Origin of the sequence: Ectobacillus funiculus (assembly GCF_004138295.1) — a bacterium.
GTDB classification, from domain to species: Bacteria; Bacillota; Bacilli; order Bacillales; family Bacillaceae_G; genus Ectobacillus; species Ectobacillus funiculus.
Genome location: NZ_SCFM01000004.1, coordinates 57672 through 173014, shown reverse-complemented (window position 1 = coordinate 173014; position 115343 = coordinate 57672). Strand labels below are relative to the sequence as shown.

At 37.7% G+C, this 115343-nt stretch carries 126 protein-coding genes, 1 tRNA gene, 2 pseudogenes and 2 riboswitches (2 of these 131 cut by a window edge); of the genes and pseudogenes, 70 read left to right on the top strand and 59 right to left on the bottom strand.

Features of this window, described 5'->3' with window-relative positions:
- A protein-coding gene (locus tag EP737_RS02335; protein ID WP_129726311.1) for an asparaginase crosses the window boundary here: on the bottom strand, nucleotides 1-392 show its 5' portion. Its footprint begins 613 nt before the window's first position; only the first 392 of its 1005 coding nucleotides appear in the window; its start codon is at nucleotides 390-392; its stop codon lies beyond the left edge, outside the window.
- Between the two features lie 173 nt (nucleotides 393-565).
- Here EP737_RS02335 and EP737_RS02330 point away from each other — a divergent pair, with 173 nt between their 5' ends.
- The 4 genes from EP737_RS02330 (at nucleotide 566) to EP737_RS02320 (ending at nucleotide 3268) form a co-directional block, all read left to right on the top strand.
- A complete protein-coding gene (locus tag EP737_RS02330; protein ID WP_129726310.1) occupies nucleotides 566-916 on the top strand; it encodes a helix-turn-helix domain-containing protein in 351 nt (116 codons plus the stop codon).
- A gap of 325 nt (nucleotides 917-1241) precedes the next feature.
- Nucleotides 1242-1838, top strand: a complete 597-nt coding sequence (locus tag EP737_RS02325) for a GNAT family N-acetyltransferase (protein WP_129726309.1) — start codon at nucleotides 1242-1244, stop codon at nucleotides 1836-1838.
- A gap of 501 nt (nucleotides 1839-2339) precedes the next feature.
- Complete coding sequence (locus tag EP737_RS25375; RefSeq protein WP_165350676.1) at nucleotides 2340-2483, top strand: hypothetical protein; 144 nt, start codon at nucleotides 2340-2342, stop codon at nucleotides 2481-2483.
- Nucleotides 2483-3268 (top strand): prohibitin family protein, encoded by a 786-nt coding sequence (locus EP737_RS02320; protein ID WP_129726308.1) that lies wholly within the window; start codon nucleotides 2483-2485, stop codon nucleotides 3266-3268. Before EP737_RS25375 ends, EP737_RS02320 begins: the two co-directional genes overlap by 1 nt.
- A gap of 613 nt (nucleotides 3269-3881) precedes the next feature.
- Here the strand turns inward: EP737_RS02320 and yppF are convergent.
- Entirely contained in the window at nucleotides 3882-4088 is a 207-nt protein-coding gene (gene yppF, locus EP737_RS02315; protein WP_129726307.1) for a YppF family protein, read from the bottom strand.
- Nucleotides 4089-4393: 305 nt separating this feature from the next.
- Between yppF and EP737_RS02310 the strand changes: the two genes are divergently transcribed.
- The 5 genes from EP737_RS02310 (at nucleotide 4394) to EP737_RS25925 (ending at nucleotide 8475) form a co-directional block, all read left to right on the top strand.
- A complete protein-coding gene (locus tag EP737_RS02310) occupies nucleotides 4394-4795 on the top strand; it encodes a secondary thiamine-phosphate synthase enzyme YjbQ (protein ID WP_129726306.1) in 402 nt (133 codons plus the stop codon).
- Between the two features lie 201 nt (nucleotides 4796-4996).
- Nucleotides 4997-6157 carry a phosphoribosylglycinamide formyltransferase 2 gene (gene purT, locus EP737_RS02305; protein WP_129726305.1) on the top strand — a complete coding sequence of 387 codons (1161 nt, stop codon included), beginning with the start codon at nucleotides 4997-4999 and terminating at the stop codon, nucleotides 6155-6157.
- 231 nt (nucleotides 6158-6388) lie between these two features.
- Nucleotides 6389-6538: a hypothetical protein gene (locus EP737_RS25370; RefSeq protein WP_165350675.1), complete on the top strand. Its 150-nt coding sequence runs from the start codon at nucleotides 6389-6391 to the stop codon at nucleotides 6536-6538.
- A 238-nt stretch (nucleotides 6539-6776) separates the two neighbouring features.
- Nucleotides 6777-8183: a PAS domain-containing sensor histidine kinase gene (locus EP737_RS02300; RefSeq protein WP_129726304.1), complete on the top strand. Its 1407-nt coding sequence runs from the start codon at nucleotides 6777-6779 to the stop codon at nucleotides 8181-8183.
- 139 nt (nucleotides 8184-8322) lie between these two features.
- Nucleotides 8323-8475 (top strand): hypothetical protein, encoded by a 153-nt coding sequence (locus EP737_RS25925; protein ID WP_205650864.1) that lies wholly within the window; start codon nucleotides 8323-8325, stop codon nucleotides 8473-8475.
- A 158-nt stretch (nucleotides 8476-8633) separates the two neighbouring features.
- Here the strand turns inward: EP737_RS25925 and EP737_RS02295 are convergent, their stop codons facing one another.
- Together EP737_RS02295 and EP737_RS02290 are read right to left on the bottom strand one after the other, a co-directional pair.
- A complete protein-coding gene (locus EP737_RS02295; RefSeq protein WP_129726303.1) occupies nucleotides 8634-9128 on the bottom strand; it encodes a DinB family protein in 495 nt (164 codons plus the stop codon).
- Nucleotides 9129-9275: 147 nt separating this feature from the next.
- On the bottom strand, nucleotides 9276-9989 hold the full coding sequence (locus tag EP737_RS02290) for an MBL fold metallo-hydrolase (protein WP_129726302.1): 714 nt from the start codon (nucleotides 9987-9989) through the stop codon (nucleotides 9276-9278).
- 543 nt (nucleotides 9990-10532) lie between these two features.
- On the opposite strand from EP737_RS02290, the gene EP737_RS02285 reads away from it, so the two are divergent.
- From EP737_RS02285 to fabF, 5 genes are all read left to right on the top strand, one after another.
- On the top strand, nucleotides 10533-11153 hold the full coding sequence (locus EP737_RS02285) for an HAD-IA family hydrolase (RefSeq protein WP_205650863.1): 621 nt from the start codon (nucleotides 10533-10535) through the stop codon (nucleotides 11151-11153).
- Between the two features lie 22 nt (nucleotides 11154-11175).
- On the top strand, nucleotides 11176-11931 hold the full coding sequence (locus EP737_RS02280; protein ID WP_129726301.1) for an exodeoxyribonuclease III: 756 nt from the start codon (nucleotides 11176-11178) through the stop codon (nucleotides 11929-11931).
- A 112-nt stretch (nucleotides 11932-12043) separates the two neighbouring features.
- Nucleotides 12044-12568 carry a type 1 glutamine amidotransferase domain-containing protein gene (locus EP737_RS02275; RefSeq protein WP_129726300.1) on the top strand — a complete coding sequence of 175 codons (525 nt, stop codon included), beginning with the start codon at nucleotides 12044-12046 and terminating at the stop codon, nucleotides 12566-12568.
- Nucleotides 12569-12955: 387 nt separating this feature from the next.
- Nucleotides 12956-13900, top strand: a complete 945-nt coding sequence (locus tag EP737_RS02270) for a beta-ketoacyl-ACP synthase III (protein WP_129726299.1) — start codon at nucleotides 12956-12958, stop codon at nucleotides 13898-13900.
- A gap of 26 nt (nucleotides 13901-13926) precedes the next feature.
- Nucleotides 13927-15162 carry a beta-ketoacyl-ACP synthase II gene (gene fabF / locus EP737_RS02265; RefSeq protein WP_129726298.1) on the top strand — a complete coding sequence of 412 codons (1236 nt, stop codon included), beginning with the start codon at nucleotides 13927-13929 and terminating at the stop codon, nucleotides 15160-15162.
- Nucleotides 15163-15300: 138 nt separating this feature from the next.
- Here fabF and EP737_RS02260 read toward each other — a convergent pair whose 3' ends face one another.
- Nucleotides 15301-16362 carry a potassium channel family protein gene (locus EP737_RS02260; RefSeq protein ID WP_246040155.1) on the bottom strand — a complete coding sequence of 354 codons (1062 nt, stop codon included), beginning with the start codon at nucleotides 16360-16362 and terminating at the stop codon, nucleotides 15301-15303.
- A 293-nt stretch (nucleotides 16363-16655) separates the two neighbouring features.
- Here EP737_RS02260 and EP737_RS02255 point away from each other — a divergent pair, with 293 nt between their 5' ends.
- The 3 genes from EP737_RS02255 (at nucleotide 16656) to EP737_RS02245 (ending at nucleotide 20704) form a co-directional block, all read left to right on the top strand.
- On the top strand, nucleotides 16656-18302 hold the full coding sequence (locus EP737_RS02255; protein WP_129726296.1) for a spore germination protein: 1647 nt from the start codon (nucleotides 16656-16658) through the stop codon (nucleotides 18300-18302).
- Nucleotides 18292-19500 carry a Ger(x)C family spore germination protein gene (locus EP737_RS02250; protein WP_129726295.1) on the top strand — a complete coding sequence of 403 codons (1209 nt, stop codon included), beginning with the start codon at nucleotides 18292-18294 and terminating at the stop codon, nucleotides 19498-19500. Before EP737_RS02255 ends, EP737_RS02250 begins: the two co-directional genes overlap by 11 nt.
- A gap of 91 nt (nucleotides 19501-19591) precedes the next feature.
- Nucleotides 19592-20704 (top strand): GerAB/ArcD/ProY family transporter, encoded by a 1113-nt coding sequence (locus EP737_RS02245; RefSeq protein ID WP_129726294.1) that lies wholly within the window; start codon nucleotides 19592-19594, stop codon nucleotides 20702-20704.
- Here the strand turns inward: EP737_RS02245 and EP737_RS02240 are convergent.
- Nucleotides 20697-20933: a YczF family membrane protein gene (locus EP737_RS02240; RefSeq protein WP_129726293.1), complete on the bottom strand. Its 237-nt coding sequence runs from the start codon at nucleotides 20931-20933 to the stop codon at nucleotides 20697-20699. The two genes, EP737_RS02245 and EP737_RS02240, sit on opposite strands and share 8 nt — an antisense overlap.
- A gap of 352 nt (nucleotides 20934-21285) precedes the next feature.
- Between EP737_RS02240 and EP737_RS25365 the strand changes: the two genes are divergently transcribed.
- Together EP737_RS25365 and EP737_RS02235 are read left to right on the top strand one after the other, a co-directional pair.
- Nucleotides 21286-21450: a hypothetical protein gene (locus EP737_RS25365; protein WP_165350674.1), complete on the top strand. Its 165-nt coding sequence runs from the start codon at nucleotides 21286-21288 to the stop codon at nucleotides 21448-21450.
- Nucleotides 21451-21685: 235 nt separating this feature from the next.
- Nucleotides 21686-22357 (top strand): peptidylprolyl isomerase, encoded by a 672-nt coding sequence (locus EP737_RS02235; protein ID WP_425455837.1) that lies wholly within the window; start codon nucleotides 21686-21688, stop codon nucleotides 22355-22357.
- A 98-nt stretch (nucleotides 22358-22455) separates the two neighbouring features.
- Here EP737_RS02235 and EP737_RS02230 read toward each other — a convergent pair whose 3' ends face one another.
- Together EP737_RS02230 and EP737_RS02225 are read right to left on the bottom strand one after the other, a co-directional pair.
- Nucleotides 22456-22833, bottom strand: coding sequence for a dUTPase (locus EP737_RS02230; RefSeq protein WP_129726291.1), 378 nt, complete (start codon nucleotides 22831-22833; stop codon nucleotides 22456-22458).
- A 245-nt stretch (nucleotides 22834-23078) separates the two neighbouring features.
- The gene (locus EP737_RS02225) at nucleotides 23079-23660 is read right to left on the bottom strand and encodes a DUF502 domain-containing protein (RefSeq protein ID WP_129726290.1); all 582 of its coding nucleotides are present in this window, start codon (nucleotides 23658-23660) and stop codon (nucleotides 23079-23081) included.
- Between the two features lie 321 nt (nucleotides 23661-23981).
- Here EP737_RS02225 and EP737_RS02220 point away from each other — a divergent pair, with 321 nt between their 5' ends.
- Nucleotides 23982-25109: an NAD(P)/FAD-dependent oxidoreductase gene (locus tag EP737_RS02220; RefSeq protein WP_129726289.1), complete on the top strand. Its 1128-nt coding sequence runs from the start codon at nucleotides 23982-23984 to the stop codon at nucleotides 25107-25109.
- A gap of 140 nt (nucleotides 25110-25249) precedes the next feature.
- Here the strand turns inward: EP737_RS02220 and EP737_RS02215 are convergent, their stop codons facing one another.
- Entirely contained in the window at nucleotides 25250-26098 is an 849-nt protein-coding gene (locus EP737_RS02215; protein WP_129726288.1) for a hypothetical protein, read from the bottom strand.
- 328 nt (nucleotides 26099-26426) lie between these two features.
- Between EP737_RS02215 and EP737_RS02210 the strand changes: the two genes are divergently transcribed.
- Nucleotides 26427-26963: a hypothetical protein gene (locus EP737_RS02210; protein ID WP_129726287.1), complete on the top strand. Its 537-nt coding sequence runs from the start codon at nucleotides 26427-26429 to the stop codon at nucleotides 26961-26963.
- A gap of 156 nt (nucleotides 26964-27119) precedes the next feature.
- On the opposite strand, the gene EP737_RS25360 is transcribed toward EP737_RS02210, so the two are convergent.
- Nucleotides 27120-27263: a hypothetical protein gene (locus EP737_RS25360; RefSeq protein ID WP_165350673.1), complete on the bottom strand. Its 144-nt coding sequence runs from the start codon at nucleotides 27261-27263 to the stop codon at nucleotides 27120-27122.
- Between the two features lie 204 nt (nucleotides 27264-27467).
- Here EP737_RS25360 and EP737_RS25355 point away from each other — a divergent pair, with 204 nt between their 5' ends.
- The 8 genes and pseudogenes from EP737_RS25355 to EP737_RS02180 all read left to right on the top strand — a co-directional run bounded on the left by EP737_RS25355 (nucleotide 27468) and on the right by EP737_RS02180 (nucleotide 34846).
- Nucleotides 27468-27620, top strand: coding sequence for a hypothetical protein (locus tag EP737_RS25355; protein WP_165350672.1), 153 nt, complete (start codon nucleotides 27468-27470; stop codon nucleotides 27618-27620).
- 241 nt (nucleotides 27621-27861) lie between these two features.
- Complete coding sequence (locus EP737_RS02205) at nucleotides 27862-29049, top strand: MFS transporter (protein ID WP_129726286.1); 1188 nt, start codon at nucleotides 27862-27864, stop codon at nucleotides 29047-29049.
- Between the two features lie 545 nt (nucleotides 29050-29594).
- Nucleotides 29595-29804: riboswitch (cobalamin riboswitch) on the top strand.
- Between the two features lie 189 nt (nucleotides 29805-29993).
- On the top strand, nucleotides 29994-31565 hold the full coding sequence (locus EP737_RS02200; protein WP_129726285.1) for an ABC transporter substrate-binding protein: 1572 nt from the start codon (nucleotides 29994-29996) through the stop codon (nucleotides 31563-31565).
- Nucleotides 31566-31573: 8 nt separating this feature from the next.
- Nucleotides 31574-32500, top strand: coding sequence for a nickel ABC transporter permease (gene nikB / locus EP737_RS02195; protein WP_129726284.1), 927 nt, complete (start codon nucleotides 31574-31576; stop codon nucleotides 32498-32500).
- A gap of 15 nt (nucleotides 32501-32515) precedes the next feature.
- Nucleotides 32516-32650 (top strand): annotated as a pseudogene (nikC, locus tag EP737_RS26710) (nickel ABC transporter permease subunit NikC); the annotation flags it as partial.
- A 111-nt stretch (nucleotides 32651-32761) separates the two neighbouring features.
- Complete coding sequence (locus EP737_RS02190) at nucleotides 32762-33343, top strand: ABC transporter permease (protein ID WP_246040153.1); 582 nt, start codon at nucleotides 32762-32764, stop codon at nucleotides 33341-33343.
- Between the two features lies 1 nt (nucleotide 33344).
- Nucleotides 33345-34067: an ATP-binding cassette domain-containing protein gene (locus tag EP737_RS02185; RefSeq protein ID WP_129726282.1), complete on the top strand. Its 723-nt coding sequence runs from the start codon at nucleotides 33345-33347 to the stop codon at nucleotides 34065-34067.
- The gene (locus tag EP737_RS02180; RefSeq protein WP_129726281.1) at nucleotides 34064-34846 is read left to right on the top strand and encodes an ABC transporter ATP-binding protein; all 783 of its coding nucleotides are present in this window, start codon (nucleotides 34064-34066) and stop codon (nucleotides 34844-34846) included. Before EP737_RS02185 ends, EP737_RS02180 begins: the two co-directional genes overlap by 4 nt.
- Before the next feature lie 106 nt (nucleotides 34847-34952).
- On the opposite strand, the gene EP737_RS02175 is transcribed toward EP737_RS02180, so the two are convergent.
- The 3 genes from EP737_RS02175 to EP737_RS02165 form a co-directional block, all read right to left on the bottom strand.
- Nucleotides 34953-35270, bottom strand: a complete 318-nt coding sequence (locus EP737_RS02175) for a hypothetical protein (protein WP_205650862.1) — start codon at nucleotides 35268-35270, stop codon at nucleotides 34953-34955.
- Nucleotides 35271-35687: 417 nt separating this feature from the next.
- Nucleotides 35688-36218, bottom strand: coding sequence for a DoxX family membrane protein (locus EP737_RS02170; RefSeq protein WP_246040152.1), 531 nt, complete (start codon nucleotides 36216-36218; stop codon nucleotides 35688-35690).
- A gap of 399 nt (nucleotides 36219-36617) precedes the next feature.
- The gene (locus EP737_RS02165) at nucleotides 36618-37688 is read right to left on the bottom strand and encodes a sulfite oxidase (RefSeq protein ID WP_129726279.1); all 1071 of its coding nucleotides are present in this window, start codon (nucleotides 37686-37688) and stop codon (nucleotides 36618-36620) included.
- 149 nt (nucleotides 37689-37837) lie between these two features.
- On the opposite strand from EP737_RS02165, the gene EP737_RS02160 reads away from it, so the two are divergent.
- Nucleotides 37838-38389 carry a hypothetical protein gene (locus EP737_RS02160; protein WP_129726278.1) on the top strand — a complete coding sequence of 184 codons (552 nt, stop codon included), beginning with the start codon at nucleotides 37838-37840 and terminating at the stop codon, nucleotides 38387-38389.
- A 77-nt stretch (nucleotides 38390-38466) separates the two neighbouring features.
- On the opposite strand, the gene EP737_RS02155 is transcribed toward EP737_RS02160, so the two are convergent.
- From EP737_RS02155 to ndk, 3 genes are all read right to left on the bottom strand, one after another.
- On the bottom strand, nucleotides 38467-38844 hold the full coding sequence (locus EP737_RS02155; RefSeq protein WP_129726277.1) for a hypothetical protein: 378 nt from the start codon (nucleotides 38842-38844) through the stop codon (nucleotides 38467-38469).
- A gap of 199 nt (nucleotides 38845-39043) precedes the next feature.
- The gene (locus EP737_RS25350) at nucleotides 39044-39199 is read right to left on the bottom strand and encodes a hypothetical protein (protein WP_165350654.1); all 156 of its coding nucleotides are present in this window, start codon (nucleotides 39197-39199) and stop codon (nucleotides 39044-39046) included.
- A gap of 174 nt (nucleotides 39200-39373) precedes the next feature.
- The gene (ndk, locus tag EP737_RS02150) at nucleotides 39374-39838 is read right to left on the bottom strand and encodes a nucleoside-diphosphate kinase (RefSeq protein ID WP_129726276.1); all 465 of its coding nucleotides are present in this window, start codon (nucleotides 39836-39838) and stop codon (nucleotides 39374-39376) included.
- 305 nt (nucleotides 39839-40143) lie between these two features.
- On the opposite strand from ndk, the gene EP737_RS02145 reads away from it, so the two are divergent.
- The 8 genes from EP737_RS02145 (at nucleotide 40144) to EP737_RS25345 (ending at nucleotide 47485) form a co-directional block, all read left to right on the top strand.
- Nucleotides 40144-41136 (top strand): beta-ketoacyl-ACP synthase III, encoded by a 993-nt coding sequence (locus tag EP737_RS02145; RefSeq protein WP_129726275.1) that lies wholly within the window; start codon nucleotides 40144-40146, stop codon nucleotides 41134-41136.
- A complete protein-coding gene (locus EP737_RS02140) occupies nucleotides 41126-42289 on the top strand; it encodes an ATP-grasp domain-containing protein (RefSeq protein WP_129726274.1) in 1164 nt (387 codons plus the stop codon). The genes EP737_RS02145 and EP737_RS02140 overlap by 11 nt, the downstream gene beginning before the upstream one ends.
- A 2-nt stretch (nucleotides 42290-42291) precedes the next feature.
- Entirely contained in the window at nucleotides 42292-43302 is a 1011-nt protein-coding gene (locus EP737_RS02135; RefSeq protein WP_129726273.1) for an NAD-dependent epimerase/dehydratase family protein, read from the top strand.
- Nucleotides 43274-44125, top strand: coding sequence for an MBL fold metallo-hydrolase (locus tag EP737_RS02130; protein ID WP_129726272.1), 852 nt, complete (start codon nucleotides 43274-43276; stop codon nucleotides 44123-44125). The genes EP737_RS02135 and EP737_RS02130 overlap by 29 nt, the downstream gene beginning before the upstream one ends.
- Nucleotides 44118-45443, top strand: coding sequence for a F390 synthetase-related protein (locus tag EP737_RS02125; RefSeq protein WP_129726271.1), 1326 nt, complete (start codon nucleotides 44118-44120; stop codon nucleotides 45441-45443). The genes EP737_RS02130 and EP737_RS02125 overlap by 8 nt, the downstream gene beginning before the upstream one ends.
- Before the next feature lie 8 nt (nucleotides 45444-45451).
- The gene (locus EP737_RS02120) at nucleotides 45452-46600 is read left to right on the top strand and encodes a peptidogalycan biosysnthesis protein (RefSeq protein ID WP_129726270.1); all 1149 of its coding nucleotides are present in this window, start codon (nucleotides 45452-45454) and stop codon (nucleotides 46598-46600) included.
- 450 nt (nucleotides 46601-47050) lie between these two features.
- A complete protein-coding gene (locus EP737_RS02115; RefSeq protein ID WP_129726269.1) occupies nucleotides 47051-47314 on the top strand; it encodes a hypothetical protein in 264 nt (87 codons plus the stop codon).
- Nucleotides 47315-47338: 24 nt separating this feature from the next.
- Entirely contained in the window at nucleotides 47339-47485 is a 147-nt protein-coding gene (locus tag EP737_RS25345; RefSeq protein WP_165350670.1) for a hypothetical protein, read from the top strand.
- 366 nt (nucleotides 47486-47851) lie between these two features.
- Here the strand turns inward: EP737_RS25345 and speD are convergent, their stop codons facing one another.
- On the bottom strand, nucleotides 47852-48679 hold the full coding sequence (gene speD / locus EP737_RS02110) for an adenosylmethionine decarboxylase (RefSeq protein WP_129726268.1): 828 nt from the start codon (nucleotides 48677-48679) through the stop codon (nucleotides 47852-47854).
- Nucleotides 48680-48932: 253 nt separating this feature from the next.
- Here speD and EP737_RS02105 point away from each other — a divergent pair, with 253 nt between their 5' ends.
- Nucleotides 48933-49295: a P-II family nitrogen regulator gene (locus EP737_RS02105; RefSeq protein WP_129726267.1), complete on the top strand. Its 363-nt coding sequence runs from the start codon at nucleotides 48933-48935 to the stop codon at nucleotides 49293-49295.
- 83 nt (nucleotides 49296-49378) lie between these two features.
- Complete coding sequence (locus EP737_RS02100) at nucleotides 49379-49678, top strand: ATP-binding cassette domain-containing protein (RefSeq protein WP_129726266.1); 300 nt, start codon at nucleotides 49379-49381, stop codon at nucleotides 49676-49678.
- 240 nt (nucleotides 49679-49918) lie between these two features.
- Here EP737_RS02100 and EP737_RS02095 read toward each other — a convergent pair whose 3' ends face one another.
- Entirely contained in the window at nucleotides 49919-50140 is a 222-nt protein-coding gene (locus tag EP737_RS02095) for a hypothetical protein (RefSeq protein ID WP_129726265.1), read from the bottom strand.
- Nucleotides 50141-50458: 318 nt separating this feature from the next.
- On the opposite strand from EP737_RS02095, the gene EP737_RS02090 reads away from it, so the two are divergent.
- The 8 genes from EP737_RS02090 to EP737_RS02060 all read left to right on the top strand — a co-directional run bounded on the left by EP737_RS02090 (nucleotide 50459) and on the right by EP737_RS02060 (nucleotide 55331).
- On the top strand, nucleotides 50459-50815 hold the full coding sequence (locus EP737_RS02090) for a GrpB family protein (protein WP_246040151.1): 357 nt from the start codon (nucleotides 50459-50461) through the stop codon (nucleotides 50813-50815).
- 292 nt (nucleotides 50816-51107) lie between these two features.
- Entirely contained in the window at nucleotides 51108-51464 is a 357-nt protein-coding gene (locus tag EP737_RS02085) for a hypothetical protein (RefSeq protein ID WP_129726263.1), read from the top strand.
- A gap of 135 nt (nucleotides 51465-51599) precedes the next feature.
- Nucleotides 51600-51992, top strand: a complete 393-nt coding sequence (locus EP737_RS02080; protein ID WP_129726262.1) for a PRD domain-containing protein — start codon at nucleotides 51600-51602, stop codon at nucleotides 51990-51992.
- Between the two features lie 272 nt (nucleotides 51993-52264).
- Complete coding sequence (locus tag EP737_RS25340; protein WP_165350668.1) at nucleotides 52265-52432, top strand: hypothetical protein; 168 nt, start codon at nucleotides 52265-52267, stop codon at nucleotides 52430-52432.
- A 335-nt stretch (nucleotides 52433-52767) separates the two neighbouring features.
- Entirely contained in the window at nucleotides 52768-53520 is a 753-nt protein-coding gene (locus EP737_RS02075) for a class I SAM-dependent methyltransferase (RefSeq protein ID WP_129726261.1), read from the top strand.
- A 152-nt stretch (nucleotides 53521-53672) separates the two neighbouring features.
- Nucleotides 53673-53879 carry a hypothetical protein gene (locus EP737_RS02070; protein ID WP_129726260.1) on the top strand — a complete coding sequence of 69 codons (207 nt, stop codon included), beginning with the start codon at nucleotides 53673-53675 and terminating at the stop codon, nucleotides 53877-53879.
- 555 nt (nucleotides 53880-54434) lie between these two features.
- Nucleotides 54435-54668 (top strand): competence protein CoiA family protein, encoded by a 234-nt coding sequence (locus tag EP737_RS02065; protein ID WP_129726259.1) that lies wholly within the window; start codon nucleotides 54435-54437, stop codon nucleotides 54666-54668.
- A gap of 24 nt (nucleotides 54669-54692) precedes the next feature.
- A complete protein-coding gene (locus EP737_RS02060; protein WP_129726258.1) occupies nucleotides 54693-55331 on the top strand; it encodes a macro domain-containing protein in 639 nt (212 codons plus the stop codon).
- 48 nt (nucleotides 55332-55379) lie between these two features.
- On the opposite strand, the gene EP737_RS02055 is transcribed toward EP737_RS02060, so the two are convergent.
- A complete protein-coding gene (locus EP737_RS02055) occupies nucleotides 55380-56033 on the bottom strand; it encodes an NAD(P)-dependent oxidoreductase (protein ID WP_165350667.1) in 654 nt (217 codons plus the stop codon).
- A 350-nt stretch (nucleotides 56034-56383) separates the two neighbouring features.
- Here EP737_RS02055 and EP737_RS02050 point away from each other — a divergent pair, with 350 nt between their 5' ends.
- On the top strand, nucleotides 56384-56725 hold the full coding sequence (locus EP737_RS02050; RefSeq protein WP_129726256.1) for a YmaF family protein: 342 nt from the start codon (nucleotides 56384-56386) through the stop codon (nucleotides 56723-56725).
- Between the two features lie 80 nt (nucleotides 56726-56805).
- On the opposite strand, the gene EP737_RS26160 is transcribed toward EP737_RS02050, so the two are convergent.
- From EP737_RS26160 to EP737_RS26780, 4 genes are all read right to left on the bottom strand, one after another.
- Complete coding sequence (locus tag EP737_RS26160; RefSeq protein ID WP_246040150.1) at nucleotides 56806-57150, bottom strand: DUF1259 domain-containing protein; 345 nt, start codon at nucleotides 57148-57150, stop codon at nucleotides 56806-56808.
- A gap of 11 nt (nucleotides 57151-57161) precedes the next feature.
- Nucleotides 57162-57314 carry a hypothetical protein gene (locus EP737_RS26155; protein ID WP_246040148.1) on the bottom strand — a complete coding sequence of 51 codons (153 nt, stop codon included), beginning with the start codon at nucleotides 57312-57314 and terminating at the stop codon, nucleotides 57162-57164.
- Between the two features lie 647 nt (nucleotides 57315-57961).
- Nucleotides 57962-59566, bottom strand: coding sequence for an MDR family MFS transporter (locus EP737_RS02040; protein WP_246040146.1), 1605 nt, complete (start codon nucleotides 59564-59566; stop codon nucleotides 57962-57964).
- A 94-nt stretch (nucleotides 59567-59660) separates the two neighbouring features.
- Nucleotides 59661-59885 carry a MarR family transcriptional regulator gene (locus tag EP737_RS26780; protein ID WP_425455827.1) on the bottom strand — a complete coding sequence of 75 codons (225 nt, stop codon included), beginning with the start codon at nucleotides 59883-59885 and terminating at the stop codon, nucleotides 59661-59663.
- Between the two features lie 837 nt (nucleotides 59886-60722).
- Between EP737_RS26780 and EP737_RS02030 the strand changes: the two are divergent.
- Nucleotides 60723-60917, top strand: a pseudogene (locus tag EP737_RS02030) (dihydrofolate reductase family protein); the annotation flags it as partial.
- A gap of 319 nt (nucleotides 60918-61236) precedes the next feature.
- Here EP737_RS02030 and EP737_RS02025 read toward each other — a convergent pair.
- Together EP737_RS02025 and EP737_RS02020 are read right to left on the bottom strand one after the other, a co-directional pair.
- Nucleotides 61237-62226, bottom strand: coding sequence for an LCP family protein (locus tag EP737_RS02025; RefSeq protein WP_129726252.1), 990 nt, complete (start codon nucleotides 62224-62226; stop codon nucleotides 61237-61239).
- 69 nt (nucleotides 62227-62295) lie between these two features.
- Nucleotides 62296-63180 carry a cation diffusion facilitator family transporter gene (locus EP737_RS02020; protein WP_129726674.1) on the bottom strand — a complete coding sequence of 295 codons (885 nt, stop codon included), beginning with the start codon at nucleotides 63178-63180 and terminating at the stop codon, nucleotides 62296-62298.
- 380 nt (nucleotides 63181-63560) lie between these two features.
- Here EP737_RS02020 and EP737_RS02015 point away from each other — a divergent pair, with 380 nt between their 5' ends.
- From EP737_RS02015 to EP737_RS01975, 9 genes are all read left to right on the top strand, one after another.
- Entirely contained in the window at nucleotides 63561-64547 is a 987-nt protein-coding gene (locus tag EP737_RS02015; RefSeq protein WP_129726251.1) for a LacI family DNA-binding transcriptional regulator, read from the top strand.
- Between the two features lie 128 nt (nucleotides 64548-64675).
- On the top strand, nucleotides 64676-65602 hold the full coding sequence (locus tag EP737_RS02010) for an aldo/keto reductase (RefSeq protein WP_129726250.1): 927 nt from the start codon (nucleotides 64676-64678) through the stop codon (nucleotides 65600-65602).
- Between the two features lies 1 nt (nucleotide 65603).
- Entirely contained in the window at nucleotides 65604-65996 is a 393-nt protein-coding gene (locus EP737_RS02005; protein WP_281278867.1) for an SDR family oxidoreductase, read from the top strand.
- Nucleotides 65997-66266: 270 nt separating this feature from the next.
- Nucleotides 66267-66488, top strand: coding sequence for a hypothetical protein (locus tag EP737_RS02000; protein ID WP_129726248.1), 222 nt, complete (start codon nucleotides 66267-66269; stop codon nucleotides 66486-66488).
- Complete coding sequence (locus tag EP737_RS01995; RefSeq protein WP_165350665.1) at nucleotides 66478-66840, top strand: type II toxin-antitoxin system PemK/MazF family toxin; 363 nt, start codon at nucleotides 66478-66480, stop codon at nucleotides 66838-66840. The genes EP737_RS02000 and EP737_RS01995 overlap by 11 nt, the downstream gene beginning before the upstream one ends.
- Nucleotides 66841-66864: 24 nt before the next feature.
- Nucleotides 66865-67761 carry an intracellular short-chain-length polyhydroxyalkanoate depolymerase gene (phaZ, locus tag EP737_RS01990; RefSeq protein WP_129726246.1) on the top strand — a complete coding sequence of 299 codons (897 nt, stop codon included), beginning with the start codon at nucleotides 66865-66867 and terminating at the stop codon, nucleotides 67759-67761.
- Between the two features lie 1003 nt (nucleotides 67762-68764).
- Complete coding sequence (locus tag EP737_RS01985) at nucleotides 68765-69409, top strand: DUF2339 domain-containing protein (protein WP_129726245.1); 645 nt, start codon at nucleotides 68765-68767, stop codon at nucleotides 69407-69409.
- Nucleotides 69410-69831: 422 nt separating this feature from the next.
- The gene (locus EP737_RS01980; RefSeq protein WP_129726244.1) at nucleotides 69832-70071 is read left to right on the top strand and encodes a hypothetical protein; all 240 of its coding nucleotides are present in this window, start codon (nucleotides 69832-69834) and stop codon (nucleotides 70069-70071) included.
- Nucleotides 70072-70098: 27 nt separating this feature from the next.
- Nucleotides 70099-70470: an rRNA methyltransferase gene (locus EP737_RS01975; protein WP_129726243.1), complete on the top strand. Its 372-nt coding sequence runs from the start codon at nucleotides 70099-70101 to the stop codon at nucleotides 70468-70470.
- Nucleotides 70471-70838: 368 nt separating this feature from the next.
- Here the strand turns inward: EP737_RS01975 and EP737_RS01970 are convergent, their stop codons facing one another.
- From EP737_RS01970 to EP737_RS01960, 3 genes are all read right to left on the bottom strand, one after another.
- Entirely contained in the window at nucleotides 70839-71747 is a 909-nt protein-coding gene (locus EP737_RS01970; protein WP_129726673.1) for a serine hydrolase domain-containing protein, read from the bottom strand.
- A 65-nt stretch (nucleotides 71748-71812) separates the two neighbouring features.
- Complete coding sequence (locus tag EP737_RS01965) at nucleotides 71813-72178, bottom strand: carboxymuconolactone decarboxylase family protein (RefSeq protein ID WP_129726242.1); 366 nt, start codon at nucleotides 72176-72178, stop codon at nucleotides 71813-71815.
- 97 nt (nucleotides 72179-72275) lie between these two features.
- A complete protein-coding gene (locus EP737_RS01960) occupies nucleotides 72276-73388 on the bottom strand; it encodes an ATP-binding protein (RefSeq protein ID WP_129726241.1) in 1113 nt (370 codons plus the stop codon).
- A 491-nt stretch (nucleotides 73389-73879) separates the two neighbouring features.
- On the opposite strand from EP737_RS01960, the gene EP737_RS01955 reads away from it, so the two are divergent.
- The gene (locus tag EP737_RS01955) at nucleotides 73880-74623 is read left to right on the top strand and encodes a hypothetical protein (protein ID WP_342772874.1); all 744 of its coding nucleotides are present in this window, start codon (nucleotides 73880-73882) and stop codon (nucleotides 74621-74623) included.
- A gap of 98 nt (nucleotides 74624-74721) precedes the next feature.
- Here EP737_RS01955 and EP737_RS01950 read toward each other — a convergent pair whose 3' ends face one another.
- The 3 genes from EP737_RS01950 to EP737_RS01940 all read right to left on the bottom strand — a co-directional run bounded on the left by EP737_RS01950 (nucleotide 74722) and on the right by EP737_RS01940 (nucleotide 78657).
- Nucleotides 74722-75189 carry a hypothetical protein gene (locus EP737_RS01950; RefSeq protein ID WP_129726240.1) on the bottom strand — a complete coding sequence of 156 codons (468 nt, stop codon included), beginning with the start codon at nucleotides 75187-75189 and terminating at the stop codon, nucleotides 74722-74724.
- A 422-nt stretch (nucleotides 75190-75611) separates the two neighbouring features.
- The gene (locus EP737_RS01945) at nucleotides 75612-76391 is read right to left on the bottom strand and encodes an alpha/beta fold hydrolase (RefSeq protein ID WP_129726239.1); all 780 of its coding nucleotides are present in this window, start codon (nucleotides 76389-76391) and stop codon (nucleotides 75612-75614) included.
- A gap of 922 nt (nucleotides 76392-77313) precedes the next feature.
- Complete coding sequence (locus EP737_RS01940; protein ID WP_129726238.1) at nucleotides 77314-78657, bottom strand: aminotransferase-like domain-containing protein; 1344 nt, start codon at nucleotides 78655-78657, stop codon at nucleotides 77314-77316.
- A 193-nt stretch (nucleotides 78658-78850) separates the two neighbouring features.
- On the opposite strand from EP737_RS01940, the gene EP737_RS01935 reads away from it, so the two are divergent.
- Together EP737_RS01935 and EP737_RS25335 are read left to right on the top strand one after the other, a co-directional pair.
- Nucleotides 78851-79801, top strand: coding sequence for a DMT family transporter (locus EP737_RS01935; RefSeq protein ID WP_165350664.1), 951 nt, complete (start codon nucleotides 78851-78853; stop codon nucleotides 79799-79801).
- 231 nt (nucleotides 79802-80032) lie between these two features.
- A complete protein-coding gene (locus EP737_RS25335) occupies nucleotides 80033-80209 on the top strand; it encodes a hypothetical protein (protein ID WP_165350663.1) in 177 nt (58 codons plus the stop codon).
- 255 nt (nucleotides 80210-80464) lie between these two features.
- On the opposite strand, the gene EP737_RS01930 is transcribed toward EP737_RS25335, so the two are convergent.
- Nucleotides 80465-81007 (bottom strand): tyrosine-type recombinase/integrase, encoded by a 543-nt coding sequence (locus EP737_RS01930; RefSeq protein WP_129726670.1) that lies wholly within the window; start codon nucleotides 81005-81007, stop codon nucleotides 80465-80467.
- Nucleotides 81008-81534: 527 nt separating this feature from the next.
- Here EP737_RS01930 and EP737_RS01925 point away from each other — a divergent pair.
- Both EP737_RS01925 and EP737_RS01920 read left to right on the top strand, forming a co-directional pair.
- Nucleotides 81535-84120: a helicase-related protein gene (locus EP737_RS01925; RefSeq protein WP_129726237.1), complete on the top strand. Its 2586-nt coding sequence runs from the start codon at nucleotides 81535-81537 to the stop codon at nucleotides 84118-84120.
- An 86-nt stretch (nucleotides 84121-84206) separates the two neighbouring features.
- On the top strand, nucleotides 84207-84467 hold the full coding sequence (locus EP737_RS01920) for a hypothetical protein (RefSeq protein WP_129726236.1): 261 nt from the start codon (nucleotides 84207-84209) through the stop codon (nucleotides 84465-84467).
- Nucleotides 84468-84862: 395 nt separating this feature from the next.
- Here EP737_RS01920 and EP737_RS01915 read toward each other — a convergent pair.
- The 19 genes from EP737_RS01915 to EP737_RS01825 form a co-directional block, all read right to left on the bottom strand.
- Nucleotides 84863-84934, bottom strand: a tRNA-Cys gene (locus tag EP737_RS01915).
- A 71-nt stretch (nucleotides 84935-85005) separates the two neighbouring features.
- The gene (locus tag EP737_RS01910; RefSeq protein ID WP_129726235.1) at nucleotides 85006-85926 is read right to left on the bottom strand and encodes a TauD/TfdA dioxygenase family protein; all 921 of its coding nucleotides are present in this window, start codon (nucleotides 85924-85926) and stop codon (nucleotides 85006-85008) included.
- A gap of 267 nt (nucleotides 85927-86193) precedes the next feature.
- Nucleotides 86194-86565, bottom strand: a complete 372-nt coding sequence (locus EP737_RS01905; protein WP_129726234.1) for a DMT family transporter — start codon at nucleotides 86563-86565, stop codon at nucleotides 86194-86196.
- Nucleotides 86566-86659: 94 nt separating this feature from the next.
- A complete protein-coding gene (locus EP737_RS01900) occupies nucleotides 86660-87487 on the bottom strand; it encodes an ABC transporter ATP-binding protein (RefSeq protein ID WP_129726233.1) in 828 nt (275 codons plus the stop codon).
- A gap of 19 nt (nucleotides 87488-87506) precedes the next feature.
- Complete coding sequence (locus tag EP737_RS01895) at nucleotides 87507-88550, bottom strand: taurine ABC transporter substrate-binding protein (RefSeq protein WP_129726232.1); 1044 nt, start codon at nucleotides 88548-88550, stop codon at nucleotides 87507-87509.
- Between the two features lie 42 nt (nucleotides 88551-88592).
- A complete protein-coding gene (locus EP737_RS01890; protein ID WP_129726231.1) occupies nucleotides 88593-89381 on the bottom strand; it encodes an ABC transporter permease in 789 nt (262 codons plus the stop codon).
- 190 nt (nucleotides 89382-89571) lie between these two features.
- Nucleotides 89572-89678, bottom strand: a riboswitch (SAM riboswitch).
- 41 nt (nucleotides 89679-89719) lie between these two features.
- A complete protein-coding gene (locus tag EP737_RS01885) occupies nucleotides 89720-90334 on the bottom strand; it encodes a nitroreductase family protein (protein ID WP_205650860.1) in 615 nt (204 codons plus the stop codon).
- Between the two features lie 43 nt (nucleotides 90335-90377).
- Nucleotides 90378-90719, bottom strand: a complete 342-nt coding sequence (locus EP737_RS01880; RefSeq protein WP_129726229.1) for a 4Fe-4S binding protein — start codon at nucleotides 90717-90719, stop codon at nucleotides 90378-90380.
- Nucleotides 90716-92329: an FAD-dependent oxidoreductase gene (locus tag EP737_RS01875; RefSeq protein ID WP_129726228.1), complete on the bottom strand. Its 1614-nt coding sequence runs from the start codon at nucleotides 92327-92329 to the stop codon at nucleotides 90716-90718. The genes EP737_RS01880 and EP737_RS01875 overlap by 4 nt, the downstream gene beginning before the upstream one ends.
- A 153-nt stretch (nucleotides 92330-92482) precedes the next feature.
- Nucleotides 92483-93829, bottom strand: coding sequence for an LLM class flavin-dependent oxidoreductase (locus EP737_RS01870; RefSeq protein ID WP_129726227.1), 1347 nt, complete (start codon nucleotides 93827-93829; stop codon nucleotides 92483-92485).
- 25 nt (nucleotides 93830-93854) lie between these two features.
- A complete protein-coding gene (locus EP737_RS01865; protein WP_129726226.1) occupies nucleotides 93855-94685 on the bottom strand; it encodes an ABC transporter permease in 831 nt (276 codons plus the stop codon).
- On the bottom strand, nucleotides 94678-95547 hold the full coding sequence (locus EP737_RS01860) for an ABC transporter ATP-binding protein (protein ID WP_129726225.1): 870 nt from the start codon (nucleotides 95545-95547) through the stop codon (nucleotides 94678-94680). Before EP737_RS01860 ends, EP737_RS01865 begins: the two co-directional genes overlap by 8 nt.
- A gap of 24 nt (nucleotides 95548-95571) precedes the next feature.
- Complete coding sequence (locus EP737_RS01855) at nucleotides 95572-96555, bottom strand: ABC transporter substrate-binding protein (protein WP_425455836.1); 984 nt, start codon at nucleotides 96553-96555, stop codon at nucleotides 95572-95574.
- 532 nt (nucleotides 96556-97087) lie between these two features.
- Nucleotides 97088-98014, bottom strand: coding sequence for a TauD/TfdA dioxygenase family protein (locus EP737_RS01850; RefSeq protein ID WP_129726223.1), 927 nt, complete (start codon nucleotides 98012-98014; stop codon nucleotides 97088-97090).
- A 275-nt stretch (nucleotides 98015-98289) separates the two neighbouring features.
- Nucleotides 98290-99753, bottom strand: coding sequence for a DHA2 family efflux MFS transporter permease subunit (locus EP737_RS01845; RefSeq protein WP_129726222.1), 1464 nt, complete (start codon nucleotides 99751-99753; stop codon nucleotides 98290-98292).
- A gap of 13 nt (nucleotides 99754-99766) precedes the next feature.
- Nucleotides 99767-100174, bottom strand: coding sequence for a hypothetical protein (locus EP737_RS01840; RefSeq protein ID WP_205650859.1), 408 nt, complete (start codon nucleotides 100172-100174; stop codon nucleotides 99767-99769).
- A gap of 204 nt (nucleotides 100175-100378) precedes the next feature.
- On the bottom strand, nucleotides 100379-100807 hold the full coding sequence (locus EP737_RS01835) for a riboflavin kinase (RefSeq protein ID WP_129726221.1): 429 nt from the start codon (nucleotides 100805-100807) through the stop codon (nucleotides 100379-100381).
- A gap of 371 nt (nucleotides 100808-101178) precedes the next feature.
- Nucleotides 101179-101466: a DUF3817 domain-containing protein gene (locus EP737_RS01830; RefSeq protein ID WP_129726220.1), complete on the bottom strand. Its 288-nt coding sequence runs from the start codon at nucleotides 101464-101466 to the stop codon at nucleotides 101179-101181.
- A gap of 79 nt (nucleotides 101467-101545) precedes the next feature.
- Nucleotides 101546-101935: a sporulation protein gene (locus EP737_RS01825; protein WP_129726219.1), complete on the bottom strand. Its 390-nt coding sequence runs from the start codon at nucleotides 101933-101935 to the stop codon at nucleotides 101546-101548.
- Between the two features lie 872 nt (nucleotides 101936-102807).
- Between EP737_RS01825 and EP737_RS01820 the strand changes: the two genes are divergently transcribed.
- On the top strand, nucleotides 102808-103659 hold the full coding sequence (locus EP737_RS01820; protein ID WP_129726218.1) for an MBL fold metallo-hydrolase: 852 nt from the start codon (nucleotides 102808-102810) through the stop codon (nucleotides 103657-103659).
- Nucleotides 103660-103902: 243 nt separating this feature from the next.
- On the opposite strand, the gene EP737_RS01815 is transcribed toward EP737_RS01820, so the two are convergent.
- Complete coding sequence (locus tag EP737_RS01815) at nucleotides 103903-104742, bottom strand: alpha/beta hydrolase (RefSeq protein ID WP_246040143.1); 840 nt, start codon at nucleotides 104740-104742, stop codon at nucleotides 103903-103905.
- A gap of 208 nt (nucleotides 104743-104950) precedes the next feature.
- Between EP737_RS01815 and EP737_RS01810 the strand changes: the two genes are divergently transcribed.
- Both EP737_RS01810 and EP737_RS01805 read left to right on the top strand, forming a co-directional pair.
- A complete protein-coding gene (locus EP737_RS01810; protein WP_129726217.1) occupies nucleotides 104951-105160 on the top strand; it encodes a KTSC domain-containing protein in 210 nt (69 codons plus the stop codon).
- A gap of 237 nt (nucleotides 105161-105397) precedes the next feature.
- Nucleotides 105398-105718 (top strand): hypothetical protein, encoded by a 321-nt coding sequence (locus tag EP737_RS01805; protein WP_129726216.1) that lies wholly within the window; start codon nucleotides 105398-105400, stop codon nucleotides 105716-105718.
- A gap of 136 nt (nucleotides 105719-105854) precedes the next feature.
- Here EP737_RS01805 and EP737_RS01800 read toward each other — a convergent pair whose 3' ends face one another.
- Nucleotides 105855-106523: a DUF2642 domain-containing protein gene (locus EP737_RS01800; RefSeq protein WP_129726215.1), complete on the bottom strand. Its 669-nt coding sequence runs from the start codon at nucleotides 106521-106523 to the stop codon at nucleotides 105855-105857.
- A gap of 81 nt (nucleotides 106524-106604) precedes the next feature.
- Nucleotides 106605-107678 (bottom strand): spore coat protein CotH, encoded by a 1074-nt coding sequence (locus tag EP737_RS01795; protein WP_129726214.1) that lies wholly within the window; start codon nucleotides 107676-107678, stop codon nucleotides 106605-106607.
- A 294-nt stretch (nucleotides 107679-107972) separates the two neighbouring features.
- On the opposite strand from EP737_RS01795, the gene EP737_RS01790 reads away from it, so the two are divergent.
- Nucleotides 107973-108248, top strand: coding sequence for a hypothetical protein (locus tag EP737_RS01790; RefSeq protein ID WP_129726213.1), 276 nt, complete (start codon nucleotides 107973-107975; stop codon nucleotides 108246-108248).
- A gap of 58 nt (nucleotides 108249-108306) precedes the next feature.
- On the opposite strand, the gene EP737_RS01785 is transcribed toward EP737_RS01790, so the two are convergent.
- The 3 genes from EP737_RS01785 to EP737_RS01775 form a co-directional block, all read right to left on the bottom strand.
- On the bottom strand, nucleotides 108307-108882 hold the full coding sequence (locus EP737_RS01785; protein ID WP_129726212.1) for an LOG family protein: 576 nt from the start codon (nucleotides 108880-108882) through the stop codon (nucleotides 108307-108309).
- Between the two features lie 239 nt (nucleotides 108883-109121).
- A complete protein-coding gene (locus EP737_RS01780; protein ID WP_129726211.1) occupies nucleotides 109122-110048 on the bottom strand; it encodes an NAD(P)/FAD-dependent oxidoreductase in 927 nt (308 codons plus the stop codon).
- Between the two features lie 155 nt (nucleotides 110049-110203).
- Nucleotides 110204-111013, bottom strand: a complete 810-nt coding sequence (locus EP737_RS01775) for a CsxC family protein (protein WP_129726210.1) — start codon at nucleotides 111011-111013, stop codon at nucleotides 110204-110206.
- Nucleotides 111014-111478: 465 nt separating this feature from the next.
- On the opposite strand from EP737_RS01775, the gene EP737_RS01770 reads away from it, so the two are divergent.
- Nucleotides 111479-112648, top strand: a complete 1170-nt coding sequence (locus EP737_RS01770) for an LL-diaminopimelate aminotransferase (RefSeq protein ID WP_129726209.1) — start codon at nucleotides 111479-111481, stop codon at nucleotides 112646-112648.
- 448 nt (nucleotides 112649-113096) lie between these two features.
- Here the strand turns inward: EP737_RS01770 and EP737_RS25920 are convergent, their stop codons facing one another.
- Nucleotides 113097-113273, bottom strand: a complete 177-nt coding sequence (locus EP737_RS25920) for a hypothetical protein (protein WP_205650857.1) — start codon at nucleotides 113271-113273, stop codon at nucleotides 113097-113099.
- 367 nt (nucleotides 113274-113640) lie between these two features.
- Between EP737_RS25920 and EP737_RS01765 the strand changes: the two genes are divergently transcribed.
- Complete coding sequence (locus tag EP737_RS01765) at nucleotides 113641-114720, top strand: GRAS family protein (RefSeq protein WP_129726208.1); 1080 nt, start codon at nucleotides 113641-113643, stop codon at nucleotides 114718-114720.
- Between the two features lie 459 nt (nucleotides 114721-115179).
- On the opposite strand, the gene EP737_RS01755 is transcribed toward EP737_RS01765, so the two are convergent.
- A protein-coding gene (locus EP737_RS01755) for a nucleoside-diphosphate kinase (RefSeq protein ID WP_165350662.1) crosses the window boundary here: on the bottom strand, nucleotides 115180-115343 show its final stretch. The gene runs 691 nt beyond the window's last position; only the last 164 of its 855 coding nucleotides appear in the window; its start codon lies off the right edge, out of view; it ends in the stop codon at nucleotides 115180-115182.

Genomic DNA, 115343 nt, shown 5'->3' with positions numbered 1-115343 from the left:
CGAAGCGCATCTGCAACATTCTTTTTCGCATCCGTCTTCTTAAAACTAATTGGAACCTGCGAACCTGTAATGACAACAGGCTTTTGTAAATTTGTTAGCATGTAAGATAACGCAGCGGATGTATAGCCTAGTGTATCCGTCCCATGAGTAATCACAAATCCATCATACTGCTCATAATGCTCTGCAATGGCTTGTGCCATTTGAAGCCAATGCTCCGGCTGCATGTTTGTACTATCGCGATTCATCAGGATTTTGCAATCTACCTGGATAGTTTGAGGAGTATTTTCAAAATGATGTAACAGTTCCTCAGCAGACAATCCTGGAGCCAGTCCCTCATTGCTTTCTATAGATGCTATTGTTCCTCCCGTTGCAAGTAATAATAATTTCTTCATGATTAACCCCTCTATTTGTAATTTCGTGCGCAATTTGCGTATTTATATGGAATATTATAAAATCAAAAGCATTAAAAAAGCAACTATTGTATTCAAAATGCGTACATTTATCTTTCTTATTATTTTCCTGCGTGTTATAATCAGGAAAAATTAGTATGGGGAGCAGAAACAGAATGTTAAAACGTTTGGCAGATCTTAGAAAAAGCAGAAATTGGTCTATGCAGGAAACAGCAGATCGCCTCGGAATTGCCAAAAGCACATATGCGGGTTATGAATCAGGATATAGAGAGCCGCCGCTGCATGCTTTATGTCAAATGGCAGATTTATTTGATACAACAGTCGATTATATCCTAGCTCGATCAGATCATAAAATCGTTCAGCTAGAGCTCGCGTCATTATTAAAAACGGCTAACCAAAGCATCAGCTTAGACCAACAACTGTTAACATCTGAAGAAATTCGTGATTTTATCGCCTTTATTAGGTATAAGCGGGATATGAATGTACATGGAATGGATAAACCTTAATATATCAAGGTTTATTAGGGAGCGTTTTATTACACTGTAGGAAAGTATAAATTTTCAGCTAGGAGTGAATTCGACGTAGCCGAAAATTGTAGAAATACAGTGTAAGTGTAACCAAGCCTCTGTCTTTACCCAAGGGCAGGGCTTTCCAATCGACTCTAAATCACTACTCTCCGAGAGGCCTCTCATGAGCTCATTAGGCTTGTGAGAAGCCTCTTTTTGTGTTTTTTTCTATGCAAATAGATTTATGTAGGCGTTTCGTCTGAAAAATTGGCATATTTTTCATATCCTTACATGATAAAATGGATTAAAAAGGAAGGGTGATAATATGGAGATTTTGTTTGATGAATTAAGAGGAGATCTTGTGCGAATTGTACCCATGGAGAGATATCATGTACAAGGTTTATATGAAAGTGGGAAAGAACAAGATATTTGGACACATTTACCGAGAGGAATGAACACATTAGCTGATATGCAATCCTTTGTAGAAGAAGCGTTAAAGAGAAAACGTCTGGGAGAAGAGTTTCCATTTGTTATTTTGCTTCGTGAGAATAATAAAGTGCTTGGTACCACAAGATTTTTAGGAATTTCCCGGCCAAACAAAAGTGTGGAAATTGGCTGGACCTGGTTGAATCCTTCTGTATGGGGGACAAACATAAACACAGAATGTAAATACTTGTTATTAGAATACTGCTTTGAGACTTTAGGGATAATCCGAGTACAATTTAAGACGGATGAACGAAATTTGCGGTCACAAAAAGCGATCGAACGAATAGGAGGGGTAAAGGAAGGGGTTTTAAGAAACCATATGATCCGGCAAGATGGCTCTTATCGTAATTCAGTATTTTACAGCATCATAGAACAGGATTGGGCTACTACAAAAGCAAAAATTAAAAACTATCTTGAATCCAAAAGAAGGATATAACTGTTAATAAGACATTCCGTATGGAGGAGTGCTGGTTGCTTTGTGTATGATTTTTATATATTGAGAGTAGGATTGTTACATAATTTATGAATAAATTTTTTTATGAGGTATGCAGTGGTCAGCAAGAGCTATAGTAGAGCGTACAGACAGGGCTGAAGAGCATGCTGAAAGACGAGTGTTTTAAGCTCGTTGCAAGAAAGAGCAGATAGTTATTCTTTTTATGAATTAATTCTCCTAAGTAAAAGTAGATATAAATTATACATAACTATTTAAATCAAAATGATATGAAAGATTTTTTTGATAGTTCATTCATTTTTGATGATTGACCGAAAGGAAAGGCTGGACAATACACGCATCATACATAGTAATTCTTGTTAGTGAAGTCGGGGTAATTTAAAAGAGCAGGAAAAAGTGCTTCAAGCTAAATATTTACTGTGCGTTTAAAGTTATTCATTCTAGGAATCTATAAAAAAGCTTCTTGTAAGGCAAGGGAGGAACTGTATGTTTTCACTGTTAGTCGGTCTAATATTGCTGGTTTTCTTATTGATAGGGATTTGGGTTATTGCAGGGAAATTAGGAGCCTTTGATTTTATGGGAAATGTAGCTGTAAAAATTAAAAACTTTTTTAAGGAGGAGAAAAAATAATGAGAAGAATTGTAGGAGCATCCATATTAGGTGTAGGACTTTTAGTTGGCGGGATTTTAACAGCAATGAGTGTGGAAGTAATTGATCAAGGTCATATGGGAGTAGTTTACAGCAGAAGCACAGGTGTCGAGAAGGAAACGCTTGGTCAAGGGTGGCATTTAGTGTCCCCATTCAAACGTGTGACGGAGTATCCAGTATCTACTGAGACGGTACATGTACAAGAATTTAATGTTCAAACAAAGGATGGTAAACCTTTAGCTATTAGTTTGTCATATGATTACTCAAATGATGCTGAAAAGCTGCCGGACATCTACAATAAGTTTAAGGGGCAGGATCCAGAAGTGATTGAAAGCGGCTGGCTGCAAACCCGTATTAAGAAAGCAGCATTGAATGTATTTTCCACGTATTCAGTGCTTGAGGTGTTTCAGCATCAAGGCGAAATTAACGCAGCTATTGAAAAAGAGTTTCGTGACATTGTAAGTGCTACTGGTTTTATGGTGGATTCTGTGACACTTGAGGCTCCTAAGCCAGACGAAAATACAGCAAAAGCCATTCAAGGTGTCGTAGATGCACAGCAGCAATTAGAAAAGTTGGAGATTGAAAAGCAACAAGCCATTGTTGCCGCTGAGCGTGATATTGAAGAAGCGAAGGGAAAAGCAGAAGCAAACCGTATTTTGAAGGAGTCCTTATCTCCAGAGATTGTCGAGATGAAGAAAATTGAAAAGTGGGATGGCAAGCTTCCTCAAGTTAGCGGAGATGCTGCTCCGTTTATTCAAATTAAGTAAATATAGTGAGTAAAATATTGTTTTATAGTAAGTTATCTTGAGAAGTAAGGCGATGTTCTCCGAATAGTATTATTACGATGGGTAACTACAGATATAGTCAATATTTTAACAGGCTTTCCGGAAAGAAGTCCTCCTCCTCAAGGGATGAGGAGGGAGGTACTGAAAAAGCCCATTGAACGAAGAAAAGAAGCTCGACAACTACTAGATGTAGATGGATAGCTTCTTTTTTTCTGTATATTGATAAAAACTCCTATTTCTTACTCAAGGCAGGTGCTTTGTAAGCAACACTGTATCAACACGGTGTTACTTCATAGTGCTTCATCAAATGGTTGAATATAACCTTTGTGTTCAAGGCTTGTTGTTCCACATTCTGGATTTGAGCAGTTAGCAACGTCCTCGAGACATTTTTTACAGTACATTTTTTTACAATCTTGACAACGATAAACCTCTACCGTAGCTTTATTACATCCGCAATTTGTACAAATAGCATAACCAATCTTTATCATAGTTCCCCATCCCTTTACTTTATTGTCTTGTCTAGAGCTGTAAGCCGTATTTAAAGAAAATAAAAATACAAATCTTATCAACCAATGTACAAAGCTTGTATTCTATATTAAAAATTTGTATTTGTGCTTAAAAAATATCGTTCTTTTCTTGTTATACTTGTTAAATTCAAATCGAGAAATAGTTTTTTATATTCAACGGCAGATAATTCTCCGTATATATAACTCTTCTTAATATAGCGGAGCAGCTCACTAGAATGTGAAGGCTCTCGTTTTTTAATTAAGATGAATTGATGGATTAAATCTTCGATTAACATAATAGTTCCTCCAGTTTCCCTGCTTCATTCCCACTTTTGTTAACTTTTACAAGATTATAACATGAAATACTCTTTAGATAACCTTAAAGTGATAGACATTTTCCTTCGTTTTTTGCAGCAAAATTCTTGCTATTTTTACATTAGAGGGAATATTTGTAATTCATTTAATGAGTAGATATAATCTATGCTAGGATTAAGAGACTCAATCTATTAAATCTCCATTCCGAATGATGGTGTATACTTGAAATAATCTGATTTTCATGTTGAAATTGTGTAAAAAGAAATGTAAGGGAGAAAGAAGAAATATGCTTAAAAAATTCACATTGCGTACATCAACACGAGATGAAATGCTTGAAATTACAGATATCGTTCAGTCATTTATAACGGAACAACATCTCAAGGAAGGCGCAGTTGTCGTATATTGTCCGCATACAACGGCTGGGATTACAATCAACGAGAATGCGGATCCTGATGTGAAACGGGATATGATCCGCCGCTTTGATGAAGTATATCCTTGGCATCACCAGCTAGATCGCCACGCAGAAGGGAATACAGCTGCACATATGAAGGCGAGTACGGTTGGCGCGTCACAGCATGTGATTGTCACAAATGGGCAACTCCTGCTTGGAACTTGGCAAGGGATTTATTTTTGTGAGTTTGATGGGCCGCGGCAACGTACATTCTATATAAAAGAACTGCGAGACTAGACAATAGTATAACGTTACGATGCATTCCTGAAATACATATGAAATCGTATGATTTTTAATGAATAGTTCGTTAATTATCTAATGTTTTAGAATATGAACGATTTCAAATTATATATACGCTCTAAAAAACGAACAAAAACGTTTTTGTTTTACAATAGTTCGTTTATAATAACTGTGAAGAGATAAGGGAGGGGCAATCGTATGTATCAATCGAAGAAAATTTTATTATTAGGATCAGGTGAATTAGGGAAAGAGGTTATAATTGAAGCGCAGCGTCTTGGTGTTGAGACTATTGCTGTAGATCGATATGAACATGCTCCGGCTATGCAAGTGGCGCATCGAAGCTATGTCATTGACATGCTGGATGCGGAGCGAGTAAGAGAGATTGTTGAAAAGGAACAGCCTGATTTAATTGTGCCGGAAATTGAGGCAATCGCCACATCTGAATTAGTCAAACTAGAAGAGGAAGGATTCCAGGTCATTCCTACTGCACGTGCAGCTAAACTTACGATGGACCGCGAAGGGATTCGTCGGTTAGCTGCTGAAACGCTGCAGCTTCCGACAGCCAAATATCAATTTGCTGATACATATGAAGAATTTGTACAGGGTGCTAAAGAAATTGGTTTTCCATGCGTAATTAAGCCGCTGATGAGCTCTTCAGGAAAAGGACAAAGTGTCTGTCGTTCTGAAGAACAATTGGAGGAGTGCTGGAAAATAGCTATGGAAGGAGGCCGAGTGCAAAATGGAAGAGTTATCATTGAAGAGTTTATCCGATTTGACTCAGAGATTACTCTTCTTACTGTGCGCACGGTGAACGGAACATTATTTTGTCCTCCAATTGGCCATATACAGAAGGATGGAGACTATATTGAATCCTGGCAGCCTCATTATATGACAGAGAAGCAAATCCAGGAAGCAAAACGGATTGCTCAAACCATTACAGAGGAGCTTGGAGGCTATGGGTTGTTTGGGGTAGAGCTTTTCTTATCTGGAGATCAGGTGTACTTCAGCGAGGTGTCTCCGCGTCCGCATGATACAGGCCTTGTTACCCTTGCTACCCAGAATTTATCAGAGTTTGCATTACATGTTCGAGCAATTTTAGGATTTCCTATTCCTGAAATTACACTTGTAACACCTGGCGCGAGTCGTCCATTAAAATCAACTGAGGAATTGAATGAGTATGCAATTAGTGGATTGGGTGAGGCTTTAGCTGTACCAAATACACAAGTTCGGGTATTCGGAAAACCTGTGACAAAGGTAGGCCGCCGCGTAGCTGTAACCTTATCGTCTGCTGATACAGTAGAAAAAGCTAGAGAGAACGCTAAGCTGGCATTAGATTGCTTACGTATACAAAAAGCATAACAGCAAAATCCCCACTTTAACCATTATAAGGTGGGGATTTTGCTGTTTATTATTCTTATCGGCTAGTTGATTGAATGCTAACTGTTTTCTTAAAGTGTAAAAAATAATGGAATATTATTACTGTTGTAAAAAGGTAATCTACTGTTGTAAAAAGGTAATCTACTGTTTTGAACAGAATTCTAATGTATAGAAGATTCCTTCTAATATCCAAAAGAAAATAGGGGTGATCGGATGGATAAAACAGCGGGAAAACCACTGTATTATGATGGAAGCGGCTCGTTATCCTTACAAATGGATGTAACAAAAAATGGAAAGGAAATTGTTATAAAGCCTGATGTAAAAAGTACGGTTCCAATTCCGTATTTCCCTTACTTTAAATAATAGAAACGAGAAAAAAGAAGCTCTGCTAGGAAAATCTTCATTTCCTGGCAGTTTTAAGGGTTAATTTATATCGATATAAATATATTAGAATTTAATGAAATTTAATATCCAGGCTTTATTTACACACTTGGCGGAAATAATTTAGGCACATGAATACATATTTGTAAAGCAGGAATTGCAAGGGAATAAATGGAATATAAAACTGTATCTATCATATGGTTGAGGTGATGATTTTCTTATGAAGATTTTGCAAGCAAATGCAATAGAAATCCTAGATAGAATCACCGATGGTTTTTTTTCACTGGATGAAAATTGGTGCTTTACCTATATAAATGATGAGGCTAGTTATCTCTTATTTCGCAATCGTGATGACCTAATCGGCAAGAATGTATGGGAAGAATTTCCGGAAGTTGTTAACCTGCCATTTTATAAACAGTACCATAAAGCCCTTGCTGAACAAATACCTGTAACCTTTGACGCATATTTTCCGCCGCTAGATACATGGTTCGATGTACGAGCATATCCTTCATCAAGTGGTCTCTCTATATTCTTTAAAGATATTACAAAACAGAAAAAAACCTTAAAACAACATGAGCAGCATTATAAATCATTGTTTGAACAAAATCCTGATGCAGTTTATTCCTTTGACTTAAATGGAAATTATCTAAGTGTAAACTCAAAAACAGAATCATTGTTTGGTTATACTGAAGAAGAGTTATTGCAATTATCGTTTGTGCCGTTAGTTCATGAAGACGACCTAGCAAAGGTAAAGCAATATTATCGAAATGCTGCCAACGGTATCACTCAAAATTATGAAGCGAGAGCGTTGCATAAGGATGGGCATGTCGTTTATGTAAATGTTACAAATATTCCTATTATAGTAGATGGAGATATTGTAGGTGTGTATGGAATTGCGAAAGATATCACAATGGAGAAACAAACGGAAGAAAGGTTGCTTCGATCTGAAAAGCTCTCAGCTGTTGGACAGCTTTCCGCTTCCATTGCGCATGAAATCCGAAATCCTCTTACATCACTTAAAGGTTTTTTGCAGCTCATGAAAACTTCGAGTGCAGATAATTTACAAGATTATCTTCATATTATGTTAGAGGAAATTAATCGAATTGAAACCATTACGGGGGAGTTGCTTTTATTAGCTAAACCGCAAGTCCATCAGTTTCATTTTGAGGACATAAAAGAAATGGTGGACAACGTCGTTATATTACTTCACTCCCAAGCCCTTATAAATAAAGTTGATATTGATGTAACTTCGGACGAGTTGCCACTTGTAAATTGTGTTGGGGCCCAGATTAAACAGGTTTTTATTAATCTTATAAAAAATGCCATCGAATCTATGCCTAATGGGGGAAAGATAAAGATCAACTTACAAAACGATTGTAAGGAGGGTGTGTGTATCCAAGTTATTGATCACGGTTGCGGGATTCCAGAGGAATTGTTGCCTAAAATCGGACTCCCATTTTATACAACAAAAGATAAAGGAACTGGATTAGGGATGATGACCGCCTTGAAAATCATTGAAACTCACGGTGGAACGGTGGATATTTTGAGTGAAGCTGGCAAAGGAACAACAATCAATATATATATACCTATAAATACATTAGCTGTTAAAAATATTGACGAGGCGTAGTTGGACTTATAATGTATTTCTAAAATTTCTCACTATGTCGAATGATCTGTATACTTTCATAAAGTGCAAAAACAAAAAGAAATCTGGGGTAACTGGTTGTACTGGTATATAATACTAGTAAATCCAATGTCCATTTTATGTGATTGTAAAGCCTGCCAAGCGCATTACCGGCTCTTGGCGGGCTATGTGTGGATTTACAGAATTAATCGCAAAGGGCGGATCTAGTATAGAGATTATGTTAGATACAGGGATTTTGCTAATTTTGCTGTTGTTTTCTTTAGTATCGGATTGACTAGGATTCGTTATGAGTAAGAAGAGAACATGATAGATTGAACTAAAAACAAAACCTATCATGTTCCATTGGTTAACGATCGATAAAAGAGCAGTTGGTTCTTGCTCGGCAATTCCTTCGCAGAAAGAGGCGAGCATTAGCCTTGTTTGCGCTTGATGTTATTCACGCAACCCTAACTCTTGTTTTAGCTCTTCGATTTGCGCCAAATGGCGCTTCTCATGCAAACCAATGAACTCTACCCACTGTTTTATATTGAGAAGACCAAAAACTGGGTGGAGTAATGAGCGTTTTCGCATCTTCTCTTGATCAGTATCAGCAAGAAACTCCTCTAGAGAAGTACGTGACGCAAGCAATTTTTCTTGTATCGTAGCAAGTGTTATAAAATCGTCAGAAGGTGTCAAAAATTGTGGAGCTACAATTTTATGATCGCGATTTATTACTAGATGAATAGGTCTATCCTCTGCCGCTGTTTCCTCGCTACTTGCCATTACGGCCTTCAGCTTATTTACAATTAACTTCTCTGTTAGGTATAGGTGTTCCAACACTTGCATAATACTCCATTTGTCGGCTTGTTTTTCGTTTAACTGTAAATCTGTTAGGCCTGAAACGCTTTGCAACACTTCTTTGCGAACTCCTTGGATATCATTTATCAAACGTAACTCCCCCTTAGCATTTTACTCTTACACAATCCAGTCGGTAGTGATCCTTGCCGACCCTTTTATCATAGTTATTCAGAAATAATCAGGAAATGAAAATGGGTATTTATGTTCCGTACTACGTAATATCTCAATGTATATTGATTACTTTACCAAGTTTTCTAGTTGTTTTTTCTCCGTAATATTACATAAACCACCGTGATAACAAATCACTGTTTCAATATCGAGGTGCAAAAGCTTTTTTAGAGAGTTTATTGCAGTTTTCATATCCGGTGTCGTTTGCGGGACGGGTCCTTGTAAAATGCCATCAGCTACTACCATAGCATCACCTGCAACAAGGGTTTTACTTTGTTTTAAGTAGAGGCTAATATGCCCAGGTGTGTGACCTGGTGTAAAGATAATTTGGATACCGCCACAATAGGAAAGTTCTTGGCCATCTTCCAAGGTTTGATCTACCTTTGCTTTCGGGGGATTTTTGTATAAGAACTTCATTTGTTCTGGTAATGCTGCCCATTGTTCTTTACTCATTTTATTTGGGTCTGTTTTAAGGAGAGGTAATGTTCCTTCAATATATGGTTTATCATGAGCGTGTGCATACACTTCGATGTTGTTATTCGATTGGTTGAGAATCTCAGGAAGAGAGCCAATGTGATCTAAATCCTGATGGGTTAGAATTACCGCTTTTAATTTATCAAAAGATACTCCGGCTTCACTCATAGCTAGGCGGATTTGCTCCAATTGTCCAGGCATACCAGTATCAATTAAAACCGCCATTTCATCATCCCATATCAGTGTTGGGTTTAATCTGAAGCCTTGAATTTTTAATTCTAACATTGCTAATCCTTTATGTAGTTTCATTTAATCCTCTCCCTTTTTATAGTACATGAATAATTTACCATTAAAGAGAGTATTTATCAACTTTTTAAATTTTAATCATATCACAAATAAAAATTTTTGTCAATATATTCATTCGTGATCAGCTAACCTTTATTGTTCATACTAACCTCTCCTTTTCTGAATTATAGAAGAATACATATCGTATTCATGGGGATATTGCTTACTCGACCTTGGTTTGCATGTATAGGATATAGAGAGGACAGAACTAGAGAATGAATCTTGTAGGCCTTTGTACATAAGTGTCCTCTGGCTTTTCTGTACGCCATGTTTACTTTATTGGAGCGACTGAAAGAATGCAACCCGTGCTTGCGAAAAATCCGGGATGAATGGAAAAAGAAAAATGAAGCCAAATGAGATAGATTTGTTATATGGTAAAAGCATGAATGAGGGGAAAGAACATTTCTATGAAGAAAACATATTGGCCCTGCTCTTTCTCATATATACTATAAACTAGCATGAGTTAGAAAATCGTATCAAATTAGAGGGAACAGAAGGTGAATAATTATGATTAAGTATATTTTGTTTGATTTCGATGGCACGTTGGCCGATTCAAAAGATGTATTCATATCGGCTTGGAATCAGCTTGCTGATAAGTATAAATTTAAAAAAATACATCATCAGGATTTAGATGCTTTAAGGAAGCTGTCGATAAAGGAGCGTGCCAAACAGTTAAACTTCCCACTGTACAAAATACCTCTTGTAGTACCTGAGATATATCGTTTATACAAGAAATCTATTAAGGATATTATTTTGTTTGATGGAGTGAAATTACTATTAGATGAGTTAGAAAGCAGAGGTTACCAAATTGTTATTATTTCTTCTAACTCTGAGGGGAATATTAAAGAGTTTTTGCGGGAAAATGCAGTAGATAGCGTGAAAGAGGTACTATGTTCAAGTAAGATTTTTGGAAAAGATCAAGTTATTAAGAAATTCTTGCAAACAAATAAGCTAAAAGGGTCTGAGGTTATTTATATCGGTGATGAGTGTAGGGATATCATTGCCTGTAAGAAAGTTCCTGTGAAAATAATTTGGGTCGGATGGGGATATGACTCAGCTGAGCTGGTTACACCGGAAAAACCAGATTATATGGTTCATATGCCAGAAGAGATTTTAAATATATTATGAAACAAGGAGAACACCAGTATTTATGAAACTCATTTCTTGGAATGTTAACGGCATTAGAGCATGTGTACGCAAAGGGTTTTTAGAATATTTTAAAGGGGTGGATGCGGATATATTTTGTGTCCAAGAAACCAAGTTACAGGCAGGACAAATTGAACTTGATTTAGAAAACTACTTTCAATATTGGAATTATGCGGTGAAAAAAGGGTATTCAGGCACGGCTATATTTACCAAAAAGAAACCGCTGTCTGTAAAATATGGCATTGGCATAAAGAACGAAGAGCCTGAAGGGAGAATCATTACCCTAGATTTTGCAGAATTTTATTTGGTTAATGTATATACACCAAATGCTCAAAGGGATTTAGCTAGACTTGAATTTAGGCTTTCTTGGGAGGATGAGGTACGTAATTATCTTCAGGAATTGAACAAAAGCAAGCCTGTAGTTTTATGTGGAGATTTAAATGTAGCTCACTGCGAAATAGACCTAAAAAATGCAAGAGCCAATAGGGGGAATTCTGGTTTTACGGAAGAAGAGCGCGAGAAGATGACGGCATTATTAGAAGCGGGGTTCGTTGATACGTTTAGATGTCTACATCCAAACAAAATAGATGCTTATACATGGTGGTCCTATATGAACAAAGTGAGGGAGAGAAATATAGGATGGCGCATTGACTATTTTATCGTCTCAGAAAAATTGAGGGGAGTAATAAAGGAAGCGCATATTCACTCACATGTAATGGGAAGTGATCATTGTCCGATTGTTCTAGAGCTAGCATTGTAGCACATAGGTATTTGTACGGTCAGGATTGTTGTTGAATTGAATGATATATACTACCCATAAGCACGAGAAAAGATTACAATAAGCTTATACATCATTAGGAGGTGCTCTGTTAGTGCGATTAAAAGAGAAGAAAGTCATTAGTCTTGTGCATCATGAATGTGAAGATTTAGAGCTGTGGTATCCTATTCTTCGTTTGCGCGAGGAAGGTGCAATTGTCCATCTTGCAGGGGAGAAAGCAAACGAAACATACATAGGTAAATACGGGGTTCCGGCAGAATCTGATTTTGCATTTGGCGATATAAATCCCGAGGAGTATGATGCATTGCTTGTGCCGGGAGGATGGGCACCTGATAAGCTGCGCCGTTTTCCTGAAGTTCTTGCGCTAGTGCAGCATATGGAGGAACGAAAAAAGCCAATTGGTCAAATTTGCCATGCGGGTTGGGTGCTTATTTCTGCAAAAATTCTGGAAGGGAAAAAAGTAACAAGCACACCGGGTATCCGAGATGATATGGAGAATGCAGGCGCACAATGGTTGGACGAGCCTGTGGTGGTAGACGGACATCTTGTATCAAGTCGCCGTCCGCCGGATCTGCCTGAGTATGTTAAAGCGTTTGCTGATGTATTGGCTGAGCGATAAGAAAGAAGAGAGAGCTGCTCTTTTCATCAGAATCGGATTGGATAGCTTGAGGATTCCTCTAAGGAGTCCTCTTTTATTTTTTGCACGGTAGGAAAGTATAAATTTCTAGCTCGGAGTGGATTCGACGTAGTCGGAAATTTTAGGGATACAGTATAAGGGCAACTACGCCTCTGTCTTCGCCCGAAGGCAAGGCTTGCAATCGGCGAGTTTTCTTTAATATTTAGCTAAAACTGCTGTATGCCGCAACTCATATAATACTCACTCTACTGCATGCATTCTGCTTTTTTATTTGCTTAAACCTTTTTTTTCATAAGTGTTTACTGTAGAATAACAAATAGATAGTAGATATTATGAACTGGTCATAAATTAAGGAGTTAGGGTGATGAAATGAAATGTGTTGGGATTATCGGTGTGGGTGCTTATGTTCCAGATAATATTGTAACAAATTTTGATTTGGAAAAAATAGTGGACACAAGTGATGAATGGATTCGTACAAGAACAGGCATTGAAGAACGCAGAGTTGCGACTGATGATATGGATACGTCCCATATGGCAATTATGGCTGCGAAAAATGCCCTTTTACATGCATCTTTAGATGCTGAGGATATCGATTTAATTTTAGTTGCTACAGCAACACCTGATGCTGCTTTTCCATCAGTTGCTTGTATGGTACAAGCGGCTCTCGGTATAAAACATGTACCTGCGATGGATATTAACGTTGCTTGTTCAGGATTTATATATGCTTTAGTTACCGCCCAACAATTTATTGAAACCAGTGCATATAAAAATGTTTTAGTAATCGGCAGTGAAAAGTTTTCTAAAATTATTGATTGGTCAGATAAAAATACATGTGTGTTATTTGGTGACGGTGCTGGCGCTGTTGTACTTAGTGAGGTCTCAAAAGGAAGAGGCATTTTATCTTTTGAACTAGGTGCGGACGGTGCTGGAGGTAAACACCTGCTAGTAGATAAGATAACTAATACCGTAAAAATGAACGGTAGAGAGGTTTTTAAATTTGCCGTTCGGCAAATGCCTGAATCCAGCCTGAATGTTGTGGAAAAGGCAGGTCTTCAGAAGGAAGATGTTAATTTTCTTGTGCCGCACCAAGCAAACATCCGCATTATTGATGCAGCAAGAGAAAGGTTTGGCCTTGAAACTGAGAGGGTTTCTGCAACTGTAAAGAAACATGGAAATACTTCTGCAGCTTCCATTCCGTTAGCTCTGTTTACTGAAATCCAAAATGGTCTCATTCATGAGGATGATGTTATTGTGATGGTTGGATTTGGAGCTGGGCTAACTTGGGGCTCCGTATGCTTAAGGTGGGGAAAGTAGTTCTATATAAAAGAGGGGGAAAAACAATGAAGAAAAGAGTAGTTATTACAGGTATTGGAGCTGTAACGCCTTTAGGAAACGATGCTTACACGACATGGGAAAATATTAAAAAAGGTGTGTCAGGGATTTCTCCTATGACTAGGATTGATACGGAGAAGTTTAATGTAAAAGTGGCAGGGGAAGTAAAGAACTTCACACCAGAAGAATTTATGGACAGCAAAGAAGCAAAGAGAATGGCTCGTTTTACTCAGCTTGCTATTGCTGCAAGTAAGATGGCCGTAAAAGATGCGGGACTTCAAATAGGAGAAAATGTAGATCCAGAGCGTGCTGGAGTATGGATTGGTTCTGGGATTGGCGGTTTAGATGCATTTGAGGAACAACATAAGCGGTTTTTAGATAAAGGGCCAAAGCGTGTAAGTCCGTTTATTATTCCAATGCTGATACCGGATATAGCTTCAGGTCGTGTGTCTATTGAATTAGGAGCAAAGGGAATCAACAACTGTTCTGTTACTGCGTGTGCCTCTGGCGCAAATTCTATCGGGGATGCATTTCGTGTTATTCAAAATGGTCATGCTGATATTATGATTGCAGGCGGAACAGAAGCTGCTATTACAGAAATGACAGTTGCTGGATTTTCAAATATGACAGCTCTTTCCGCGAATCCTGATCCAAAAACGGCAAGTCGTCCATTTGATAAAAACCGTGATGGATTTGTAATTGCAGAAGGTTCCGGGATTATTATTATGGAAGAATTAGAGCACGCATTAGCACGTGGTGCCAATATTTATGGAGAGCTTGTTGGTTATGGTGCTACTGGGGACGCTCACCATATTACGACTCCTGCACCAAATGGCGAAGGCGGTCAGCGAGCGATGAAATTAGCAATCCAAGACGCTGGTATTTCCCATGAACAAGTGGATTATATTAATGCCCATGGTACGTCCACGTATTATAATGATTTATATGAAACAACGGCAATTAAAGAGGTTTTTGGAGAGCATGCTTATAAGCTGGCTGTTAGCTCGACAAAATCGATGACGGGACACCTATTAGGAGCAGCTGGAGCGATTGAAGCAATTTTTTCTCTTTTAGCCATTCGTGATGGAATTATTCCTCCAACAATTAATTATGAAGCACCTGATGAAGAACTTGATTTGGATTATGTTCCAAATGTCGCAAAGCAGGCAAATGTGAATGTTGTTTTATCCAATTCATTAGGATTTGGCGGTCATAATGCAACATTGATTTTTAAAAAGCTATAAAAAGAGCTTGTAGTAATATTTGAATGATAGCGGCAACAGCATCGGTATTCCTTTTATATCGATGCTGTTGCTTTTTTACGTTTTTAAGAACGTATAAATTTCTAGCTGGAAGAATGTTATTCTTTATATGAAATACCCTTATTTACTGTGTATGTTTTTATACGTATCCTCATCGCAGACTATGAATAGTTTTGCTTCTTCTGGAATGACATCATCTAATCTTTTCATGATAGAAAAGTCGGTACCATCAGAAAGCAGCGTAGCTCCATGAGAGGATAGGTACGCTTTAGCATCTGCATATGTACCCCAAACGGGTTTTTTATCCATTATGTACAAATCATAACCTTTATTGCTTGTTAGTTGGCGAATTACCTCGCTCGCGCCGCTAAATAAAATCGTTCGGGCGGCTAAATGACCGGCTGTATCGTTAGGGGTAATGAATTCCTCTACGTTGGCATTCCTAAAGCTTTGTACATGCTTAGCATCTTGAATTTCACAAATTGTGTAAATATTTGTCTTGTGTTTGGAGCCGATTCCTTCGATGGATAAAGCTGTAAGCACTGTTGAGCCGTCAGCTTCTCTAGAAGATGCAGCAGATTCCGGCGAAAAAATAAATACTTTTGAACATTCTAGGACGTTTGCCTGAAGAAGACAGTGTTCTGAGGCGGGATCTCCCTTTACAAATTTCACACGCTCATGCAAAATCGGTGTTTTCTCTAAGGTCTCGTCAATAATCACAATAATCATCTCTTCTGAGGCCTCTAGAATTTCCTGTAGTGTGATTTGCGTTTTTTTACTCCAACCTACTAGAATGATATGCTTAGAATCTTTAATTTGCAATTTTCCTTCCTCCCTTAGCCTTTTTCGCATGATTAGAAAATCAATTACTTTCCCAATAAGTAATGTCATTATCCCAATGCCTACAACATACAGAAGCATAGCGAATATTTTGCCGATAATAGTAGTGGGGTAAATATCTCCATACCCTACTGTTGCTAGAGTGGTCATTGTCCACCATAGACCATCAAAGGTGCTTGGAAAAGCTTCTGGCTCCACATGCTTCATAAATATGCTGCTGAACAAAACAAGGGAAGTAGTGGCGAATACTAATGTCCAGGTATTAAATCGTATTGCTCGAATCCATAGCCTTTTTAAAAAAATCAATTTGTTCACTTCCTTTGTGAGTAGCTGGATGACCATGATAACTATCTTTATCTTACTTTTTCAGTATATGAACTGTTGGGTATTTGCTTGCTTAAAGTGTATAAACTCTCGTAATTTTGGGTACCACTCTTTTGGTCCGAGAAATGCGGTTGAACACTTGTTTCATACGTTGAAAGACAAGGGAGTGGTATTTGAATATTTGCTTTAGTTTTGCGATACACTCTTTCTCCCAAATGTATTAAAAAATGGAAAATAGGCATTCTAAATAACTAGAGAACACATCGAAACATTCTTTCGGTGACACTATAAACTTGGAGTGCTATAAGAACATGAACAGTGCATGGGACCGGCTAATAAACAAGCGGAAAAGACAAGGGCAGACGTTGCAGTACGAGGAAACTGAAATAACCTCAAATGAACAGAAACTTAGTTCAAATATAAATGAAAACCTTACCAACATTAGGACGGTTTTAGGGAATAGCGGTGACTTAATTATTCGCGAATTTAAAATGGGAAAACCTTTTCTGCATAAAATTGTCCTACTTTATATAAATGGTTTAGCGGATAAGGAGATTCAAGGCAGTTTTATCATGGAAAGACTGATGAGTAACTTTAATCATACTGAAAGCGATGATCCGCAGCAACCACATCAATTACTTGTATATATTAAAGAAAATATGTTAGCGCTTGGAGGGATTGAGGACATCACGAATTGGAACAAATTGTTCTTTTCCCTCGTATCCGGGCAAACCATTCTTTTGATTGATGGTTGTGATCGAGCGATTGGTTGTGCTGCACAGGGCGGAGAGTTAAGAGCGATTACAGAACCTACGACAGAACCTGCTGTCCGGGGGCCTAAAGAGAGCTTTGTTGAGTCGCTTATTACCAATACAGCCATGGTTCGCCGCAGAATTAAAAGCCCTAATCTATGGGTTGAAACTATGAGACTAGGGAAGATCACGCAGACAGATGTGGCCATTATGTACGTAAAGGGAATTGTCAATGACAAGCTTCTTAAAGAAGTCAAAGAGCGGCTGAATAAAATGGAAGTAGATGAAGTTGTCGGTTCCAATACAATTGAAGAATGGATTAATGACGACACATGGACACTTTGGCCAACCATCTTTATAACGGAACGTCCGGATGTTGTGGCTGGAAACTTAATGGAAGGACGTATTGCTATTTTTGTTGATGGGACACCAGTTCCTTTGCTTTTACCAGCGACATGGATTCAATTTTTTCAAACAGCTGAAGATTATTATTTACGTTGGAATATGGTCAGTTTTTTGAGAAACTTAAGAGTGATTGCATTCTTAATTACTCTTCTTGGACCGTCCCTGTTTATTGCATTTATTTCGTTTCATCCGGAATTGATTCCGACACCTTTATTAGTTAGTCTGTCAGCACAGAGGCACGGGATTCCATTTCCGGTATTTATAGAGGCATTGCTAATGGAATTTACATTTGAATTTTTGCGGGAAGCAGGCGTTCGGATGCCGCGTCCGATTGGGCAGGCCGTTTCAATCGTTGGCGCACTTGTATTGGGACAAGCAGCTGTTCAGGCGGGGATTGTTTCCAGTGCGATGGTAATTGTGGTGGCAGGGACGGCAATCGCCAGTTTTACCATACCCCATGTGGCGATGACAGATGCGACACGTTTACTTCGACTTATCATGATGACGTTGGCAGCTTCTTTCGGGCTTTACGGAATTGGGCTTGGGCTCATTGTTTTAGTCGCTCACACTTGCAGCATTCGTTCTTTTGGTATTCCTTATTTGACTCCCTTTGCTCCACTCATTATTTCTGATTGGAAAGATACCATTATCCGTTTCCCTAAGCCGTTTTTGTCAAAACGTCCTCGATTGATTAACCAAATGAAAAGAAAGAGAGTAGGTAATACGCAAAATCTGGGCCCGTCACCAAGAGAAGGTCAAATAAAGGACAACAAATCGAAGAGGGATTCTAATGAAACATAAACCATTCATCATTCTCTTTATGATTTTATCGACTATATTATTGTCAGGATGTTGGGATCGTGCTGAATTACAAGATATTGATATAGTAGGCGCTATTGGTATTGATGATGGAGGTGATAATTTGGAAAACAGATATCGCGTTACAGTGCAAATTATAAATGAAGGACAAATAGCAAGTGCGGCAGGGATGGGAGGGAAAGCGGAAGTCGCGCCTGTTACGGCTTATTCGGCTACAGGAAGCACTGTTGCGGAGGCGCTCCGGAAAATTGCACCAAAGTCACCTCAGGAACTTTTTTTCCCTCATGTTCAATTAATGGTCATTGGCGAGGAGTTAGCGAAAAAAAAGGGGATTCAAGATTTGTTTGATTGGATTGAACGCGACTCCCAATTTCGTACACTTTTTCCGATTCTAATCGTCAGAAATAATACAGCAAAGACACTTCTCCAAATCACAACCCCTTTAGAGGATGTCCCTTCTGCCAAAATTGTTAGCGGACTGGAAGCCACTAAAAAAATCTGGGGAGAGTATGCAAGTACCCGTGCTGATCAAGTCATTCAACAATTAGGGAGAGGAGGAGCAAATTTGACAGGTGTTGAGCTTACTGGAAATCCAAAAAAAGGGAACAGTTTACAAAACATTCAACAAATATCTCCAAAGACAGATATGGAAATAAGGGGACTTGCGATTTTTAAAAGGGGGAAACTCAAAAAGTGGTTGGATGAAGACTCTGCCCGTGGTGCTACATGGATTAATAATGAATTGAAAAAAACCATTGTAGACCTTGATTGTAAAAAGAAAAAAAAGGGGATTGCGGTGGATGTTATGCGTTCCAAAACAAAAATTAAAGCAAAAATAAGAAACAATAAACCTGTTATTCAGATCACAGTTCGAACAGAAGGTCACATCTCAGAAGTCCATTGCCCAATCGATCTTGCTAAACATGAATCCATTGAGAAACTTGAAAAACAGATGAGAAGGGAAATAAAATCGGAAGTGATGCTGGCCGTAAAAGATGCTAAAGAACAAAAAAGTGACATTTTCCGTTTTAGTGAATATATCAATCGCAAAAGCCCAAAAATGTGGAAGAAGATTGAGAAAAAATGGGATGATGAAATCTTTCCCGAGACAGAAGTTAACGTAAACGTACAAGCGTTTATTCGACGGTCAGGCTTGCGGACAAAACCATATATAAAATAAGGCGACAAAGTCAAGCGAAGAAGGGGGATGCCAAGCAAATGCCGATCTCAAGAATTTACGATTAAGGAACGAAGGGAGGTCTTCTAGGAAGATGGAGAAAGCCAAAGTAAGTGTCATCCAACTATTTTCCATGATGTTTATATTTGAACTTGGAAGTGCATTGGTCGTAAGTTTTGGAATAGGCGCTAGAAAGGACGCTTGGTTTGCGATCCTTTTAGGCTTGTGCGGTGGGGTTGCTTTGTTTTTCATTTACTACCCTGTATTTCGCCAATATCCTGATCTGCCGTTTACCGGATATGCGAGGAAAATATTTGGTAAATATTTTGGATGGGGAATTGGTGTCTTATACATCGTATATTTAATGTACGCCGCTTCCCGAAATCTGCGTGATTTCGGGGACATACTACTTGCATCAACAATGCGAAAAACACCGTTATTAGCGGTCAATATCCTAATGATTCTTGCTATTTGTTATGTACTTTATCTAGGGATTGAAGTATTGGGAAGAACGGCAGAGGTATTTATTGTCGTTATAATCTTTTTTGGAGTGACAGGAAGTCTGTTAACCTGGGTTTCAGGCAATGTCCATCTTCCTAATGTGCAGCCATTTCTTGAAGATGGATGGAAACCAATCTTAACGACAGCATTTCCGATTACTACTTTTTTTCCTTTCGGAGAAATGTTTGCCTTTAGCATGGTGTTTCCTTATCTAAATCAACCTCAATCATTGAAAAAGGTTTGGTTGTCTGCCTTAATTTCAAGTGGTCTGATCTTAAGCTATACAACGACCTTAAATATCGCTGTTCTTGGGGTTGAAGAAGTGGAGAGGGCTACTTTTCCATTGTTATCAACAATCGGCAAGATCAATCTTATGGAGTTTCTACAACGACTTGATGCTATTGCTGTTTTGAGTTTTTTGTTCACTACGTTTTTTAAAGTGTCAATTTATTTTTATGGTGCGGTCATAGGGATGGTCGATTTATTCAAGTTAAAAAACCATCAACAAATTATTTTGCCGGCTGGGATTATTATCATATTTTTATCAATGAGTATTGCCTCAAATTTTGCTGAACATATTGACGAAGGTCTCATTATTGCACCTTATTATCTTCATAGTATGTTTCTTTTGATTATTCCGTTATTAATGCTGAGTATTGTCATCATTCGTAACCATGTTAAAAATGTTAAAAATAAAGCTAATTAGAACCATTTGATTTGTTCGCTTTATTTTTTATGATAATCACGATTTGTTGACCGATTGTAAGTAACAAAAGAAGTACTAACATCACATATTCTCCACTTTCCATTACCCAAAATGGGTTGAGTAAATGCAATAATGCTTGAGGGAGAGTAAAGCCCAAAAGAATGTCCATAGATAAGCTAAGTAAAATGGATAATAAAAGAATGAATATAAATATTCCTAACATTTTCATGATTGTTCTCCTTTATTCATTATGGTGTAAGGATAGTATTTGTCACATGGTAATCTTTTAATAAAGAAAACTCGCCGATTGGCGAGCCCTGCCCTTGGGCGAAGACAGAGGCGTAGTTGCCCTTATACTTTATTCTTAAAATTTCTCACTACGTCGAATGGTTCTCCAGCTGGAAGGGATAAATTCAAAGATTTTGGAGAACTGTTAACAATAAAATTCCTTGAAAGGTACAATCCCAAAATTTAGCGACATATTTTTAATCTTTTTTTCTAAACTAAAGGATATGACGATTGAAATGCAGAAAACTAATTAGGGTAGTAAATGCAGGTTATATTTCTTGAGGAGGATTCTTATGGACTATAATCAGAATGTTAGTCAAGTTGATCAACAATATGCCTTTGCTAATTTATCTATGGATTTGGTTGCGGACATTCAAATGTTAGAAAAACGTTTGAAGGATGCGACTCAAAAAGAAGTTATCTTGATCGCATATGAGGATAAAGGAGATTTTAAGTGAACAGTTTCTCAACTCCCTGAAAAGTAAACATGCGACAGTAAGTAATCTAAAGCTCCGGTAGTTTTCTTGGAAGCAAGACCTTGATATCTAAATTCCCTGGTAATAAGAAATCCTTCTAGTGCAATGCTAGAAGGATTTCATTCGGTTAAGTGAACTTAAGGTAATAAAACTCCCTAGTCAGATTTGTAAAGCTTTCATTTTATCACCTATAATAAATATAAATGAAATGATCTATATGGAGGCGATCGTAATCATGCAGCGAAAGAATATACTGTATTCCTTCCCTATACTGATTGTAATCCTTGCTTTAATTTTAGGAGGATGCAGCACAAACACTGATAAAAAGGAAACGCAGGCACAGGCTACGAAAAAAATTCAGGTTGAGAAAAATCCAGTTGTTACAATTGTCATGGAGAATGATAAGCAGATTAAGGTGGAGCTATATCCTGAAGTCGCTCCGAATACAGTCTTGAATTTCATTTCCTTGGCGCAAAAGGGCTTTTATGATGGATTAACGTTTCATCGAGTTATTCCTGGTTTTATGATTCAGGGTGGGGATCCTGAAGGCACAGGTACTGGCGGGCCTGGGTATACAATTAGAGGGGAATTTAGCTCGAATGGATTTAAGAACAATATAAAACATGAGACAGGGGTCATTTCGATGGCTAGATCCAACAACCCAGATTCTGCGGGATCCCAATTTTTTATTATGGTAAAAAACGCACCCCAGCTTGATGGTGAATATGCTGCTTTTGGTAAAGTGATTGAGGGGATGGAGACAGTTAACGAAATTGTAAATGTGGAACGGGATAGTAAGGACAAGCCGATTCACGAACAAAAAATGAAGAAGGTGACGGTAGAAACCTTTGGTGAAAAGTACGATAAACCTGAGGTTATGTCAAAATAGTTTTTTGTTGGATCGAAAGAAGATCCATGAATCTTCCTTCGATCACAACGTTTTTTACACTGGAGGAAAGTATAAATTTCCATTAAGAAATAGTTGTCTTATTTAAGTGCAGATTCGGTAGCTTTAACTGCATACCCTTCTTTGCTGCTCTTGCCATCTTGACGGTCATGGTTCTCCTGATTTTTTTCCATATACATATTATATACATCCTCTGCAGTCAAGCCGACCTTCATAGATAAGCTTGGTAGGAAGTGCCATAAATCAATAACTTCTTTACGCAGTTCCTCCATATCTATTTCTTTTTCATTTTTCCACCATTTCCATGGTAATAACTGACGGATTTCTTCGATTTCAGAATCCATTGCAACTGTAATACCCAATACCCAATCAGCTACGTTTTTGTCAATTTGGCGTTCCTCAATAATCTTGTCGTCTAGTTTCTTTTGCAAAGTGAAGATTGTTTCTAGTTTATCCATTAGTGTGATCCTCCTGTAACTCCTCGTGTTCTTATATTCCTACCTTCTTTACCATACAATAATTTAATAACATAGAACAACAAAAATAAATAAAAGAAGGTAGGAATGTGTCCATTTTCCGTCGTAGTGAAGTTCCTAATTATTATTGCATAATTATTCTCATGTTTTGGACCCTTAATTTTTTCCTAAGTTGCCATATTACTGTAATTTCCTGTATGAAACAAATATTAACCTTCATAAGATTGCTAATCGTTGGATGGATTTGTCATGCCTGCTGATAAAATAAACTTCATTGCGTCTTCTGACTTTATATCAAGTACTTCAATATCGTTTTTTGGAACAAGAAACGTTACTCCGGCCACTTGGAATGTTTGTGGGATGAAAACAGCAACATATTCCTGTAAAGGCTCATATAGCATATGCAGCTCTTCAGATGTTACAAATCCAAGACTTTTCATGTTTGTCCCTGGAATAGTTACAAGTACAACCTTAGAAAATGAACGTTTTTTTCCTAACAATGATTGAAGGATGTCTTGGATAGAAGTGTACAATACTTTTACAAGGGGAACTCTGCGAAACAAACGGTCTACTAAATTTAAAATCCCCTTTAACACATAATGAGTTGACAGCCAGCCGATACATGTAAGAAACACTATCGTCACGATGATCCCTATTCCTGGTACATAGGCTTCCCCTATATACTTTTTAATAAATTTACCTACTATCCCATCTAGGAATGTGAATGTTGCGAACAAAACATACACGATTAAAAGGATGGGAACAATTGTCAAAACTCCGTTTAAAAAATGCTTCAGCCAACGTCTCATGTAGATGAACTCCTCTCATCACAGAAATAACAGTCTATTTTATATATTATTGTCTGACCTGTAGTAAAATGTAAATAAGTAAGCTGTGTATGGATCATGGGAATGAAGCTAAAAGTTGTAGTGATGTATCGTGCTTCAAGCGGACAAATAAGAAAAAGGCTACGGTTATTCTTTGCCTGTTTACTCGAATAGCGGAAATTCTAAAATATAAAAGTATTCCTGTTTTTAAATTTCTTGCTTTAATTTTCAGGTAATATTATTTGCGAGCAAAAGGTGAATCAGGTATATAATTGAAGAATCAAAAGAGAAAAGGTGTTTTCGATGCAAACATATATTGTAGTTGGAGCTGGAATTCTTGGGGCATCTACTGCATATCACCTCGCAAAGGCAGGAGCGAGTGTTATAGTAGTGGATCGTCAAGATTTAGGACAGGCTACTGATGCGGCAGCGGGGATTATTTGTCCTTGGCTTTCGCAACGCCGCAACCAAGCCTGGTATCAATTGGCGAAAAATGGAGCGAAATATTATACTTCTTTAATTCAGCAATTAGAAGGGGATGGTGAGACAGACACGGGTTATAAACAAGTAGGGGCCATTAGTATCCATACAGAGGATGAGAAGCTGGATAAGATGGAGGAACGCGTACATAAACGGCGTCAGGATTCGCCGGAAATCGGTGAAGTTAATAGGCTATCAACGACTGAAACTAAAGCTTTGTTTCCGCTTCTAGCTGAACAATATAGCTCTGTTTATATAAGCGGTGCAGCCCGTGTAAACGGAAGAGCTCTGCGTGAGTCTCTTTTGAATGCCGCTAGAAAACATGGAGCCAGCATTCTTTACGGAAGTGCAAAGTTAGTTCATAAAAATAACAGAGTTATTGGGGTTCAAGTAGAGGACAGGATAGTATTAGGAGATCAGGTTATCGTAACGGCTGGTGCTTGGGCAAATGAGTTATTGCAGCCGCTAGGTATTCATTTTTTAGTAACTTATCAAAAGGCGCAAATTGTGCATCTTCACATACCAGATATGGATACTAGCGCATGGCCCGTGGTTATGCCTCCAAATGACCAGTATATTCTTGCGTTCGAGGACGGGCGAATCGTTATAGGGGCCACACATGAAAATGAAACCGGAATGGATTACCGAGTGACAGCAGGCGGACTGTATGAAGTTTTTCATAAAGCATTGTCCGTTGCTCCAGATTTGTCAAATGGTACGGTACTTGAGACAAGGGTAGGGTTTAGGCCGTTTACACCAGGATTTCTCCCGGTGATTGGTGCTTTACCGGGTTATGAGGGAGTGTTGGTAGCTAACGGGCTTGGGGCTTCAGGATTAACAGTTGGACCTTACCTAGGTTCCGAACTTGCAAAGCTTGCTCTTGGTCAATCAATAGAAATCGAACTTAATCACTATAGTGTAGCTGGAGCAATTCAAGAACTAGAACATTAATATGTCTTCATATACCTAATGAGGATTCAAGTAGTATATAGACTTAAAAGGAGTTCGGATAGGAACATCAATCCGAACTCCTTTGTGTGTTAGTTTATTGCACCCGAAAAGATTAAGGTTAAAAATGAAACAAAAAACAACTATTCCTGTTCTTGTAATAGAAACATAATTCGCTTATCCGTAAACTGTTGAATATCACTAATGATATCGTATCCCCAATTTATAGCATATTCTAAAGGTTCATCCTTTGTTTTTGTCTTGTATCGATAAGAGAATACAAAGCGTGTTTGCGATACATCATTTTGAAAGTAATCCATTATTAAATATGGATACTCTTCTATGGTTTCCTTCATTTTTTCTATGTAATCATCATATAAAGCGTTGTTCTCCCAATCCTCATGGGAACCAGTTGCTTCAAATAAAATACGGATTTCGCTGCTGTTTAGCACGTAAAGGGAAAAGGATATATTGATAGCATGCGTACTTGTAGTCCAAGTACCATCTGTCATTACTATAGGAGTGTTGAGAGGGAAAAGGGAAGCTGACTTAACACGTAAGAAATTTGCAGATGCTCTAACTGTCTTCCCATCAAAGGTAAGCCCTTGACCAGCAACAGATGTTGCAGGTACAACGTCATATGCATTTTCAACTGTGTCAAACTTTCTATAACTTGAAGTATCAGAGCTTGAACTGTTTAGAAGTGTAAAATATTTGTCTATATCAAACTCATTTTGGTTAATAATTTTTATTTCTGCACACGCTTCAATATAAATCGGAATATAGGTTTTATTTTTTTTGTAATTGATAAGGTAAGCAGGAATCCCCGTGTAGGAACCATCACTATTACTAAGTAGGTTTACGCTTGAATGCAAAAGAGGGTATATTTCGCCCCTTTTCAATACTACTTTTTCTGCTTGATTGGTTTGGTCGGTGTGATTCACTTCAAATGAATGTGTCACTAATAGTACAATGCCTTGGCTTAGATCCATATTTTCACCCCTCCTTGTTGTCGTATTATTACTTTTACTATATAACTCATCTATTCTCCTCCTTACTTACTTAAACTTCTGTAATTCATTTTTGTTTTTAATGGTACATAAATTAGGGAATATAGCAGCTTCAATCAAGGGATTTCACTTTAAGGGTATAAATTTCTGACGAGAAGTTGATTTGATGTATTAAGAAGTGTTAAGGGGAACCGCGCCTCTGTCTTCGCCCAAGAACGGGGCTCGCCAGTCAGCGAGTTTTCTTTATCATTTGATTTTGCTCTCCTGCATATATGTATAACCACAAGAAATGAAAACGGGGGTGCAATCAATGAATTACCCAATTTATAATCAAGACCGCCCGCATAGATGTGAAGAAATATTTCGATATCTTCAAACATTTCCTCATCACATTGTCTACATTTCGAAAAATTTCCGTTCTAAGGGCCAACAGCAGCTGCAATCCACTCATATATATCCAAGGGATGGATTATCGATAGAACTACATTGGGAATGTCAGTCTATTTGGATTCCCTCTAAATTATCCACTATGGGGAAATTACTCAGGATGCAGGAGGAAGACCTCATCACATTAGTTGATTTTAAAATTTTACGTTTTTCTAAAAGCCACTCCTTATCACATCGATCTTTATTAGATACAGCAACTAGAAATCTATATTATTCTAAAGTTCTTCAAAATACGGAAAGACAACTCTACACGCAGCAGGAATACGAGCTGCTTGAACATCAAGTGAGGGAACCAAGCTCTATCCCAGATTTGTTTTTTATATTTTTAGCAGATGAGATAACAAAAGCCATTGAATTTGAAAAGTATTATGAGAATGAAAAGAAAAAGACGGAAGAATAAAGGAAACAGACAGAATTTGCTGTATGTTCGGGGAGCGTAGCAGTAAAGGATAACGGTTGGAAGGGAGGTAGCACTGCTTATGCAAGGAATGCTACCTTTCTTGGTGATAAAAAGGTGTGCTTGTGAGGATACCTTACATATACACCTGAAATCTTATCAAGTAAATAATTTGTCTAAATACAAGGTGAACTTTTCATCCTCTAAACAGGCTTCACAAATTTGCAAATCGTTTTGATCTAGCCGTTGCTCCAGTTCTTCTTGCGTTATACTACAAAGGCAAGCTTTATCAACTCGTTCCATTTTTCTCACTTCCTTGGTTCTATACTTTAATTAATGAGCTCTGTATGTATAGCTTGACCAAAATCATCATTTTCAATCTCCTTCAAAACAAGTTGTTCGCTTCTGGTCGTCTTTAAGGAATAAAGCCCAATTTCAATGAAATAATAAGATGGAAGACAATACATTATAATTGTACAAAAGCACGGAAATTGGAGGCGCAATAAGATGACAGACAAACAGCAGCAAAAAAGGCCGCTTGGATCACCTGGGGAGCGGAACCAGCAACAATATCATATGGATTTACCGCCGGTTAACTTTAAAAAGAACAGCAATGTTGTTTCTAACCCTTATGAGGATGATTTAAAAATGAAGAATTAAACCAAAAAACCACGCTAGCAAAAAAAGTAGCGTGGTTTTTTGCGGCTGCGAGAATAAATAAATACATTAGTGATTGGTATTTGTGACGAAAATGTGAACGAAATAAAAAATCATGTTAGATTTTATTACAACAAACGACATATTATACAAGGTTGATAGTATGATACATTCATGAAAATAAGAGAGTCATCAATTTTATGTTATTAAATATGACATTATAAAAGCAAGGCAGGTTGATACGATGGAAGAAAAAAGAAGAACCTCAATACTAATGTTATCTACAATGGCAATGATAGTCTCATTTGCTGTTTGGTCGGTCTTCGCACCTATCGCCACAAAAATTCAGCAAATGTATCATTTAAGTACAACAGAAAAGAGTATTCTAATAGCTGCCCCAGTTTTGTTAGGATCTTTGTTGCGTATTCCCATGGGAATTTTGACGGATCGCTATGGCGGCAGGAGAATATATGCTCTAACATTATTATTTCTTATAGTACCCATGATTGGAGCCGGATTTACTCATTCCTATGAGATGCTATTATTCTGGGCATTTCTTATCGGTATGGCAGGAACAACATTTGCTATTTCGATTACATACGTGTCCAGATGGTATCCTCCACAAAAACAAGGTCTAATTCTTGGGATTGCAGGTATGGGGAATTTAGGATCAGCAGTAGCAAACTTTCTAGTTCCTGTGATCTTTGCTTCCTACGGTCTTCCTTGGGTATTTTGGGGATTGGCATTTGTAACAGGGATTACGGCTATCATCTTTTGGTTTGGAACAAAAGATATACAGATTTCGGGTGGAGCGAAGACATTAAAGGAATCTTTGTCTGTATTAAAGTTTAAAGAAACATGGTTATTATCTATTTTTTATTTTCTAACTTTTGGAACCTTTGTTACTTTTAGTAGTTATTTACCTACTTTGTTATCTGAATTATTTAACATTACAGGTTTAGCGGCAGGAATCAGGGCAGCGGGGTTTGTTGTGCTTGCTACACTTATCCGTCCAGTTGGCGGGTATTTATCTGATCGATTTGGAGCTAAGAGATTATTAAGCGTTGTTTTTTCTGGTGTATTGTTATGTAGTATTTTCATCGCTTTTACTATAGAAAATTTAATTCTATTTAGTGTAGGGTGTGCCATAATTGCTATCATGGTAGGGATAGGAAATGGATCTGTTTTCAAGATGGTTCCTGAAATCTCCTCGGCAAATACAGGGGCAGTAACAGGTATTGTAGGTGCCATCGGAGGCATTGGAGGCTTTTTTCCTCCTATTGTCCTTGGCCTGGTAAAGGATGCAAGTGGAAGTTATTTTTTAGGATTTGTATTATTAGCTGCTTTTTCTCTATTTTGTTTAATCCTTAATTACACAGGAAGCAATAAAACAAAAACAAGTATAAGTGCTAATCTGAATAAAAGTGCATGAACTATAAGAGGTACGAGGAAAGTTATAAAGGGGTTAAAAAACAGTTTGCTTTTAATTATTTAAAGTTACTCATTAGACGATATATTCTAAAAATCAGTAAAACAAAAAGAAATACTGGATCTCCTATCTAGGGAGGCAGTATTTCTTTTTGTTTTACTTTAGTAAGAGGTAAATTTCCCGCTAGAAACGGATTTGATGCATCTGGAAATTTTAGGAGCGAAGTACAAGTGCAACTACGCATCTGTCTTCGCCAATCGGCGTGGTTTCTTTATCAAGAAGGATTTATAGATTTCAAGCATTGTATAATTTCAATTACCATAATATTTTACACCATGTAAAAAATAATTTCATTTACTGAAATATAATTATTATAAAAAAATAATTACAATTAATCCATTCTAAGCTAGTCAAACATTTGTTGACAAGATAAAACCCAAGCAATAGAATTAGGAAGGAATTCTGGTATTTACGTTTACTAATATTAAAAATATTTAAATTTTTACAGACAGTTTTAGAGAACTATTGAATAGAGTTTCATTTGAAAATTTCATATTTTGAAAATGGGTGCAAGATACAACTATTTTAGGTTTTATCTGCTTAAATGGGAAGTCGGTTACAATCCGACACGGACCCGCCACTGTGTTGGGGATCAGCACATTATGCTGATAATTTTCAGAAAAATTACTGGGTTATGCCTGGGAAGGTCTGAAAGATATACCCTTAGTCAGGAGACCAGCCTATTTTAACATCACTGTTTGACCTACGGGATACTAGGAAGGTGGTTAGTATGCACTAATGACCATATGTCTGGACTAATACTGCATTTGGACTACATAGACATAATAAGTCTTATTTCGTATGTTAACTTACTGAGCATTTCTGACCTCCTATAATAGGCAGAGATGCTTTTTTATTTGTAAAAAATCGCAAATGGAGGATTGTACATGAGAAGAAGTAGGAACAAAAAACATGCATGGGTTATCTGGATGACTACCATTGTTTTCACGCTATCACTAGTCGGATGTGCTGCATCGCCTGAAGCAACAAAAACGGATAAAAAAGAAACCTCCGCAAATACAGCTTCTAGTAAAACATTGACGATGGCTTTCGCCTGGAGTCCAGCAAGTCTTGATCCACATGGCAGCGATAGCTGGGAGATCATGCGCTCTGGTGTGGGTGAAACTTTAGTAAAATTAAATGAACAACTGGAGCCAAAGCCTTGGTTAGCAAAAGAGTGGAAGCAAGAAAATGAAACGACATGGGTATTTACCCTACAGGAAAATGTACGCTTTCACAACGGGAAGAAAATGGATGCAGAAAGTGTGAAAAATTCTTTGCTGCGCTCAATAGAAAAAGACCAAAAAGCAAAGGATTTATTGCAAGTGAAATCAATAGAAGTATTGGCTCCAAATCAACTGAAAATCGTGACCGATCAGCCAAATGCAGCCTTGATCCCACACTTGGCTGATCCTTCTACTATCATTGTTGATACAGAAACAATCGAAAATAAGCTCAGCTATCCTGCTCTTACAGGTGCTTTCAAAATCAAGAAATTCAATAAAGACGAGTCGCTTGTTGTAGAGCGATATGAGGATTATTGGGGAGAAAAAGCGCGCTTATCAAAAGTGACAATCAAATATATTGCCGATGGAAATACAAGATTAATGGCTCTGCAATCTGGAGATGTTGATGCTGCAACGGATATTCCAGTTGATTCTACCGAATTATTGAAGAAGGATAAAAACATCGAAGTTTTAACCGCTCCGTCTCTGCGGACGCACATGTTGCTGTTTAATATGAAGTCTCCTTTATTTAAAGAGTTGGCTTATCGAAAAGTTGTCGATATGTCCATCCCGCGCAAAGCTATTGTCAGCTCGGTTATGAAGGGAGAAGGAACGGAGGCGAAAAGCCCGTTTGCCGAAGTCTTGCCATTCGGTAAGGTGGAAAAAGTCAAAGAAACGCAAACAATCGACCAATTGATGAAGCAAGGCGGTTGGGAGAAAAATGCAAAGGGCATATGGGAAAAACAAGGGAAACCATTTGAAGTAAAGATGTTAACTTTTCCGCAACGACCAGAGCTATCCGTCATGGCAGAGATCATTCAAAATGAATTGCTAAAGGCGGGCATACAAGTAAAGCTTCGCCAAGTGGAGAATATCGACGAAGTCTTAGCTAATGAAGATTGGGATTTATCCATGTACAGCATGTTGACGGCACACACGGGCGATCCACAATATTTCTTAAACATTTTCTATCGTTCTACTAGTGAGTCGAATGTGAGCCACTATGTCTCACCTGCCCTAGACAGCATGATTGATCAACTGAATCAAACAAGTGATGCTACAAAACGTAACGGATTGGCTGTAGAAATTCAAGAACAGATTAATCAGGATTTCCCACAATCGTTTATCGTTCATCCTAAGACGATTTTTGCTGTTAGAAGTGGAGTCAAAGGCTTTACTCCTCTTCCAATTGAGTATTACTATAATAACGCACAAGTTGATGTGAAGAAGTGAGAAACTGAATGGTACGCTTCTGGATAAAACATATTGCGCAATTGTTATTTGTGATATTGTTCACCGCTACCTTTACTTTTCTGCTGTTGAGGTTAGCTCCGGGCGACCCCGCCTATATCTTGCTCACAAAGAATGACATTCCTGCGTCTGAAGAAGCATTAAGTGCGGTACGCAAAGAGTTGGGATTAACGGAGTCGCTAGGGAGCCAATACGTACAGTGGATTATGGATATTTTTACGTGGCAGTGGGGAATCTCCTATGTTTCTAAGGAACCTGTATTAGAGGAGCTGCTTAAACGGTTACCGGCAACTATTGAACTGGCTGCTGCTGGATTGCTGGTGATGATGTCAGTTACCTTAATTATAGGGATCTCCACTGCTATTTATTCTACTGGCTGGCTGGATCGAATGGGGAGAGTCATAGCTCTTTTAGGCTCTTCCATTCCTTCCTTCTGGCTTGGATTTTTATGTATTTATGTTTTTTCTGTCCGGTATGGATGGTTGCCCCCAATGGGGCGTGGTTCTTGGAAGCATCTTGTTTTACCGGCCTTGACACTTGGATTAGGAATGGGTACTGTTTACGCCCGTATATTACGATCCAGTATGTTGGAGATGATGAATCAAAGTTTTGTAAAAGCAGCGAAGGCAAGAGGACTATCAAACAGCCGGATTTTATTATTTCAAGTTTTTCGGCATGCCGTCCTGCCTATTGTGACGATGCTAGGAACGAGCTTTGCGTTTATGTTGGGCGGAAGTATCATTGTTGAGTCAATCTTTTCCTGGCCGGGTTTGGGTAAATACATTATGAAAGCAATTCAGCTTCGGGATTATCCTATCATTCAAGGCTATGTCATTTTATCCTCTTTTTTGTTTGTGATTATCCACATTCTTGTTGATTTTATTTCTGTACTTATAGACCCGCGTCTACGGATTTGATAGGAGGTCCATTTCATGAAAAAGATTTTATTTACCACTAATAGAAGTTTGCTAGCAGGGGTTGGATTGCTTATATTGATTATGTTATTGGGTGTTTTTGCTCCACTTATTGCGCCTCACGATCCTTTAACAGTTAATCTTTTTAATAGATTATCACCGCCCACTTGGATCTATCCGTTCGGCACAGATCACTTGGGACGTTGCATATTATCAAGGATCCTGTACGGAATCAGAATCAGCGTGACCTCCTCGTTTTTGATTATGCTGTTAACTTTGCTAATTAGTTTTCCTATCGGGCTATTAACGGGATACTTACGCGGACGTACTGATTATTTTTTTATGCGGATGGTCGATAGCACACTGGCTATTCCTGATATTGTATTGACTATCGCGATTGTCGGTATATTAGGACCAGGTCTGTTTCATTTAATTCTAGCCATCACTATTGTTCGGTGGGCTAATTATGTTCGGTTCATTCGCAGTCTTGTTCTAAATATTTGCCAAGAGGAGTATATCCTGTCAGCTCAGATGTCAGGGAATTCACGCATGCGTATCATGCGGCGTTATATTTTCCCGCAAATTGGTTCGCCTGTCGTCATTTTTGGGGCATTGGATATGGGCAGGATTGTCCTGTTGATTGCAGGACTTTCCTTTTTAGGATTAGGCCCTCAGCCGCCGACGCCAGAATGGGGTGTGATGTTGCGTGATGCTACGGCATATTTTCAATTGGCTCCTCATGTAATGATTTTTCCAGGTCTGGCCATTTTGTTTTTTGTTTTGTGTTGCCAATTAATCAGTGAACCGTATCAAAAAGCGAGTTCAGCCATTCCAAAAGAGGTGTGAAGTGACAACATTTGCTAATTCTCTGTTACGCATTGAACAGTTAGAAATTTCTTGTCAGCATGATGGCAAGTGGAGACCAATTGTCCAAGATGTATCGTTTCAAGTATGTCCGGGAGAGATAGTCGCTCTTACTGGTCCCAGCGGATGCGGGAAAAGTTTGACGGCACATGCTATTGTTGGGTTATTGGAAGCGGGATCGAGGGTGACAAATGGTCAGGTTTTTTATCAAGATAGAGATATTCTTACTTATAATATTCATGATTGGCAGCAGCTTCGGCGTGAAGAGATTGCTCTGCTAATCCAACACTCTTTAAATGGGTTAAATCCGATTCGTACGGTCAGAAAACAGATGGTGGAAACAGTCTTACAACGGAAACAGAGCACTAGCAAAAAAGAGTTAGACATGTATTTATGTTCACTGTTACAACAAGTTGGATTTACAGATCCAGAATCTATTTTAGCTTCTTACCCCTTTCAATTAAGCGGAGGTATGCGTCAACGAGTTTTATTGGCAATGATGGTAAGCTTACAGCCGAAGATACTCATTGCTGATGAGCCGACAACTGCTCTGGATGTGATCAATCGCGAAAGGGTTTTATCCTTACTGAAGAAATTGCAACATGATTTTGGGTTGGCAGTTTTGCTTATCTCTCACGATCAACAAAGTGTAAAGAGGCTTGCTGATCGCGTTATCCAGATGGATCGAGGTGCGATTATTAGATGACACTGCTTGAATTACGTCATGTCACAAAAGAATATCCAATAGGACCAAGACGATTGTGGTTCCAGCAATGTCCGACTCTACAAGCTGTCCGACAGGTGGACCTAACAGTGGAAAAAGGGGAAAGTCTAGGATTAGTGGGGGAGAGCGGAAGCGGGAAAAGCACGCTAGCCAAACTTATCATGAACTTGGAATCCATAACATCAGGTCAAATTCTACTGAGTGGACAAGCCGTTAATGGGAAGCAAATAAAGAAACGTCAACTTTACAAACGAATGCAACTCGTGCTGCAGGATTCATCCGCCTCGCTATATCCCAAAATGTGCGTAAGTGAGATTCTAGAAGAACCGCTTCGCAATTATTTTCCAGAAGAAAATAATCGCAAAGAATTATGTGTGGAACTTCTGAAATTAGTGGAGCTTGATCGTTCCTTTTTATCTAGGTATCCACATCAATTAAGTGGAGGTCAAAAACAGCGGGTGTGTATTGCCAAGGCCCTAGCTGTGCAGCCAGAACTCATTATCTTTGATGAATCCATCGCCAGCCTAGATCAGCCATCTCAAGCATCTATCATTCAGATGTTAAAACGCATTCAAAAAGAAAAGCAAATCGCCTATTTGTTCATAACGCATGATTTGCAATCCGCACAACAATTATGTGACCGGATTTCTGTTATGTATCAAGGGGAGCTCGTGGAAACTTTGACTCAGCTGGAGTGGGATTTTCAACAATTCCAGCATCCGTATTCGCATTTATTATTTCAAACTCTTAATCTTGACTAATACCTTTTGAAAATGAAAATATAATTGAATTCATCAATAAAAAGTAAAACATGATAGTTTTGGTTTTAATCAAAACTATCATGTTCACCAGCCCACTCAGATTGGATTAGTAGTAGCGCTTTTTACAACCACAGTTATAATCAGATTTATGATCGTAGTCTTTCTTATAATCATAGCCATAACCAGATTTATGGTCGTAGCCTGATTTATAATCATAGCCATAATCAGATTTATGGTCGTAGCTTGATTTATAATCATAGCCATAATCAGATTTATGGTCGTAGCCTGATTTATAACTATCATCTTTTGGGTAATAAGGTTCGTAACAACATTTGCAATAACATTTCTTCATGTAGTACTTTTCGTAAGAATAGTCATAGCATTTTTTGCATTCGTCATCGTGTTTCTCATATCCATATCCCATCATATTCACCTCTCTATTAAGTTTCTTTGTTACATTGGTAGTATATGCATGTCCAACTTTAATGGTTAGCATTTTTTACGTTTTTGTGCATAAGTTTAGTAAAATGTAAGGCTTCTGGATGATACAACACTACTGAAATCTAGATTTGTCGAATCTAACCCTATTTGTTGTAATAGTATAAATAAAAGGCCGTCACAAATTTTGAAGTGACGGCTTTTTATTAGATACTTAGGTAGAATGTTAAGGTTATTCTAGAATATAATTATTAGAAATAACCGCTAATATCAATAAGTAAAGGAGTAGAGATATTGAAGGTTAGTAGAATCTTGTTATATTTGTTTATACTATTTAATATTTTTGGATTGCTATGTTGGATTGTTGTAATGTTAATAGATATATTTCACTAATGGCAATAAGCTAAGTGTTACTGAGTATTTTTTCCTTTTTAGATAACACAGATATTTTCGCAGTAAACAGAATATCCAAATGAAAATACTTATCTAAACTTAAATGATAAATACTTGTTCTAAAAATAATTAAAGTAAATGCACTTGTATAAAGAACAAGACTTATTAAGTTCATATTGCCAGAAAGTATAAAGTTAATGTGCATGGAAAGACAGATTAAGATTGATGGTATAGTAAGTAAGCCTATTATAATAAGTACACCAAGAATAATTTGAACGATAGGGATAACATAGTTTAAGATCATTACGTATTTTAATGCCACGTTTTGAATGAAAACCTTATAAAACAATGGGACATTTGATTTCCCTAAGGAACTGACTAAATATTCATTCAGAAATATACCTGGCTCTTTAAACCATAATTTTTCGGAAATTTTGGTTACTCCAGCTAATAGCCAACCAACTCCGAAGAGAACACGCATTAAAACAATGAGAGATGGAAATAACCATCTTTTTTTATTTGCTTTTGATTGAATAATCACCCGGGCACTCCTCCTCTTTACATATTCGATTTTCCCTTATAAAATTTTTTTGCCCTGGGTAAAAAATAAGGACAAAAAAATTTGTATGTTTGATCTTAGACTTTTGTATTATATGCGCTAAACCTAAAATGTTTCCTTAATACAAATTATTTTATCGCACAAAAAATAATTGGTAAACTTTAAAAATTGGAGCAGGAAGCTGAGCTAAGATTAAAATCGTCTCAAACAGCGAAGCGTATGTATATTGTGAAGAACAATGGGGACTTCTCGCACGTATAGGATATTTTTATTATGTAAAAAGGGGATTTATCTCTTTCCGAAGGACCCGCCACTTTTGATAAATAGGAATACCAAGAAAACTCCCTTTGTTTACATATACAAAAGGAGTTTTCTAGGCGATTATTCAATCTTAACTTTAATTTTAGTTATAGCATTATAACCATATCCTTTTCTATTCCAGAATGGGCTGGTAGGTTGGCTTTGATTATGCGAATCGGTTGCTTTGACCATAATTGTATAATCCCCTTTTTCCAATACAACCCATTCGTATGACCAGGAAAACCATCTATAGCGTTCCTGATCTTGATTCATAATATTTGCATATAACCAAGTTTTTCCGAAATCCGTACTAATCTCAACCTTTGAAATAACTCCCTTACCTGTCCAAGCAATACCTTTAATGATATGCTTGCCAGTGTCGAGAACTTCCATGTTTAGAGGTCGCTGTATAGTAGAATTCACATTTATTGTTGTGACAGGGAAAGAATTATCATCATTCTCTTTGTTTGGATAATACATGTAATCAATCGACTGAAACGGCCCTTTAAATGGGGAATCAACGATACTAACTTGCTTAATCCATTTTACGGAGGCCATTCCATACCATTGTGGAACAATTAATCTTAACGGGTAACCATGCTTAAAAGGAATAGGTTGATCGTTATATGCATAAGCAATTATGGTATCAGGGTGAAGAGCTTTTTCCAAAGGCAGGCTCCTGGCGTAAGTATAGATGTTATCTAGGTCAGTTCTCTTGCCATAATCATAACCTTCCACTACAACTTCTGTTGCACCTGCTTGTATTCCTGTTAATTCAAGAAGGGTCCTTAGGGGAACCCCTTTCCATCGTCCTTGACTAATACCACCATTTTCCCATTGTTCACCAAATACCTTTGGCTCGAAGAAACTACGCTTATTTCCAGCACATTCTAGGACAGCTGTGATTGTTCTTGAAGGTAACTTAAGGATGTCTTGCGCGGAAAATATTCTCGGTGATACAACCGAGCCGTTTATGGGCAGCCAATAGTTTGAATAAGTAAGTGTTGGATAAGAGAAATGATTTCTCCTATAGAACATTTTATGATCGATTTCATCTCCAGTAATAAAATGTATCGGTGTTTCTTGATTCTCTGGATGCAATTTGCGTACAATGAGGGATGGCTTTGCACCTGGATAACGTGAACTTGACATATCTGCCTCCTAGATAAAAAAGTTGTTGATTATATATATGTTTGTAGATCTATCCATTTGTGAACAGCTTCAAGTTTTAAAAAATAATATAGTGAAGAATGTGGCTAAGAATCGTCTCAAATAGATGTAAACGATAAGGAGAGAAAATGATGTCTCTAAAAAACAATATAAGATCCATGCGTAAAGTCTTTTTGGTTTTTTTCCTTTCTGGATCTATACTTATTGTGAGTACAGGTTGTTCTGATGAATCAATTGAAAAAGTATCTAACATAAGTGATGAGTTGACTGCTTCTGTTAAGGAAATAAAAGATGCTATAGGACAAAATGTAGAAACACTGGATCAAGTAAACACCAATTTAGTTCAGGTGAGTAAAGATTTAATTATGTTGCTGGAAGAATTGAAATTCGATATAAGCTTTAAAGAGAATGGAATTTCCTTTAAAAACGATAAAGGAATAACAGGTATGTTGGGTATAAATGGTAATACAGTATTTCTTGAATTAACAACTGACCAAAAGGATGCTGAAACTGTTGAAACAATCATCCGCATCGCTAATATGTTTTCGGGTAATAATACAGTTGAAGATCGTATAGAAGCATTTGTAGGGCAAGAAGGAGAACAACGAATTGAGTTGAATAATGGTTATTTAGAAACAGATGGTAAAGTGACTAAGCTGTATTTAGAGACCTATCCTGTTTAAAATATTGCCAAAAAAGGCATAACTCCTCATTTGTTGAGGTGATTATGCCTTTTTAATTCCATGTAAGGGGGATTTCTCTATTGTCTATATGCAGCCTCAAATGAGTTTTCACCAGCATGAACGGAGAGGAGAGTGTCGGCATATCCAACTAAGCGATTGACCAGTTCATCTGCAATGGCATAAACAAGAGGGTGGAGAGTTGTATTATGTAAGGCGGGATCATCTAGGATAACAGTTGTATTGATAAACACATCTCGATTGCCATAAAGATTATAGTGAATAATCGCTTTTCCCGCGGCTCCTCCTGTTCGATAATCTTGAAATCCGGGAAGAAAAACATACCATTCTTCTGCTGTGGCAGACCGGAAGTTTTTTGTGAATGTCAAGCCATGGATTGTATGTTCAATTTGCTGTTTCATTTCTGGACTTACTGTATCTATAGTATTATCTTTCATAAAAATCCTCCTGCATTTAAGCGAGATATCTTCACTGGTTATAAACTTTCTTTTTTTCTCTATAGTTTATTTTGACATTTCCATTGTTTACTTTGCTTGAAGGGATACGAGAGATTGAAAGGAGGTCAATGAGGTTACCCGGAAACAAATAAGGCAGTTGTTGACAAAAAGCTCATAGTGCCGCCAACCGCCCCTTTAGTTATTTGAGAGTTTTGTCTTTTTCCTCATGGGATATTATTTTTGTATTGCTAATAATCTCTTTAAGTTCACCTTCATCTCCTTTAGCATTAATAATTTCAATAATCTGGTTTAACCCTGCGCTTGTTTCATCTATTTTATCTGTTTTATGTTTCAAGATAGCAACCCCCTTTTTATGTTAGAATGACCACTTCTCTAGAAACTATTTATGTAAATACACCCGAATCTTCTAAAATGATATTAAAATCTGCCCCAACTCTTGTTTTTCAATGTATAAGGAGAAACCTTGTAAGTCCCTCCTCGATCAATTCAAGCATATCCGTCTGAAATTTTAGATGGTTTTTCTTTGCTCATCATATGGTAAGTCTTGGTTTGAAAAACGTGTTAATAATGGTTCAAACAAGTTTGCAATTTCCCTTTCAGCACTTACAATAGAGTCGGAACCATGAATAATATTTTCTTGTTTACTGTTTGCAAAGTCTCCTCTAATAGTCCCAGGAGCTGCACTTTCAGGGGATGTGCTTCCTATCATAAGGCGGGAGACTTGGATAATGTTTTCTCCCTCCCATACCATTGCAAAGACAGGACCAGATGTAATGAAATCCACCAATTCCCCAAAAAACGGTTTTTCCTTATGTTCCATATAATGAAGTTCCGCTTTTTCTTTTTCGATTACCATAAGCTCAGCTCTCAATAACTGAAACCCTTTTTGTTCAAAACGTTTTACGATTTCTCCAATCAAACCTCGTTTTACACCGTCAGGCTTAACCATAATAAATGTACGTTGTAATGTCATATTATTCACCTCGTTATAAAATTCACAACCAATTCCCTTTATAAGGAAAAAAATTCTTCCTTAAGTTTAGAAGAGTTGTTGTCAGAATAATTTCTCTATGAACATTATTACAACTATTCCATTTTTTATAACATGCATGTTATAAAAAATGATTGAATATGCCAGTTTTCTCTGGATTTCCTAATGTTTTTTTGTGAATTGAATGGATTGGGTCTATTTATAGTCATTGAAACACATCAAAAAACAACCACTTTTTTGGTAATTGTATATAATGGAGTTATGAATGTAGAAAAGGAAGTTGAATTATGAGACGTAACATCAGAATAGTAGGTATGGGCATGTATTTGCCAAAAAGAAAGGTAACCTCTGCGGAAGTAGATGCTATCATTGGTACGAAAGAGGGCTGGTCAGAAGGTAAAACCGGGGTCAAAATACGGTACTACGTAGATGGAGAAACTTCATCTTTTATGGGTGCGGAGGCAGCTAAAAAGGCGGTGAAGGATGCTGGACTTACATTTTGTGATATTGATTGTATTATTTCTGGCAGCGGAACAGTACAGCAGGCAATTCCTTCTACAGCTTCCCTTATTCAGGAACAATTGGGACTTCAGCATTCGGGAATTCCATGCTTTGATGTAAACTCCACTTGTTTGAGCTGGGTAACAGCACTTGATATGATTTCGTATGCGATTGAAGCAGGAAGATACAAAAACATAGTATTAGTTTCTTCAGAAATTTCTTCTGTGGGATTAAACTGGGGACAGAATGAAAGCAGTATATTGTTCGGAGATGGTGCCGTTGCTATGGTAATTTCAAAATCGGCAAGTGGCACTGCTGGCATTATTTTTTCCCATATGGAGACATATAGTGCTGGTGCGCATTTGTCTGAAATTCGTGGGGGCGGTACTATGATTCATCCAAGAGGATATAATGAAGAAACAAAAGAGGATTTTTTATTCGATATGGATGGCCCGGCTATATTCAAGTTATCTTTGAAACTTCTTCCTGACTTTGTAGAAAAGGTATTTCAAGGCACAAACCTTTCTCTAGACGATGTTTCCATGGTTGTCCCGCACCAGGCAAGTGGTCCTGCTATGAATTTGATTCGAAGAAAACTTGGAATCTCGGAAGATAGATTTATGAAAATTATTGAGAATTATGGAAATATGATTTCCGTATCTATTCCGCTGGCTTTTTACGAAGGGGTAAAACAAGGAAGAATTAAGCGTGGAGATACAGTATTCCTATTAGGCACATCAGCTGGCTTGTCCATTGGAGGAGTTTTGCTTGAGTACTAGTTGTGAACCTAAAAACATTTTGGTTACTGGTGCTCGAGCACCAGTAACTTTGCATTTATGCAGACTGCTGCAATCTCAAGGCTTACAAGTGTATGCTGCGGACAGTTGCTCTTATGCGGTAACAAAGGTGTCAAATGCGGTGAAGAAATTCTTGCAGGTCCCTTCCCCGAAGTTTGAGACAGCCTTGTTTGTTCAGACCATGACAAAAATAATTGAAGACTATCATATTGATCTGATTATTCCTACTTGCGAGGAAACATTTTATATTGCAAAGTACAAGGAATATTTCGAATCGTACTGCAGTGTGCTAGTAGATGATATCGACACATTAAATGTACTTCACAATAAGGCTGAATTTATCCGTTTTACAAATGAATTCGGGTGGGATGCGCCAGTTACAATAGAAACGGATGGTTCCTTTTCCTATCAAGAAAAAATAGAACAGCTTCATATAAAAGAGTTTGTCTTGAAACCAGTATATTCCCGTTTCTCAGATAGCGTTCGATTTGTTACAAAATCAGAGTTATTATCGCAGGAAAAGCCTTTAGGGGTAGGGTGGCTCATTCAAGAAAAGCTAGATGGAACTCAATATTGCTCTTATACAATTGCAAAAACCGGCAAGCTTCTTGCCCATTCTGTATATCAAACAGAATTTACAGCTGGTCTTGGGGCAACCATTGCGTTTCAACATACAGAATGTGATCCTATTTTTTCATTTGTTTCAATACTCGTTGAAAAGCTGAAGTATTCTGGTCAAATTGCTTTTGATTTTATCGTAACAAAGGATGGTAAGGTGTATCCGATTGAATGCAATCCAAGAACAACCAGTGGGTTACATTTGTTTTCCAGCGATATTGTTTCTGTATTTGTAGGAACAAATACAGAAGATGTGTTATTTCCCAATAAAGAAACAAAAATGGCTCTTACTTTAGCTTTGCTCTTATACGGAGGTTCGTTCCTGCGGGATGTAAAAGTTAGAAAGCGTTGGTTTCAAGTGATTACTTCCCATCGGGACATTACCTACTTACATAGGGACAAAAAGCCGTTTTTTTATCAATTTTATAGCGTATGTAAACTTTGGAGAGAAAGTAGAAAGAGAAACATCTCCCTATTGCAGCAAACAACGTATGATATTTCCTGGGACGGTGAATAAGTATGAGGATGTTAGTAACAGGAGCGACTGGTTTTTTAGGAAAAAAGCTGGCACTTAGGCTGCATAGCTTAGGTTATGAGGTAACAGCAATTGGCAGAAATACAGAGATCGGAAGCGATCTTGAGAGGGACGGCATTACATTTATCCCTTGTTCCTTAGAAGATAAAGCGGCTATCGCGTCCGTATGCAAAGATAAAGATTATGTGTTTCATAGCGGAGCGCTCTCTTCTCCATGGGGGAAATATCGGGATTTTTACCTTTCGAATGTCATTGGTACAAAGAACGTCATCGAAGGAAGCAAACACGCCGCTGTGAAACGTCTTATCCATGTGTCTACACCAAGTCTTTATTTTTACTATAATGGGAGACAAAATGTGAAAGAAACGGATTCTTTACCGAGGACATTTGTAAATCATTATGCCCATACTAAATATTTAGCGGAACAAGAAGTAGACGCTGCTCATCGCGAGGGGTTTCCTGTTATCACTATTCGACCAAGAGCTTTATTTGGCCCGGGGGACAATGCTATTCTTCCTCGTCTCATCAAGGTATGCGAAAAAGGTATGTTCCCAAAAATTGGAGGTGATGAGGTTTTAATCGATCTTACATATATAGAAAATGTTGTAGATGCTTTATTACTTTGTATGGACTCTCCGACATATACATTGGGACAAAAATATAATATTACAAATGGTGTGCGTGTAAATCTCTATTCTGTAATTGAAACTGTCATGCATCGTCTCGGGCGGGAGTTTCGTTATAAACATATTTCGTTTCGAAAGGCTTTTATGATAGCGAACGTGTTAGAGCTGCTTTCCAAAACCATATTGTTTGGCAAAGAACCGCTTCTTACCAAATATACAGTAAGTGTGTTGTCAAAAAGTCAAACGTTGGATATTAAGAAAGCAACAACTGAACTTGGCTACCTTCCAAGGGTCAGTATAGAAGAGGGAATTCAACACTTTGTAGAATGGTGGAATACACATGGGCATTACGAGACTAAAATTATATGAATGCGGGTATTGTACACACCCTGAAAGAATTGCATATGCGAAAGGCGGCTGGAAGCAGGTGAAGTTTCCTGCGATTGTTGCCTTGCTTCATCATGATAAATATGGGTACATCTTATTTGACACAGGATATGCGAGGCACTTTATGGAGGCAACAAAAGGCTTTCCTTATTCTATATACGCCAAATTAACGCCTGTCTTTTTTCAAGAACAACAATCTATTAAAAATCAGCTTCTCCAGGATGGCATATCACCGGATGAAATTCGCTACATCATTTTATCTCATTTCCATGGCGATCACACGGCAGGGCTGAAGGATTTTCCTGATGCAACTATCCTAACATTTCATAAAGCATATGCGGATATTCAGGGCATTAGCAAGTTTGCGGCCTTACGAAAGGGCTGCTTGCTAGATACCCTTCCCTCTAACATAGAGGATAGGATGAAACTTCTTGACCAGCAGGCTTCTGTAGAGCTCCCGTCTCAGTTTTATCCCTTTATTGCCGGGCATGATGTGTGGGGAGATGGTACAGTATTTGCAGTAGATGTGACAGGACATGCAATTGGACAATTAGGGATATTCGTTACGCTGACGAGCGGAAAGCAAGTTTTCCTCTGCGCAGATGCGGTGTGGCTAAGCAAAACGTATCAAAATTTAATTTATCCAAGCGCAATTGCCAATATCTTAACTGCTGATGTAGTTTCTTATCAAAAGAATATTATGAAGCTTCATCATTTAGCAAAGCAAAATTCTGAGTTGGAAATATTGCCTACGCACTGTGAGTACACATGGAGAAAGATTCAAGAAGGTATCGTGTATGAATAACTTGAAAATTCTCCAAAAATACATCGAAACTAAGTACAGGACCGGACTTAAGATAGAGGAGCAGCTGCGAAACTTTCAAAATGCACGAATAGCAAAGCATATGCAGTTTGTGCTGCAACATTCTGTTTTCTATAAAAATATGTATCAGCCATATATGAATGAAGTTTCGTCGCAACAATGGGAGCAGCTTCCGATTATTGATAAAAAAATCATGATGGAACACTTCGATAGCTTAAATACAGCAGGGATTACAAAAGAACAAGCATTCCAGGTTGCATTTGAAGCAGAGCGTACACGGAATTTTTCTCCTACGATTCACAATATCACAATTGGATTGTCTTCCGGTACAAGTGGAAATAGGGGGCTATTCTTAGTTTCGGAAGAGGAACGTTATTTGTGGGCGGGGAGTATCTTAGCAAAGGTTCTTCCCTCTAGCATTTTAAAGAAGCAAAAGATTGCGTTTTTTTTGCGAGCAAATAGTAATCTGTATGAAACAACGAAAAACAAACGGATTTCATTTCACTTTTTTGATCTATTGGATTACTTTGAAACTCATATCAAAAGGCTGAACGAAATACGACCTACTATATTGATAGCTCCACCTTCTATGCTGCGTAAAATTGCGGAATGGAAAGAGGAGGGACACATACATATAGCTCCTAAAAAGGTTATATCAGTAGCAGAGGTTCTTGAAGATCTTGATAAAAAATATATGCAATCTGTCTTCGGACAGGTGATGCATCAAATTTATCAGTGCACAGAAGGATTTTTAGCTACTACATGCAAACAAGGAATTCTTCATATGAACGAAGACCTTGTCTATATAGACAAGGAGTACGTAGATAAGGGACGAGGGATATTCATTCCAATTATTACGGATTTCAGTCGTAAAACACAACCCATTATTCGTTATCGTTTAAATGATCTGTTGATTGAAAAGAAACAGCCTTGTTCCTGCGGATCACCTTTTCTTGCTCTAGAGAGAATCGATGGTCGATGTGATGATGTCTTTATAGGGAGAGGAAAAACAACCGCCAAAGAGATTAGTTTGTTTCCAGATTTTATTCGAAGGGCTGTCATGCTGGCAGCCGCCGATATTGAAGAATTTAAAGTTATCCAACATCCCAATCTATTCATTGAAATAAAATTAAAGATAAAAAGGGATGACAATAGGTCAAGCATTGAAAATGCTGTAGGTGAAGAACTGTACCGTTTGTGGAGGGATGCAGGGTGCGAAAGACCGACAATTTTTTATTCGGAATATGATATACTGCCCTCTGAAAAAAAGCTAAAGCGAATTGAAAGGATTTTAAGTTGAGGTGTTATATGCATATCAAACTCCATGACAAATCCACCTTGCATGAAATTGATTGGTCCACCAAACAGGATGGTCACTATATAAGAGATTATTTTACCCCTATTCTTAGGAATGGAGCAAAGTACTTCATACAGAATGTCAATACAAAGACATATATGTTAGAAGTGGATCACTTACTTCTGCCTCTGACAATAAATGATGAGGAATATGAAAATTCGTATGTTTGTTCTCCTTATACCCATTATATTTCTTATGCAAAAGAGGAGCTTTGGGAACTTAAGAATCCCTTATTAGAGAAGCTTTTGTTACTTCCGATTCAGATAATGGGGCACTGGTTTAAACGGAGTCAAATCAACAAAGTAGTTATAGTAAATAATTGGTTTTTATCTACAAACCTATATCATCAGCTGACTCATAAGCAATTAGAACACATCGCTCTATTCTTGAAAGAAAAATTCCCTGCGCATGCAATTATGTTTCGTTCATTGAATCGCCGTTTATATCCTGAGCTTTTCTCATGTCTTTCCGGATTAGGATTTTGTCCATTATTTGCTCGTTCTGTATACCTTTGTTATCCAGAAAAGCTGCAAAAAATGAACCGGAAATCTCGAAAGGATTTGAATAATGACAGACGATTATTAAGAAACAGCGGCTATGAAATCTTAAATCAGAATGCTCTTACTGAAGATGAGATAAAAATGGTAAGAAAATTATACAATCAGCTGTATATAGAAAAATATTCAGAGCATAACCCTATTTTCACGGAAGAATATTATTTAAATGCTTTCAAGCATCATTTATTGGAATACAGGGTGTTGAAAAAGGATGGGAAAATAGATGGTGCCATTGGCTTTTTTACGAGAGACGGGATCTTAACAACTCCGATCCTAGGTTATAATACGTCGCTTGATAAAAGGAAAGGGCTTTATCGCATGTTGTCTTACCTTATTCTTGAAGAGGTCGTTCAAAATAACTATATAGGTCATTTTAGTGCAGGGGCTGGTCGATTCAAGAGAAGCCGGGGGGCGGAGCAGGAAAATGAGTACAGTTTTGTGTATGTACAGCACTTACCAAAACATCGAAAGCATATATGGAAAATCCTATGCTTCATTTTGCAAACAATCGTCGAACCGTTAGCTCGTAAATCGGGATTTTAATAATGGATGGGTTTCTAGGAGATGAAAGTGACATAGAGAGAGGAAAGCAGGATAAAAGTTAAAATATAAAATGAAGCTTATGGGCTGCCGGTATTCCGGCAGCTGTATTAATTGTCGAATCAGCAACTAAAAATAAAAGGAAAGGGAGGTAGAAGGCATAAGTATGCAGAAACACATAATTTCATTCACCGTAATAATTTCATAAAACCAAAAAAACAAAAAATCGTAAAAAACAAAGGATCAAGTGTTTTTTCATAAAGAAAATTTGCCGATTGGCGAGCCTTGGGCGAAGACAAAGACGTAGTTGTACTTATACTGTGTTCCTAAAATTTCCGGCCACGTCGAATTCACTTCTGGCTGGAAATTTATACTTTCTTACAGTGTAAAGAAAAAAGAATTTGAGCAAGCTATATCTGTGATATTAGATCAAATGAAAAAGGTGATATTTTTATGGCAGATTTTCTAGAGCCCATTCAATACGAAACAGGTACATCTATTCAAACCTTCAACATTATTGAAACGAGCGTTAATGCTGATGGATACGAGGTCCTTTTGAATATTGACTTGGACAGCGGTTATGAATTAGAGAATGTAAAGCTGAAAATTACCTTTGAAGACTTGGCCGCATACGAGACAAATGATATTCAAGAAGGAGTGAAATGTGCTTTAGGGTTCTTTGACAACTCATTGAACGATCATCATGAATCATTGTAAAACAAACAGTAGGAGGAAATAGAAGTGAGGAAGGAAGAAACAGTCACACCAAGAGATCGGATAGAAAATAATACTGATAAGAAGTTTACAAAGACTCCATTAAAAGATACTTTAAAAGATAAAAGCAATATAAAAGATTACGACAGAGCCTGGGAAGATGATCGTCTTTAAGAAGGATATCCTTCAGCATCGGAAATTTTTATCAAGATATTTCTAACAATAACTTGCTGTATTACGGCAAGTTATTGTTTTGTTAAAAAAGTAAAATAAGGATATAATACCGCATATTTTCTCATTTTATTAGAATTCTCATATAGCGAAATAGTTTATCGGATTAAAAAGGATTCCTAGTATTGTCAAATCAATAAAGAAAACTCGCCGATTGGCGAGCTCTACTTATACTGTATTTCTAACATTCCTACTACGTCGAATGAGCTTTCAGCTAGGAATTTATACTTTCTTACAGTGTAAATGTAAAAACAAATAAACACACTATTTTGTATGTTTATTTGTTTCAACTTTTTCGGTGAAATTGTATTAATGCGGTCTTATTGACCCAGGATTTATATTTTTCCCATAAAAAATTTCGTTCATTTCTTGTTGCAGTTTGCTTGTTATGTTCTCCATTTCCTTAGCGCTTAACGAGTTTTTTGTATATCCAAACAAATAATGATCTAGGTCGAATTCCCGAAGTTTGCATTTAGTGTGAAAAATGTTTTCTTGATAGATATTCACATCAATCATGTCATATAAATGTTTTATTTCTTCCGGTATGTAATTTTGAATTGAGCTAATATTATGATCAATAAATAATTTATGGCCTCGTATATCTCTAGTAAAGCCGCGAACGCGATAGTCAATAGTCATAATATCTGCTTCAAATGAGTGAATCAAATAATTTAGAGCTTTAAGTGGTGAAATTTCTCCACACGTAGACACATCAATATCAGCTCTGAACGTACTAATACCATCTGTTGGATGGTACTCTGGATAAGTATGAACGGTGATGTGGCTCTTATCTAAAGCTAAAACTACAGATTCGGGAAGAGGGCCAGGTGACTCTTCGAATGATTCAGTTGGCACTTCCACAATGGGACCTTCTGACACTAATACAGTAACACTTGCTCCCTGCGGTACATAGTCTTGCTTAGCGATATTCAAGACATGCGCGCCGATAATATCTGATACATTTCTTAAAATGTTTGTTAGTCTATCTGCATTGTATTGTTCATCTATGTACTCAATATAAGCTGCACGTTCTTTTTCGTTTTTGTACCAACATACGTCCCAAAAATTGAATGAAAGTGTTTTTGTCAGGTTGTTGAAATCGTGCAATTCAACATGCTGTTCCGGCTGCCAGCTCATGTTTTACCCTCCTTAATCTTAGCGTTTCAACACGTTTAAAGGTATTTTTATGGTGCCCATCCTAGAAAAAAACACACATATCAATTTGTTTCTGTTGTTACAATGCGTCTATTTGTTACAATTGTAACTTATACTATAATTAAAGTGATAAACATTTTCATGCTTATTCGTGTAGAGAGATCACTCGGACTTCATAGTATATCGCATGGCAAAAAAATGTGTCATAAATAAAATTTGTAAAAAAGGTGATTGTATGAGTGATAAGTTAACAAAAATTGAGATTATTACACGCCCAACTAAATTTGATGAACTTAAACAAGAGTTAGCAAAAATTGGCGTTAGCGGTTTAACAGTTTCAAATGTGCTTGGATGTGGCTTGCAAAAAGGTTTTACGGAATTATATCGTGGTATCAAACGTGAAGTAAACATGCATGAGCGCATTAAAGTTGAAATTGTTGTATGCAAAGTACCTGTCCAATCTGTCATTGATACTGCACGCCAAGTATTAAACACGGGAAAACCCGGGGATGGGAAAATTTTTGTATATGAACTTGCAAATGCTATAAAGGTTCGGACCGGTGAAGAAGGTTGCGACGCGCTGCAAAACGAGAACTAAAGCCGCGATAAGACTTACAGACAGTTGTGTTACAGAGGAAAATAAAAAACGGCAGGGATGTTTCCTTTGTCGTTTTTTATTTTATGATATGGAAAATTTTGTGTATTCTAGGCATAATACTGTTATTGAGGATTTTTATTGGATTAATCGGCAGCAACGGCAGTGGAAAGACAATCTGGATGGAGCTGCTTGCAGGTCTTGTTCGGCAAACAGAAGGCGAGATATATGTAGACGGAAAGAAGATTGGCAGGAAAACAAAGGCGGTTGTTTCGTATTTACAAGACAATCCTAGCTTTGACGGTTGGATGAAGGTTGAGGATGCTCTTCACTTTTATGAGCTTTTTTATCTGGATTTCGAGATGGGTCGATGCTTGAGGAAATGAAGAAGATAAAATCTCCTCTCTTTCAAAGGGAGCAAAGGAAAAGTTATATGTTATCGTTACATTGGCACGGAGAGCAAAGCTGTATTTACCTGATGAATCGCTTGGGGGCATTGAAAAAATTAGCTGTTGATTCAAAAACGTAAAACAGAGGAGTGTAAATATAAAATTTCAAGAACGCACACGTAGTATAACTAATATGTGCGTTCTTTGTGTTTTTGTATCTTACTCTTAACCAATCACTTACCTTCTTTTTTTCTTCGAATTATCTACAGTAGTAACTTTACTTTTGTTAACGTTTTCTAAGATAACTTGCACATGAATATTTTTTTCATCAATATTAGTAACAGTTGAAACTGTGCCTTTACGACCTTTAATCGTTAAAGCCTCACCTACAGCTGGGACACGTTTAAGAAACTGACTCAATAAAGGATTTTTATTCTCAAAAAAATAAACATTAAACATTTTGGTCTCACCTATTTCATGTGGTATGTGTTACAGAAAAATGCTTGTAGTGCATTCTTCATATAAAATATATGATTATAGTTCGATTTAGACCAAATTACCGCTATAAAAATTTTAAAAAATGATACTGTTCTTAAAGACACTTTTCGCAACCTGATAATGTGATGGTGAAAGATGGCATGATCCAGAAAAATGGGAAGAAGATATGGAGCGCCAATATACTTTAGAACGAGCAGATTGGAGGTTCTGCTCAACTTTCATGTTAATTTTAAGTTTTATTTAATAATCGTATTGAGCTTATTTACAATCAGAAATAAAATGCAATTTTTAGAGGAGAGTAAGGTTGATAGCTTTAAAACAGCGATGATTTCCATTGGTTATGAATCTAAGGGGGAAAACGGGATAACTGGACGGCGATACTTCCAAAAAGGAGGAGACAACAGAACTCATCATGTACATATTGATGAATTGGGCAATTCTCAAATTGAACGTCATCTTGCATTTCGAGATTATTTGCGGGCACATCCAAATGATTCGAAAAAGTATGGAGACTTAAAAGAGGAATTGTCACAACGTTTTCTTTATGATGTTAACTCCTACATTAAAGGAAAAGAACAATTCATATTCAAGATTGAACGAAAAGCTATAACTTGGTATCAAAGTTTAAGAACATAACTTATTTACTTCCATCAATGCTAATTGTGTGAACACAACACCCTTTCAGATTGTTTAACTGAAGGGATGTTGGCAGTTTTCTAGACACATTGATTCTTTGCGCCCAATATGAACTCCCAACTTTACTAAAGCACGTCAAGCTGAGTGGGGAAAGTGATCCATTAGGAATCGTGCACCAAACGACAACGTTTACATAAAGTTAGATTAGCATTTACAAATATTCTTATGGTTCTACACAAATGACATCTAGTATATAGTATGTATGCAAAGTCATTTTGAGGAGGTATAACCTATGCAACTCGAAACGTTGGTTATATACAAAGAAGCTGAAGAGATGTTTATTGATGGATGTGTAGAGGCAATCTTACAAAATGATACAAGTCAGACACATATTTTGCAATTAATTGGGGATCGCCTTGTGTATAAAAAGGAACTCGATTTTGAAGAAAGTACCTGGGTTCCATCAATTATGAAAGGGGAAGTTGCAGATATACTTTACGTCTGTGTATGCAGCCAATCCATGATTGCATATCTTCATCATAAAATGATACAAAAAAAGGCTTTAAGCAAGGAAATAAAAGAATGTGTAGAACACTTTCTTATTGCAATGAAACAAGCTCTTGCCTATAGAATCATAAATAGGCATTAATCATGTTGGAAGAAACATAGTATCTACTCCTAAATAAGAATAAGCAAAGAATTATCTCATATATGTTTAAATAAGAACATAATGGAATTGCAGCATAATATGGGTATTCTTTTTTCTTTATAAGGAGTGTTATCTATGTTTTTCATTCCATTCCAAAATACAATAACCAAATTCATAAATTCCACTGAACACTTATCACAGGTTCAAATGTACCTGCCTTTCATTATTTCGCAAACAGAACTTCAACTGCATAGAATCATTCATGAAGCAGATATCGTTAGTCTTTCTTATGTAAGCCATGTTTGCAGATTAATTGAAAGAATATGCAATAATACTATGATACAAGGAAAACCTTGGTTTCAGGCAGCTGCTCTTGAAATAGACTATAATGGATACAAAGAAATCGCTACTAATATCTTCAAGCAGTTTTTCCCTAATATTACTTTATCTGAAGCAGAGATAAGTTTCCTTGTTTTATATTTTCATCGTTTACAAACAACGTCCGAAGGCATAATAATCAATTCGTAGGATAGTCTATTCGTCTTATATGGTACGTTCTAAGATTCGGAAGGAGCTTATCCTTTCTTTTTTTGTCCTTTAAAATTTTAAAGCAATCGTTGTTATTGGGTCTACTGACAAAACGGATTAGAGGATTAGACCGTTATGACCTAGGAGTACATAGAAAATGGTACATTGTACGTAAAAGCTAATATGCTTGCTTACAATATAAATGGCGCCCACGCTGTTCCATTACCTTCAGAATATATTAGAGTAAATGGGAATTGACGGAGGGGCCGATTATGGACGAATTGGAAAAGAATCAACAAATGAGCACAGATGAAAGACCTCTTGTTCATCCGAAGGCAAAACAGAACGTAAAAGAAATTGTTTGGACTGCTATAGGCTTGACAGGAATTGGAGTGGTTTTATACAGTGTCGAAAAAATTTATGAATTATTTATAAAGTAGTTGTCGTTCGACAGAATCTGTAAAATATTGCTGTGATAGGGATGTATAGCGGATTAAAAACGGTGAAGGTACAACTTCTGACCGTTTTTTGGCTTTGGCAAGAGAAGAACTCTTACTTTGAAGAAAAGGAATCCTAACTCCTAAACCCTTTTGCGGACCATATATGCTAATGGGCAGGAGACTTTAATAATAATAGAGAACATATTGATGAAATAAGGGTGTTGTTTATGACAGCTCCTTTTTTTGTTCTTAATTAAGTAAATGAGATAAGTTCGCTGGATGAAAAAAGGGGCACACTTCAACTATTTTTAATGATGCAGAGGGGAGTTTGGGGGATGAAACAAAACATCTATGATAATCCCACCTTTTTTGAAGAATACAGGAAATTACGTGACTCTGGGATTAATTACAATAATTTTGTTGAACAACCAGCATTCAAAGAAACCTTACCAGATCTGACAAATAAAAAGATATTAGACTTAGGGTGTGGTATGGGTGAGTTCACAAGGTACTGTGTAACAAAAGGGGCAATAGAGGTAGTTGGGGTAGATATTTCTAAAAATATGACTGATGTTGCAAGACAACACAATTCATATGCTGAAATCAGCTATATAAATAGCTCTATAGAAGAATTAGAACTACCGATAGGTTATTTTGATGTAGTGGTCAGTTCCCTTGCGCTTCACTATATAAAAGATTACAGCGATGCGATAAAAAAGATAAATAATTATTTAAAAAAAGGGGGGACATTTATTTTTTCTACAGAACATCCTATTGTTACAGCAAGAAAGAAAATGGACGGTTGGATAACAGATGAGAATGGAGATACGCTGTACTTTCCGGTGGATAACTACCAAGAGGAAGGGGAGCGCACACAATTTTGGTATATCGATGGAGTGGTGAAATACCATCGCACATTCTCCACCCTTATCAATCAATTAATAATAAACGGATTTCAGCTTGAACAACTTGTAGAACCAGTTCCCATAAAAGCAGGGTTAGATGCTATGCCGAAGATAAAAAACGAACTAAGAAAACCATCCTTTTTAATTGTAAAATCTACAAAACTTGAAGGGCGGGATAATTAATGTCTTAAACTAAAATCTAAGCTGTATCGACAACTCCTTTTCAGTTAGTTTTCTTATAAAGTAACTCATAATAAGAATAAAAAAATTACATTAGGGAAGTATGGTTGTCAGAATGTAATTATTGTTGTTCATTGAAAAGGAGTGGATTGAATATGAGAAGATATCGAAATGTGAATACTGGTGCTATCTTGACTGAACAGGAGCTACACGAACTACATTTAAGGGAATACGAAGAAATGTGGGGGAAGATAAAAGATAATTTAGAATATCATGCACTTCAAAATAAAAAAGAAGATTTTATTACATATATGTTTGAAAATGATTTAGATTTCGATTTTGAAGAGATTGAAGAAGCTTAGTAAAAAAGGGTGGGGGTTGAGATGAAATCTTGGCCCCTTTTTCTGTACAGTATGTTATAAGTCGGGTTTTATATTTATGTCCTATCCCGTAAGATAAAAATCTCTATGCTTCGCACGCTTTATCATATATTAAAAAAATAAATTCAGAGTATAAAGTCGTTATTTTTCTCATTTTTATCTTAAATAGTTATATTAGTAAACTTTAATTTATTTAAAATTAATAAATCATAGATGCTGTCCTTTAGCATGGCCTGAGATAAAGGTACTTCACTTATTTACTGTTGTGCACTTTTTCTGTTATATATTCATAGCTGAAAGTCTCGATGTTTTCGGGGCTTTTTATTTTTTATGTTGTGAATTTCTTTAAATCTGTTTTTCTCATTCAGTCTTCGTATTAATAGTTTTAATTGGAAAAGGTGAATAAGGTGACCCCCTACATAATATTACCAATTTTAATGGAGGATGATAAAATATTACATATAGTATCTTAGCTTATATTTCCATTAGTAGAGAAAGAAAATTTATTCTACGACTATATAAAGGGAGTGGATGATTTTGCAAGAAGCGTTATATGAGGGCAATCACTTTGATTTAAGAGTGTACTTAGAATCAAAATCCGATACCAAAGATGAAATTGAGCAGCTCAAAAAGCGAGCTGAGAAAGGCGCTTTTCGCTGTCCTTACTGTGATGAAACCCTTATTGTAAAATCCGGCGATATTCGGGAAGAACATTTTGCTCACCGCCACTCAAAATCATGTGAAGTCAACTGCTCTTGCTTCTATTACTAAGTTGTAGGGAAGGGGGAAGATATTATGCCATTAGAAATCGTCCGCAATGATATTACAAAGATGGATGTAGATGCGATTGTGAATGCCGCGAATACATCACTGAAAATGGGTGGTGGTGTATGTGGTGCTATATTTCGTACGGCGGGTATCGATGAACTGCAAGAAGCATGCGATAAAATCGGTGGATGCAGGATTGGACAAGCAGTTATTACCGATGGATTTAATTTGGACGCAAAATTTATCATTCATACACCAGGACCTATTTGGCAAGGTGGTTCAAACCAAGAAGCAGATTTGTTAAAGGCATCTTACTATAATTCTTTAGAGCTAGCAAAAAATTATCAATGTGAGTCCGTCTCTTTTCCATTGATTTCGACTGGTATATACGGTTATCCAAAAGAGGAAGCATTGCAAATTGCGGTTTCCACCATCAGTTCATTTTTATTACATCACGATATGCTCGTTTATTTAGTTGTTTTTGACAAAAAATCTTTCGTTTTAAGCAAAAAGTTATTTGCATCTATCAATCAATATATTGATCAGCATTATGTAGAGGAAGCAGAACGCACTTTTAATGGCATTAGAAGAAAAGAACGATATGTAATGGAGCACACTGGTGTCAATTTACAGAAGGGCTTGTCAATTTTACAAAAATGCTCTTAACTTACTTTAAGAGCATTTTTGAAGAAAGATCCATATTTTAACATTTCTTTATTTCGTGTCTAGATTCCTCTGACCATTATAATTACTAATAACAATAGTTTGTCTTATGGATGTTTGATCATCAACCAGCTTAAGCATAAGTTCTGCAACATCTGCACGTGATATCTTCGGGATTACTCCTATGTCAATGTTCTCCCCGAATTGATAGGTTGATGACTTCAGTTGATTTGTTAGTATTACTGGATGAATCAATGTCCAATCTAAATTACTTTGTTTTAAATACTTTTCCCCCAGAGCTTTATCATCGAAAGTTTTCTTTAAAAGTGTTTTATAAATAACTTTAAGTAGAATTGGTACCTCAGTAATGCTTTTATCCACGCCAAATGCCGACATGATAATGACTCGTTTACATGCACTCATTTCCATTGCATCGACGATGTTTTTTGTACCTACGGAAAAGACATTTCCTTTAAGTGATTTACCATTACCTAGAGCACTAATTACCACACCATGTCCTTGTACTGCATTCAGTACTCTTTTCGTATCTAATACATCTCCAGTGATGATGTTTAGTTTTGGATGACTGATAGGTAACCTGTCTGAATTCCTAACGAACGCTGTCATTTCATATCCTAATTCGAGACCCTGATTAACAATCTGTTGACCAGTAGGTCCTGTTGCTCCAAAAACTAGTATCTTCAAGCACACCCCTCCCACAATAGTTTTAGTAAGTTGGATCATTCAACGGGCATCGTAGGTCTCAAATAAACGCCCTCGTTTCTATACAAATTTTTAGGAATAAAGATCTAATTGTGCAAACCTAACTTACTTTCACTGAAACCTGCGAACAGAATAATCATAACACACAACAATAAAGTGGACCCATCGTCAAAATACGGATCTTAAGAAATTAATAACTTCTGCTTTTGAGCATTATGGTGATTTCGCATGTATAGGATACACAAGTGTGAAAAAGACGCTGTTAAGAATCATCTTTTTGCTCTAAGCATATAGTTTATAGAATTAATCTTTATGTACAAGAGGTGAGTAGATTGAATAAAAAAGTAGGGAAAGATGATTTTGTTTCTGGATTCGTACCACATCATAACCATGGATCTGTTGATTATACATCCGTAGAGAACGGCCATGTGCATCAATGTTTGGATGTAACATCTCCACCAATTCCGACACAGGATGGGGGTCATATTCATTATACGGAGGGGTCTGTTGTATTTGAAGATGGACATACCCATCATTATAAGGCGTATTCAGGACCAGCTATTCCTGTTGGAAGTGGAATGCACGTTCATTATTACGATTTTTATACAACTGAGGATAATGGACATAGACACCATGTAAAGGGAGTGGATCATCCTGCTCCAGGAAATAAATAAGAATTCTAATCTATAATATACAAAAAGAAAACATCAGAGGGGAAATCCCTCTGACGTACAGTTTGCCTCTGATAGTCTGACTACGCTTTTAATACCCTAAATGCTTCTCTTACTTTTTTGGCAAAAACTAATGGTGGTTCAACGGATTCAAAGTGCATATACATAGCACGTGGCTCTTCAAATAACCAGTGATTATGAAGGGCTGTAACGATAATATTTTTTTCTCGAAGTTCAGTTAATAATGGATTAACTTCTTCTTGTAAAAGAACTGTTTCTCCTAAATTTAATGCATTGCCTCTGCTATCTAAGCCCTCAAATGAGAAAAATTGAGGATTAACTAGCGGAGATTCCGTTCTACGTCCAAGAATAGTAAAATTGATGTCGCGAAACTTTTGTACTAAACATACTCCCTTCGGAGTAACCATTCCTGACCCACCTAAGATTCTTGCAAACTCATCACATAATTGTGCTTTAGGTAGCTGCCGACTGGATTGGTTTGAGTAACGATCGGCATTTGAATAACGATCGTTATTTGAATGACAATCAGTGTTTGAACAATGACAGGTATTTGAATGATGGTTCTTATCACCTATATATTCCCAACTGTTTGAATACATAAAATGCCTTCCTTCCGTACGTGGCAGAATTATTCAGCTTGTTTTCGCTAATTATAGTATTCAGGTTGTACGAGATGAGCCTGGACGATATACTTACTCTTAATACCAAAATTTTATGATTTGGGGACTTCTTTCAGAGGGTCCATAAAAAGTAGGTACTTCCTGAATAATTTATTGCAAAGGGATGACATTAATAAAGGAACCTACATGAAATCCCATAGTTGATCTTCTGAAATGAAGGAAGCAAGGGATTTAGTGCAGTGTTAACTGAGGTAGGAACATTAAGATAAGAATGAATTTAAGATTAAGAGCACCCAGGTGCTCTTAATCTTATTTTGGGAGGAATATTTAGGTAAGACGATGATGACTGAATACTTGCGCCGGTAAGGATACAAAAGGGAAATGGAAGTGTCAATAATAAGGAAGGTGTAGGAACGCATCCGCTTTCTATTCTGGGTTATATAAGGAAGTGAAAATATTTTTTCAGGTTCTGCTACATACATTTTTTGTTGATGTAAAGCTAGTACCTTTAGCTAAATTTATTTCAATTCTCAAAAGAATGAATGGGTAGGAGATAAAGTATGCAAATAGATACTTTTAATTAGTCTAACAACTCATTTTAGTGTTCCCTTGAGGATTCCGACTGAAAATATTCCCTACCTTTAAGTTTAACCTCTGGTAAAAAGAAGGTTCCGATGAGGCTAAGAATGGCGAAAATTAATCCAACCATGAAAAGGCGTTGAATACCATATGTTAACGAAGCCTTCACCGCATCCATAAATTGAAGATACATCTGATGCCCCGCAGTACCAAACATATTAAATTGAGCAGTAATTGCATGTTGTGCTTCAGAAGTCAAAAGTGCTTGTGGATTTAGTTCAACCAACTTACTTTTTAACTGTTGCAAAGAAGCTGGCAGCGTCTCGTTAAACTTTTCATTGAATGATTTGTTTAGAATGGAACCAAAAATGGGTGAGGCAATCACTCCTCCAAGTGAACTCACGAATTGCTGTGTTGAGTTCACGGTACCCATCATTTTGTAAGGGAACGCATTTTGAACAACCATATTCATAAGTGGCATCAACGAGCCGATTCCAAGTCCTAGAACAACCATGTTACAAGCAACTGATATCCATGTTGTATGGGTATTCATTTGATTCAATAATATGGAGCCCACCACTATCACCGCACCGCTTATCCGTGCAAGGTACTTATAACGACCTGTTTTAGACATGACTTGACCTGAAACGATGCTTCCGACTATAAAACCAAGCATCATCGGCGACATTACCCAGCCGCTGCTTTGTGCATTGAGTCCAAGTACTCCTTGAACAAAGACAGGCAAGAACATTAAGCTTCCAAACATTGTCATCCCAATCAGGAGTCCTAAAATCAACGACATACTAAAAATACGATTCTTAAACAAGGACGGTGCAAGTAGTGGATCTTCCGTCTTCCGCTCCCATAAAACAAAGAGTAAAAGGACAATTAAACCGCCAATAAAGAGCATTATTTCAGTTGGTGAGCCCCAGGCGTATTTAGTACCTGCCCACGTAAAACCAAGTAAAATCGGGATTAATCCAATGACCAAAATAATAGAACCGGGCCAATCTACCTTTACCCTATGTTCTGCCCGTACTTTAGGTAACGTTATAGCTACGCCGATGATAGCGAGTATTGCGAACGGCAAATTAATATAAAACACCCATCTCCATGAAAATGTGTCCGTAATCCATCCGCCCAGTGCTGGACCGATAATGCTGGATAATCCAAACACAGCCATCATAACGCCCATCCATTTCCCTCGTTCTTTTGGCGTAAAAATGTCACCCACTGTGGCACGTGGCATACTCATCATGGCACCGGCACCAATACCTTGAAAAGCACGTGCCCAAATTAGTTCAGTCATCGTATGTGCCTGCCCTGATACCGCAGATCCGATTCCAAACATTATAAGACCAAATAAATAGAACGGCTTACGCCCGAAAACATCTGACAGCTTTCCATAGATCGGAATTGTCACAGAAGAAGCCATCATATATGCCGTGAATACCCACGCATATAAATTTAATCCATGTAAATCCCCAATAACAGTGGGCATTGCGGTTGATACAACTGTCTGGTCCATTGATGAAAAAAACATCGTCAAAAGGACCGTTGCAAGTGCCCACCACTTTTTTGAGCCTGTTATTTGGTTCGTCGTTTGTACTTCTTGCTTAGCCACTAGCTATTCCCCCTTATTCTACAATTCAATAACTCTTCAATCTGCATTATCTGATAAATGAGGAATATTTCTTTCAGATACTGGATAAAAGAATCTAATTCATTAGGATCCATCTTTTTAAAGCAATGTTGCATGATTTTTTTCTTATTGCTAAAAAATGATCCGATTTTTCTTCACCAGTATTAGTTAACTTAATAATGTCAACCCTGCGATCCGTTTTATCCTTTGATCCGGTAACAAAACCTTGGTTTTCCAATCGATCAAGCATAACTGTGATAGCACTTGGAGCGACCTCCTGTTCCCGACAGCTTTGACACACTACATTGGTGTTCTTTTCGGATTAAATGCAACATAAAAATCCGACATCCGTTGACCCTAATTGGGCGTGATTAATAAGCTGTGGACCCAGGTTTTTCATCAAGATAATCAAAGGTTTATCAAAGCGCTCCATCAAGAAGTCAAGATTTTGGCTTATAAAGTCCCTCTTTTATTTTTTGTTGTTTAAATATTAAGTCGTATAATTTTTAATATTATGAAATTTTCAACTTCAAGATTTAAGTCCATACTAGTAAAAAAACAATTCACATCTTACTCATTTATTGGTAAAAAATTAAATCCTGTTTTTTTAAATTTTGGGATTGGGATGCCAAACACATATTATTTGTTAAAGGTATTCCTTTAGCTAATGATTCGCAGGGACTGTAAGATCAAAATGTCTTTCCTATTTATGATTAAAAAAATCATTTTAACCTTGGATAGTAAAAAAGGGGCACCACTTTGGATGAGTGTTCTGCAATCTATACATCATTAAGAATGGACTCATCAATGTAACCAAGCAATAAACCATTGCTTTATGAATTTATTTTTAAAGCGGTGATAAGCGGTGATAATTGGAAAGTAAATAAGAAACCCATTTACAATCGGGATGGTCTGAATGTTGTCTATCAATCCTTATACAATTGCAAAAGTAAAATTATTCTCCCTTACATCTGTCCTCTGATCAGTTCCATAAGATTCTTTTCAGGTGATTCCTCCATACCTTGGAGTAATTCATCTATAAGTTAAGATGGTTTTTTTGACACCCCTTTATTAGCCAGATGTTTTATCATATGCATGATTTCTTTATCAATGAATTAGATTGTTGTTTGCTTCACTATTTATTGAGAATCAACTTGTAGATAAAATTGTTCTGTATATTGCTCCAAAACTTATTGGCGGGCAACATGCTCCTACATTCTTAGAAGGTACAGGGACTGAGAAGCTGAAAGATGCAGTTGAACTTTCGAATGTGAACTTGACTCAAGTAGGAAAAGACTTCAAGTTTGTAGGTTATCCGATTTATGCAGTGTGATAAAAAATAGAAGTCAAAGGAATATGTATGGCGGAACCATATTATATAAATAGGAGCCCCAGTTAACCTTCTATATGCGATTTTATAGCTGTTGCGTAAAGAATATAAAAACATCTGAAGGCTTAAAGTTCCTCCCGATATTTTAGCAATTAGTTGCTTAGTACCTCACGTATTTCTCTAACTTTTTAGAGAAAACCTAATCTCCATAATAAAAAAAGACTATTCAAAAATGGCAGATCTTATCTCCTTTTTGAACAGTCTTTTTGTTACAAGTCTAAACATTGGATATTGGGGGATGCATTTAATATTCTTTGAAAGATTAGCTGAAATATTGAGAAACTAGCTGTTTAATTTTATCTTGATCCACGATATACTCATCGTTATAATTCTGCAAAATGTCATCATACGCGGTTTTATACTCACCAGGTAATTGGTGATATTGAAGTTGTTTAGATTTGAAATCCTTTAGTGCAAATGCAAGGCTTAAAACGTCCTTCTGTGTCATATTTGTAGACGTGATAACCTTCGGGAGCTCTTGAACAAATTGTGGTAATTTTATAATGTTCTGCGGCTTCAATACTGATTTTGCCACACCAAGAAGCACCTTTTCTTGAAGCTGTTGACGACCAAACTCCCCATCTGCGATAGCATGACGTTCTCTCGCAACCTCTAAGGCCATCGTTCCATCTAGGTGCTGCGTTCCAGCCTTCACAATCTTGCCGGCGTTTTGTGGAATCCATGAATGAGTAATTTCTACATCATAAGGAATGTCTACATCAACCCCACCTAATGTATCAATAATATCTCTTAAACCCCAGTAAGTTGTTTCAGCGTAGTAGTTAATAGGTACTCCTGTAAAATCACTAACAGCTTGGGTTGCTGCTTTTACACCTTTATCTAAAGAGTTATTGTCAGCTTGGACAATGTACTGGGCACTTGTCAGCTTCGTGTATCCATAGCCTTTTAAATAAATCCGTGAGTCACGTGGGATACTGACCGCATTATATTGTTTCTTGTCTATATCCATATGGATAAGGATCATGGAGTCAGAATGTCCCGCTGGATCTTCTGGTCGTTGATCTGTTCCCATGATAAGCACGTTAAATACGCCGCTCTTTGGCTTTACTTCACTTGCTGTGGTCGGTCGAACTGCTGTCGCAACATTTTTAAAATAGTTTTTTGGCAGGAAGTTTTGGTATGCATATATTCCTAATCCACCACCTGCTACAAGCAACGCTAACAAAATATAGATACTATTTTTCCATTTAATCCTTGCCCTTTGTTTTCTTTCTTGTCTTCTCTCTCCCATAAAATTGTTTCCTTCCTGTATTCATTTTTAGTATGACAGACTTCCGCGATAATGCAGCATAAGTATGCTTTATCCTGGAAAATATGGATTCAAGTGAATGAGTACCTCTTTAATATTGTCATGCTTATCCATTAAAGCCTTTTTGATTTCCTTTCCTAGGTCATGTCCCTCTTTAATTGTTTTAAAGTGATCAATGGAAATCCGTACATCTACTAACACATAATGTCCGTGTTCCCGTGCTCGGATTTTGTCTATTCTTTTGACATCTGAAAAGTTCTGGATCACTTGGATATAATCCTGTAATAATGTTTGTTCGACGTTACGCTCCAGGAGGATGTTAAACGCTTCAGAAGACATCTCCTTTGCAATTTTAAAGATTAAATAGGCTACAAACATACTCGCTGCCTTATCCCCGTATAACAAGAAGGTGAGATCATACTTACCGCCAATAACGGATAGTACTACCCCTACGGCTGCGGCAATAGAAGCAACAATATCTGCCTTATGATCATAAGCGATTGCCTCAATCGCCTTACTTTGATACTTTTTAGCAATAGAAAAAGAATATCGATACAGAATTTCTTTGGCCACATAAGAAAAAAGCGCAATCCACATGGCTAGCAGGCTTGGTGTTTCCATCGGATGGAAAAAGCCTACAACCGCTTCAAATACAATATAAAGAGAAACTAAAAACAGTAAAATCCCTACGATTCCTGAAATAATGACTTCTGCCTTTCCATGACCATAGGGGTGCTCTTCGTCAGCTGGCTTATTGGCCAATCCAATTACAAGTAAAACAATGATTGAAGCAAATACATCAGCAGCAGAGTGAATCCCATCTGCAAACACAGCTTCACTTCCGGCGTAAAGACCTACAATCACTTTTCCTACTGTTAAAATAATGTTACTAATTACACTAATCCAAGCCACCTTTTTGGCAACGTTCTCTCGCATATGACCCACGTATTCCACACCTATCCCTAATCATTTTTACGCTTTTGCATATTACCATGGAGAAATCGAGTGGGTCTAGAGAAACAGAATGTCTCAAAGTTAACTTTGTTGCAGGAAAGAAAGACTGTAATCATAACCCAAATTACATCGTATAAAACTCGGTAATATTTTGATGTATACTCGCACCTATTTATTACTGTATTGTCCATTTTGAAAATGAATAAAACCTATATTAAGCAGATACAGAAGTATTACTTTTTAAGTATAAATATAAACTTGTATTTTATAGGATGTTTGTAATAAAGTAAGATTAAGGTTAGCTGCGGGATCGATCCCGCGAAAAGTAAAAATATGAAAGAAGAAAAAATTAAGGTGATGGAATGCCAACTATTTTAGATGTAGCAGAAAAAGCTGGGGTATCAAGATCCACGGTTTCCCGAGTTCTTACCAATAGTGGTCGAGTGGATCCAGAAACAAAACAAAAAGTTTTAGCAGCGATGAAAGAATTGAACTACCAGCCGAGTCAGGTTGCACGTAATTTACGGAGAAGAGAAACCAACTTAATTGCCGTTTTAATTCCTTGTATTTCCAATCCGTTTTTTGGTAGTCTAGTTCAGGGGATGGAAGAGGTAGCTGTTAAAAAAGGATATCATGTTATCCTTTGTAATACGGGAGAAGATCCTGTTCGACAGATGGAGTATCTCCAGATGCTGGAGAGAAAACAAGTAGATGGTGTGATTCTAACTGCTTTACGAAACCCTCTAGAGGAGGTGAGATCTTACCTTCAGCATGGTCCAATTGTACTAGCTAGTGAATATGTAGAAGACAATTCTCTTCCTGCTGTCGTGATTGATAATATAAAAGCGGCGGAGCGTGTAACTGAACATTTAATTTTAAAGGGTCACAAGAGAATAGGCTTTATCAATGGACCGGAACATATTATCCTCTGTCGGGATCGACAAAAAGGATATATCCGGATGCTAGAAAATTATGAAATATCGGTTTCTCATGATTTAATCACGTGTAGTGATTTTACCATTGAAGGTGGATTTGCATGTGCTAAGCAGCTTCTTGCACTAGAGGAGAAGCCAAGTGCTATTTTTGCTGCGAATGATGAGATGGCTGTTGGTGTCATTCAAGCTGTGCAGGAGCAAGGACTACGGGTTCCTCAAGACGTAGCGGTAGTTGGATTTGACAATGTACAAGTTTCTAAAGTAGTTCAACCAAATTTAACAACGATTGATCAACCAATTTTTCAACTTGGAGTAAAGTCCATGGAACTTCTCATATCATGTTTAGATGGAGATGTATTGGAAGGTAAGCGAATCGTTTTAGAAGCAAATCTGTGTATCCGAGAATCAACGTGAGTCAATTAGACTTTTTTTAAGTTGCGGAATCGATCCCGCAACCTGAGATTCCATAGAGTGAACAATTAATCGGCTGGAAGAACAAATCTAACATCATTTTTAAACATATTTAGGAGGGAGCAGGACATATGAAATACCGTCGACTTGGAAAAACAGAACTTAAGGTTTCAGTAATTGGAGTGGGGACCTGGCAATTTGGTGGAGAATGGGGGAAGACTTTTTCCCAACGAGAGATAAACCAAATGTTAGATAAAGCAAAAGAAGTAGGAATGAATCTGATTGATACGGCAGAATGTTATGGTGATCATCTATCTGAAGCTTTGATTGGAAAGTATCTTCAACAAGATCAGCGGGAAGATTGGGTTGTGGCAACAAAGTTTGGTCATCATTTCCATGGTCATGTAAACCGTACTAATCATTGGGGAGCTGAAGAGGTTTTAAAACAGCTAGACGCTTCATTGCAAACGCTTCGTACTGATTATATTGACCTTTATCAGTTCCATTCTGGAAGTGATGAAGTGTTTGATAATGATGGATTGTGGACAGCACTAGACAAACAGGTACAGGCTGGAAAGATTCGTCATCTTGGTATTTCAATCGGTAGTAATGATAATGTATACCAAACTGATGCTGCTACAAAGGTAAATGCAGAGGTGATCCAAGTTGTGTACAATCGAGTGGATCAAAAGCCCGAAGGCCAAGTTTTCTCTTCCTGCCAGCGGCAAGACTTGGGGGTATTGGCCCGTGAACCTTTAGCTAATGGATTTTTAAGTGGAAAATATAAGCCAGGTGCTGTATTTGAACAAAACGATTGGCGTAGTTTAAAAAATCAGGAACAGTTGAAGCTGGTTGAAGAAATCCAAAGTAAAGAAGTACCTGAGGGCGTACATATGGCGCAGTGGGCATTAGCTTGGTGCCTGAAAAATCCTGCTGTTACGTGTGTAATTCCAGGTTACAGAAATGCAGAACAATTAGAGTCGAGCGCCAAAGCAGCAGATTTGGAACTTATGAATGATGCACATCCGCAAGCATGGAATTCTAAAATAAATAGTTAAATTGAGGAGAATTGTTGGAGTGAATCTCAATGGGTTTTTTTTTGCCTCTAAAGCCATCTTTCCTTCTATGAAGTTACAAAACTCAGGGTACATTATTAACATTTCCTCAGTAGCCGGTAAAAAGGGGTGGCCAAATGCCACAGCCTATTGTGCTACTAAATTCGCATTAACTGGATTCACACAGGCATTGAATGGAGAAGGAAAGTCGTACAATATTCGTTGCTCTGTTGTGTATCCAGGGGGAATGAATACGAACTGGCATGAAGAAAGACAACAAGAGTTCTTAAATCCAGAAGATGCGGGGATGTTTTTCCTTCACATGGTGACACAAAATCCTCGGTTTGTAGTAAATGAGGCAGTTATTACACCAGTTATCGAGCAGGGCTATCCTTAAATATTGTTAGAAAGGGGGATTCTCTAATTGTTTCCATACCGTGAGGAAGTGTTGGGAGGTCATTTTTTGATTTTGCACGGCTTTCATAGAATGGTAGAACTTTTTGTCACCGTTCAACAACATGAATAGGAATAAATACGGTTGTATAACAATGCTCACGAGAAAAGAATTGTCGTCTCTTTTCTATGCATAACAACATCTGTTATTGTACATAATGCAAACAGGATATGTTATAATTTAACAAATACCTCCGAAAAGGAAGTGGCGTATGTGCCTGCTTTAAAAAAGGATGTAGTGAATGACTTACAGGATTTAATTGAAAAGCTAAATGAACGAGGAATGTATGATTTAGCAAAGCAAGCTGCCCGAGTTTTACAAGGTATTCACTCATTTACAACTATAGAAGATGATGATTTATACAAAGGTATTATAAATAAATCCTTAGCCGACGTATGGGATAACGAAAAGGACGATGTGTACAATGATTTATGATAAAGGAGACATTGTATTAATTCCATTTCCTTTTGCTGATGGGGCCGGATATAAAAAGCGTCCGGCTCTTGTTATGAGCTGCAAACCACACCATGAGAAATATGCTAGATATATGTGTCTAGCTATTACAAGCCAACCTGCAAACCCACGAATTAACCGCTATGAACTTCAATTCGATTTCCCAATTGAATTTGGTCTGATCCTTGAGCCATCTTGGGTTGTAGTAGACAAAGTATTTTCGATAGATGAAAGCTATATTATCAGAAAGCTAGGACGGATTGATTTTGATCATCTAACAAGAATAGATAGGATGTTTTCGCAAGTATTGCACAAAGATCTACATAATCTATAAATTAACTAATAAGGGGGCCTATGTATGGCCAAGTTAGTTCATCTCAAAAAAGTTTCATTAGCTAACGGAGAAACGCTAGGCTATAGGGAAAGAATAGGTGGAGAAGAAAATCTCCTGCTGATTCATGGGAATATGACTTCATCGAAGCATTGGGATCTTCTGATTGAAGAACTAGATTCAAAGTATAAATTATACGCGGTAGATATGAGGGGATTTGGGATTTCATCCTATCATACACCCATTGAACGTATTAAGGACTTTTCCGATGACATTAAATTGTTTGTTGACGAAATGGGACTTAAAAATTTCGGAATCATTGGATGGTCAACAGGCGGAGCAGTAGCAATGGAGTTTTGTGCCGATTATCCTGGCTATTGTAATCGTCTAATTTTGCTTTCTTCTGCTTCGACGAGGGGATACCCTTTCTTTGGAACAGATCAGAATGGTCAACCAGATATAACAAAGCGATTGCAAACAGTTGTCGATATACAAAAGGACCCTCTTAGAACGATTCCTATTCAGAGGGCTTACGATTCGAAAGATAGCGAAATGTTAAAGGGAATTTGGAATGCTTTAATTTATCGCAAAGCACAGCCTAAGCCTGAAAAGTATGAGGAATACGTAGAAGACATGATTACACAGAGAAATTTAGCTGCCGTCTATCATTCTTTAAATACGTTTAATATAAGCATGAAATATAATGGGCTAACCCAAGGTTCAGATAAAGTGAACGCTATTACCATACCTGTACTTGTGCTAAGAGGGGACGAAGATCTGGTGATTACAGATGAGATGACAAAAGAAATCTTAGAGGATTTCAAAGGTCGGGCGCAGTATGTAGAATTAACAGGATGTGGGCATTCACCGCTTGTTGATAACTTAAAGTTGCTAACAGCGGAGGTTGAAAAGTTTCTTGGTTAGTCTGTAAAGTGCAGATTTCCGCAATGCTTTTGGATATTATAAAATAAATTGTGAACCTTCGAGAAGTAATTGTTTTTTCTTTAAGTAAATTGAATTTTTATAAAATAATCTATATAGTAAATAAAAAAAAGAAGGTGACTCCAAAAAGGTTTTTTAAAGACCTTTTGGAGTCACCTTTCTTTCTAAGATAGTAGGAGATGCTTTTTACTACTTTAATCCCCTCTTCGGATATGGTGCTTCAGTCACTTCTATAGAAGTTCTAGAATTAGGAAAACATCTGAAAACCTAAGGGAGTTGACCACGTAGCTGCGTTTAAAACTTATCCGAAGGAATATACAGAACGTATTATATCCTTTTTGAGCGTACACTACATAACCAAACAACGGGATTATAGGTTATTTGATAGTCCTCATATCATAGCTCTCAAATGCAAAGATATCAAATGTAGTTGATAACTCAAGTATTTTTGTAAAACCAATAATGTTAGAAACAAAAATTTCAGCCTATGAATTAAGTGGTAAAGAAATCATTTTCAATTGGCAGCTATTTTTCGGTGGAGCAGAAAGGACATATCCATCAACAGATCTTTAAAAGATTGGATTGTAAAGAACAGAAATAATCGGACTACATAAACTTGATTATGAGCAACGCAGTATAGAGAAAAGCTGGAACGGTAAGGAGATATAACTTGCCGTTTTTTTGATATTTACAATTCTGTACGTATTTAGATAGAGATAGAATACTCTTGCTAACAAGTTTTTCTTAAGCTGTACCTACAGGTGCAATAATTGAACTGCATTCCTTAAAATATTCTCATCTTGACAATAAGAAGCATATATTTGATTAGTTTCAATAACACGGTGACTGTACAGTTTCCTTTTTTAACCATAAAAAGGTGTGTTTTTACACACATCAAAAAATTTTCGCTGGCGCTGGTTTTGTATTCATATTGAGAAGAGAGTAGGGGCGAAAACTTTACTGTGAAAGTTGGTGTTTACTTAATATGTCTGAAGATAAAAGGATTTTGGCCTTGGAAAATCGAGTTTCAATGCTTGAAAAGGAAGTTGCGTTCCTAAAAACAAAGGCTTTAGAGAATGAACGTGTTAAAAATGGTCGTGTAGCATTTGAAGAAAAGGAAAAAGGTGTAATTGCGGAACAAAAAGATACAAATATTGCAGTCTCTCTAGAACCAATTATGATAAACAAACCCACTGTCCAAGTTAACTGCGAACATGCTCCTGCTATTCCCTCTAAATCTAAAAAGACAGAAGTTGATTGGGAGAAACTCCTTGGGCAAGTATGGTTGCCAAGAATTTTCATATTTGTATTAATTTTAGGGATTCTTTGGGGATTTAAAGCTGCTGTTGATAGTGGGTTCATTACCGAACCGATTCGAGTTGTTCTTGGAATGATTACTGCTGGTGTTTTAATTTATTTAGGAGAAAAACAAATCAAGAAGAACCATGAAGCTTTGGGTCAGGTCTTGCTCGGTGGTTCTGTTGTAATTTTTATTTTATCAACGTTTGCAGCTCATATGTTGTATGGATTAATAGTTCCTAGTATTGCCTTCATTTTGAACGTATTGTGGGTTATTTTAGGCATTTACTTATCACATAGACATAATTTAAACAACAACAGATTTCGATAGAGGAGGGGGAGAGAGGGCTATCATCATTTTCCAAGAATCGAAACAGTTCTTTAATTTCATATATGCTGAAAGCTTCTTATCTGCTTTGGGAGCCTGAATATAAAGTCTATGGGAGAGTAGTTTTCCTTTAAACAAAACTGACTAAATAATTTTAAACAAGAGATTCGCCGCTGTAAGGTTCGAGGTTTAATAGCATAGTTTAATTAATACCTGATCTTGGATAAAACGTCTTCGTCATCAGGAAGTTGAAACAGGATCAAGTTATTGGTGCGCTTGAGCTTGTTTCGGGTTTACATAATATATAGTGGTTTTGGAAATTATCGGAAGGAATGAACTTTTGAACAGAACCATCCATTCATGTTACATAATTTATAGCAGGAGTGATTGAAGGGGATGGATAGGTTCAAAAAACAGGATATGTTATGAACATTACGACAGGCAGCTTACAGTTTACTAAAGGACTTTTATCTGTTTTCCAGACATGGAAGTTACGGTCTGAAGTGGCTACTGAAACGAGTCAAGCAGGTAATACAATATACCGAGTTTGGGTTAAAGGTAAAGATGACCTTCCGAAATTGGCAAAGATAGTATATAATGACATTGCTGTAATCTATGATTCTTATAAGAAAAATCACATAGAGCAGCATACAGAGCGATATTAATCTACAATACTTAGGAGGTGCCATAATATGTGGAAATCTGTAAATGGAAGGTTAATTCAAACAACAGATACTGCTAGAATCAAATTTAGAACAAATGTTAGTAAATCAATAATAGATACATTACATGCTTTGGCGATTGAACATGATACTCATCCGAACTACTTACTTGAAAGCGGCCTGCAGATGGTGTTGTCTCAAGGAGTCATTACATTTAACAAACAATCAAGACCTAAAGACCGGATCCAATATAAAACAACTTATGATAAGGAATTATTAGAGCAAGTTAAAGAATTTGCAAAAAACCACAACTTGTTTATTAATGATGTCTTAGAATACAGTGTTGATTTTATCGATTTTGAAAACATTAAAAATAGTAGCCATAAACATCGGATAGAGTAGAGCCTTTTTTCTATCTCCTACAACGCCCCGAACATAATACATATTATCGGAAGTTATAAAGAGAAAATAGATTTTGTTTCAAATATAAAGTAAACTTTAGATATTGAGACAAAAGAGAAATTTAAAGATATGACTCATAATCCTATTTTATAAGCTTTAAGCTGCATTTCATTTATGATCCTGTTCCCAAGCCTCATAGCATGTCCAAATTTATATTTTGAACAATAAATGACCTTAAAAATCAATTGAGTACCGGAGTGATTTTTAACATAATGAGTGTATTTCTTCTTAAGATGGTGTTTTGCATAGATTAGCCTCCTCTAAGAATTTTACATTCTAAATATTGAATATAAATCCAGAACCCTTTGTCATTGTTTTAAATTATCAATAAAAATTCGTAATGGAGCCAAACCACTTCTTGGCATACAACTGCTTATAGCTGCTGTGAGATTTAGTTCGGGAACAACGATAATATATTGTCCTCCGTATCCCATTGCAAAGTACATGTCCATCGGTACATCAAATTTCTTTTGGTCCAGCACCCACCAATGAAATCCATATGAACCAATATGTTCGTAAGTTTTAAAATGTGGAATTGTAGATTGACGGATCCAGTCTGAGGAGATAATTTGCCTTCCTTCCCAGTTGCCGTTTTGTAAAAATAGCCGACCAATCTTCAGCATGTCCTTTGTCTTCATTCTCATGCTGAAGCCTCCTATGTAAACGCCTTGTGGGTCTTGCTCCCACTCATATTGTGTGATTCCTAAAGGGGCAAATAAGTATTGCTGAGCAAATTGCCTTGTCGACATTCCTGTTATGTTTTGTAAAAGGGCACTAAGCAGATGCGAGGAGCCAGAATTATAGTTCATTTTAATGCCTGGGCATTCTAGCAAGGGGCGTTTGAGTACATACTGAGTCCAATTTTTTGATTTTACAAAAAAGGATGGAAATCTTACTCCGCTTCCGTTCCCAAACTCCTCCCACTTTTCCCCTGTTGTCATTGTTAATAAATGATATAGGGTCAAACTTCGTTTATTTTCAGGAAGAGTAGGGAAAAAGTGATTAAGCGGTGTTTCAATGTTTAGAATATATCCTTTATCTATTGCTATTCCAATGAGTGCAGCTGTAATGCTTTTTGTAATAGAATTGATTTTATGGAGCTGAATGGCATCTTCTGCTTTTTTGTAGTATTCCTTTATGATTTTGCCGTCCTGCACTACTAAAAAGGCATTCACTTTCTTCTTTGTGTATTGCTTTACTATTTCTTCAACGTTCAACATCGCACCTCATTTCTTTGCTAAAAAGCCCCTTCACTAAACTCGAAGGAGCTTTTTGTTATTACTTAGTGTTTTTGTTGTTTTAATTCCGTTATGCTTTCCTGTACAAGTGTGACAGCTTGGCTCATGGCTGCTCCTCCTGCAAATGCAGCTGCAACACCGCATGCCTCTAAGATTTGTTCTTCTGAGCACCCTTGGTCTATACAGCCTTTTGTATGGTAGATGGTACAATATTCATCCTGCAAAGATAAGCTAATTCCTAAAGCGATAAGTTGCTTTTCGCGCTGTGATAATGCACCCTCTTGAAAGCAAGCCTCTGTAAATGCATTAAAGGCTTGTGCGATATGAGGCACCTTTTGTGTGAATTGTCCTAATCCTTCCTTGTAATGATGTAAGGATTGATGCGTAGAGCTTTGAAATTCACCTTGCATGTGTGTTTCCTCCGTTTCGTAAGTTGTTCGTCGTAGCTTAGTATGCTTTATAACATCAAATTCCTATACACAAAAAAACAGGAGTAAAATACTCCTGTTACACAGCTTTATTCGGCAATACGATACGAAATGTTGTGCCCTTATTTAGTTCGCTTTCGATATCCACTTTGCCATGGTGATTCTCAATGATTTTAAAGCTAACCATTAAACCAAGACCGTTCCCATTTTTCTTTGTTGTAAAGAAAGGCTCTCCAATTTTAGCTAACTGATCCTTAGAAAGTCCTACGCCTGTATCTTGAATAGAGATTTGTACTTGATTGCTATCAACAAGTGTTTTAATAAAAATATCTCCACCGTTTGGCATAGCTTCAATTCCATTTTTAATAAAGTTTAAAAAGACCTGCTTTAGGCGATCTTCATCACATTCAACTTGAATTATCTCTTGATCTCTATGAAAATGGATACATACACTTTTCTTTCTTGCTTCAAATTCTAGTAAAGATACAACATTTTGGATTACCGAGACAATATTTCGTTCCTTTAACTGAACTATTTTTGGTTTTGCCAGTACAAGAAAATCTTCGACAATTGAATTCACACGATCTACTTCATCAAGGATAATATCGAGGTATTCTCGTCTTTCTTCACTTTCCTCATCAAGCTGCAAAAACTCGGCGTATCCTTTCATAGAGGTGAGTGGATTGCGGATTTCATGAGCGATACCAGCCGCCATTTTCCCAACGGCCGCTAGCTTATCTTGTACACGCAGCAAGGCTTCTGTATTTTTTCTTTCCGTAATATCATTCCGAATTGCTAGATATTGATATGGTTTGCCGTTGTCATTTAAAAATGGGACAATCGTTGTGTCAACCCAATAATACGTCTCATCCTTTGCTTTATTTTTGATTTCACCTTTCCATACCTGCCCTTGCCCGATTGTTCTCCACATTTCTTTAAAGAAGCTTTTAGGATGATAACCAGAATTTAAAATACGATGATCTTGCCCGACTACCTCTTCGCGGCTATATTTGGATATTTCACAAAACTTATCATTTACACTTGTTATAACGCCCTTTTCGTTTGTAAAGGCTACAATAGAAGATTGATCTAAGGCGAACTTGATATCACTTAATTCTTTAAGTGTTTCTTTCAATCGGCTTTCTGCAGTTTTTTGATTTGGAATGTCAGTCCGATTTGCTATTTCGTTCATTTCGTTCACCGCCCTCCTTAGTTGCAAAAGAATCCCCTTCGATTGTAATGTAAAAAATGAATATTTGGAAGTAAAGCTTTTATGGATTTGTCGAAATTAAACATTTTGTGTAAAAGAAACAAATCTTTTATTTTTAATATAAATAAAAGGAATGTGTCTCCCATATTGTGGATGATATTAAAGTATTGTATAATAAAAGGAATTATATACTATGAGGAGCGATTGTTTTAGGAATGCCTAAAATAAAGGAGAGATACTAAATGAACATTACCATTTATTTTGGAAGTCATGAAGATAAAGACGTGCGCACTATGGATTGTTATATAGAAGATGAAGAAATTGAAGAAGTTGCTGTTTCCTAAACATTTCAATACTTTGAGAATATACCTCACTTACAAGATGCCTATGGAATGGCATCTTTTTTTATTTATTTTTACACAAAATAATTTACTTTTATTTCATTAAGTGGTACGATATTACAAATAGAACTAATGTTCGATTTTATTTTATGTATAGGAAGGAACGAATACATCGTGAAAAAGAACAGAAAAGGACGCAAACTCCCCTCCCCTTCTATCTCAAACACTGGTTTTATCGGATCTGTATTCGTGAATACGAACGACCTGCAAAAAAGGCAATATTATTTCTCTCGTAAGTATATGCAAGTTGCACACCATGTACTGGACGGATTAGCAAAAGCAATCAGTGCCCTCTTCTCTGAACATCAGCATCCGGTTTACTTATCTTGTATATATTTACCTAAACAGAAAAAGATCGGATTTGTTTTATCTGTTAAACCTTTTGATGAAGCAGAAGGAATTGCTTACTTTACGAATTACTTAATAGAGAAGAACTTCTACATAGGGATGGAGGATGAAGCGCAACTACCGGAGATATTTAATACTGGGTTTATTGGTGTAGTATTTGCGGATTTGCTGGAAATTGAACGGTTTACTTTTGAGTTCGAGATGAATGTTTTGGTCAAGCTTATGAAGGATATGATTATACCTGCAAAAGAACTTTTTTTACGACATCAAATCCCGGCTTATATCTCTGCTGTACATTTAGAGGATCAACATAAGCTTGGGTTCGTTCTCTCCGTGAAGCCTTACGATGAAAAAACAGAAGCTGATTTATACTTTATCGAATATTTAAAGGAACGTGGCTTGTATATAGGAGAAGAAGAAAAAGAAGAAGATAAAATTGTAATACGAAAAAAAATAGAGTTTATGTAGGAAGACGCTAGGTCAAACAATCGTCTTCCTTTTGCTTCATAAGGAGCAGTAATACACACGCCGCATCAAAAAAACAGCTTGCATGGAATAAGCTGTTTTTAATGATTTTCTTTTCTGCGAATCTGTCTTTGGAAATAAAAGAATACTGGGAGTGGAATTATAATCCATCCAAAGCTTTTAATTATTCCATTCAATGCATTGTCCTTAATACGTTGCTTTTCATTCTCAACCATCTCTTCATACGATTTTTTTAACTCTTCTTCTGTTTTTGGAGTGCTATCAGGAGCAGCCTCCTTCTCTGTCATCATTTTATAGTCTGTAAATGATTGATAATATGAGTTTGGCGATACATAATCAGCAACTGACATAAAAACACCGACTGATCCGCCTATAGACATCATTAATGTAGCAAACAAAACCAAATAATAATATAAGTGCTTTACCATATGCTCAGACTCCCCTTCCATTTGTGTACTTTCTTGTTTTCGATTTCGAATAAATACCCCTACACCAAATATAGCTACAACTAGAGCGATAAGAAAAGCTCCTAAAATCATAACAGACATACCATCCTCCCGGCAGAATACATACACTAATTTAAATGATTATTTTATTTATATTCTCTCTACGAATAAATAATCCCTTTACCAAATACTATAACGCCTTCGCATAGTTCTTGCTTATAGGCGTCCCGCCAACAAAATGCAAATTTACAACGTTAAGGGTATTAAATCTGCGTTTTGTTGGCAGGACCTCATCGCCATCAAGTTAAGATTTTGTGTCTTTTATAGCAATAAGGCTCACTTTTATCGTTTTGGGGGTAACTTGTTCTGTCAGCTTGATGAGCATGTGGGGCTATCTCTAATAAAAAACAGTTGGGGTACAGGTGTTGACAGTTTCGTTTATATCATGATATGTATTTTTCTGACTGTAATAATTCTTTTAATTGCATGTTCCATTCCGTCATTGTAAAGAAACAGTTTCTTCTCTAATTCATCCCGTTATGGATATAGACAAACTTCTTAATCAAATCATTTAAATCAATAGATGTTTTTGTAGGAACTTGATGCTGTACATGATCAATGAACTTTAGTTCATTACATGGCAATTTTTCATGCAGCAGCTTTGCATAATAACGAAATGTTTGATCTTCCTTACCATAAGCCAGCAAAATCGGAAGATCAATGTTTCTCAGTTGCTTTGTACAATTATAATGCAAACTATAACGATAATACTGCTCGATATTTCTTGCATCTCCTTTTCGGGCTTCTTTAAACATCTTTATGAACAACCCTAGTGTATTCGAATTGCTTCTTGAAATGGACAGAGCCAGAACGGAAACGGCTCCTGCTTTCGCAAGTGCTATCCCTAAAGAAATCTTATTCTTTAGGTGTCTATCCTTCACTTCAGGCATTCCGCTAATTACAATGCCTCCTAAGGATCGGTCGGCATAAGCCAGCAAAAATTCCAATACGATAGAGCCTCCGGTCGAATATCCGCATATGAATGCTTTATTGATTTCCAGATGATCCAACAGCTGTCTAATATCTTCAACAATCAGCGGATAGGTTATCGGTCTTCTTGAGTACTGGCTCCTTCCGTGACCTCTAATATCAAAAGTAATAACTTTAAACTTTTGGGATAATTCCTCTATTTGATACTTAAAATTCACGTGAGTGAGTACAGGGGGATGAATAAAAATAATAGGAATCCCTTTTCCTTTAACGTTATAATACAAGCTAGTACCGTCCACATCTAGCATTGGCATATATTCAATCACCTCAATATTTTGGAATAGTTCCCCTCATTATAAGATCTTTTATCTTACAGAATGGTTTATAGGACTTGCTGTATTGTATATAAAATAGCTAGAGAAATACGTGCTTTATTTACACAATTTTAATGCTTCTATATAGTCCATTCATAACAAAAAGGCACGAATCAATTTTAAAAACTCGACCAATTTGTATCAGTCGAGTTCCTTCTATCGCTTTATTACCAAGTTTTAAATATATAAAATAACAGTCTTATGTGATTTGTATCAGTCCCATGCATCTTGATTATTTACCTGGGATCGGAAACTTGTTTTTAATTTGGCTTCCTTGATTGTATCTGAAAGCATAAGAGGCAATCCCCACCCCAACGTCTAAAGCTGATTGTTGACCATGTATCAGTATTAGAATGTCTTCTTCCAAGTCCAATTACATTAAACTGCTTCACATGTGAACCATTTATAATATACAACAAACGAAACTACTCTATACCGAAAAAGAGTTGTCAGCTTCCAAAAGCGCAAGACATACAAAAAATGTACATGGAAATTGATATAAGAGAGAATCATGTAGGAGCCCTGACGCATTAGCCATTAACCTAACAAAAACAAGCTGCCCCAAAGCAATAAAATTGAGCAATTCGTACAAAATCCTTGTTTTGGGGTAATTCTGCATTCTTATTTTGACATCAGAACCCTTTGGATTCATGAGTTTATATCGGGCTTATTCTCTTTATCTTTTTTGTGAATCAGTCTTTAGGAGGTGTGTTTTTTATAACATTAAATAGATCAGAACTATAACATCTAAAAAGAGTATAAAGTAAGATGTGAATATACTTTCTTACGTTAATCACATGAATCAGGATGTTTATTAAAGCATTTATCCGCATTGGATGCGGCAGCGCATCAATTCGCAATCCTACCAACTGCTGCACAGCCCCGCTTCTTCAATTATCGCCTTGACCCCTTCATCAATTTGCTCCAGCTGCGCCCGGGAAATGCTGATCCGCAAAAACTTCTCCCGCTCCAGATAATCCGATAAATAGAAGCCTTTTCCGGACACGACGCTGATATTCCTTGATGCAAGCCGCTTCGTCAGCCGCTCCATATTGATCGATTGCGGCAGCTTAAACTGCATATAGACACCTGATTTGACGTCCGATACTTCAATCAGCCCGGCCTTGTTGTATCGTTGTACGGCCTCGTTCAGCGTGCGCATCCGCGCTGCGTATTGGCTGGATATTTTGCGCTTGTGCCGCTCATACATGCCATTTTTGATGTACACTTCGAGTGCCGCCTGGGACAAAAGCGAGGTGTCGGCGGATCTTTTGAAGGTGCGAAATGTCTCCAGCAACCGTTCCGGCAAAACAGCGACTCCCAATCGCAACCCCGGGAAAATGATTTTCGAAAAGCTTTTCAAATAAATGACGTGCGCTATTCTGTCGTAAGCGTAAATCGGGTCAAAACACCGATCTCCGCCCAGGTCGGCCATGTAATCATCCTCCACGATGTATACGTTGTATTTGCCGGCCAAACCAGCGATCGCTTTCCTCTCCTCCACACTATACGAGGTGCCAAGTGGATTGTGGTATCTCGACATTGTGTAAAAAAACTTGATTCCGCCGCTTTTGAACTTCTCCTCTAATTCCCGTAAATCAATCCCTGCCGCCGTACGCTTAACTCCGCAAACCGGTATGCCTTCCGCTTCAAGAAAACGCAAATAAATATCGTAACTCGGCTGTTCAGCCAAGATGATCGAGTTTCCATTCGGAAACGGCATTTTCGCTAAAACTTCCAGCGCCGGCTGGACACCCGAGGTGACGAAAATTCGCTCCGCTTTTGCAAATACTTGACTGTTGGCCAAATGGGAAACGAGCGTTTGGCGCAGCCTTTCCAAACCTTGCGAATCACCATATGTAAACAGATAGTATTTGTATGTATCAATCGCCTTGTTCAAGCAATGCTGGAAATCCAAATATGGAAACACGTTCAAATCCGGCGATGCCGAAGCGAAATCGATCATTTTGCCTTCTATGTTGTCACACAAATCTCCTGGTTTTCCGACCACATAAAAGCCGCTTTGCGCGATCGAATAAATCGCGTGGCGCTTCTCCAGTTCTGCGTATGCCCGGGTAATCGTGCTGACGCTGCAGCCGTACAGCTTCGCGGCAATGCGGACGGAAGGCAGCTTTTGGCCCGGACTGTATTGCCCGTCCATGATTTTTTGTTCCATATCGGAAAGAATAGCCAAATATCTTTTCACGCCGCTCCCCCCTGTTGGGTTTTCACAAGTCTAACACGTTTCTCTCCTCATTATAATACTTGACCTCGCCAACTGTATCGATACACTTTTGGAAAAAAGGAATTGTTCGGATCGGCATTTTGTCATACCCTTGTCATGTAAGGGATAAGATATTCGCAAACATGATCTTAGCTGTTGCAGAGAGGAAGATGCAATGATAAACCAAAAAGTACTGACACTTGCTTATTTGTCTGCTGTGTTGAACGCGGCGATAATCGGATTTTCGTTTTTGTTTACCAAAATAGCGCTCGAACACACCCAGCCGCTCGACACACTGACGTATCGTTTTGCTGCTTCGTTTGCAGTCATGTCGATCCCGGTTGCGTTCGGACGGATTAAACTTAAGTACCGCGGCAAGCCAATATATAAAGCGTTGCTGCTGGCAACCATGTACCCGCTGGGGTTCTTCACGCTGCAAACGTTTGGGCTGCAGCATGCCACTTCGGCCGAGGGCGGCATCTTGTACGCCTTCACACCGGTCGTGACGATGTTACTGGCCACCGTATTTTTGAAGGAAGCGACAACCGTCCCACAGAAGCTGTCTATCTTCCTGGCGGTATTCGGTGTTGTGTTCATCTTTATAATGAAGGGAAGCAGCATCGATTTATCGAACATAACGGGGATTCTCCTGTTGTTCTTATCCTGCTTAGCTTTGGCTGGATACAACGTTTTGGCTCGGTCACTGTTGCGGGTTTTTAACCCGGGGGAAATCAGTTATTTGCTGTTGGGGATCGGTTTCGTCGCATTTCTGGTAGTTTCGCTCACCAGCCATGTAGCCGCTGGGACGCTTGATCACCTGTTCGCACCGCTCGCCAGCGGTACCTTTATCGTATCGATCCTCTACCTGGGAGTGATGTCCTCACTCGTCACAGCACTGACAGCAAACTACGCCTTGTCAAAAATGGAAGCGTCGAAAATGAGCGTATTCGCCAATCTGTCAACTGTTGTCTCTATCGCGGCTGGAGCGATGTTTCTCGGGGAAAACATTACACTGTACCATATCATCGGTTCGGCTCTGATTATCACGGGGGTTATGGGAGCGAATCGTTTTGGGCGAAAAAAAGCAGCGAAGCGAATGGCCAATGCTGACCGTTTAGAAGTATGATGGGGTGCAGCTGATTATTCAATTGCTCATTAATTGCGACAAGGATCATTTAAAGATGGTGGGAACCATGATATTAAAAAATAATATATTAGTTATTTTTTGGTTAGCTCAGCTGTCAGCAACAATAACCTGCATTCATAAAAAGGAAACAGTAATCTATAAATAATTCTCCTCCTTCCTCCATAAACTACAAATAATTCTATGTATTAAGTGAAAATAGGAGGATGAAACGTGAATAAGGATACTAACGATACGCTGTATGAAGGAAGAGACAAAGTCTCTTTAGATGTGGACCGTATGATTAATGAAGGTCTTGCGGGCGGTAAGGTTCAAGGGACAGGATCTCACAAGAACATTGAAGAAGCAAGAAATCTTCATCCAGAGGATAAACCGTATACAACGAAATGAAAGCCTCTTTTACACAAGAGGCTTTTTTTACAATATTCCTCTCATTAACTTGTGCAGCTAACCCCTTTATTTCACAATCATAATCTAAAAAAGCCGTCTTCATATTATGAAAACGGCTTTTCAAATTAAATTTCTTCCGATTCAGAAACTGCAATACTTTGCGCATATATTCCATTTTTAAAACTCGACTACAGCATCAATCAAGTCTTATCCTGAAAGCGATCTAAGAAAGAACCGTCTGTGACATAAGGAGTCCTATAAACTAAAGCTCTCCAAGCTTTTATCCATCATCTCTTGATTAATTCCTATGTACTTTAATGTAATGCTCGGATGTGAATGATTTAAGATATTTTGCAGCAACGCGATATCTTGGTACATTTGATAATGCCAATAGCCAAAGGTTTTCCGGCAAGTGTGAGAGCCTATATTCTCTAATCCTACACTCTCCGCTGCGTTCTTTAAGATTTTATAAGCCTGTATGCGCTTGAGCGGTCCATCTGTTTTTTTAGACGGAAACAAATATTCCCCATCTTCCATATATGCTGTATACTCCTCAATTGTTTTGCGTAATTCAAAATTGATAAGAAATCGTTTTAGCTTTTTTGTTTTCTCTTCTTTTAATTCAATATGTGTTTTATGACGTACATCTCGTACTCGGAGTTTCAGTAAGTCGGAAATACGCAGCCCTGTATTAATCCCCATAACAAATAAAAACCAATTCCGCTCTGATTGCTGCTTCAATACACGCTTCATGCGTTCGATCATATATTTATCGCGAATCGGTTCGACTACCTTCATTCCTTCGCTTATAATCGCTCGAAAATCAGACTTGATCTCTTGTCTTTTCGGATCTTCTCTCTTACTTCTATCTAAATTTGCAATTCTTTGTTTGAGTTCCTGACCACCGTATTTTTCGGTTAAATACATGTACTCACCATCTGTTAAAGAAACGAATTCAGCATATAGTCTTTTCTCCACGCTCGTTCTCCCCCTTTTTCTATCTGTTTTGAAAAAGAAACATTGGCTCAATATGTTTCTTTCCTTTTCTTACCTGTATAGTCTAACGCTATATATGACAAGCTTTCATATCATTTTCATAATGAAACAAAATATATCTTTTGTTTCATGTATATATTTTACTTTTTTTACGCCAGAAACGAAAGGAAAAGCTGTGTAGTTTCAAGAAATAGCACTCTGCATCCACGAAGAAACTGTGGTACAATTTAACAGAATTTAATCTCCCCCCTTTCCCCTGCAAGATTCTTCATGCAATAGGCATATTCATCGCATACTAGAAAAAAGATACGACACGAAAGGAGATTTTCATGAAGATAGATCCTCAAACTATCGAAAAAGCAAAGCAACTCTATCCAAATTGGGATGAACAAGCTTTTAAACAGGTAGAACAACATTTTACACAGGTACTGCTAAGACAACTGGAAGGCAGAAACGAACTTTATACAACCGAGCAATATGTTATCGCTAAAAAAGAAAGCATCGAGAAAATTTGGAATGGCATTTGGAAGCATACAGCATTGCAGCGTTTTTCGAGAGAGGAGCGGTATAAGGCGTTAGAACAACTGTATGAAAAGGATCAAATTTCTACAAAGTCGCAGCAGCAGGATAAGTTCATTCAGTTACTGAAGGAATTGATACATTGGAGTATAGACGACTGGATTTCTATTTTTGTGCAAAAAGTAGACTGGAATCAGCTTCGTAAGCAAGCAGAAGACGAGCACGAGCATCAAAAGAAAAAATTCCGCTATCAGCAAATTCAAGAGGAGCTCACAGAGATTGCCGTGAACCTATTAGAACAGCTTAGGCAAGACTTCTACGAACAAGCAAGGGAACATATTGCGCTAGCATTTGTACGGGATATTAGCAAGCGTGTCAAACGCATGCCGCCTTCTCGTCGTTCAGACTACTATGCTCCTTTAAGGAAAGGTGATCCGTTTTTCTTACCAGATTACCCGTTATTTGAAGAATTTTTAGAAGAATATACAGGCGAAACAGTTAGTTGGCATTGGGGAGAACTAAGACACGCCACCTACTACGACCGTTATGCAGATATGCTGGAATCTTTTCTTTATACAAGCCTTTTCCAAAAACTCTCTGACTCACTGGATCCAGCTATAAAAACAGAATACCAAGAGCTATATCATTTTTATCATCGTGCTCATGAACCAGAGGCTAGCGGATATGAAGAGTTTATATTAGAAGATACACACGAGATACACGTAGAAATCTCTGACATTGCAAGCGAGCTTATAGCAGCAATGGAACAAGAGCATACAGATGACATGCTTCAAATTGCTCTTCGCACAAAAAGCGGACAAAAACTGTGGAATGACTACCGAAGAAAAGCAGCTAAGATTGAGGAAAGACGGAAGCAGGAGCAAATGCTGATGGAATCATTGTTTCACGATGAGTTTTCTTTCACAAAAGCTGCTGCACAAACCTTGTATGTACTGCATGTAGGACCAACAAACTCCGGTAAAACATACAATGCACTACAAAGGCTAAAGCGTGCAGAAACTGGTATCTATATGGCACCTCTTCGCTTGCTAGCACTAGAGGTATATCAGACGTTAAATGAAGATGGAGCACCTTGCCATTTAAAGACAGGTGAAGAAGAACGCTACACAAATGGGGCAACTGTTACATCGTGTACAATTGAAGTTGCAAATCTGGAGCAAACATATGAAGTGGCAGTGATTGATGAAGCCCAAATGATTGCCGATCGCGAACGCGGATTTTCATGGTATCGATCTATTACAAAAACAAAAGCTGCCGAGGTTCATATTATCCTTGCTCCCCATGCCTTGGATGTTCTGCTTCACCTCTTAGATGGAAAACAAGTAAAAATTCTTACATATTCTCAATCTGTACCGCTTGTTACCGAAACAATACCATTTCAGTTAAAAAAAGCTCGTGCCGGAGACGCAATCGTTGTATTTTCACGTAGCCGCGTATTACAAACAGCCGCTGCTCTGGAGCAGCAAGGCCATCGGGTTAGCGTGATTTACGGAAATATGCCACCTGAAACACGACAAGCACAAATGGCAGATTTTCTGGCTAGAAATACAGATATTGTGGTAAGTACAGATGCGATAGGTATGGGTTTAAATTTACCTATTCGCCGTGTTGTCTTTCTGGAAACCACAAAGTTTGATGGAACTATGCGGCGTAATCTAACATCGCAAGAAATTAAACAAATTGGTGGTCGTGCTGGCCGAAAAGGAATGTATGATACTGGTTTTGTAGCAGCAGCGGAAAACGTAGGGTTAATTCGAAAGGCTCTTACAGCAAAAGATACACCCATTGAATCCTTTACCATTAAACCTACTGTAAGAATGCTCAAGGAGTACGCGGCTGTTTCCCATGATTTAACTAAGTTTTTTGAAATATGGGAGAATTATAAGCCTCCAGCAGGGATGATAAAAGCTGATTTGACACAAGAAAAAGAATTGTATGCAGAAATAAAAAATACGGTTATTGTAGATCGGCTTAGTCTCCCTGAACTGTATCGTTACTTGTCTATGCCGTTCTCCCATTACGAAAAAGATTTGCGGAATCAATGGAAGCTCATGCTTACTGCAATCGTAAATGATTTGGAAATCCCCGAGCCGGATCTATCAGGAGAAGACCTGGAACATTTGGAGCAAAATTACAAAAAAATAGGTTTGCATTTATTGTTTTTATATTCACTTGAAATGCGGAGAGATGCATATATTTGGGAACGCCAAAGGCAGATAATATCACAACAAATTCAATCTTATTTAAAAACCAATCTTCGCTCGCATACGAAAACATGCAGCTCGTGTAAAAAGCCTATGGCATTAGATTATCCATATGGAATGTGTCAGTCGTGCTATAAAAGACGGCGGCCTTACCATAACTATGGAATATAATAGGAGAATAATTCTGAAATCCCCTCAGTTTTTTGACGATTGCCGCCGGTCTTCTGGTAAAATAATAACCAGAGGAGGCTGAATTGATGGTAAAGCACGATAAAGATCGAGAGTCATTAATCGAAACAATGGATCGATACGATAAAATTATGCAGCGCGTTGCTGCTCGAGGCGTTAAGCCAGCGCAACGCCTCGAGCTTACAATCGATGGCACTGTGTATACACATTTAACCGAAGAAGAATTTTTACAGGAATTCACACAATGGCTCGAGAAAGAACAGCATGTATCTAAATTTATTGGAACGGTCAAAGAAAAAATGAAGACAGGCAGCGGCAATCTCCCGTAAAAAAGAGAGAGGATTCTCTCTTTTTTACTCTACCTTCCATCTTATGAAGATTACATCATGATTCATGATCAATGCACTTTCTCATAAATTAAACTTAATTGGATCCTCCCTCCACCCCATTATCTTAATAATAGTAGGTTCAATCTTTATCCAAACGTTCTAATTCTAATGACTGTTTTAGTGTTTTATTTCCTAGCTGTGTATATAAGATTAACGTATAATAGTTTACATAATAATTTTATGGTTAAGAGAAATGATTCATGGGAAAATATGTGCTTAATCAGTTCTTTACTTTCCAAGTTGATAGGATGGTCATTACGAAGAACCATATCTCGAAATTCCATCATTGCTTTCAACATACTTTCTCCACCTGATACTATAAACAGACTCATCGGAGGGAGTACCCGGATTCGAACCAGGGAATAAGGGTTTTGCAGACCCATGCCTTACCACTTGGCTATACCCCCTTAAGAATCAGCGGGATACAAACGTATTCCCGCCTGAAAATATTCTTAAACATACTCTGAATAAATTTTGATTAGGCTTTATCAGAAACAACTTTAACCTTCGTTTGCGTAACGCTACGCTGACCATCCACACTAACAGGGACATCCCCTGCCAAAGTGACCCGACGTACCACCCGATGTTGATCACCATAATCGTTAACCGCATAGTGCTGTGTTGCACGGTTATCCCAAATCACTATATCACCGACAGCCCAGCGCCAGCGTACAGTATTTTCTGGTTTGGTAATATGATCTTGCAAAACGGAAAGGAGATGATTGGAATCAGACAAGGATAATCCAAGAATTCTTTTTACAAACTGTCCTAATACCAATGTTCGCTCTCCTGTTTCTGGATGCACCCGTACGAGAGGATGCTTAGTCTCATAAATAGTTGATGTAAATACGTCCTTATAATAACGATAATCCTCTGATGATGCTTGTGTGTGATAAGCTGCATAATCATAATCATTTGTATGCAACGCCCAGCGCTGATCAACAAGATTACGCAATTCCTTGGATAAATTTTGATAAGCAGTTGCTGTATTTGCCCAAATCGTGTCCCCACCAACTTCAGGGATGATAACTGAGCGGAGAATGGAGGCTTTAGGGTACGCATCTACAAATGTTACATCTGTATGCCAAGCATCTGCACGCCCTCCATGAGTTGAATCAATTTCAAGAATGCTCGTGCCATCTTTACTCGGTACCGTTGGATGAGCATACAATTCGCCAAATAGACGCGAGAACGCTTCTTGGCCAGCATCATCAAGGTGCTGTTGATCACGGAAAAACAATACCTTGTATTTTAATAAAGCCTCTCGTATCGCCAACACTTCCGAAGTGTTCAAATCAGCAGATAGTCGAATCCCTGTTACTTCAGCCCCAATCCTCGCTGTAACTGGTTTAATTTCTAACTGAACTTTAGTAGAATTTGATGGATTAGTCTTACTCATACAATCTCCCCCTTACGTTTCCTTCAGAATATAATTCTATTTTTTTGACAAACAAAGAAAGTTTTGAATAAACAAGAACAGGCCAGAGCACCTATTGGTGTCCTGGCCTTCAGTTAACTGATCAGCTCTTACTTATAGAAATTTAATTCATACTAATCTTATGTACTTTATTTGATATTTAGATTGTAATACTTTTCCTGTTACACTGTCAATTCTTTAATTGATATTTCAAAATAAAAAATTAATAGTTTAGAAATTCTATGGGTATTACTCTGCGCTAATTTCTGTCTGTACCTGCTCTGGGGATACTTCCTTTGTATGGGTACCCCCACTTATATTTAAGCCAATTACACCACCAATAATCATAAGTATCGACAATATTTTAACTAAGGAGATAGGTTCTTTAAAATAAATGAGAGCTATAGTTGCGATAATAGCTGTACCTAGCCCAGACCAGATAGAATACGCAATACTCACATCAATCTGTTTAAGTGCCAGCGTTACCAGAGTAAGACTCAATCCGTAAAAAATAAATATAAAGATTGAGGGGATTGGTCTTGTGAATCCTTCAGACATTTTCATGGACGTTGTACCTAATACCTCCGATAAAATCCCTAGTAAAAGTAAAATCCAACTCATTACCCCTGCTCCACCTTTCTTCATCTTGAAATGCAAATGGAACCTAGAAAGGTTCCATTTGCGAAAACAATACATAATTGAATTTAAAAAATTATTATTTTTCTCCACCTTTTTTTATCTCTCCATCACGTATACTGGAAATGAAATAATCACACCACCTACTAAAATCCTTATCACGTTTCATTTCTTCTATCGATTTATTATGTCTAGATAGAGGATTTGGCATGTCAACTATAATTCTCCCAGGATTGGACTGCATAACTACAATACGCGTCCCTAGCAATAACGCTTCTTCAACATCATGCGTAATAAAAAATACACATTTTTTCGTTTTTCTCCAAATTTCAAGAAGATGGTTTTGCATGGATGCACGGGTCAAAGCATCTAAAGCACTAAAAGGTTCATCCATTAATATAACCTTAGGATTCGCAGCAAGCGTTCTTGCAATAGCTGCTCTTTGCTTCATCCCCCCTGAAAGCTGATAAGGTAACTTTTTAGCAGCAGCTTCTAATCCCACGATTTCCAGATAATAAGAAACTGTATGCTTTCTCACTGCCCTCGGTATGCCTTGCATTTTTAAACCAAATTCAATGTTTTTTTCAATTGATAACCACGGAAACAAATTGTGATGCTGAAATACTACTCCTACATCCGCATTAGGCTTTCTATGTAGATTTCCATTGATTCTGACCTCACCTATTATTTGCTTCTGAAACCCTGCTATAACATTTAGCAATGAAGATTTCCCACAACCTGATGGACCTAATACACAAACAAAATCGTCTTCATATAATTCGAGATTAATATGCTCTAATACACATAGATCTTGATTTTCATAACGTACACTCAAATCTTTTATTTCAATTACATTAGAACGATTTACAGTCTCTGCATGTCGTTTATGTGGGATACTTACGCTCATATTACTTCTCCTTTCTCTTCTATTGTTTATACAAATCGCTTAGCAACGCACGCTGATATGTATTTAAATCCGGCGCAGACGATATATTTTTCTGTTTGACCATAAAATCCGCAGTATCTTTTAAGACGTTAGCTAGTTTCCCTGGCTGCCCTGACGTTCCAAAATACTCCTTCTGCTGGGAAGCGTCCAGCCAGATAATTTGCTTCATTGTTGTTAAGCTTTCCTCAGGAGACAAGCCTAATTCTTTAGAGAGAAGCTGAGCAGATTGTTCTGGTTTGTCGTGATAATAATGTACTGCCTCATCTAAGACGGCGATATATCCTTTAACAATGTCAGGGTACTTCTTCGCAAAATCCTTATTCACAATTCCAAATTCCCCGGTCACAATGTCTTTTTGTGCCAAGTCTTTTGAACTAATAATCATATTCCCGCCTTCAGTGATCAGCTTAGTCTGTATCGGCTGCCAAATGTAAGCTGCATCAATATCATTCCGTTTCCAAGCAGCATAAATGTCAGCTGGCTGCATATCAAGGAGCGTAATTCCTTCTTTTTGAGGGTTAATACCTTCCTTTTCTAAAGCCTTTAGCAAGCTATAATGAGACGTTGAACTAAAGGTGGTCGCAATTTTCTTCCCTTTTAAATCTTTTAATGATTGAATACCAGAATCTTGTTTTGCGATTAACGCTTCGCTTTCGCCGATAATATCATGCAGGTAGTACACTTTATACGGTAACTTGTTTGCAATTCCTATTGAACCCGGAGGTGTACCTACAAGACCAAAGTCAATACCCCCACTTGCCATCGCATTATTCACATCTCGGCCTGAATCAAACTTAATCCAATTAATTTTTACATCAGGATACTTTTTTTCTAGCAAGCCTAAAGCTTTGGCTAGCAATTCTCCATTAGGGGAAACTTGATATCCCAATCTAATTTCTTTTGGTGCTATGTCATTTGATGTGGAGTCTTCTGCCCCTCCTTGATTCGAGCAACCCGTAATTAGACTAATAATCATAATTAATATAAGAATCCATAACGTATTTCGTTTCCTTTGAAAAACCATATCATTTCTCCCCCAACTTTTGTAATTGCTATGTCAGGAATCTTATTTCCCAACCCATGAGAATTGAACACGTTGATACCATCTAATAATGCCATCCATTAAAATGGCGATCACTCCCATTAAAATGATTCCTACAAAGACAATATCACTCCGTAAATACTTACTAGCATCCAATACCATCCAGCCAATACCTGAAGTGGCAGCGACCATTTCCGCAGCAACTAGCGTAGCATATGTAACCCCAATCGCGGTGCGAAGACCCGTTACAATGTCTGGAAGGGCAGATGGGAGGATGATATATAAAAGAACTTTCCCTTTTGAAGCTCCTAATGTTAATGCACCATTAATCCGATCACTTGGAACTTTCTGTACACTAGATACAGTTGCCAGAAACAACGGAGCAAAAGCACTTAGAAATAATAATGCTATTTTCGATTTATCATCGATCCCCATCCATAGCACAAGTAAGGCATAATAGGCTAGCGGAGGAAGCGGCCTATAAAATTCAACAATAGGATCAAAAATAGCCAGTATGTATTTTGAATAGCCACATAGGATTCCTAATGGTACTGCTGTAAAAAACGCTAAAACCAAAGACGAAGATAACCTATATAGACTATTTAGAATGTGAGTATTTAACGATGCTCCTTTGTATCCCTCTGTTAATAAATCTAAAAATGCTCTCCAAACAGCTTGAGGAGACGGTAAAAAAATAGGGTCTACCCATTTCAAATTGGTGCTCACTGCCCAAATAATACATAGCAAGCTAACGCTAATCACTGAGACTCCCCTGATAGATATCCTCCCTCTGTACATCAATTTCTCATTCACGTTATATCCCCCTTTCTTTTGAACACAAAAAGGCTCCTTTTGATTTTGCTAAAAAATCAAGAGGAACCTCCAGTTGTCTGGTCAGATAACCTAAAATTTATATATCATCCATACTTCCCGCATAAAGGTACAAATCTAAATAATCATTTATCCATAGTTGCTTTTTTCTAATGTTCATAAAAAATCCCCTTTCTTATCTGCTGAAGCTAGGCTCTTCTGGAATTGGCATCCTATAAAATAAAAACTATAGTTGCTGAGGTTTCACCAAACCAGCCCCTTCACCTTTCTGGATAAGAGAGTTTGTTTCTTATAAATAATCATAACAAAGTATCTTCAGTTTACGCATTTAGTGATCCTTCAAAAATAACTTCTTTTAATGGTTTTCTAGTACTAGGATTTTCACGTTCTTGCAAATTCGCATCAAGTGTTTCTTTGTTGTCACGATAACCAATGGTAATTACCGCATGAAGATCAAAACTTTCTGGAATCTTCAGTAAGCTTCGGGCTTTATCTTTATCGAACCCTCCAATTGCATGCGTACTAAGTCCAAGTAAAGTAGCCTGAATCGCTAAGTGTCCCCAAGCTGCGCCAGCATCAAATGCATGTGCACTGTTTAAATCGCCATTCGCTCTCTTTTTGTTCGATGCAATCAGAACAAGAACAGGAGCTTTTTCCGCCCAAGCTCGATTAAAGGGATTTAAGAATTCATGAAAAATCTTCAATTGGTCTTCTGTTTTCGCCACAATAAAGCGCCAAGGTTGATCATTAAAGGATGAAGGGGCCCAGTGTGCTGCTTCAAGAACACTATATAGCGCTTCATCAGACACCTTCCGACCGGAATATGCACGCGGGGACCAACGATTTAAAAATAAGGGATTAACAGAATACTCAGCTTTACGATACTTCTCAACCTCACTCGTAAGTTGTTCAACAGGATTAATTTTTAAACTCATCATATACACCCATTTCCTTAGTTTTTTGTAACAAAAGGCTCGTCTAATGAGAAGCCCGCATGCGTTTCATAACAAGATAAGATAGGTCAGAGGAAGCGGTAGACTTTCTCCCTTTGCCCCAACCGATATTTTCACGATAGCTGCCAAGCATTCCTTTTCTAATTAAAGCCTGTTCATCCACTTCAGTAGTTTGCTCAGCGAAAGGCGCTACATACAAAGCATCCACTGGACAATACAATTCACACATAAAGCAACTTTGACAGTCGGATTGTCTGGCAATGATAGGAACATCTCCAGCCTTAGTCTTTTCAAACACATTAGTAGGACAAACAGATACACATAGATTACATTTTATGCAGCGATCTTTACTTAATAGTTCAATCATAAAACGATCCTCTCCCTTATAGGGGATTTGGGATTTTGATCAACAAACGGCTTCGCCCAAGTATGATCTAGCCCGCCGCTCAAGATACGATAATGCTGCTTTTGATCGATTGTTGGAAAATCTTCACGGCGATGCATACCTCGGGTCTCCTTTCGTTCCAGTCCGCTTGTATACATCCATCTGGCAGTTGCCGTCATAGCGGCAGCTTCACGGATTCTAGTCACATTACCATCCTTAGCCCCAATTCCTTGCTTGATCTCTTCCCAAATGCTGTCCAAACGATCAAGAGAGGCTTTCAGACCAACACCGGTCCGAAACCAGTTCCGGTCATACGGAAACACTTCGTTTTGTACTGCTTTCACTATTTCTTGAGAGTCTGGCGCATCCGAGCTTACAATCGGCTGTTTCGGAACCCCAGAAGCTCTCGACAAGCCTTGTGCATTTCGGTTAGATGCATAGCTTCCTTGTTTAATTGCAAACCTAGCTGCCGCCTCTCCTGACCAATAGCCAGAAGACATGGCCCAAGCAGCATTGTGACTGCCCCCACCGGTAAAGCCGCCGCAAATCAGCTCACGTGTTGCCGCATCGCCTGCTGCATAAAGTCCTGGAACTTGAGTGGCACAAGTTTCATCTACAATGTGGATGCCTCCTGTTCCCCTAACTGTTCCCTCGAATCGTAATGTAACCGGAAATTTTTGCGTAAAGGGATCAATACCGAGTCGATCGAACGAGAGAAAGAAGTTAGGCTGTGCCTTGCGCATAGCTGTTTTCATCATCTCATCAACTTTATCAAGCCTTGCATACACGGGCTGTGTAAGCAGTGTTCGAGCGATAACAGAACGTCCTTTTTGCGAGCCAGCCCCTTCAATCACCGTACCATCCTCATAATAAAAGGTTGCCCACGTATAGAAAGCTGATTTCGTTACGGGGGAAAAGGCTGGAGCAAGCGAGTAAGCCGTAGAAAATTCCATTCCGGAAAAGTTTGCTCCAGCTTCAGCGGCGAGCAAATATCCATCTCCAGTTAACACATTCGTACCAAGAGCTTTACTAAGGAAGGCACATCCTCCAGTCGCAATAATAACGGCTGCCGCCTCAATCCTCCATGCTTCTTGTGTTTGATTGTTAATCCCAGCGGCACCGGCTACCCCATATTCATCAGCAAGCAATTCTAAAGCAGGACTATGATCAAGAATACGAACTCCGGCTTTTTGAATTTGTTTTCTCATTAGCTTCATGTATTCAGGCCCTTGCAGGGTACCTCGGTGGGAAACACCGATTTCATCCTTTGGAAATGGGTAGCCCCATGCAGCGATTTGATTCACATTCTCGAAAGTGCGGTCCAATACACGCTTCATCCAGCCACGATCCGCTAAATAACCACCCAGCGCTTCCCGGCTTTGCATTGCCTTCTCTCGTTCTTTAGAATCAGGATTCACATACCATACGCCAGTGCCTGATGGAGCTGTCGCACCGCTTGTTCCACAGTATCCTTTATCTACAAGCACAACTTTTGCCCCGCCTTTAGCAGCAGTTAACGCTGCCCAAGCACCCGCGGGACCGCCTCCGATGACAAGCACATCTGCACGAAGATTTAAATCAGCATGACTCATGTATAAATCCTCCCATCCGTGTAAAAGCGACTAAAAATCCACCCGAACATTCAGTCCAAGAACGATGCCTATCAGCATCATTCTTGGGGTTTCTGAAAATGGTACTCTACTTATATCAAGACTCATGGTCATGACTAGCAAGGATCATGATGATTAATGAACTTTTGTAAACTGATTCGCCGGACGAGAAAGACCTAAATTCTCACGTAAAGTATGTCCTTCATATTCAGTGCGAAATAAACCGCGCCGCTGCAGTTCCGGTACAACTAAATCAACAAAATCCTCCAAACCTCCCGGTAAATATGGCGGCATAATATTAAAGCCATCGGCAGCATCATTTTTAAACCATTCCTCTAGCTGATCAGCAATTTGTTGTGGAGTCCCTTTTATTTCCCTATGCCCGCGAGCACCAGCAATTTGTTGATATAGTTTACGGATCGTCAGTCCCTCTCTCTCGGCTAAGTCTTTCAACAGCTGAAAACGGCTTTTCCCTCCATTAATTTGATCTAGATTAGGTAATTCCGGGAGAGGTCCATCAAGAGGATAACCAGATAAATCGACTCCAATCATGGCGGAAAGCAAGCCAACTCCTGCTGCAGGAGGAATCAATTCTTCGAGAAGCGCTTTTTTCTCATTCGCCTCTTCCTCTGTTCTTCCGACAATCGGAAAAATACCAGGCATAATTTTCAAATCATCATGGGAACGTCCATACTTAGCAAGTCGCCCCTTAACATCTCTATAAAAGGTTTGTGCTTCTTCTAGTGTCTGCCAGGCCGTAAAAATCACTTCTGCCGTTTGAGCCGCCAGCTCTTTACCGGCTTCTGAAGATCCAGCTTGAATTACAACCGGATGGCCTTGAGGCGGCCTTGCAATATTTAATGGCCCTTGAACCGAAAACCATGTTCCTTTATGATTCACCTGATGCACCTTGTCTTGGTCCGCAAAAACGCCTGCTGTCTTGTCAATCACAAGGGCATCATCCTCCCAGCTGTCCCAAAGCTTTGTGACTACATCCACAAACTCTGCTGCTCGGTTGTATCGAAGCTCATGCAATAAGTGCTCTTCTTTGCTGAAATTAAGTGCTTCTGCCTTTGTTGCGGATGTGACAACATTCCATCCTGCACGCCCATTACTTAAGTAATCCAAAGAAGCAAATTTACGGGCAACATGGAACGGCTCGTTATAGGTGGTAGAGACAGTTCCTGCCAGCCCAATTCGTTCAGTGACGGAAGAAAGAGCAGATAATAACGTAAAGGGTTCAGGACGAACGGTAACAGTTTGCTCTATTGCTGTAGGAGAGACGTTTTGGCCCACTGCATAACCATCAGCTAAGAAAATCATGTCAAACTTTCCACGTTCCGCTGTTTGGGCTAACTTTTTATAAAAATCGAACTTCAATACGTCATCCGCCTTTGCATCTGGGTGCCGCCAAGCAGCTACATGATGGCCAGGAATCATAAAAAATGCTCCAAGTCTGAATTGTCGTTTTTCTTTACTCATCTTTATCTCTCCTATTAATATATTTTTATTCTCCTTGTGTAGCTTTCCAAGTTGTAAAATGTCCTTCCAGCTTTACAAGAGTCCAGTTAAATAATAGTCCTAATGCGGAAATTGTAATAATACCTGCATACATATTCGAAACTTGGAAATTGTATTGCGCATAGTTGATTAAATATCCTAAGCCGGCCTTTGCACCAACCATTTCTGCTGCTACCAATACGAGAATTGAACTAGCACCAGCTAGACGAATACCGGTAAAAATGGTCGGTACGGAAGCAGGGAGAATCACCTTTTGAAATAATCGAACTGGAGATAATCCCATCGATTTAGCAGACTTGATTAATAAAGGATCAACATGCTTTACCCCGCTGATCGTATTGAGAAGGATTGGCCATGAGCAAGCGTATATGATAATAGCAATCTTAGATGTTTCTCCAATCCCTAATATAAGAACAAAGACGGGAAGAAGCGCCAGTGCTGCAGTATTGCGAAATATCTCTAGCAATGGAGTCAAAATTTCAGAAAGCGGTTTATACCAGCCTACTAAGAGCCCTAGTGGAATCGCTAGTAATAAAGAGATTACGAATCCGGTTAAAGATCGAAATAAACTAGCTTTGAAATGAGATAATAGTTCACCAGATAATAGAAGCTGCCACCAAGCCTGAACCACTTCTGAAAACGGCGGCAAAAATGTGCGATCTACAAAACCAAGGCGAGGTGCAATCTCCCATACCGCCAGTAAGACAAAAATGGCAGCAAAGCTTTTGGACAGCTTTTTTAATGATATGAACGGAAGAAGTACTACTTTTTGCGATTGTTTTTTATTTAAGGTAATTGTTCCTCCAATATTAGCCATGAATAGTCACCTCTTTCTTCGAATTCCCTCTATGCGAGTGGGCTAACTGCTTATTTCGCTCAAGCTCTTGCGCTTTGGCTACCTCTTCCCGAAGCAAGCTCCAAATATCATGACGGATCTTTGCAAATTCGGGATTGGAACGCAAATCTTCTTCGCCTGTCCTTGATTCAAGTGGAATATCAATGATCTGTTTGATTTTTCCTGGACGCGAGGTCATGACGGCTACCCGCTGTCCTAAGTACACTGCTTCGTCAATACCATGGGTAATAAATACAATCGTTTTTTTTGTTTGCTCCCAAATTCGAAGGAGCTCACTTTGTAACGTCTCCCTTGTTTGTGCATCCAACGCAGCAAAGGGTTCATCCATGAGTAGGACATCAGGATCATATGCTAAGCTTCTCGCAATGGCTACCCGCTGCTTCATACCTCCAGAAAGCTCATGAGGATATCGATTTTCAAAGCCTGACAAGCCAACTAACGAAAGATAATGTCTAGCTCGTTCTGAGCGTTCTTTTTTCGGTACACCTTTTGCTTCTAAGCCAAACTCGATATTTCCTTGAGCGGTTTTCCAAGGAAATAATGCATACTGTTGAAAAACAATCCCGCGGTCAAGACTTGGACCATCGATAGGCTTTCCATCTAATAGGATCTGACCAGATGTCGGCTTCGTTAAACCCCCAAGCAAATCTAGCAACGTTGATTTCCCGCATCCGCTCGGACCTACGAGAACCATGAATTCTCCTGTTTTCACCTCAAAATGAATATCCTGTAAAGCAGTGAACTGAGCTTTAGAATTTTTCCTGCCTTCTTGTTTGATTGGAAACACTTTGTTGACGTGCTGAAAGCTAATTTTTACACTCATATTCATAGTCCCCTTTCATTTGGTTTATTTTTGAAACGGATTGAACTCATTCGTATATAGATCACTTGACTTAATTTGCCCTTTTTTCAGCTGACCATCTTTGATGAGCCAATCGATCCAAACACTAAATTCTTTATCCGCAATCACCCCGCCTTTTCCTGCTACACCTGTGCTCTTCCAATATTGAATAATAGAAGCATCTTCGTTTCTTCCTCTTTGCTTAATAATTTTTTCGTACCGTGCGATAACTTCTTCGCGAGGAGTGGTTCTAGCCCATTCAATTGCTTTGGCAGTTGCCTCTACAAATTTTTTCGTCGTATTCGGATTTTGCTTCAGGAATTTCTCAGTCATTACATAGCTTCCTGCGGTAAATTCACCAAACAAATCATAATCGCTAAATAAAGGATGGATTCCGCCGCGTTCAAGCGCTTTATCCCGCAGAATACCGCCAAGTACCGCAACGTCAATCTGCTTCTGCCGTAACGCTTGCTCTGTGCTGACGGGAGGAAGGGCCACCAAAGTGACTTGCTTAATCTCCTCATTTGTTAAACCATTTCTGTGTAAATATTCTTTTAACATAAATTCATGGTGGGCACCGAGTGTATTCATCGCCACTTTTTTTCCGATTAAGTCCCGAGCTGTCTTGATAGGACTTCCATCTAATACAAAAAAGCCGCTCCAAGTGTTTTTATCAACACCGTAATAACCAACAACTGACTTAATCGGTGCCTTTGCTGCCTTTAACTTCGTAACTGCTCCATTAAAAGCTCCACCAAAATCAACATCCCCTGTTACAGCTGATTGAATATCCTGTGGTCCGCTGGTTGTGTTCCCAATCCATTTCAGCTTAATTGGAGCTAAATATCCTAAATCCTCTGCCAGTTCAGGAAATGTAACATTATTTACAGAACCTTGGTAACGAAGCTCTAACGTTTCATATTTATCAGACCCAGAGGTACTTGATGTTTGTTTTCCGCAGCCGGAAATAAATATCATAACGATGAGCATTGAAAGTAAGATTAAAAAACTTCGTACAGTATCTTTCTTTTTTACATGCATTTTCTTTTCCCCCTAAACTTTTCCATCATAGAATCATTGTGAATAAATGAAAGATAAGGACAGCTTCTAGTTATTAAATAAAAAAAGGTCTATACTCCAGAACGGATGATTCCGGAATAAAAACCTCTAGTTGACTAGTCGGTAACTAACCGCTATTCAATTCGTATAAAACAAAAAATCATCGATCATCAGCTGGCCCCCTTTTTTCATAGATATACAAAAAGAGGCTTCTACTCCAGGATAAAATATTCTGGAATAAACGCCTCTAGTTGACTAGTCGGTAACTAACCACTATTTAGTTCAAGTAAGATGCAGAAGCAATAACTAACAGAACCTGCCTCCCAAAAACTATGTATACCTAGTGGATAACTATGTTTTAAATCATAACAGCTGCCTTTTTTCTCGTCAATATATTTCTCTGTATTTTTTAAATTTTCAAAAAAGGTAGTTCTCTTAAAATAATGACTTTCCGTAGAGTGATCTAAAACGGCCGTTCGCCGATAATCGCGACACGTTCGGCTACACGCCGATTTGGATAATAGTCGGAAACCGCGTAATGCTGGGTAGCACGATTATCCCAAAATGCAATTGAGTTTGCCTCCCATGAGAAACGTACCTGATACTCAGGGGTTTGAACCTGTTGAAATAGATATTGCAGCAGCTGTTCACTTTCTTCAGTCTCAAGACCTATAATTCGGGTAGTGAATGCAGGATTCACAAACAGCGTCTTTCGTTTAGTCTCTGGGTGAGTGCGTACCACTGGGTGTTCAACGGCTGGAAACTCCTTTTGCCAAGCAATCAACGCCTCTTGGGACAAAGAGGGACCGAAAGCATGGGTAAAATCATGAATGGCAGTAAGTCCATCGATACGCTCTTTGATCTCTTCAGGTAAATTATCATAAACGGCAGCCATATCTGCCCAAAGTGTATCACCGCCAGCCGGAGGAGTTTCAACAAGGCGTAATACAGCGGCTTTAGCAGGATTCAGTCGCCATGTGACGTCCGTATGCCAAACATTCTCATAACCAATCTGCTTTTCATCCTTAGTAAAACGAATAACCTCATCAGAGTCACCCTGCGGATGCCATGGATGTGTTTCTAGCTCCCCCCATAACTTAGAAAACGCCACTTGTTGGTCACTAGTAATCTGCTGATTACGAAAGAAAATAACTTTCCACTCTAGTAGCGCTCTGTTCAACTCCTCCTTCAACTCGGGGGTGACTGGATTCCGCAAGTCTACTCCAATGATTTCAGCACCAATAGTTGGGCCTAAAGGCTTCACTTCAAATAATTTGTAATAATTTTCCTCCGTTCCCTCTGGAAGACGCCGCAGAATACGTGTACCCTTGTGAACCTTACGATATGAAAGCTCCAGTGGACGATACTCATTTATAATAACCTTAGACATATAGCATTCTCCTTTCAAAAATAACGAAAATAGTTAATACATAGCAAAGTCATACCAAAACCGATTCCTGCACGCCCTTGGCTAATCCTAACCAAAATTCCTCATTCATTCGGGTTCATGATCCTTTTTTACACTGTAGGGAAGTATAAATTTCTAGCTAGAAGTGAATTCGACGTAGTCGGAAATCTTAGGAATACAGTATAAGTGCGACTATGCCTCTGTCCTCGCCAATCGTTTTCTTTATCTAGCCTATCTCACTCACCCCCTTTCATGACTCAAGCACTTGTGCCTGTCTGCTCCTCCGATGTATCATCTCCTTTTTGATGTAACAACAAAGCTAGGGGTACTGCAGTCAGTGCAAACAGACCTGCGATGAGAAAAGCATCATCCACACTCATTGTATAAGCTGTAGAATGAACCCACTTCTCTCCGTTTTGTCCTGCCGAAAGATTCAGTTCCTCCAAATGTACCCCCATCCTCGAATAGAAAATAGATGTGAACATCCCTAATGCTAAAGCGCCCGAAACCTGACGCAGCCAGTTGATGAGGGCGGCTGCATGTCCTGATAAGTTTCTCGAGACCACCCGCATACCTGCGTTCATAGCAGGTGTCATGGACAAGCCTATTCCGATATATCGGATGGACATCCATCCGGCTACATAAGTTAAAGTAGTGTCCACTCTCAAGTGGCTGAACTTCCACGATGCGGCTGCGAGAAGAATAGCACCAATAGCAACCAAGGGCATTGGACCTACACGATCGTAGACTTTTCCCGACAAAATAGTAGCCAATGCCAATGAAAGAGCTGGGGGAATAAGCAACACACCAACTTCATAAGAAGATAGTCCGTGAATCTCCTGCAGATAAAGTGGAATAAAATAAATCCCAGAATATAGCCCTATCATCAATACAACGGATGCAGCAAGGCTGGCGGTGAATGTGCGTGATTTAAAAAGCCGCAGCTGCAGAAGGGGCTCTTTTACCTTCAACTCATGTTGAATAAACAATAAGATGGCTGTCAGTCCTATAATTAAACAGATTATTGAGTTTCCAGAAAACCAGCCCCACCGATGAACATTTCCAAAGAGGGACAATAATATCAAACTCCCAGTAATCGCTAAGACCATCCCTCTTCTATCCAGCCTTTGAGTTATGTTCACACGATAATAAGGCAAATATTTCGTCCCCATTGCATAGGTGATAATACCAAGCGGCACTGTCACTAAAAACATCCAACGCCAATTATATCCCTGCAGCCAACCGCTAATAGTCGGAGCTAATGCGGGTCCGAGAATCGTAGAAGCCGACCAAAGGCTAATTGCTAAAGCTTGCTTCCCCCTTGGTATAGTCTGATAGATCATTGCAAGCGAAACAGGTTGAATCAATCCGCAAAATATACCTTGAATGATACGAAATATAATTAATACATAAACATTCCAAGCAAACGAGCAAAGAATGGAGCTAACAGTCAATCCAAAAATAGAAAACAAGAATAATTTCTTGTTGCTGAAACGGTTACCCAAATAGCTGCTAATGGGAGCTATAATTCCGGTTGCTAGTGTAAATCCTGTAATGAGCCATTGAACAGTTCCTAACTCGGAGTGAAAGATTTGAATGAATCCCGGCAATGAAACATTTAGCGATACAACGTGATAGACTGCTACAAACGAACCAATAAATAAGGTTATTAAAGAAAGCCGGTAGGAGGGTACAGACTCTTCGTTGGGGTCATATCCCATGAATACCCTCCTCCTATTCAGGAAGTTTCGACGTATTACGTATAAAATGGCTACGCATTGCAGAGCTCTTTTTGTTCTGTTTACTTTCTTTATCTTGTATAGCTATAAACTCAGTCAGCTGTTTAGTAAGACCTCTATTTCCAAATCGTATAAATTTATGTTGATCGGACTCTTGTTCTGTTTCTTGAACGAATCCTAAGAATGCTAGAATATAGATTCGACGGGAAAGAATTTCCTTGATACCATAATGATAAAACCATTCATCGATGGTATTATATATCCCTCTGTTCAATCGATACTGTTGATTGCACCAATTAAAGAACTGTAAATCAGGCAAATTTAGATACTCATTTTGTTTTAACGAGGTCCTCCCTGCTTCTTTTCTAAAAATATGCTGTGAGTTCAAAACAATCTCCGACATATACAATTCCTCCCTAAATATCTGTTTAAAAATCCAAAAGATGTCCTTTACTTTTTTGCAAGTTTAAATCAATCATTTGTTTTATAGCGAATTCTCCATCCTCCCTCTTCTCCTTTCACTTCTTTACAAACAAAAAGGCCCTCAGTTTCAGATGAAATTCACCCTGAAAATTGAGAGCCTCTAGTGATCCAGTCGGCATATTTTTTATAAAGCATGTATCTCCCTGTTGTTTTCATTGAAACTCTTGAGGCGTTTCAATGTTTGTTTAACGTAGAGAATATCGTTCATAATTTGTTGTTTTAAATGGACTATTGAGGGGAATTTTTGTTCATTCCTTACTTTAAAAAGAACGCGACACTCTAGAGACTCCCCGTAAATATCGTTTACAAAATCCAGAAGATGTACTTCAATAGTTCTTGATACATTTGAATCGAATGTGGGTTTAACACCAACGTTCATAATCCCTGTATATTCCTTTTCATTCAGAAGTACACGAACTCCATATACGCCATTTTCTAATTGTTCATCATGAGAATCGATATTGGCTGTTGGAAAACCAAGTTTGCGTCCTATTTTTCTGCCATGAACCACGGTTCCTTGAATAGCTGTTTGCCCGAATCTCGAACTTAACATTACTTTTGACCTCCCTCGTACTCTTTATAATTATTACAATATTTCTAAATAAGGAGCCCCTTAGCATAAGTGAGGTTCATCTTATACTAAGGGGCTGCCGGTTGACCGGTAAGCCATATTCATCAAACATATATGTGTGATTGTATCAAAGTATTGTAGGGTCAGTTCTACATCTCTCTAAACAAAAATGGGTTGTCTTTTCTTACTTTACCCACTTGTTTACTCAACATTAAAGCTATTGATTAACAATATATAATTTAATAAAACAGTTGTCAATGATCTTTTGGAAATTAAAGAAAAAAGCGATTCAATGTAAAGTTGGAACGCTTTTTTCTTTATATCATCATATTGTTTTATTGGCCTTTTAGTTGTTATTCCTTACGTAAGCGAATATCTAGTAGGAAAGTACCAAATGGCAGCAATGACGCCATAAAAGCCCAAAGTACACGCATGAAGGACCAGCGGTGTCTAAACCAAACAATAAGTAACATTAAGCAAAACGATACAAACAGGATACCATGTGCCATGCCAAAAATCTGGACAAGGATAGGAAAATCCGCAAAATACTTAAGCGGCATCGCGATAAAAAGTAAGATTAAGTAAGAAATCCCTTCAATAATACCAATGCGACGCAATAATCCAATGGCTGATGTCTGCATATGACTAAACCCTCCTATGAAAGTGAATTTTAGTAAAGGATTGGTTGTACACTATGAATCTTCCTCATAATAATAATAATTATTGGATGATTTGGATTGTATCTTGATCCTTGCTTTGTACACCTTCATCAAAAGTAAGTTTTGTTCTAAAACAGTACGATATCTCTTTTGAGGAAATCGGCATAAAAGCTGGTAGCTTAAAGGTAAATGGCAGTTTATTTGATTCTTCAGAATAAATAAGTCTTGATGTTAAAATGATTGTTGTATCAATTATTTGTTCTAAACCTGTAGAATGGTTAATCATAGCTAAATCACACTCAATTCGTTTAATTTGTTGTTCAACGGTGCCCCCTTTAATTAAGAAATGTCCGTTAATATATTCATCCGGTCTATATGTTTTTTTAAGTAGGACAAGATCTATCTGTGCTGAACCTATTCCTAGAAGAGACATGGACTTCCGTAATATCAATGTATTTCCCCCTCAATTATATGTATTTAAGATTCACTTGATTTCCAGTCATGTGCTTTTCAATTTTTTACATTTTAAAAAAGTATAAATTTCTAGCTAGAAGACCATTCGACGTATCATGTACTTACCTCTCCCTCAAAATTACGAAATAAAAAAACCTTTACCATTTTTGGTAAAGGTTTTTTATACAAATAAAGACCTTTACCAACATGCAGGTAAAGGTCTTGCTAACAACGCTATGTTGCCAACAAAGCCGAGAGTAACAAAACTCCGTAATGACGACTTTGCTGTAAAAGCTACTCCCCTTTAGGAGAACTATTCAACTATTTGTAATAATGATAAGGTAGCTCCCATGAGTCTGTCAATTATTATTTTATACTTTCTATCACAGATTGCTTATCTTACTCAAAAAGTCATTTAGCTCCCTTTCCCTCTCAAATTTAAAAGGGTATCCAAAATTAGTTAGGGTTTTACCATTGTTTATCCCTTTAGGAAAACGCCTGAATGCAGTACTGTGGCTTGGTTTATCAGGAATTTTAAAATGTCCCTTTACAGTATCTGGGTGCAAAACAATAGTTATTACTTTGTTAGGGAGTAAATATACTCATACAATGATAAGCTTTTTTATGTTTTTAATTAATGTTTTTTATTTTATTACAAAATATGGTAAATGAAATTATAAAGTGTTGCTTAGCAAAGTAACGACCACTGATTTAGGCTAATCCGAAATCATAATGGTCACAGTTGGGGTATGGCTCCCTGTTATCCAGTTAAACAGTTTCTTCATAATGAAATAAATGAGTATCATGACACACATAGATACAAACAATAAATACCAAATAAGAAACTTACATAAGAAAGGAACACCAAAAATGGATTTTACACATGAGAATACGTTTGCAAGAGATTTTATTCCACCAATGACAACGATCACAAGTGGAATTGGTCTAGAGGTTCTTCCTGATTTATTTTGTTTGCCGATACAGATCGTTAATGTATGCTTTGTCGGGGATCCAAAAGAAACAAATGAGTTTGTGCTGGTAGATGCTGGAATGCCTGATTGTGCTGATGTTATTATGAATGCTGCGAGGGAGAGATTCGGACAAAACTGTAAGGCGAAAGCTATCATCCTTACACACGGCCATTTTGACCATGTTGGTTCACTCATAGAATTAGCTGAAGCTTGGGATGTTTCTGTTTATGCTCATAGGCTAGAAATGCCTTATGTAACCGGGAAAGAAAATTATCCTCCTGCTGATTCGACTGTAGATAAAGGGTTAATAGCTAAAATATCACCAATGTTTCCGAATCATGGAATTGATGCTGGGAGATGGGTTCAACCACTGCCGGCTGACGGTACAATCCATCAGCTTTCTGGATGGCGTTGGCTTCATACAGGCGGGCATACACCAGGACATATATCCTTATTTCGTGATAAGGATCGAGCTCTTATTGCCGGAGATGCATTTGTAACAGTTAAACAAGAATCTTTGTATAAGGTGATCACCCAAAAACAAGAAATTAATGGTCCCCCAAAATATTTTACAACGGATTGGGAAGCTGCCCGAGAATCTGTGCGCCATCTTGATGCTTTAAAGCCTTCCGTTGCCATTACAGGACACGGGCTTCCTTTAGTCGGGGAAAAGTTATCATATGAATTACACCGACTCGCAGAACAATTTGATGAAATTGCGATTCCAGAAAAAGGACGTTATCTCCATTGAAGGAGAGTTTTAAAAAAACATAAAAGTCCAGCTAGAAATTAACTCAACGTAGCATGGGACTTTAGGAACCAAGTGTAAGTATAAGTGCAGCTACGCCTCTGCCTTCTCCTAACGGCTCGCCAATCGGCTTAAGGGAAGGGTATTCATTGCTATGGGGCAGAGAAAGAATTACAATCCTTAAAGAGATATAACCAAAAGAACATCGCAAAAGGGATCCTAAGGGGCATCTCTTTTGCGATGTTCTTATTTATTGTGTGTATTCAAAAAGCTAAGTATAGAATTTGTTATCTCGCTTGCTTCAGTTCCTGCTGAAGGAACTCCGACCAGCTTAGTTACTTCACTATGAGAAATGTTCGTATATCCATAGAACGATACTTCATTTTGGTTCCGTTTTACAATGTCAATAAAGTGCAGAGTCGAAGTATTTTGCTTACGTGCAATCAAAAAAGAAGGTGGAAGCGGCTGGCGTACTGCATATGTAATCGGCGAAGCGACAGCCCACTCGTTTTTATTCTCTCCAAATACCTTTTTGTAAGACGGAATTCTCTGGATAAAGTATTCAAGATCAACAGGTCCATCTAAGTCCACAAGTGAGTGGATTATATCTGTTGATAAGTTATTTGCTTGTAAATACTTAGGATTCATACCGACAAGCATAATGAGATGACCTCCGGCGGAATGTCCCATTAAGTTAATCCGTCCTTGGTCCAGGTTATATGTATCTGCGTTTTCGTAAACCCAACGAAGGGCTGTTACCACATCTTGGGCCATTTCTTCATATGAAGCTTTAGGATGTAGGCGATAGTTTATCGATATGAATGCATAACCATTTTCAGTGAAAAATGCAGGTTTAGCTGATACATTCTCTTTATTGCCTCTTGACCATCCTCCTCCGTGCACATAGAGGATGACGGGGATATTCGTTCCTTTAGGCGTATACAGATCTAGTTTTTGTCCACTTTCTCCGTATGTAATATTAGATATTTTTTCATATTGTTTTTTATCTATTGAAAGAAAATAATATGAAACGAAGGCTATAATTAGAAGTAAAATAGGCAATACATATACACTTTTTCTTTTCACTCTCAATTTCCCTCCTGGATTTCTCTTCTCTAAAGTTACAACCAAAATAGTTAGGACGCAAGAGCAGCACTCATTATTTCATTTTTTATAGCACTTATGTTTCCTTTTTTATATTCGATTTCTTTTTTATCCGTACATTCGATAAAATAGAAGGAATTCCCTTTCTACTATCGAAATATAATGATTACAATCCAGAGGAGGGATACCTATGATTATGAATCGTGTAAATTCATCTAAGTTGGTTTCTGTAGGTTATGATGCATCTGCAATGATTTTACGTGTCGAATTAAAAAATGCTACCTATGATTATTACAATGTGCCTGAGCATGTCTATAAAGGTCTTATGAGCGCTTCTTCTCATGGACATTATTATTCAACGTATATCAAGGATGCCCATCGCTACCAAAGAGTTCACTAATCGGTAAATTAAATGTAAAGCCGCCTGCAACAGTGAACGGTATACATAAAAAGCAAATCTTAATAGAAATTCTATAGTATAAGTTCAGGCTACTACGGAATAATACTATTGGTATTATCTTCTATTTATCGAAATCAAAAAATACTTACAGTAGTCCGGTAAATACTCTTTCTTGGCGTATGTATAACAAAGGCTGTATAATAAATGCTTATTAATACAATAAAGGAGAAATACAAAATGGCAACATTGCGTGTATATCAGCCAAAAGAAGAATACATATCAGTAGTAAAGCAATTCATTGACGTGGAAGAACAAAATCCTAGTAAGGAATTATTAGACGAATACTATGCTTGTGTATTTGAGACAGACGAAATGAACTTGCCTGGTGCGTTCGATGATGAGGATATTTTGCTTTCATCCGTAGAAGCAATGGTCAATGTATCAAGCAAGAAGCTGCGAGCATTAGGTGCATATGATGTAATTGATATAGCACAGAAAGAGAAACGAAAACAACTCTTACTATTAGAAGATGATGAGTATGAGGTAATAGAAGAGTAGCTGTATTATAGGATGTCTCACAAAAAGCTGAGTGCGTGTCCCTGCATTTTTGTGAGACCGTCTTTTTATAATATATCGAAATGTATACAGATACACTCGCTTACCCTTTACCCTTAAAACATAAGTTGCTGAATGATTATGGAAAATAAACAGCTTTGATGTGAGAGATTTTCCAATAAACAAATTCGCCATTCGCTAGTATAAGTTGCACCATACTATTTTGAACTTGCTTCAACAGGCCTGTTTTCATTGGATGATCCCCACAGTCGAGTATAACAAGGCTATCTTCACATTTCTTTAGCTGTTCCTCCAATGACCTTTGCATTGGCGAATTGGTAGGTTTAACAGGCAAGGCTTCGTTACCTAACGTATACGGAGTAAGAGAAGAACGATAGGGGATTAGCCACTTTAGATGATTTAACGATATAAGCATTGTCTTGTATATAGGGGAATAAAACACAAAATAATCATTGAGTATGTTTGTGATATATCCATGAATTGCTTTATCTCCAATGATATATATCTGTACAAAACGACCTTTCGCACTTAATAGTGTTTTTCGGTAAGAGATTTCATTTTCATCGTCACGGAACGGCGTTTCTATTTTATCGCCTTGTAGCTCGTTATTTAATTCAGTGCTAAGCTTTACATTTTGAATATGCACATGAGGAATATATAAATAATCCTTCCCATTGTATAAGACTATGATATCTAAACCCAAATCAACTAAAATCCCTTGTAGAAAGATTCCTCCTGAAATTTCTAAATCAATTTGCTTTCCAACAAGTTGTTTCAAATGGTACATATTTTCCCTCCTTCTAAACAAATTGGGAAAAGCGATGGAGATGCAATGTATGCACATCCACCGCCATTTTTATAGTCTGTTTTAATAACGTCCTTTCGGATTCCAATCATAGTCAATCGATTCAATGACAGTTTCACGTGAGTAACCACGGCTATTGCTATTACTGCTATATTTATCACTGTATTTGTTATTATTCTTGTTACTGTACTTGTTACTGTATTGATTACTGTACTTGTTGCTGTTTTCGTTACTACCTTTATCACTGCTGCTGTCTTTGTTGCTGTCTTGATTACTGCTTTGATTACTATCTTGATTATTATCTTGGTTACTGCCCTGATCACTAGTTTCATTTTGGGAATCTTCACTAGTGCTATTATCTTCTTCACTTTGGTTTTGGTTGTTTTTTTCAATATTTTCCATTACTTTCTTGAATGAACCTTTCGGACCACTGCTGATACTTTTAATATGATACGGGTAAATGCGAAGTACCTCTTCATTGTTGACGAGTGTATAGTGGCCTCCTGTACCTTCGGAAAGAACTCCTTCAATTGCTTCTGGACCTTTACCATTGATGGATACCCATTTATGGTTCATATGGCGAAATACATCATGAAAGCTGCTAGCTGCTACATAATCTAACTGCATATTTCCTTCCATAGCAGTCTCTTTTTCCATAGCGATTTTCTTTTCAGAGTTTACAGTAATACTTTTAATATGTGCAGTATTGAAAAATACATATCCATCATCTTTTGTGAACAAAATAATATAATCTTCAACAGCAGCTACTAAACGTCCTGGTCTTGAATCTGGACCTTGGTTTACATGGACATTTTCATTGATTAGTTGCTTCAGCAAGCCGCGGAAATCATCAGCTTGTACACATGAGATGGCATCTTCTTGTTGCTCATAATATGAATGTGCATTTGCCTTTACATTCTCAGTAATGCTTTTAATATGCTGTACATTATAATAAACAATAGATTTAGGCTTTTGTACATATAATGTAATATAATCAGAGTGAGCCGCAAGAAGCTTTCCGATTTTAGAATCCGGCCCCTTTCTGTATACTTGAACCTCTTTCCCGATTAAAGAATTCAAAAAATCATGATGAAACTGAGGGTTAAATGACTCCTGCTTACGGTAACTTGTCGACAAAACCATTTCCTCCTTGTTGTTATATCCATAAGGGTTGTTTACACTGCATATATACGTGCCCTACAGCACGTTTGTATAAACGAATGTCTTGACTGATTGAAAAATTCAACTAAAGCCTATAAATCTAGTAAGCATGCCTAACTACAGCCCTGCGTATCTTTATCTAGAAAGTGATTCTATAGCGAGTTAAATACAAATTTGTACTTTATACAGCTAAAATCTGTTGAACTTTGTTAAATTTATGTTAATATAATGTAAACGCTTATTTAATTTTTTGTAAAGCGGGGAATAAGTATGAGAATGGAAATATTTTGTGGGGAGTTTCATTTTGCAGCACTAGACTTTGTCTTTGATTTACTTGATGAAATTACAATAAAGATTCAGAAGAGGATTTTATTTTATGAGGAACAAATTTTCAGCTATGCCCGCAGGCAATTAGAGAATTTCTTTCTGACAGTTCGTTTAACACCAGCAGTGTTATGCGCTTACAAAAACGAACTATGGGGTACATTAGTCTTTAAATTAAAATCTATAGTAAAAGAAAAGCAGGTACTCAAATGCGCACAATAAATAAGGATAAATAAAAAACTCCTCCGCACCCATTTCGGAAGAGTTTTTTATTATTTTCTTACTCGTTCATCTGCCATTTATTCATCTTTGAGATTTCCTTTTCCCCTAGCTGTTTCAGAAGTGAGACAGGTTCATCATTGATAACTAAGTTTTCAATATACTGTTTCTTCAAAAACCCCTCCTCTTCCATGTTAGAAAGAAGTTGCATAAAACCATCATAGTACCCATGCATATTGAACAAAGCAACTGGTTTGGAATGATAGCCGATTTGCTGCCATGTCATGACCTCAGCAAGCTCCTCTAACGTGCCAATCCCTCCAGGCAACGCGATAAAAGCATCTGCCATCTCATACATTTTCGCTTTCCTGTCATGCATATGCTCAACAACGATTAAATTTGTGAGTTCGACATGATTGACATTTTCATAAATTTTTTTGGGAATAATGCCTGTCACCTTTCCGCCTTGCTCCAGAACAGATCTGGCTAATTCCCCCATCAATCCAACATTTCCTCCTCCATAAATGAGCTCGATGTCACAGGCTGCCAAGGTTTTTCCAAGAAGCCTCACATCATCTATGTACTTGCCGTTTTTTCCGAAACTGGAACCGCAAAACACGCATATTTTCTTCAACACCGCACGCCCTTTCCATATGTATGGTTTCTTTATTATTATATCTGCTTACACAATCGGTGTCATGGTGAAAACATAGCTGAAATTACTGTGTGGGATATCCTGTGATGATCTCCCTCTATACCTAATTTCTACAAAAAACATGTACACCCTCTATGGATGTACATGTTTTTTGTAATGATTAATCTTTTACAAATTTATTTTGTTTACATAATATTTTTATAATAAACAAATGTGTTATCTCAGTTAGACCTCCTATTTTCTTGTTCTTCGAGTAGTCTCTTATGAATCCAAATAGCGGCCTGTGCACCTTCCCCCATTGCAATTGTGACCTGCTCCGAATGAATCGCTATATCACCAGCTACCCATACATTTCTAATATTTGTTTCTTTCGTTCGGGGATCAGTTATAATGTGTTTATTCGGTTGTAAGGATACTCCAAGTTGCTCAGCAAGTTCATTGCGGACATGGTTGCCGCCAAACGCAATAAAAGCCCGTTCACCGCTTACAATCTTTCCGCTTTGTAATCGAACGCCTTGAAAGAACGAGCCATCTTCTGTAAGAACTTCCTCGATTTTTTCGTTTATATAAGAAATTTCAGCCGCATGAAGCTTTTTCTGTAGTTCATCTTCAATTGGTGTACCGTCATGATTGATGTATACAATGTCCTTCGTCCAATATGTAAGGGCAAGGGACATTTCCGCTCCGGTTTTACCAGCACCGAGTACGAGAACACGTTTATGTTGAACCTCATATCCATCGCAATCTGGACAAACATACACAGTTAGTCCTAAACCATCTTTAATATGTAAAATATTTGGTAACCTATCCATAACACCTGTCGCAAGTAAAATGATGTTAGCTTTATAGGTTGTACCAGCTTCTGTTGTTACGATATACAACTCTTGTTCTTGTCTTACCTGGACGACCTTATCTGTTTGAAATTGGACACGGTAACGTTGAGCATGAATTTTCCCTAAAGATCGCAGCGTTTCTCCACTTACACCGTCTGGCCATCCCAATATGTTATGGTATCCTTTACAAAGATTAGATCTTCCGTCATTAGAATCGATGACAAGTATGTTATGTTTGTATCTTCCAAGTTGGACAGCCGCTTGTAAACCTGCTATACCTCCGCCAATGATAATGCATTCGTAATGTTCTATCATATGTTTTCCTCACTATTATCGATGTTTACCCATTAAATAATATGTACAAAGGAGGTGTAAAATATGTTTGAGATGTTATTACACTTTTGTATCGGATTATATTTACTTTTCAAATGTCAAAAAGCCTGCAAATATTTGCAGGCTTTTCAATTAGATTAGCAATGTTTCTTTTGAGACTTCACATTGACTTGTTGATTTTGCAATACTTTTACAGTTAATTCAATTACCATTTTTTCTTCTACTCTAGTGAATGTTCCTTCTTCAAATGGAGAATGTAACACTTCGCCTCGAGCGTTTAATACACGGCCCATTTGACGATCTAATGCTTCATCGAACTCAATAAAGCGGCTTTCGATTAGCTCACAAAACGGAAGCTCATTAAAGTGTTCTCCGCTTAACTGATCAAATTGAGATAAGTCGCCAGAGAGCAAATGCTCTTTTGGAGAGAATCCTTTTGGAAGTTGTGACTCAGTAAAGAACGTAAAGTTTTTTGTATCTGGATTTGTTTGGAATTTCGGGAAGTTTAAGAAGTCGATTGCAGTTACACCAGTAAATGGGATGTCAATTGTTAAGGAGCGGATATTGGATAAAACAGAATTGCTTGTTGCCGCAGTCGGAGTAGCGTATTGAATGTTTTTGCGTACAAACCCTTTAATAAAAAGCTTGTTAGTTGGGACTAATAAACGACATTGTACAATTTTCAGATTCTTTTTAATTGCTTTAATCTCCAATACCGGCTCTGGGAAATTAATAATTGTGTCTACATCAATTTGTACTTTTGTTTCACCTAGTACAACCGGTATTTTTGCAAATACATTACCCTCTGTAATATCTGGCTCTACATTACGATTTGCTAATTCTGGCAAAACACTATTTGAATGAAGACCAGGGAAAAAAGGAGTCGGTAAAGTTTTTGACTCGTGTTGTCTACCCTCTAAAGAACCTCTAGAATGTTTTTCTGACATGGAAGCCATCCTTTCTTTTATTCATGTTGCATTTTCAATATTATGTATACGCGGAAAAGTGGACTACGATTGGACAAATACCCTAGGACAAGAGCATAATTTAGAAGAAATTTGTAGTTTTTTGCTAATACCGTTCGTTTTTATGCCCTTGACAAATATTCCCTAGAGATACATACCTAGCATTTTATTTCATTTGTTACATTCCAAGTCCCTTTCCTAATAACGATTGATATAGCATTCGTTTTAGTCCGTATCTGCAATGGAAAAAACAGATATAACCTGTTAAAATACTGAAGGTGTCTGAAGTTTTAAAGAAAACTCGCTGATTGGCGAAGACAGATGCGTGTGGTTGCGAGTGCACTGCATTTCCTAAAGTTTTCGACTATGTTAAATGACTTCTAGCTAGAAATTTATACTTTTCTACAGTGTAAAAAAACACGGACGACCGTCAGGGGAGGTACATCTATGGAAGTAATATTATCTAATCGTATGGAGGCATTCAAGCCTTCTATTTTCAGCGAATTGGCGGCTTATAAGCGAAAAAAATTAGAGGAAGGCTGCGCCATAATAGACTTAAGCATTGGAAGTCCTGATATGCCCCCACCTGCCTTTGTAACGGATATATTGGCAAATAGTGCGGGCAACGGGAATGAATATGGATATTCTCTTGCGGGTACTGAGGAGCTTCATAAAGCGATTTCTGACTATTATGTGAATACATATGGTGTTACTCTTCAACAATCACAAGAAGTTTTAATGCTGATGGGTTCACAGGATGGTCTGGTTCACTTACCAATGGTATTCGCTAATCCAGGGGACTATATTCTTGTTCCTGATCCTGGCTATACAGCATATGCAACTGGAATTGCAATGGCAGGAGCGGTTCCTTACTTAATGCCGCTACAGAAGAAAAATGACTTTCTTCCAGACTTATCGCTTATTCCAGAGGATGTTGCAAAACGTTCAAAACTTATGATTTTAAACTTTCCGGGAAATCCTGTTCCAGCTATGGCAAATGACGTCTTTTTCTCTGAAGTCATTGCTTTTGCGAAACAGTATAATATTATTGTTGTTCATGATTTTGCTTACAGTGAGTTGTATTTTGAAGGCAAGAAACCGATTAGCTTTTTATCAGTTTCTGGTGCGAAGGACGTGGGTATTGAAATAAATTCATTATCTAAAAGTTTTAACATGGCCGGATGTCGTATTGGCTATGCGATTGGAAATGAGAAAATTATTGCTGCTCTCGGACAACTAAAATCTAATTTAGATTATGGTGTATTTTATCCTATTCAACAAGCGGCCGCAAAGGCTTTGCGAGAGGGAGCTCAATTTTGTGAAGAAAGCAGAAGAATGTATGAACGAAGAAGAGATATACTGATAGATGGACTAGAAGCTCTTGGATGGAAAGTGGATAAGCCTGCAGGCAGTATGTTTATTTGGGGGGAGATTCCAAATGGATGGAGTTCCCTTGATTTTGTCTATGCGCTTATAGATCGTGCTAATGTTGTAGTAACACCGGGTCATGCTTTTGGTCCTTCAGGAGAGGGCTTTGTCCGAATCGCTCTTGTTCAAACAGAAGAAAAGCTTCGGCTTGCATTGCAGAATATACAAAAAAGCGGCATATTTAACTAAACAAACAGGCAGGAAATTTCCTGCCTGTTGAACTTTTTATAATACAATTCATAGGCGCTGGTGTAATACAAGCTACAATAGCGTATATGAAAGGATTAGAGATTTTGTATGATTAAAAAACATTTATATGTGGGTTTGAAAGAATTCAAAAAAGAAGATAGATTATTTTTTATATTTTTTGTTTTTTTAATAATTAGTACAAAATACGGTAATTGATATTTTAAGAAAGGCTTCCATCTTAGGCTTCTCCATTAGTTGTTGATCGTGCTATCGAGCATTTTTTCACTTACTTGGCCTGGACTTTCACCAGCTAGCAGACCAAATAAGTGCAAAATAAAAAAAAGCACCTGTCGTCAGACTAGTGCTCTGTTGCAAACTATACAACTCTAAATTCAAAAGAACTTTCAGGTTGTTTTCTAGTATTTCTCGATAGTTTTTCTTTTTGCATCTAACATCTAATGCCCACTGTGATAACCTTGACCCTGACCTTGACCTTGATATCCATAATGTCCATAATAACCGTGCGGTCCATGATGATAGCCTGTATGATATGGATAATAGTGATGATATGGATAATAACCAACGTGATATGGATAGTAATGATGCTATGGATGATAACCAACATGATACGGATATACCATTTATACCCCTCCTCCGCTTAGACTTCTTAATCAAGATATGTGTACTTTATTAAAAAGTAATAGGAGAAATGCCCAACCTAAAAAAATCCTGTTTGTGAACCAGTCAGCATTTAAATACTTCCTAAATATGCAAGCGTAGACATACAGCATAAACCCGCTGCATTTAAATCATCACTTATTGTGGTTAATTCTTGAAGGGTTGGCGTAATGTACATTACTGGTCTGCCTCAGTAAAAGTAACATTTTTATAAAAATGAACTTATAATGCATTACCAGTAAAATTAAGACGGCATATTCTACAATGTAAAAAGAAACTACATTTAGTGCCTTTTTGAAATCGGGGGTCTAATATTGAAACAAACATATTTTGATACATTATTGCAAATTATACGCGGGTCAGATTCAGGAGAAATTACAAATACACAAACTCTGATTGGAAATTTTATTAATCAGCTTGATTTCGAGAAAAAGACTGAGGATCTTGATTGTTATATATTCGCTGCTGCTTTGTCTAAGCAATTTGATTTTGAAAATGACACTAACATCAATTTATATCTTCAACGCTTTGAAGTTTCTCAAATCATTCTTTTTAACATGCTTGCTAAGCATTTTCCTCTTGCCTCCATAGCAAGTCATCTAGCAAATAAAATTCTGGAGCAATTTATAGAATTGCATGATGAGATTTCAATACTGAATATTGGCATTGGAACGGGACGACAAGAATTAGCTTTAATAAACGAACTTGAGCTGAATGGAAAATCACCTAAAAAACTGATTTTATTTGCTGTTGAACCGTCTGATGAAAGCTTATCTCAAGCGAAGTCGAACATACAAGCCGCTGCTGCTGAAAAAGGAATTGAACTTGTTTTTCATTCTTTTTGTACAACTGCTGAAGAAATGACTCCAGAAACCTGGGATTTCATTTCTAAATCTGAATACCCTTTGCTAGTTAATGCAGCTTTTGCTTTACATCATATTCGTGAGCTAGAGGACGATTTTGACACAAGAAATAGAGTTATACAACATATCTATGATCTAAATCCACTGGCTGTTATCATGTGTGAACCTCATGTCAATCATAATACCTCATCGTTAGAGGAACGATTTCAGAATTGCTGGAGACATTTTAAAGCCGTTTTTAACATTATAAATCAATCGGAATTAAGTCATGAAGGGAAAACCGCACTAAAGCTTTTTTTCAGGAGAGAAATAGAGGATATTCTAGGGAAACCCGAAAATATTCGTACAGAACGGCATGAACTCGGTGAAAAATGGGTAGAACGTTTATCCTTAAGTGGATTTTCTCCGGTTAAACTAGATATTCTTCCTGATATACCAATGCCAAATGGATTTAGTGTTCGTTGGAATAATGGTTATCTTGGACTAGAATATGAAAAAGAAACACTTATTTCGATTCTCGTACAAAAATAATTCATTAGAAACATAGAACGCACACCTTTCTTAATAAAACGATAATCCTGTTCCACCATATTATTAAGATGTTTAACTTGTCATAGAGTCTAAGCTAGACATTAAAGGAATTAGAAAAGTATCGTCAAACCTTAGAGTAGATAGATAACAAAATAACTTTTTATATGTATTTGGTAATCGAAAAATATTGTTTATGACAATATATTTTTCGAATGAAAAATTAGGCTTAATATACAGGTCATACATAAAAACCTTGTAGATTAAGCCTAATTTAACGTAATTCCGAAATTCATCTCCCTCCTCAAGCGTGTGAAGGGCGAAGCCCAACGGTAAGGAGGAGATGAATTTCAGTTAGGCGATATCCTAAAATCTTTTCTCTTGCTCCATAAAATGGTATAACATATACAAATATGCTCTTTGACAACCTAATTTTATCTTCTAACAGTTTTCTTTTCTATTTTACATATCCAGCATTGTCGTTTTAAATAAACAGGTTTCCCAGCTCGTAAGGTTTAAACCGATTGTAGCGAACGCTCGAAATAGCTTATCATAGTCTATATTTCTAAAATGTTTATAGTCAGTAATACACTTCAATAAGTGATCTTCGTAAATGTCCGCATAAA

Excerpts from the sequence above, each read along its gene's own strand:
- EP737_RS01945 (WP_129726239.1), bottom strand. The coding sequence starts at position 76,391 with ATGCCAATGCTAGATGTGGACGGTACTAGCTTGTATTATAACGTTAAA.
- EP737_RS02130 (WP_129726272.1), top strand. The coding sequence starts at position 43,274 with ATGGGCATTACGAGACTAAAATTATATGAATGCGGGTATTGTACACAC.
- EP737_RS01905 (WP_129726234.1), bottom strand. The coding sequence starts at position 86,565 with ATGAGTTGGATTTTACTTTTACTAGGGATTTTATCGGAGGTATTAGGT.
- EP737_RS01850 (WP_129726223.1), bottom strand. The coding sequence starts at position 98,014 with ATGTCTAAGGTTATTATAAATGAGTATCGTCCACTGGAGCTTTCATAT.
- phaZ (WP_129726246.1), top strand. The coding sequence starts at position 66,865 with ATGGCCAAGTTAGTTCATCTCAAAAAAGTTTCATTAGCTAACGGAGAA.
- EP737_RS25355 (WP_165350672.1), top strand. The coding sequence starts at position 27,468 with ATGACAGACAAACAGCAGCAAAAAAGGCCGCTTGGATCACCTGGGGAG.
- EP737_RS02235 (WP_425455837.1), top strand. The coding sequence starts at position 21,686 with ATGGAGGCGATCGTAATCATGCAGCGAAAGAATATACTGTATTCCTTC.
- EP737_RS01860 (WP_129726225.1), bottom strand. The coding sequence starts at position 95,547 with ATGAGTGTAAAAATTAGCTTTCAGCACGTCAACAAAGTGTTTCCAATC.
- EP737_RS01980 (WP_129726244.1), top strand. The coding sequence starts at position 69,832 with ATGAACATTACGACAGGCAGCTTACAGTTTACTAAAGGACTTTTATCT.
- EP737_RS01865 (WP_129726226.1), bottom strand. The coding sequence starts at position 94,685 with ATGGCTAATATTGGAGGAACAATTACCTTAAATAAAAAACAATCGCAA.
- EP737_RS02165 (WP_129726279.1), bottom strand. The coding sequence starts at position 37,688 with ATGTCAAGTTCACGTTATCCAGGTGCAAAGCCATCCCTCATTGTACGC.
- EP737_RS01835 (WP_129726221.1), bottom strand. The coding sequence starts at position 100,807 with ATGTTAAGTTCGAGATTCGGGCAAACAGCTATTCAAGGAACCGTGGTT.
- EP737_RS01900 (WP_129726233.1), bottom strand. The coding sequence starts at position 87,487 with ATGAGCGTAAGTATCCCACATAAACGACATGCAGAGACTGTAAATCGT.
- EP737_RS01775 (WP_129726210.1), bottom strand. The coding sequence starts at position 111,013 with ATGTCAGAAAAACATTCTAGAGGTTCTTTAGAGGGTAGACAACACGAG.
- EP737_RS02270 (WP_129726299.1), top strand. The coding sequence starts at position 12,956 with ATGAAATGTGTTGGGATTATCGGTGTGGGTGCTTATGTTCCAGATAAT.
- EP737_RS02330 (WP_129726310.1), top strand. The coding sequence starts at position 566 with ATGTTAAAACGTTTGGCAGATCTTAGAAAAAGCAGAAATTGGTCTATG.
- EP737_RS02190 (WP_246040153.1), top strand. The coding sequence starts at position 32,762 with ATGCTGTTAACTTTGCTAATTAGTTTTCCTATCGGGCTATTAACGGGA.
- EP737_RS01780 (WP_129726211.1), bottom strand. The coding sequence starts at position 110,048 with ATGATAGAACATTACGAATGCATTATCATTGGCGGAGGTATAGCAGGT.
- EP737_RS02230 (WP_129726291.1), bottom strand. The coding sequence starts at position 22,833 with ATGGATAAACTAGAAACAATCTTCACTTTGCAAAAGAAACTAGACGAC.
- EP737_RS02115 (WP_129726269.1), top strand. The coding sequence starts at position 47,051 with ATGGCAGATTTTCTAGAGCCCATTCAATACGAAACAGGTACATCTATT.
- EP737_RS02215 (WP_129726288.1), bottom strand. The coding sequence starts at position 26,098 with ATGGATCTAAGCCAAGGCATTGTACTATTAGTGACACATTCATTTGAA.
- EP737_RS01830 (WP_129726220.1), bottom strand. The coding sequence starts at position 101,466 with ATGCAGACATCAGCCATTGGATTATTGCGTCGCATTGGTATTATTGAA.
- EP737_RS01790 (WP_129726213.1), top strand. The coding sequence starts at position 107,973 with ATGAGAATGGAAATATTTTGTGGGGAGTTTCATTTTGCAGCACTAGAC.
- EP737_RS02180 (WP_129726281.1), top strand. The coding sequence starts at position 34,064 with ATGACACTGCTTGAATTACGTCATGTCACAAAAGAATATCCAATAGGA.
- EP737_RS02285 (WP_205650863.1), top strand. The coding sequence starts at position 10,533 with ATGATTAAGTATATTTTGTTTGATTTCGATGGCACGTTGGCCGATTCA.
- EP737_RS02160 (WP_129726278.1), top strand. The coding sequence starts at position 37,838 with ATGTCTCTAAAAAACAATATAAGATCCATGCGTAAAGTCTTTTTGGTT.
- EP737_RS02290 (WP_129726302.1), bottom strand. The coding sequence starts at position 9,989 with ATGAAACTACATAAAGGATTAGCAATGTTAGAATTAAAAATTCAAGGC.
- EP737_RS01870 (WP_129726227.1), bottom strand. The coding sequence starts at position 93,829 with ATGAGTAAAGAAAAACGACAATTCAGACTTGGAGCATTTTTTATGATT.
- EP737_RS02250 (WP_129726295.1), top strand. The coding sequence starts at position 18,292 with ATGAAACATAAACCATTCATCATTCTCTTTATGATTTTATCGACTATA.
- EP737_RS01935 (WP_165350664.1), top strand. The coding sequence starts at position 78,851 with ATGATAAACCAAAAAGTACTGACACTTGCTTATTTGTCTGCTGTGTTG.
- EP737_RS01950 (WP_129726240.1), bottom strand. The coding sequence starts at position 75,189 with ATGTCTGTTATGATTTTAGGAGCTTTTCTTATCGCTCTAGTTGTAGCT.
- EP737_RS02075 (WP_129726261.1), top strand. The coding sequence starts at position 52,768 with ATGAAACAAAACATCTATGATAATCCCACCTTTTTTGAAGAATACAGG.
- EP737_RS01985 (WP_129726245.1), top strand. The coding sequence starts at position 68,765 with ATGTCTGAAGATAAAAGGATTTTGGCCTTGGAAAATCGAGTTTCAATG.
- EP737_RS02255 (WP_129726296.1), top strand. The coding sequence starts at position 16,656 with ATGAACAGTGCATGGGACCGGCTAATAAACAAGCGGAAAAGACAAGGG.
- EP737_RS25360 (WP_165350673.1), bottom strand. The coding sequence starts at position 27,263 with ATGGAACGAGTTGATAAAGCTTGCCTTTGTAGTATAACGCAAGAAGAA.
- EP737_RS02320 (WP_129726308.1), top strand. The coding sequence starts at position 2,483 with ATGAGAAGAATTGTAGGAGCATCCATATTAGGTGTAGGACTTTTAGTT.
- EP737_RS01960 (WP_129726241.1), bottom strand. The coding sequence starts at position 73,388 with ATGAACGAAATAGCAAATCGGACTGACATTCCAAATCAAAAAACTGCA.
- EP737_RS25920 (WP_205650857.1), bottom strand. The coding sequence starts at position 113,273 with ATGTTGGTTATCATCCATAGCATCATTACTATCCATATCACGTTGGTT.
- EP737_RS02225 (WP_129726290.1), bottom strand. The coding sequence starts at position 23,660 with ATGAGACGTTGGCTGAAGCATTTTTTAAACGGAGTTTTGACAATTGTT.
- EP737_RS01895 (WP_129726232.1), bottom strand. The coding sequence starts at position 88,550 with ATGGTTTTTCAAAGGAAACGAAATACGTTATGGATTCTTATATTAATT.
- EP737_RS01770 (WP_129726209.1), top strand. The coding sequence starts at position 111,479 with ATGGAAGTAATATTATCTAATCGTATGGAGGCATTCAAGCCTTCTATT.
- nikB (WP_129726284.1), top strand. The coding sequence starts at position 31,574 with ATGGTACGCTTCTGGATAAAACATATTGCGCAATTGTTATTTGTGATA.
- fabF (WP_129726298.1), top strand. The coding sequence starts at position 13,927 with ATGAAGAAAAGAGTAGTTATTACAGGTATTGGAGCTGTAACGCCTTTA.
- EP737_RS01810 (WP_129726217.1), top strand. The coding sequence starts at position 104,951 with ATGATTATGAATCGTGTAAATTCATCTAAGTTGGTTTCTGTAGGTTAT.
- EP737_RS01995 (WP_165350665.1), top strand. The coding sequence starts at position 66,478 with ATGATTTATGATAAAGGAGACATTGTATTAATTCCATTTCCTTTTGCT.
- EP737_RS02135 (WP_129726273.1), top strand. The coding sequence starts at position 42,292 with ATGAGGATGTTAGTAACAGGAGCGACTGGTTTTTTAGGAAAAAAGCTG.
- EP737_RS01965 (WP_129726242.1), bottom strand. The coding sequence starts at position 72,178 with ATGCAAGGTGAATTTCAAAGCTCTACGCATCAATCCTTACATCATTAC.
- EP737_RS01920 (WP_129726236.1), top strand. The coding sequence starts at position 84,207 with ATGGTAAAGCACGATAAAGATCGAGAGTCATTAATCGAAACAATGGAT.
- yppF (WP_129726307.1), bottom strand. The coding sequence starts at position 4,088 with ATGTTAATCGAAGATTTAATCCATCAATTCATCTTAATTAAAAAACGA.
- EP737_RS01885 (WP_205650860.1), bottom strand. The coding sequence starts at position 90,334 with ATGAGTTTAAAAATTAATCCTGTTGAACAACTTACGAGTGAGGTTGAG.
- EP737_RS25370 (WP_165350675.1), top strand. The coding sequence starts at position 6,389 with ATGGATAAAACAGCGGGAAAACCACTGTATTATGATGGAAGCGGCTCG.
- EP737_RS02155 (WP_129726277.1), bottom strand. The coding sequence starts at position 38,844 with ATGAAAGATAATACTATAGATACAGTAAGTCCAGAAATGAAACAGCAA.
- EP737_RS25365 (WP_165350674.1), top strand. The coding sequence starts at position 21,286 with ATGGACTATAATCAGAATGTTAGTCAAGTTGATCAACAATATGCCTTT.
- EP737_RS01910 (WP_129726235.1), bottom strand. The coding sequence starts at position 85,926 with ATGAGTAAGACTAATCCATCAAATTCTACTAAAGTTCAGTTAGAAATT.
- EP737_RS02300 (WP_129726304.1), top strand. The coding sequence starts at position 6,777 with ATGAAGATTTTGCAAGCAAATGCAATAGAAATCCTAGATAGAATCACC.
- EP737_RS02240 (WP_129726293.1), bottom strand. The coding sequence starts at position 20,933 with ATGAAAATGTTAGGAATATTTATATTCATTCTTTTATTATCCATTTTA.
- EP737_RS02210 (WP_129726287.1), top strand. The coding sequence starts at position 26,427 with ATGAATTACCCAATTTATAATCAAGACCGCCCGCATAGATGTGAAGAA.
- EP737_RS01975 (WP_129726243.1), top strand. The coding sequence starts at position 70,099 with ATGTGGAAATCTGTAAATGGAAGGTTAATTCAAACAACAGATACTGCT.
- EP737_RS01880 (WP_129726229.1), bottom strand. The coding sequence starts at position 90,719 with ATGATTGAACTATTAAGTAAAGATCGCTGCATAAAATGTAATCTATGT.
- EP737_RS02325 (WP_129726309.1), top strand. The coding sequence starts at position 1,242 with ATGGAGATTTTGTTTGATGAATTAAGAGGAGATCTTGTGCGAATTGTA.
- EP737_RS25375 (WP_165350676.1), top strand. The coding sequence starts at position 2,340 with ATGTTTTCACTGTTAGTCGGTCTAATATTGCTGGTTTTCTTATTGATA.
- EP737_RS02025 (WP_129726252.1), bottom strand. The coding sequence starts at position 62,226 with ATGGGAGAGAGAAGACAAGAAAGAAAACAAAGGGCAAGGATTAAATGG.
- EP737_RS02085 (WP_129726263.1), top strand. The coding sequence starts at position 51,108 with ATGCAACTCGAAACGTTGGTTATATACAAAGAAGCTGAAGAGATGTTT.
- EP737_RS02220 (WP_129726289.1), top strand. The coding sequence starts at position 23,982 with ATGCAAACATATATTGTAGTTGGAGCTGGAATTCTTGGGGCATCTACT.
- EP737_RS01855 (WP_425455836.1), bottom strand. The coding sequence starts at position 96,555 with ATGCTCATCGTTATGATATTTATTTCCGGCTGCGGAAAACAAACATCA.
- EP737_RS02105 (WP_129726267.1), top strand. The coding sequence starts at position 48,933 with ATGAGTGATAAGTTAACAAAAATTGAGATTATTACACGCCCAACTAAA.
- EP737_RS02125 (WP_129726271.1), top strand. The coding sequence starts at position 44,118 with ATGAATAACTTGAAAATTCTCCAAAAATACATCGAAACTAAGTACAGG.
- EP737_RS26160 (WP_246040150.1), bottom strand. The coding sequence starts at position 57,150 with ATGGTTACTCCGAAGGGAGTATGTTTAGTACAAAAGTTTCGCGACATC.
- EP737_RS02060 (WP_129726258.1), top strand. The coding sequence starts at position 54,693 with ATGCCATTAGAAATCGTCCGCAATGATATTACAAAGATGGATGTAGAT.
- EP737_RS02120 (WP_129726270.1), top strand. The coding sequence starts at position 45,452 with ATGCATATCAAACTCCATGACAAATCCACCTTGCATGAAATTGATTGG.
- EP737_RS02010 (WP_129726250.1), top strand. The coding sequence starts at position 64,676 with ATGAAATACCGTCGACTTGGAAAAACAGAACTTAAGGTTTCAGTAATT.
- EP737_RS01840 (WP_205650859.1), bottom strand. The coding sequence starts at position 100,174 with ATGTCGGAGATTGTTTTGAACTCACAGCATATTTTTAGAAAAGAAGCA.
- EP737_RS01845 (WP_129726222.1), bottom strand. The coding sequence starts at position 99,753 with ATGGGATATGACCCCAACGAAGAGTCTGTACCCTCCTACCGGCTTTCT.
- EP737_RS01925 (WP_129726237.1), top strand. The coding sequence starts at position 81,535 with ATGAAGATAGATCCTCAAACTATCGAAAAAGCAAAGCAACTCTATCCA.
- EP737_RS02310 (WP_129726306.1), top strand. The coding sequence starts at position 4,394 with ATGCTTAAAAAATTCACATTGCGTACATCAACACGAGATGAAATGCTT.
- EP737_RS01930 (WP_129726670.1), bottom strand. The coding sequence starts at position 81,007 with ATGAAGGTAGTCGAACCGATTCGCGATAAATATATGATCGAACGCATG.
- EP737_RS02100 (WP_129726266.1), top strand. The coding sequence starts at position 49,379 with ATGATATGGAAAATTTTGTGTATTCTAGGCATAATACTGTTATTGAGG.
- EP737_RS02245 (WP_129726294.1), top strand. The coding sequence starts at position 19,592 with ATGGAGAAAGCCAAAGTAAGTGTCATCCAACTATTTTCCATGATGTTT.
- EP737_RS02020 (WP_129726674.1), bottom strand. The coding sequence starts at position 63,180 with ATGCGAGAGAACGTTGCCAAAAAGGTGGCTTGGATTAGTGTAATTAGT.
- purT (WP_129726305.1), top strand. The coding sequence starts at position 4,997 with ATGTATCAATCGAAGAAAATTTTATTATTAGGATCAGGTGAATTAGGG.
- EP737_RS01875 (WP_129726228.1), bottom strand. The coding sequence starts at position 92,329 with ATGAGTCATGCTGATTTAAATCTTCGTGCAGATGTGCTTGTCATCGGA.
- ndk (WP_129726276.1), bottom strand. The coding sequence starts at position 39,838 with ATGACATTACAACGTACATTTATTATGGTTAAGCCTGACGGTGTAAAA.
- EP737_RS01955 (WP_342772874.1), top strand. The coding sequence starts at position 73,880 with ATGTTCGATTTTATTTTATGTATAGGAAGGAACGAATACATCGTGAAA.
- EP737_RS02090 (WP_246040151.1), top strand. The coding sequence starts at position 50,459 with ATGCAATTTTTAGAGGAGAGTAAGGTTGATAGCTTTAAAACAGCGATG.
- speD (WP_129726268.1), bottom strand. The coding sequence starts at position 48,679 with ATGAGCTGGCAGCCGGAACAGCATGTTGAATTGCACGATTTCAACAAC.
- EP737_RS02260 (WP_246040155.1), bottom strand. The coding sequence starts at position 16,362 with ATGGTCATCCAGCTACTCACAAAGGAAGTGAACAAATTGATTTTTTTA.
- EP737_RS01805 (WP_129726216.1), top strand. The coding sequence starts at position 105,398 with ATGGCAACATTGCGTGTATATCAGCCAAAAGAAGAATACATATCAGTA.
- EP737_RS25340 (WP_165350668.1), top strand. The coding sequence starts at position 52,265 with ATGGACGAATTGGAAAAGAATCAACAAATGAGCACAGATGAAAGACCT.
- EP737_RS02070 (WP_129726260.1), top strand. The coding sequence starts at position 53,673 with ATGAGAAGATATCGAAATGTGAATACTGGTGCTATCTTGACTGAACAG.
- EP737_RS02200 (WP_129726285.1), top strand. The coding sequence starts at position 29,994 with ATGAGAAGAAGTAGGAACAAAAAACATGCATGGGTTATCTGGATGACT.
- EP737_RS02095 (WP_129726265.1), bottom strand. The coding sequence starts at position 50,140 with ATGTTTAATGTTTATTTTTTTGAGAATAAAAATCCTTTATTGAGTCAG.
- EP737_RS02145 (WP_129726275.1), top strand. The coding sequence starts at position 40,144 with ATGAGACGTAACATCAGAATAGTAGGTATGGGCATGTATTTGCCAAAA.
- EP737_RS02080 (WP_129726262.1), top strand. The coding sequence starts at position 51,600 with ATGTTTTTCATTCCATTCCAAAATACAATAACCAAATTCATAAATTCC.
- EP737_RS02175 (WP_205650862.1), bottom strand. The coding sequence starts at position 35,270 with ATGGGATATGGATATGAGAAACACGATGACGAATGCAAAAAATGCTAT.
- EP737_RS01800 (WP_129726215.1), bottom strand. The coding sequence starts at position 106,523 with ATGTACCATTTGAAACAACTTGTTGGAAAGCAAATTGATTTAGAAATT.
- EP737_RS02205 (WP_129726286.1), top strand. The coding sequence starts at position 27,862 with ATGGAAGAAAAAAGAAGAACCTCAATACTAATGTTATCTACAATGGCA.
- EP737_RS01820 (WP_129726218.1), top strand. The coding sequence starts at position 102,808 with ATGGATTTTACACATGAGAATACGTTTGCAAGAGATTTTATTCCACCA.
- EP737_RS02015 (WP_129726251.1), top strand. The coding sequence starts at position 63,561 with ATGCCAACTATTTTAGATGTAGCAGAAAAAGCTGGGGTATCAAGATCC.
- EP737_RS02280 (WP_129726301.1), top strand. The coding sequence starts at position 11,176 with ATGAAACTCATTTCTTGGAATGTTAACGGCATTAGAGCATGTGTACGC.